A 115,343-nucleotide genomic window follows, 5' to 3' on the forward strand; every position below is an offset into this window, starting at 1 on the left:
ATCTCCATTACTTCAGCTAAAGATTCTTTCATGTTAAGCTCTTTCATGAATCTAATGGTTCTTCTTAAAACCAAACGAGCCAAATAACCTTCTTTTACATTGGATGGAATAATACCGTCAGCCAACATGAATGCAAGACAACGAGTATGATCAGCTATGATGTAAATTGCTTCCATAGGTTCGGCTGACTCTAGAAGTTCCTCCAAGGAAATTCCTAAACTATCTGCAACCTGTTGACGCAACTCTTTGATGTCCCCAATATCTTCAATATCCATCATTCCTGCAATTTCCGCATTACGTGAAAGAATTTCGGTGTTTAGTTTAACGTCGGTCAATTCCATCAGCTTATTAACAACAGGTGCAAAACAGGCGTCATATGCAGTAGGAGTTCCTTGACTGATCCATGCGATTCTTTCAAGCCCATAACCTGTATCAACTACCTTGATTGGAATTTCTTTTTTGTCACCGTTTTCAAGGGTTTCATATTGTATGAAAACCAAAGTGGCCAATTCCACTCCTCTAACGCAGACTTCATAACAAGGTCCTTCATTACCTCCTCCGCTCCACCAGGATTTGATGAAGGTAATTTCCTTAGTGTCCATTCCGATATATTTGAAGAACTCGTGACAGAGCCTTATTGTTTCATCTTCCCAGTAAATAAACTCGTCTTCCGTATTGATAACTGTATGTGACCCCATTGTAAAACATGTCATGTGCCTACCTGTTCTTCCAACGTTGTCCACATCGTTCAAACGAACGGAAGGTTGAGCTACTTCAAGAGGATTAGCAGGAGGTTTTACTAAACCAGATGTTACCCATGGTTGGAAACAGAAAATGGAAGCTCCTACTAAAAATACGTCATCTCTCCATCTTTTTGCTAAAATTGGATAACGTGATATATGAGTATGGCCTTCTTTTTCTAAAAATTCTCTAAAAACTTGTTGGATTTCATAAAGAGTGTAAGGCTTATCAGTTGCAGGATTTCCAATAAATGAATACTCATCACAAGGAGCATCACCACAAGTGTTCCTATCAATCTGAGAATAAAACTCCTGTCCACAAGTTTCACACTTTTGAAGTTTATATCCTAATTTTTCAAATATTTCTACCATAATATCAGCTTAAAAAAGTAAATCATTATAATATTTATTTTCAACAATAATAATATTTACTAGTTTTATATGTAATTATCAAACAGCCCATAATAAGTATTTCTACCTCTCCCTAACTTTTTAATTAGATTCTTGTCGTTGAGCTTCTTTAAGTAAACATAAGATGATTCCATATTTCAAATTCATAGTCCTCCCTCATTCAATAAAATAATTTTTCCCGAAATATCAAGCTATTCCATTTATGGTAATGAAAGGGTAATGATTAATTTGAAAAAATAGCTAAAAACTCTTAAAAACTAAAAATAATGCTTAGAAATCCATATTTTAAAATAGATTCTAGGAATGATTAAGCTGAAAATATGCGAAAATAAGGTAATGAAAGGGCAATTATTAAAAAAAAAGTTCAAAAATTAATAATTCCTCCAATATTCATAAGTGAAATTTCTAATGTGGCAGCACATCCCAACTCCATTAATTTTTCCAATCTGCCATCTTTTGAAGCTCCCATTAATTATTGATATTGATGTATTAAGAACTTTGATCATGAGGCTTTACCCATCAAATTCAAGTATATGAATATATTTATTATCCTAAAATACCAAAATAATCAATAATGAACATTATTAGAAAAAATTTAACATATTACTCCGGCTGTTTTTTAATGGGCTGTATTTTTGCGATAATCGTATGGTTATTTTTGAAAACTATGAATATTGGAACAAATCTTTTATGGAATATTCTTCCCAATTTCTCAGGTTTAAAAATATATCCAATTATAACATGTTTGATTGGAGGATTGATTTTAGGCTTAGTTAAAATGAAATATGGCGAAACAATTTACGAAATGGATGTTTTGATTAAAAAAGTCAAAAACAAGGAAAAACTAAAAAGCGAAAATATTATTGTCATATTCATAAGTGCATTGATTCCCATAATTTTTGGAGGAAGCATTGGTCCTGAAGCAGGGTTATGCTGTATTATAATAATTCTTTGTATTTGGATAAGCAAGTACATGGCCTTCTTTAACAAAAATGTTTATGAAATTTGTGATGCAGGTATAAATTCTGTTTTCACTTTAATATTTTTAGCACCATTGTATGGTCTGGTGGCACCTATAGAAAATGAAATAAATACCAAAAAGAAAATGTATAGTAATTTAATATGTATCTTTGGAGCTTTGCTTGTGTTTTATGCGTTGGGTCAGATTTTTGGCTTATCCGGAGGTTTTCCTCATGTTGAAAACTACAATATAACCAATTTTGAAAGAATGATGGCAATACCAATGGCCATTATCGGATCAGCATTTGGAATCATCTATCTATTTTTTGATAAATTCACATTGAAATTATTTGAAAAGATTAGTTTTAAATATGATATTTTAGTTACCTGTTTGATTGGAGGATTGATATTGGGCATTTGCGGTACTTTTTTACCACTGACACTTTTCTCAGGACAGGAAAATATGGAAATCATTTTACAAACATATGCAAGTTACACACCGCTCCTCTTAATCGTAATCGGCCTGATAAAATTGCTTCTAACCAATATCTGCATTAAATCCGGATGGAAAGGAGGGCCATTTTTCCCAGTGATATTTTCTGGAATCATTATAGGGTGTGGATTGTCATTATTATTTAATGTAAACGTAGGATTTTCCGTGGCCATCATAGTTGCTTCCATGTTAGGCGTTTTGATGAAAAAACCAATAGCTGTTGCATTGTTATTGCTTTTATGTTTTGATTTGTCAATAATACCTTGGTTAATTGCAGCTTCATTTATAGGAACAATCATTCCAACAGATAAGCTGAATTTAACAACAAAAGACTTTGAAAATTCTGTATAAGAAAATAAAATTTCTGTTTTCTAAATTTATTTTTATTATTTTTTAGCATTTCTAATTTAAAAAAAAGAAAATCAGCGAATGGGCAATTTTTTAACTGAAAATGAAATAGACCCCCTACAGGGTTAAAAAAAGTTCAAAAATTAATAATTTCTCCAACATGCAAAAGTCAGTAAAAAATAGTTGTTATAAAAATAGTTGTTTGTTAAAATAAGATCCAAAAAAAGTAAGAAAGATAAGGTGGGATAGAAAATCTATCCGAATAAAGCACCTAAACCAGCTGCTGCTTCTTCTTCAGCTGCTTCTTCGTCTTCTTCTTCCTCTTCTTCAGCTGCTGCTTCTACTGGAGCTGCTGCTACAGGAGCTGCTGCCATTGCAGTAGTTTCCATTGCTTCTTCGATGTCTACATCTTCTAAAGCTGCGATTAATGCTTTGATTCTAGCATCATCTGCGTCGATACCTGCTGCTTCTATAATACTCTTAACATTTTCTTCATTAATGTCTTTGTCTGCGCTGTGTAAAATCATTGCCGCATATATGTATTCCATGTTATCACCATTTATTTTGTAATGAAATTTAATTTTTTATTAAATTATTGTTAGTTTTAAAAAATTTTAAATTTTAATTTTATCCGAATAAAGCACCTAATCCCATAGCTGCTTCTTCTTCTGCATTTTCTTCTTCCTCTTCTTCTTCCACTTCATCAACAGTTTCATCTTCTTCTACAACTGCAACGGTAGCTGCAGCAGCATTAGATAATTTTTCTGCTAATTCATCGTCTAAAGCTCCTTCAGTATCAGCAACAAGGTTTGCTAATGCTAACATTTTTGCTTGTGCTAAACCAATTAATGGTTCTGAAGTTTCTGAGGTTGCATAAGCACTTTCCATAGCAACGTTGAATGCTTTGGTGTATGCATTTGAGATAATTGCAGATATTGTTTCCTCTGTAGGTATTGCTGCATATACAGATATGTTGAATGCTTTTGTAAATGCATCTTGAACCTTAGCTATGGTTTCTTCCTCATCGATTGCGAGTACATCAGAGGTGTAAATAGCTCCGTCTTCATATACTGCTTTTAAATCTATACCTACTTCCATTGGGTTAATATCCATTCTGCTTAAAGTACTAGCTACTTTAGCGGATACTTCTTCACCTGCTTTAACAAGTACGGTTTCTTTTGAAACTACAATTTTACCTTTGTCAATTTTAGCAGGAATACCCACTTGTTGTAATTCTCCTAAAAATGGACCTGGTTCAAATCCAGTGTCCCCTTCTGGAATAACAATATCATCAACTGCAATGGATCCTGGTTTTGCAGGAGCTGCAGTTTTGCTGTCTTCCAAGATTTTGTATAATCTGAAAGGATTCATTTCAGTTGCAATGATAGCAACTTGACCATCCATATAATCGGATAAATCAGTGATATCGTTTTTATCAGAATTACAATCTTCAAGTGCTAAATCAATAAGATTTTTCTTAGACATTCTTATAACAGCTTTTCCTAAGAGAGATTTTCTCATTTCTTGGAGCTGTTTTGCTGGAATGTTTAATAAGTCGACAATTCCAACAACATCATAAGAGTCTATTAACCCTTTGAGTTCACTAACTTCTTCTTTTTTCCATTCAGCAACATGAGCCATCTAGATCACCCTCACAGTTGGACCCATAGTTGTTTTAATAAACATGGATTTTATTTGACTTCTTCCTTTATCTAATTGGCGGTCTAAGACAGTAAGAACAGTTTCAATATTTTCAGCTATCTCTTCATCGGTCATATCTTGACTTCCAACAATTACTTGGATAGAAGGTTGTTGTTTAATACCTACTTTAATGGTATTTTGTAACCTTTCTAAAAGTGGATCTAATTTGATACTAGCTGGCACTGGTTTTGGCATTTTATTACGTGGACCAAGAACTGGACCTAAAAATCTACCAACAAGTGGCATCATATCAGCTTGAGCTACAAAGAAATCAACAGAGTTTGCTGCACGTTTTGCTGCTTTTCTGTCTTTTCCTAAAGCTTCTAAATCCTCTTTGTTTAATACAAGATCGACACCAGCGTTTTTAGCTTGAACAATGAGTTCCCCATCAGCAATGACTCCGATTTTTACTTCTTTGCCACGGCCATTAGGAAGAGTAACTTCCTCATTAAACCTATTTTCTGGTTTTTTGACATCTAAGTCACGGACATTAATAATAGCATCCATAGACTGTGTGAAGTTCCTCGGCTTTGACTCTTCTTTTGCCTTCTTCACCGCTTCTATTACATCTTGTGTCATATTATCCCCCATGAACAATTGTTCATTGGTTAATTGGTTTCATGAGTATCTACTTAAGAAAAAATCTTTTTCGATTGCATGAATAAAAACAGTATATCAATTATAATTATGAATTATAACATCATATACACTGTGTATAAATTTAATTCTATTCTATACTAATGATATTCATTCTACTAAAATATCATCATATACTCCAGCATCTACATCTTTTTGTGCATCTCTTGGGTCTTTACCGTCAACAGAAAGTCCCATACTTACACAAGTTCCCATAACCTCTTTAACTCCAGCTTTGTAATCGTTAGCAAGTAAAGAATCGAATTTCATTCTTGCGATTTTTAAAGCTTTGTCAATCGGTAAATCATTAACAATGTCTAAACCTGGTTCATGGGAAGCTTTTTCTATGCCTAATTCTTCCATAATAAGTGATGTAGTTGGTGGTGTACCAATTTCGACTTCGAATTCTTTGGTATCACGATCAATACTAATTTTTACAGGAACTTTCATACCTGCGAAATCAGCACTTTTATTGTTGATTTCTTCAACAACTTGCATCATATTAATACCGAAAGGTCCTAATGCTGGGCCTAATGGAGTTCCAGCAGTTGCGCTTCCACCTTCGATAAGAACTTCGACTGTATCTTTAGCCATTAGTCAGCCTCCTTTTGTATGATTCTAATTTGATCAGCTTTTACAGTAACCGGAATAGGTACTGCTGCTTCTATTAACTCGAGAACTACTTCTTCACGTGATTCATCTATACGAACCACTTTAGCTTTTTCTCCTTTGAAAGGACCTGAAATAAGTTCAACAATACTCCTTTCTTTAATTGAAGAAATAATAGGTTCTGGTTTTAAGAATCTTTTTGCCTCTTCAAAGGTAATTCCATGTTTACCTTCAACAACCCCTCTTAAATGTTGAACTTTAAGATTCGGATTTCTTAAATCAATTTTTGTTGAAGATTCAACTAAGATGTACCCTTTTAAAGATTCAGGGGCAAGGATTGATGAAATACCAACACCATCTAGGTGAGCTTTACGAGCTAATAACCTAGCTACATTCTTTTCTTGACCAGCAGATGTCTTAAGAGCGTATATGGTATTCTCAGTATTTTCCATGAAAAATTCACCTATTCAATATTTCTACTTGTTAATAAAATCAATTATTAAATAAAAGTATTATAGAAACCATGATTAAATCAAGATTTATATAATATTAATAGTTTATAAAAAGTAGTATTTAAATGTTTCAAAAAAAAGGTTATTTGAAATGAAAAAATAGTTTAAAAAAAATATCTTATTGAGATTAATAATAAAAAATTGGAATAGGAAAACTATAATCCAATTAATTGACTTATTAAAACAATAACAAAACCGATGATACCAATTACAACAATACCCAAAGCAGTGATTTTAGAAAACTGCATGTATTCTTCACCATCTGGTTTTCTTGATACTTTTAATACTCTTTTACAATCTTTCCAAGTTTTTTCTAATTTTTCTTGCGCATTCATTTTAAAAATCCCAATAAAACTATAAAATAAAAATTATGTTAAAATAAAGCAATGAAAATAATTTATAATTTATTAATTAATAATGTTTTGCATCAAATAATAAAAAATAAAATTAGAAGATTCCATCAATGAAATCATCTAAGTCATCTTCATCATCTTTAATGATAGCAGATTCATTTACCTTAATCCTATCAGAATCGTCTTCAGATTGGATTCCGGAAACTACAATAGTGGTTCTGATTGTATTGTCTAAGGACTCGTCAATTTGAGCTCCCCAAATAATATTTGCTTCCGGATCAAGTTTGTCTGCAACAACTTGTACAATCTTTTCAGATTCATGTAAAGTTAAGTCAGAATTACTTGAAATGTTAATTAATGCACCAGTAGCATTGGATACATCAATATCTAATAATGGGCTGCTTAATGCTTCATGTACAGATTCTAAAGCTCTATCGCCAGAATTGGATTCTCCCATACCAATCATTGCCATTCCAGAACCTTCCATGATACTTCTGATATCAGCAAAATCAAGACTTACTAAACCTTGTTTTGTGATCAATTCGGTAATTCCTTTAACAGCTCTTCCCAAGATTTCATCAGAAACCATGAATGCTTTGTTTAAAGGTAAATTAGGAGCAACTTCCAATAATTTGTCATTTGGAATAATAATTACAGTGTCAGCAGCTTCTTTAAGTTTTGCCAAACCTTCTTCTGCATTTTCTCTTCTTCTGATTCCTTCAGCTGAAAACGGCATGGTAGCTACTGCAACAGTCAATGCACCTGTTTTTTTAGCTAATTTAGAAATGATTGGAGCTGAACCAGTACCGGTTCCTCCACCAAGACCACAGGTAACAAATACCATATCTGCGCCTTCTAATTCATCCCTAATTTCATCTTCACTTTCTTCAGCACACTCTTCTCCAATTTCAGGTTGGCCTCCAGCACCAAGCCCTCCACAGGTTTGCTTTCCAAGAAGAATCTTTTTGCTAGCTTCACTATAATATAAATCTTGCGCATCAGTGTTTACAGTAATTGTTGTAGCACCTTCAATACCCATTTCGTTCAATCTTGAAACTGTATTGTTTCCTGCTCCACCTGCTCCTACAACATAGATATTTGCTTTATTTCTATTTATTATATCTATAAGATCATCATCAATATCAGCGGAAATTTTTTCAGGTGGTTTCTTTTCCATTCTTTTTTCGGATTCTTTAATTGCATCATCTATAAATTTCACAAACTAACCCCACATAGACTACTTTAAATTGTTAATATTTATATTTTAACTAATATTTAAATGCAACTACTATATGAATGAAAATAATTTAAAATGAATAACAATAACTAAAAATACTTTAAATCATCCATATAGCACCAATAATCAATTAATGATTAAAATACGAATAATAAACCATTATAACATTAAATAATGGCGAAAATTGTTAAAATCAAATATTTAATACTATTATTATATATACATTCTTCAAGTAATTTAAAGATTACGATTTTTAAAAATAAATTAAAAAAATAGCTATGGTCTAGGCATAGCAATAATTTCATGGAATTTTAAATCAAAGACATTAGTCATATTAGCAGGTGTTAAAACAGCCGCTGAATCCAATCCCTGGCCTCTTCCACCAATAGCAATAATTTCCTCATCCACAGGAATAAGTCCAGCATCAGCAGTCATGATAGATATTTCAGCACCTACCTTAATACCGTGTGAAAACATCCTAAGTGTTTCAGCAATAATATCAGAAGGATTAATTCCCCCAAACCTGTTAGTTATTCCACGGCCAACACCGCTCAAAGCATGGGATCCTATGAAAGTATAGATCCCTTTTTCATTTAGTTTCCCGATCATTTCATCAGAAATGTCCAATTCATTAGGATTCTTAAAACCGGCATGATGAGTTACATTGATTATCTTAACATCAATATCATCAAGTGCATCAGCCAACAACAATGCAGATTCACCAGTTGCAGATGCCACAACAACATAATTTATATCATCAGAGCGTTCTAATCTTTCCTTAACAAGTTCAATTACTTTTGCAGTATTTTGCTTACCTTCTTTGTCAAAATATTCTACCTTTTCCTCCATATAACCACCAGTTTCAATTATAATTATATAATCCGATATCCTATATATTATTTAAGATTTACATGAATTCATTAAATAACATAAAACATACTGAAATTGAAGATTATTACATAATACCTATTGAAACTGGCTACATCAAACCAAATGAAAATTTGGATGTTATAATAGAACCTGCAAAAGAATTAATGGAAGATGGAGATTATCTGGTAATTGCCGAAACTCCAATATCCATATCACAGGGAAGGCTTGTTGATGAGGCGAATTATAAACCTGGAATTACAGCAAAACTACTTGCAGGAGTCTGGAGCAAATACCTATGGGGATATTTGTTCGGACCCCTCCTGGGAATTAAAAAAAGAACGATAAAAAACTTAAGAAGATTGCCTCCTGAAACACAAGCACACAAAGAGGTTGTCCTACAGCTATATGGATTGAAACATGCTTTAAAACCAGCTTCAGAAGCAGGGATTGATTTGAGCAATGCTCCCGGAACCAGCGTTTCGCTTTTGCCTGAAAATCCTGAAAAGGTAGCATCAGAAATTAAGAAAGAGATAAACAAAGACGTAAAGGTAATGATTATCGATACCGATGCAACATATATGAAAAATGGAAAATATTTTACAGGACTTCCAATAGCCATTGATGGAATTGAAGCGGACAAGGGAGTTTTTGGATATGTTAAAGGACAGCTGTCCGAAAATATGGGATCCACACCTTTAGGATGTTCCGATGAAATTAGTGTTGAGGAAGGGTTGAAAATAGCAAATATTGCTGAAGACTATCAGAAATCATTAGAAACTGCAATGGCAACCATACACAGCGTCAAATCAGTTTTAGGAACTGATGAGGGAGGGGTAACCATTGAAGCATTGGACTCAATAACCCATACTCCGGCAGTGATAATTAGAAAGAAAAATTTATATTAATATAAAACCATATTATTAATATTATAAATTATAGTTCCATAACTGTTTAGGAGAAACTACATGATTGATGACCCATTAGTAAAATCTTTATTATTAAGCATACTAGAAACTGAAGAAAATTTAGAAATCGTCAAATGCCTTATTGATGGAATAGGTACTGATGAGGAAATTGCTGAAAAAACCGGCATAAAATTGAATTTTGTTAGAAAATTTTTATACAAACTATATGATGCAGGATTAGCAAGCTACAAAAGAAGCAAAGACCCTGAAACCCAATGGTACACCTACAGCTGGAAATTCGATGAAGAAGAAGTTATAAATATAATTAAAAATTCTTCAGAGCTTACCCTCAAACAATTAAATGAAGAATTAGAAAACGAAGAGTCAAACATGTTTTTCATTTGTCCGGAAGGACATTACAGATTAAACTTTGAAAATTCATCAGAACTAGAATTTATCTGTCCGGAATGTGGTGAAGAATTGATTTTCCACGACAATGCTGAAATAATTGAAGAGTTGAAAAGGGACATTGAAATTGTAGAGAATAATTTCAAATCATTTTCAAAGAAAATCAAATAGATACAATGGAAATAGAAGTCTTAAAAAAGGCCAAATGCCCCGAAAATGTCATAGATCATTGTATTGCAGTTTATAAAAAATCTATGAAAATGGCTAAAGATTTTGATAATGTTGATTTAGATCTTATTAAAACAGGTTCTCTACTTCATGATATTGGTAGAAGCAAAACCCATGGAATAAAACATGCCATCGAGGGTGCAAAAATAGCTGAAGAACTCGGTTATGATGAAAAGGTATGCAATATCATAGAAAGACATATTGGAGCAGGAATAACCGAAAAAGAAGCAGAAGAACTAGGGCTTCCAATAAAATCATATGTTCCCCAAACGTTAGAGGAAAAAATTGTTGCACATAGCGATAACCTGATAAGTGGAACCGAAGAAGTGGACCTTAATTTTGTAATTGATAAAATTAGAAGAAAAGTAGATAATCCTGAAGAAAAAATAGATAGGCTTATTTTACTTCATAATGAACTTAAACAAGCGTGAACAAAAATGAAAGTAATATGCTCAAGTGAAGAATCTCTCTACCGTCCAGAAGCTGTTAGATGGAGAGAAAGAATGGAACTTATGAAACCAATGGGAGATACTGTAGTCCTACTTCCATGCAGTATGAAAAAACCTTATTCTAATTCTAAATCACACATGCAGTTTAGAAAAGCTACACGTTCATTTCAAGAACTAATAATAACTTCTCCTTTTGGAATATGCCCAAGGGAACTTGAAAATACATTCCCGATCCAATCATATGATGTTGCAGTTACAGGGGACTGGTCACAGGACGAGATTGATGAAGCTGGAAAACTTCTTAAGGAATATGTAAAAGGAAAAAATGTCGTTGCAAATGTAAGCGGAGGATATGAAGAAGTTTGCAGACAGTATTTGGATGAATGCACATATACCTGTGAAAACGGAAGACCAACTTCACCAGATTCAATCTACAACTTAAGAACCGAACTTAAAAATCATGAAAAGGTTCCTAGAAGAGAAAAAGTCCTGCATGAACTCAGATCAATTGCTGTTTATCAATGGGGTCCGAAAGCTGTTGAGTTTATACCAGACAATGTGAAAACCCGTGGAAGATACCACAGGAAAATCATGGTGGACAATCAGCCTATAGCTATGCTAAATAGAGATTATGGCCTTTATACTCTTAATTTGAAAGGGGGAGAAATTCTTAAAGATTTGGGATTGAATATTGTAAATATCGATTTCAATCTTGAAACTAATACAGTATTTGCACCAGGAATTAATAAGGCATCCCACAACATAATTCCTCAAGATGAGGTTGTTGTTGTAAAAGACGATGAGGTTGTTGGAGTTGGAAAAGCGGTGATGACTGGCCGTGAAATGGAAGCATGCAAAAACGGGATTGGTGTAAAAATAAAATATAGGGTAAAATAAAACCCTTAATTACTTTTTTTTGTATGTATTGCAGATTCCACCAATGTTGACATTGTGGACAGCAGCAATATTGATTTTAAAGAACTTTTGTGTATTTCCCTTAGCTTGTTAATACTTTTAAGAAGTTCTATATTTTCTTCTTTTGTAAGTGAAGCTCCTCTCCAAGCGTTTATCCAATACATAAGATAAGGATCTATTGTAACCTGCACCTCTTTTGGATAATTTACAGTTAGTTTTCTGCAATATGTATATGAATCCATTAGCTCTTTCAAGAATCTTGCATCAACATCATGAGTTATTGACTTGTCCTCACCAGAATCACGAATATAATAATTGCAACACATGTAATTGTTTAAAAATACTATGCCTTTTGCCTTAAGGAAAACTTCAAATGAGAATGCCAAATCCTCCCCGCAACGAAAATCGGGAAAACGAATATCATTATTTTTAATGAAATCTGCCCTGTATATCTTGCTCCAAACTGCAGGGGGAATGTTTAGGATATCTATTTCTTCCTGAATGTCCTCAATAACAATTTCATCGATTGGCCTATCCCTATTGTAATTTGATGGATTGTCCCTTCCATAAAGGATTCTTTTAAAAACGCTTTTCCAAAGAGCATCGGAAATATTTAAAGGATTTGCCTCCTGAAATTCTTCACCAGGATAATTTGTCTCTAGATCGTCAATAAATGGAGAATAGGATTTCTGAACCTTATCTGGAAATATTCGCCTAAAACGAGCAAATGCAACATCAGCATCATGTTCAACTATTGCAGCATATAAAGTTTCGCAAGCGTCTTCAACAAATCTGTCATCAGGATCCAAAAACATCAGATAATTTCCTGTAGCCTCCTCAATCCCCCTATTTCTGGGAGCGGTTGCAGATCCGCTATTCTCTTCAAAATGAATGGCTTTGCAACAGTCATATTTAGCGGCGTATTCATCAATAATTTCCCCACTATCGTCTTTGGAACAGTCATCAACCATAATAATTTCAAGATTTTCATGGCCGATTGTCTGATTGATTAGCGAATCAATACCTCCCCTCAAGTGAGGACCTACATTAAAAATAGGTAAAATAATACTTATCTTATCATCCATAATTTTTCCACCATAAATATACAAAGAATATTATTTTCAATAAAGAGTATATGTTTTTATAGAATAAATAATTTAATATTGAAAAGATGGTTAATTTTTGATGTGACAATACATTAGTTATATATATTATTACTAATACACTTATTAATAGACAATTAATTTTCTTATATAATGAAGGAGGAATTTTATGTCAGAAGAAATGATTAACAAAGTTAGAGATGCTGTCGCAGTAATAAATGACCCTCATATGGGAGTAAGTATCGTAGAAATGGGTATTGTACAAGATATCGATGTAGACGGCGACAAAGCTAAAATTGTCATTAAACCAACCAACCCAGGTTGTATGAGTGTTGCACGTATCGCAGCTGATGCAAAAAATGAAGCTGAAAAAGTTGAAGGAATCGAAAAAGCTGAAATTGTTATTGAAGGACACATGATGGCAGATTCCATTAACGAAATGATTAACAAATAAAAATGTGTCCATACACATTTTATTTTTAATAAATGGATAACATTTATATATAATGAAAAATATAGTATAATTGTTGATTGAAATCAATATGATTTCTAATTTGTTTTTATAGGCTAGTGGCACAGCTTGGTTAGCGCGCTCGGCTGATAACCGGGAGGTCATGGGTTCGAATCCCATCTAGCCTACTATTTTTAATATTTTAACACTTTTAAGATAATTTTATATTCAAATAACTGTTTTTTTATCCTTAATTTTTTATAATTTAACAACCTAATAACTATATAACTTAAATGAAAAAAGGTTTTATAATGTGGGAAAAATTAAGGGAAAAATTTGAAAAATATCCTGCCAGAATGAAGGTAGCTAAAAAGATGATCGAACTTGGATTAAGTTTGAACGATGACGGGAAAATATATTGTGGTAACCTTAAAATAAGTGACAAGTCACTAGCTACTGCCGCCAATGTCGATAGAAGAGCAATAAAATCAACAATTGAAGTCATTCAAAACGATCCCGAATTATTCAATCTTTTTAACAACATCATGCCTGCAGGAACACTTTTAAAAAATATTGCTAAAAGTTTAAATCTCGGTGTGATTGAAATTGAAGTGACCTCTGAAAATGAAAATATTCTTTCTGCAGTTACAAAGATAATATCTGAAAAAAAAGTAAATATCCGTCAGGCCTATGCCGAAGACATTGAAATGGAAGAATATCCTCACTTAACCATAATTACTAATGAAATGGTTCCAGGAGACACCATAAACGAATTCTTAAAAATAAAAGGAGTAAATAGAGTTTCTATTTACTAGTCTAACATACCGGCATCTTTTCTTGCCAGTTCCATTTCTCTATCTTCTTCTTCGAGAACTTCCATTAATTCTTCCCAAGCTTCAAGAGATTCTTTTGCTGCTTCCTCGGTTAATTTTTCAATAGCATAACCTGCATGTATTAACACATAATCGCCTATTTCAACATCAGGTAACAAACTTATTTTTGCTTCTTGTCTTACCCCTCCAAAATCAGCAAATAAACATCCTTCTTCTTTATTTATCTCTACTACTTGAGCAGGTGCTGCAATACACATGATTTAATCCTCCTTAAAAATAGTTTGAAAAACAAAATATTATTATAAACTATATAAATAGATTATATATAAAATTATCTAAATGTGGTGAATAAATGAAAAATATAGTAATAGGTTCAGGACCTGCCGGAAGACTTGGATCACTTGAGCTTGGAAAATTAGGTGAAGAAGTTCTATTAATTGAAAAAAACCATATTGCAGGAACCTGCTTGAATGAAGGATGCATGGTTATTTGTGCATTGACAGACATTACAAAATATATTGAAACAAATAACAGATTCAATGCCCTTGGATTTGTCAAAAGCCAGCTTGACATTTCATATGAAAAGATTACTGAAAAAATAATTGAAACCCAGAAAAAGCTTAGAAAATTAAACCAGATGGAAAATGAAAGTGTTGGAAATACAATAATATATGGAGAGGCCAGCGTCGAAGGAGAAAATGTCATTGTAAATGGTGAAAGTTTCAGTTATGAAAAGCTTCTAATAGCTACTGGAGCAAGGCCATTCATACCGGACATTCCAGGAGCCGAATACGGCCTTACAAACAAGGACATTTTGAAAATCGATTCTATTCCCAAAAAGCTAGTGATAATCGGCGGAGGAATAATAGCCTGTGAAATAGCGAACATCTATGCAAAGCTTGGAAGTGAAGTGACAATACTTGCAAGAAGCGGATTTCTAAAGGACATAAACGATTCAGCCATAAACAAATACATTCTGGAAAATTTAATTCCTGAAGTGAAAGTCTATGAAAATGTGGATGTTTGCAAGATTACCAAAAATAGCGTCATAACTTCAACTGGGGAAAAATTTGAGGGAACTGCATTTTTTGCAACTGGAAGAGTTGCCAACTCTGAAATTGTTAAGGACGTTGTGGAATTAAATCCAAATGGAACCATAAAAGTCAATGAGTTTATGCAAACTAGTGAAGAACACATATATGCTGCCGGAGATGTTACTGGAGGATATCAACTAACACCAGTAGCGAGAAAAGAAGGAATATGTGCCACTAGAAACATGGCTGGGTATGCAAATAAAATAAGCTACGATGATATTCCTCAAGCGTTGACATTGAATCTTGAAGTCAGTTTTGTTGAAGATAAAAACATACCTGAAAACGCTGAAATTGTAGACATTGCAATACCTGGAATAGCCGGACCTGGAATATTCTGGAATATTCTAACAGGAGATACTGGAATGGCAAAGATATCCTTTGATGCAAATGAAAATAAAATCAAAAAAATAGCTACCATATCCCCATCATCAGGAGACGACATAGCTTATCTATCATACTTAATGAGAGAAAACTATGATTTGGACGATTATGCTGACTTTATAGAGGTACATCCGTCAACTGATACAAACTATAAAATAATAAAAAATATGTGGTTATGAAAAAACCATTATTTTTTTACTTTTTCTATTATTCTTTCCGCTAAAAGATCTTGAGAAATAGCTATGTCTGCAGAATATTTTTTACATCCTGCCCTAAGATCATCAGCAATATCCAAAGCCTCTTTTATCTTATCATTCAAGTTATAAACTTCGGCTTCTATTGTAGCGCCCTTGAATACCTCTTCCATATTGTGATATCTTCCCCATTTAATTCTTGTAAGGGAAATGCTAGGAACCTCACAGGCCACCGCTTCCTGAATGGTTAAACCATCATCAGTTACAACAGCCAAATCAATATAATCAAATAAATCAGATAACCAGTTGATATAACCCAGATAGATGATATTTTCATTCAGGTTATCCAAATAATCATCATGCAATGGAAGACCTATTAAAACCAAATTATAATCATCAGTCAATTCTGCAAAGTTATTGGCGCCTTCAATCATTCCTTTAAATATTGAAGATCCTGAAGAGAACAAAATGGTTCTTTTATTTTCATCAAATTTCTTCTCTTCCCTTAATTTTTCCAAAGCTTTATTTTTATCTCCCTTAACAAGACCATGGTTTACAGGGAAATAGGTTTTTGAAACACCTTTTGGGAGATTTTCATGTTTATAAAGGTTTGCTTCAGGCAAAACAAAACACGGATTGAATTTTGTACAGACTTTTGTATCCAAAGGAGTACAAATAATGGAAGCTGCTGGCTTGCCTGCCAATTTGGCGCCAACTGAACCTACAATAGCTCCTCCACCAATAACTCCTAAAACAAAGTCCACATCAAGTTTTTTAATAAGCTTTCTGATTTCAAATGTTGCATTAATCATTTTAAAAGCTGCCTTAATTGCTGATTTTTTTGTTGCAACAAAACCCCCTGCAACGGGAATTGAAATCTTGTGCCATGAATAACCATTATTTTTAAATAAAATTCCTGGAGCTGATTTATCAAGAGCTATTTCACATTCAACACCCTGTTTTTCAAGTGCTTTAATAGTGTTTAAAGCTATAGAAGCATCCCCACCAAGACCTCTACCAGTAATAACAACTAACGCCTTCATAGAATCCCTCTATAATTTACCTAATCTTACTTTATTGTTGTTAGAACGTCTGTTTGAAATGAAATTTGCATTTCTTGATGCATACGGATTGAATAACAATCTTCTGAATCCTAACATTATCAATATTGGATTTCTGACAACATACTGAGTGTCTTTCAAAATCAATTTTCTCAATAGATCTCCAAGGCCTCCACCAGTCAATACATCCATGAAGAAATCTCCAAATGTTGGATTTTTAATGCCCAGATTTCTTGAAAGGAATGGTCTTAGAGTACTTCTCCTTACGAATGCTGTAAGAGCAGTGGTTATTAATCCTAAGACAATAACTCCAACCAAACCTCCGAGCAAGTAGAATGAAATACCCAATGCAATTGCAAATGAATGATTTCCGACTTCCCCAAGCATTATCTTTCCTGAGAAATCCAATGGACAGTATCCTAAACATACTATTAACAATACCAATGGAGTATAGAATGCAGGAAGCTCATTAACAGGAGGTACGCCGAAAGCTACCATTAGAATAATAGTGACTAAAGACATTATGATTGTAATCATACAGGTTGTACCTGGCTGCATATCTGAAATATTGATTGGCTGAATTAAAAGTGCAATGAAAATTGCTGCAAATCCCAAATCCAAATAGAATCCCGCAATCATCACCAAAATCATACCTATTCCTCTTGCGAGCTGACCCCATTCAATTGAAATAGATGCGATTCTTTGACGTCCTAAAATATCATCAAATAGTGCAAAAACCCCTATGATTAAAATTAGACTATTGTATCCAGGCAAGAAGTAAAAACATAAAATTAAAAATGGAACTATTCCTATAGCTCTTGGAATTCCTCCCCTTACATTAGGATATAGGTTTCCCAAGTACCCCCTATTACCTAAATATCTAAATACCATTGTTAAAGCCACTGTACCTAAAGCGGATAAAATGAATATATAGATAAATACAATAACCATTGATTCATACATAATTATCACGAAATAAAAAATAAAATTCTATTAAAATAATATTATAGCATTAATATTATATATAATTTAAGAAATTGCATATCTCAAAATTGCAGCAACTCCTCCTAAAGATTCCAATTGTTGTCCACCTTCATGTTCGGAACTTATGACCACAACTTCACCACTCATATTTTCAACAATTTCCATGATGCTCTCCAGATTGTTTTTAGGAATTTCCAAATCCAATACAAGCAATTTTTCAACAGCACCCATATTTACTGCATCCTTTGTTTGTTGAAGGCCGTAAACCACTTTTGAAGAATTTTTAGCAATGTTGGTGAGTAGATCGTTTACTGCCATTATTTCATTGGCAACCCTATTTTCCACAGTTAGTTTTTCCACTGTTCCCTTTTTAATCACTTCACCAATACCTACCCTTCCCCCAGTGCCTATGTTTTCAACAATGGACTTTTTAGCCAGATCTTTATATTTGTCTTTTAGAAAGTCATAAAAATCATTCTTAACGAAACCAGGACCTGCAACGATTATGTTTTGAATGTCATCAAATTTTAGAATTGCGTCAACGATTTTTTGATAGAACTGTAGAATGTTCTTATTTCTGTTCTTATCGATTATGCGCTTACCTGAAACAGAACCGTTAATCGGGCCGTAATACTCTATTCCAAATTGTCTGATAAGGCCCAATGTGGCAGTGTCATCTTCAAGAACCACTATGATTGCAGATAACTTTTTAGAAGATTCAATAGCTTGATTGACCCTTTTTATAGCATACTTTGACCATTTGTCCTTTTTAATTATAAGTGGAGTATTCAACTTAACCTCCAAGGTGTGGTGAGATCCTAATGGAATCAAATCTTCAGGACCCCTTGTAATTACCCCTGTCAATCTTAATTTACCAGTGAATATATGAAAACTTATACTTTCAACTTCGATACCTAAGAAAAATGTTTTTTTGACACCCCTGTCGCTTCTTAGCTTATCCCCAGTATTGTCCTGTATACGTCTTGTTGTTTTAGAAGAAACATTGTCCCCAACTTCAACAATGTGTGAAAGATGCCATAAGTCATCTAATGTTTCGGGAAGTAGCTCCATCATTCCTTCTTTTTTGTCTTGTTTTAAAATTTTCATAATCTCACTAATTATATGGTTGCTAATTATATATAATACTTAAAATTAAAAATAATTAATGATAACATGAATATTGGAATAATTGGTGGGACCGATGGTCTTGGAAAAACAATAATAACATACTTACATGATGAATTTGACGTAGCTATAAGTGGTAGGGATCACCAGAAAGGTGAAAAGGTAGCAAACATGTATGATGTTGACTATTATGAATCTAATACCGAACTGGCTGAAAATAGCGATATTGTAATTGTTTCCGTTCCCATAAATTTTACACCATCCGTAATAAGAGAAGTTGCGCCCTATATGCAGGAGGGTTCACTTTTAGTTGATGTAACTTCAGTAAAAGAAGAACCCAGCAAGGTAATGGCGGAATCATTGCCTGACACTGTAGATTATATTCCAACTCACCCTATATTCGGACCTAGAACCGTCAATTTGGACAACCAAGTTATTGTTCTTACCCCTATTGAAAAAGGACCATGGTACGAAAAGGTCTACAATTTCCTCAAAAGCAAAAATATGGAGATTATTGAAACCACTCCAGAAAAGCACGATGAAATGATGGGAATTGTGCAGGTTCTAACTCATTTTTCATTCATCTGTTCCGCTTCAGCAATGGAAAAATTAAAAGTGAAAATCAGCGAAACAGAAGACTTTGAAAGTCCCATCTACAATCTGATGATAGATATGATTGCGAGAATCGTATCCCAAAATCCATATTTAACCTATTTTATTCAAACTATGAATCCTAATGGAGTAAAAATTAGAAACACCTTTGCGGATGCCGTTGTTGAACTTAAGGAAACCATCAACAATGGAGATGAAAGCACATTCGTCGAAATAGCCAATAGGGCAACTAAAAATATGGGAGATATTCAAGCGGCACTGGGTAGAAGTGACAAGGCAATCAATGCATTGAGTCATGAAAACATCATTTTAAATGAAAAGATCGGAGAGACTGTGGGACTTAAGCATATCTATTCCGGAAAGGTCCACATCGGAATTCTTGAAAAGGTCACCAAAGACACTATCTTTTTGAAGAAGGGCAATAAAACCAGGAAACTTAAGCTATCCAACATAGAAGTGTTGAGTCCTGAAGACCTTTATGAGTGGAAAATAGACAACTACAACCATATTGTTGAAGACATAAGCTGTGAATTTAATAAGCGCGTAAACTTGGAAATTATTCTGGAAACCATAAAAAACATTGAAAACATCATTTCATTTTCAATAATTGACATTTATACAGGACCACAAATCCAAGATGACCATATAAGCATTACATTCAAGATTACTGCACTTTATAAAGAAGCCATCGAAAAGGCAAAAGAAATATTAACCGGTTTTGGTGGAGTTATAAGATAGTGATAAGTATGGAGAAAAATCAAATAAAAGCAAAAGGATTTTCAAATGGCAGGGAAGTATATGTTGATCTGATCTATAACGATGATGGAACTGTATGTAGCAAATATGGAGACAGGATGCTTTGCACATGTACAGGCAGAACAGGAGATACGGCCACCCAATTCGTTTATGATGGAGATAAAGTTTATTGTCCCTCATGCAATCGTACACTTGAAGTTGTGGAAACTTATGAAGATTCCACACAAAACTAATTTTTTTATTTCGGGTTAAGATTAAAATGTTTTGTTTTAAAATATACGAACAATATTATTTTTTTTAAAAATACCCTAGATTAAACAATATACCCCATAAGCATCATCAAATCATCAGATAAATGAAAACTTATTTTAACATCTTAAAAATTAAAAAATAAAGTAAAATATAATTTTTTAACAAAAAACAAGATTTCTAATAAAGATTTTAAAAATAGTATAAATAGAAACATTTATATATGATGAAAACATAGTATATAAATGTAGCTACAAAATAGCTACTGTTACGATTAAAAAATTATTCATAACAATATTTATTTTTACTGTATTTTAACTTTTTAAACATGATTTTGCTAGTAGATAATAGTTCGTTTTAATATAATAAAACAAACAAAATCAAACGAAAACTTTATAAAAGATAACAACATTTAATAATAAGTGATATTACAAGGAGACTGATATAATGGTAAAAGATGAAATGACTTTAAAAGTTGCAGAATCAATCTCTCAAAGAGATATCGGACATGGAATCGCAAGACTCGATCCTGAAGTAATGAACGAGATGGGATTACAAGAAGGAGATCTCATAGAGGTTATTGGAGACAGAAAAACAGCAGCTATCGTAGCTGCATCCCAAACCGACATAGGTTTAGGAGTAATTAGAATTGACGGACTTGTACGTAAAAATGCTGGTGCATCAATTGGCCAAGAAGTTTTAATTAAGAAAACCAAAGCAATTGAAGCTAAAAAAGTAGTTCTTGCACCAATCGAAAATAACATAAAAGTACAAGGTGACGTACGCAGCTTATTTGCAGGAAAAGTAATGGTACAAGGTGACATCATTACCTCCCAAGTAAGAAGCAGACCAAGATCAATGGGAATGGGTTTTGACAGTTTATTCGATAACTTCATGGACTTTTCACCAATGACTGAAATCAAATTTGCAGTAGTTTCAACAAACCCTGCAGGTATTGTAATTGTTGGAGAAAACACCGAAGTAGAAGTTAAAGAAGAACCAGTAGACGTTGCAAGCATTGACGGTGTAAGCAACCTTCTTGATGTAACTTACGAAGATATCGGTGGACTTAAAGAGGAAGTTAAAAAAGTAAGAGAAATGATTGAAATTCCTCTTAAAAGACCAGAATTATTTGAAAAATTAGGTATTACCCCTCCAAAAGGAGTTTTAATGCAAGGACCACCAGGTACTGGTAAAACCTTACTCGCAAAAGCAGTAGCTAATGAAAGTGACGCACACTTCATTTCCATTGCTGGACCAGAAATCATGAGTAAATACGTAGGTGGATCTGAAGAAAACTTACGTGAAAAATTCGAAGAAGCAGAAGCAAATGCACCTTCCATCATATTTATCGATGAATTAGACGCAATTGCACCAAACAGAGAAGACACCCAAGGTGAAGCAGAAAGAAGAACTGTAGCACAACTCCTTACCTTAATGGATGGTCTTAAATCCAGAGGACAAGTTGTAATTATTGGTGCAACCAACAGGCCAGATTCAATTGACCCTGCTTTAAGAAGACCAGGAAGATTCGATAGGGAAATTGAAATCGGAGTACCTGATGAAGAAGAAAGATTAGAAATTCTCGAAATCCACACCAGAAGCATGCCACTTGCAGAAGATGTAGACTTAGAAGAATTCGCTAAAGTAACCCATGGTTTCGTTGGAGCTGACTTAGAATCATTATGTAGGGAAGCTGCAATGAGAGTAGTTAGAAGAATTATTCCAGATATCAAAAGCGATGAAGAAATTTCTGAAGACATTCTTAAAAAGATCATTGTTGAACCAAAAGACTTTAAAGAAGCATTAAAAGAAATTCAACCATCTGCACTTAGAGAAGTAATCGTTCAAGTACCAGATATCAAATGGGACGATATTGGTGGACTTGGAGAAGTAAAACAAGAATTACAAGAAGCTGTAGAATGGCCGTTAAGATATCCTGAAAAATTCCAAAAATTCGGTATCAGACCACCTAAAGGAACCTTACTTTACGGTATTCCAGGTACAGGTAAAACCTTACTTGCAAAAGCAGTAGCTAACGAAAGTGAAGCTAACTTTATTTCCGTAAAAGGTCCAGAATTATTATCCAAATGGGTAGGAGATTCTGAAGCGGGAGTAAGAGAAGTCTTTAGAAAAGCTAGACAAGCTGCACCAACCGTAATTTTCTTCGATGAAATCGATTCCATCGCAAGCAGCCGTAGTGGAAACGATGGTGACAGTGGAGTTACCAAAAGAGTTGTAAACCAACTTTTAACTGAAATGGACGGTATGGAAGAATTAGAAGACGTTGCAGTCATTGCAGCTACTAACAGACCAGACATTTTAGACGCTGGACTTATGAGACCTGGAAGATTTGATAGACATATCAAAGTAGATGTTCCAAATGAAGAAGGAAGGTTAGCTATCTTTAAAGTACATACTAAAGATATGCCACTTGCAGATGATGTAGACTTAGAAAAATTAGCACAAGAAACCGAAGGCTATGTTGGTGCTGATATTGAGTCCGTATGTCGTGAAGCTGCAATGTTAACTTTAAGAGAAAATATTGATGCTAAAGAAGTAAGCAAAAAATACTTCCAAGAAGCTCTTGAAAAAGTTAAACCTTCAGATGACGACAAAGAATTATTACAATACATGTAAATGTATAACTAAAGTGGAGACTTTATTGTCTCCATTTTTTTATAAATCCAATTAATACTTTTTTTAAAAAAAATAATACTTAATTTATTATAATAAAAATAATATATACTAATTCATGAGCAGGCATATTGTAGATGGATTAGGAAAAAGCAAAGTTACAATAGAAAACGGTAAAGTGACAAATGTTACAGAACCCAAAATCAGCTATTGTCCTCTTTTTGATCATCACAGAAATATTAAAGAAATAACTCCTGAAGCCGTAAAAGAAAATATGGAGTTTAGAATAAAAGATTTTGGAATGTGTACCAAAAACAGACAATTAAGAATGAAAGATTATCTTAATTTTGGAATTTCCGAAATAATTTGTACTCTTTTTAAAGAAGACATAATAGATTGTGCTGTAATGGTATGTGAAGGATGTGGAACTGTTCTTATCCAAGAAGCAGAATTAGCGCAAGGTGTTGGAGGCAGAGTCTCAGGACTTGTGGAAACTAGCCCAATCCCAGAAGTTATTGAAGGAATTGGAACAGATAACGTTTTAAATATAGAAACTGCCGAGATAAACCAAATCGACGGAATAAAAAAAGCTATAAGAAACGGATATAAGAATATTGCAGTTACAATTGCTTTAGCCAAAGACATTGAAGAAATCAATAGACTTAAAGAGACCTATCCTAATGTCAATATTTATGTTTTTGCTGTTCATACAACAGGAATTTCCAAAGAGGATGCCAGAGAATTATTTGATGGAAGTGATGTCATTACCGCATGCGCATCCAAACACATAAGGGAAATTGGAGATGAAGAATCTTTAAAAACTGTTGGTCAGTCAATACCCATCTATTCAAAAACCAAAAATGGTAAAAAGTTTCTTGAATTGAGATTGAAACATATTGGTGGAGAAAAGCCTAAAAAAGAAAATCCTGATTTACCTAATCCTTTAATTTAAATGGGAGGAATTAATTTGACACAAAAAAGTGAAGCACAAAAAGGCAATGCAACACCAGAAATGGAAATCGTTGCTGAAAAAGAGAATATCTCTATTAACAAACTCATAACATTAATAGCAGAAGGAAAAGTAGTTATACCAAAAAATATTAATGGAAATAGTCAGGCCTGCGGAATTGGTAAAGGTTTGACAACAAAAATCAATGCAAATATTGGATCTTCAAGTAAAATAGATGATATTGATTTGGAAGTCAAAAAAGCGAAAGTGGCTGTTGAATATGGTGCAGATGCAATTATGGACTTAAGTACCGGTTCAGATTTAATAACTTTTAGAAAAAAAATTATGGATGCTGTAGATGTACCTATCGGAACAGTACCTATTTATGAAGCAGGAGTAGCTACTTTAAGGAAAGGTAAAGAAATCATCGAGATGGACCCTGAAGATATCTTTAAATCAATTGAAAATCAAGCTAAAGAAGGTGTAGACTTTATGACTCTACACTGCGGCATAACAAAAGAACTTGTTGAAAAACTGCAGATAGCTAAAAGGATGATGGGTGTTGTAAGTAGGGGAGGAACATTTTTAACATCCTGGATTTATCACAATGATCAGGAAAACCCATTATATGAAAATTACGATTACATTTTAGAGATAGCCTATGAAAATGACATTACCCTTAGTTTAGGAGACGGTTTAAGGCCAGGGTGTCTTTCAGATGCAAGCGACATTCCTCAAATTCAGGAATTAGTAAATCTTGGAGTGCTTGTTAAAAGAGCGCAGGATGCAAATGTGCAGGTAATGGTAGAAGGCCCAGGACACATGCCACTTAATCAGATCAAGGCCAATATGGAACTTCAAAAGACAATATGTTATGGAGCCCCATTCTATGTGTTAGGACCTCTCGTAACCGATCTTGCACCAGGCTATGACCACATCACAGGAGCAATCGGAGGAGCCATAGCCGCATTTAGTGGAGCTGACTTTTTATGCTATGTTACTCCAGCAGAACACCTAACACTACCTAATTTGGAGGACGTGAAGGAAGGAGTTGTTGCATCCAAGATAGCTGCTGAAGCTGCAGATGTTGCAAACGGTCTCGAATCCGCATGGGCAAGAGAAAAAGAAATGGCAGTGGCCCGTAAGAATTTTGATTGGGAAAAACAATTTGATTTGGCCATAGATAAATCCAAACCACGCTCTTACAGAAACAAGTGCGAATTGGATGACGATGAAATGTGTGCAATGTGTGGAGAATACTGCGCAGTCAAAATAGCAAAAGGAGATTTTTAATTAATTGAATAATCTCCCAACTTTAAAAATAAAAACATTTATATATCGAATAGTTTCTATTATCAACACTAAAAAACGGAGATGATAATATGAACTACGAATCAAAAGATAGTGACATTACCCATGTAGCAGGAAACAACGCAGAAATGAGTGAAATCGAATGGAAACATGTTGATGGAGAAAACCACGGAAACATTAAATTGTTTGCACTTTCCACCTGCGGATGGTGTAAAAAAACCAGAATGTATCTAGAAGAAAATGAAGTTGCATATGATTACGTTTATGTAGATTTAACTACAGGTGCTCAACGTGACATTGTAATGAGGGAATTTGAAGAATACAACCCAGACATGTCATTCCCAACTATCGTAATCAACGGCAGCGAAGTAATCATCGGATATGAACCTGATGAAATGGCAAAAGAATTGAACATATAAATGTTTAAAGTAGGATACCGTTGAAAAATGTATCCTACAATCATTTATAATTCAAATAAAGAACCAATACTCTTTTTTTAAACCAATTAAAACTTAAAAATTATATTCAAAACTCATTTTACCAAAAACTTTATATATTTTAAAAAAATATAATAGGAATTACATTATAGGAGATGATATTATGGTAAATGAAACAGAAAACATAAACATTAGTGACGTAAATGGTAGTGACGAACAGTTAAGCAACATTCACTTCCACCATGTTGATGGAGAACAAAAAGGTTTTATCCAATTGTACGGACTTTCCACCTGTGGATGGTGTAAACAGACCAGAATGTTTTTAGAGGAAAATGAAATTGCTTACGACTACATCTACGTAGACTTAACATCTGGTGAAGAACGCGAAGCAGTTATGGAAGAACTTGAAAAATACAATCCAGACATGTCCTTCCCAACATTAGTAATCGGACATTCAGGAGTAATTGTTGGTTACGAACCAGAAGAAATAGCAACTGCATTAGCAATTCCAATGGAATAAGAAAAAGGTGATAACATGGGTAAAGCTTATGACGATTTCAAAAAGGATACCGAAAAAACCGGATACCGTGTGAATCCTGATGTTGAATTTGTTGAAATGTTACTTGAAAACATACAAGTGAATGATGACAGATATGGGTATCCTGCTTGCCCATGTAGATTAGCATCTGGAAAACGTGAAAAAGATCTCGATATCATATGTCCATGTGATTATAGGGATTCTGATTTAGATGAATATGGATTCTGTTTCTGTGCTTTATACGTTTCCAATGACGTCATTGAAAACAATAAAAAGATTCATTCAATTCCAGATAGGAGAATGAAAGCTTTGAAAGCAAAAAAAGAAGCAGAAAAACATGAAACCGAACAGATAACCATTGGAGGTCTCCAATATCCAGTATGGAGATGTAAAGTATGTGGTTATTTATGTGCTCGTCCAGAAGCACCAGAAATATGTCCAATTTGTAATGCTGACAAGGACAGATTTGAAAAATTTATGTAAGTGTCTTATATGCAATACCAAGAATTAGTTAATATTTACTCAGATTTAGAAAGTACTACAAAACGTTTGGAAAAAACAGACATCATAGCAAATTTCTTTAAAAAGCTTGATGGGGAAACATTATCTGAAGTAGGATTAATGATTCGAGGTAGAGTTTTTCCAGCCTGGAGCGGTGAAGAAATAGGGATTGGAAATAAGCTCTTGATGAAAGCAGTTGCAGAAGCAACAGGCACTACAGTAGACAAGGTTGAGGATGCTGTGCGAGACGAAGGAGATATAGGTCTTGCATGCATCAAACTCTTTAAAAATAAAACTCAGCAAACTTTTTTCTCACAGCCGCTAACAATAGATTTTGTTTTTAATAGCTTAAGAAAATTAGCTACCATTAGCGGTGCAAAGTCAACTAACCGTAAAATAGCGATACTGCTGGAACTTCTATCACAGGCCACACCTGTCGAAGCCAAATACCTTACAAGAACAGTTGTAGAGGAGCTTAGAATTGGAGTGGGCGAAGGAGTTTTGCGTGATGCAATAGCTCAGGCATTTGACATTGATAAAAAAATTGTAGAACGTGCACAAATGCTTACAAATGATTTAGGATTAGTTTCACTAGTAGCTATGGAGGATGGAGCTGAAGGACTTAAAAAACTTAATTTGAATCCTGGAACTCCTGTTAAACCAATGCTTGCTCAGCTTTCACCGCCATTAAATGAGATTATTGATGAGATGGGCTTGGCAATTTGTGAGACAAAATATGATGGAATTCGTCTCCAAATCCATAGGAACGACGATGAAATAACAATTTTTACTAGAAGACTGGAGAACATAACCCATGCACTTCCAGAAATTGTTGATTTGATTGACGAACATCTTCCACATCATAATTTTATTATAGAAGGTGAAGTAATAGCTACACAAGATGGAAAGCCTCTATCTTTCCAGAATGTTTTGCATAGGGTTCGCAGAAAGCATGATATTGACAAGGCTATTGAAAACGTTCCTTTAAAGTTATTCCTATTTGATTTACTTTTCTATAAGGTACCTATGCTTGACGAGCCTTTGATTGAAAGACGTAAAAAACTTACTGAAATTGTAGATACAACACCGGATGCCCTTAATTTAAGTAATATGGTATACGGTACTCCTGAAACAATTCCTGAAATAGAAGCATTATTTGAATTGTCTATTGAACAACACCATGAAGGAATCATGATTAAAGATGCAAATGAACCATACATTCCTGGATTGAGAGGTAAAAAAATGCTTAAATGGAAAGCTGAACCTGAAACTTTGGATATGGTTGTTTTGGGAGGAACACATGGAGTTGGAAAACGTGCAAACTTTATTGGATCATATTTAATGGGCCTTAGAGGAGAAAATGATGAGTTCAAGACTGTTGCATATGTTGCAACCGGTTTTGATGATGCCACTTTAGAATATATGACCAAAAAAATGGAAGAGTATAAGATTAGTGAAAAGGGCAGGCAGATAACCGTTGAACCTAAACTAATATTCGAAATAGCATTTAGCGAAATTGTAAAAAGCCCAGAATATGAAACAGGATACTCCTTAAGATTTCCTGTGTTTAAAAATCTTAGAAAAGATAAGGGACTTAATGATGTTGATACCGTTGAAAGATTGATTTCAATGTATATCAACCAGTAAATATCACATTTTAACTGCAATTTCTCAAATCCACTTCCTATCTCTTTTTTAAACTGATTCAAGAAATATTTTCTTATGGAAATTACTGATGACAAACTTATAAAAATAGCGCTTATTACAACACTTGTTGGAATTATCGGCCTGATTGTTTTTACCCCTTCAATTGAAGTTAAAGAAGTCAATGTTGAAGACCTTACAAAGGGAATGATCGATGAGCAAGTAGCCATTGCAGGAGTTGTGGAAGAGATAAAACCTTCTTCCAGCGGCAGCACCTATTTTTTAAAGGTTAACGATGGAACAGGACTTATTACTGCAATAGCTTTTGATTCTGTTGTAAGTGATATGGAGGATTCTAATTTAAGCATTGAAATGTTTAAGGATAAGAAGGTTAGGATTGATGGAAAGGTTACTGAATATAACTCAAAAATGGAATTGATAATATCTGACAGCAGCTCAATAAAAATTTTAAATTAATGCAAATATTTTCACCATATAGAAAAGGTTTTTATAGTAGCAAACTTAAAATAGAAACGGTAATAGGTGATGATATATGCAAGTTTTAGAATATTTAGCTCACGTAGGGTTTAATGATCCAGTTATCATAAGTCTATTCCTAATATTTGTTTTGGGAGTAGGTCTTCAATGGATTGCTCAGATAAAGGAGATACCTGGTATTGTACTACTGTTACCTGCAGGTATGTTTTTTGGAGCTTATCTAGGATTAATCAACCCAACAACCTTATTTGGAGAATCTTTTTATACATTAGTGACTTTAGGAGTAGGTTTCCTTTTATTTGCAGGAGGCCTTCATTTAGACCTGTCGAAATTAAAAGAAAACGAGAAGCTGGCTATTGGTAGGCTCATTCCAATAAATACGATTTTATGTCTTACAGTAGGGACATTGGCAATAACCTATTTGTTTTCAATGAAATGGTATGATGCATTGTTGATTTCCTCACTATTGGTTGTATCCGGACCTACAGTTATCGGACCAATTTTAGATTATGCAAATCCAAATCCTAAACTTAGACATATTGCCAATTGGGAAGCTATTATTACTGATCCTTTAGGTGCAGTGATGGCTACAATCATAATGTATCTTTTAATTATATTCCGTAATCCAAACAGCATTATGACTTCCACAACTTCCCCATTTAATTCAGCTCTTCATTTGGCATTGCAACATTCCATTTTCCATATTTCAGTATTTGACGATATCCTATTTGGAGATCTGGTCATTACTGCAGTTTTAGGTATTTTCATGGGATGTTTGCTTGGAGTATTGCTTGCCGCATTTTATATACAGGCAAAAAACAGAGGTTATATTCAAAAAAACTATTTGCTCCTTGTTGTTTGGATGTTAGTCTTCGGAGGAGTTCTTTTAGGTGAAATACTATTCCCTGAATCAGGATTATTTACTGCATTGGTAATCGGTATTGTAATTGCAAATAAAGAGAAAAAGAATGCTGCAATCACTAAAAAACTGAATGAATTTGCTGAACCGATAATAATAGGTATTTTATTTATAGCATTATCCTCAATGGTAAATATAGGCCAATTGATTGATTATTTAATTCCAAGTTTAATATTGGTGGCATTATATGTAATCGTCATAAGACCTTTAACAGCATTTTTAGGGGCATACAAATATGACATAACCCTGAAAGAAATACTGTTCCTAGGATTTATCCATCCAAGAGGAATAGTTGCTGCTGCATCTGCATCATTGTTTGCTTTGAAGCTTGAAGCAGGAGGAATTCACATACCTCAACTAGTTCCAGTTGTATTTATCGTTATTTTGGCAACTGTCATTATCTACGGTTTATTTACACCTGTGCTAACAAGAAAGTTAGGATTAAGTATGGATAGCCCTAAGAAATCATATGAAGATAATGAAAGAAGCATCCTGAAAACCCTTGGTTTGAAACTTAATAAATAAACTTTTAATTATTGAAAAATAAAAATGATATACAACTAAATAAATCGAGGAAAATAAATGTCAGCAAAAAAAAGATTATTTGGAACATTTGGAGTTAGAAGGACAGCTAACGATGTTCTCACTCCTGAATTTGCATCAAGACTTGCAGCATGTTACGGAACTTTAATAAAAGGAAAAGTGGCAGTTGGTGGAGATACAAGAACAACAAGCAGAATGTTAATGGATGCCGTCAAAGCAGGATTGCTTTCTGCAGGTTGTGATGTGGTGGATTTAGGAATTCTCCCAACCCCTGCCGTTCAATTTGCTGTAAGGAATTATTATGACGGAGGAGTTATGATTACTGCTTCACACAATCCTCCAAAATACAATGGCCTTAAATTCTTAGATGGATTCGGTATTGGAATTCCTGATGAAATGGACTTGGCTATTGAAGAAATGTACTTTGATGGGGAACCTGATAGGGTAAACTGGGATGAGATTGGAGAAGAATATTCAAATGACAACATAATCCAGGAATACATTGATAGAGTAATAGAAACCGTTGATGCCAATGCGATTCGTGAGGCTAAATTAAAGGTAGTCCTCGACTGCGGATCCGGAGCAGGATGCTTTACAGCACCATACCTTTTAAGGGCTCTTGGATGCGAATTGATTACACTTAACTGTCAAGCTGACGGATTTTTCCCAGGCCGTGACCCGGAACCTATTGAAGAAAACCTAACAGAACTAATAGATGTTGTAAAACAATTAAATGCTGACATTGGTCTTGCACACGACGGTGATGCAGATAGAACAATATGTATTGACGAAAAAGGAAACTTCGTTTTGGGAGACAAGACATTTACACTTGTGGAAAAACAGATGCTTAAAGAAAATGACGGTGGAATAATAGTAACCACAGTTGCAACCTCACAGGCAATCTATGACATCGCAGAAGAATACGATGGAGAGGTAATAGCTACTGCAGTTGGAGATTTACTTGTAGCTCGTGAATTAAAAGATAAAGAAGGATTATTTGGAGGGGAAGAAAACGGAGGTTTGATTTTCCCAGAATTCGTCTATGGAAGAGATGCCGCAATGACTGTTGCAAAGATCCTTGAAATAATTGCTAAAGAGAAAAAACCATTATCCGAACTTGTATCAGAATTACCTATATATTATTCCAAAAAGATGAAAATAGAATGTGCGGATGATTTGAAGGAATCCGTAATGGAAAGCATTGCCAAAGAAATCAGTGAAACAACCGACTTTGAATTAGATACAACTGACGGAGTGAAGATATTGAAAGAGGATGGCTGGGTCATTATAAGGCCATCAGGAACCGAACCTATATTCAGATGCTTCGCAGAATCAGACAGTCAGGAAAAAGCTAATGAAATGACCAAATGGGGCATAGACCTGGTCAAAAAATATACCTGCTAAATAGATGGTGAACAAGGAAAAAATCAATGAGAACACCAGTTAAGAGTTCTTAAAAGATTTCATTTCCTTTTTAAAATACAGTGCTGATAGATTAACGGCCAATAAACTTTCAGCACATTCAAACATTCCAATTCAAAACCAGTTTTGGTCTGATGGAAACATGGCAAATAATAGCCATTGTGAACCATATGAAAGAAATAACCATTGTGGTTGGCTGTGAATGAACCATATGACTCAAAAAAAAGAGTTTGACTTTTTTTCTTTTTATTTAACTTTAAAATCAATATCAATGAAATTAAATTTGTTTAAAATAATATCTAAAAATTTTCCAAACATTCTTCTTTTAAGAAAAATGCATCCTCATTTTCCGGATTCTTAAGTAATACCTTATCAAAACTAGTTACTGCTTCCTCAAATCTTTGCAATTCCATTAAAACTACACCTTTGTTTAGCAAAAAGTCAATATTGTTTTTTTCAATATCAATAGCAGCATTATAACAATCCAACGCCTTGTCAAATTGTCCCAAATCAATATATGCATTTCCCATCCTGTTTAGTGCATCTGCATCCTTTTCGGAATCGCCTAAAGACAATTCAACCGCTTTGTTGAATGATTCAATAGCTTCCTCCAATTTGCCCATGTCAGTCAAAAGGTTTCCGCGAGCATTCCAAACTTCAGGGTTTTCTCCATCAATCTTAATCAGTTTATCATAAACGTCTAATGCTTCGTCAAATGCATTTAAAACTTCTAAAATAAATCCCCTCCAATACAAGACTATTGGATTGTTTGGATTTGCCTCATATGCCGCATCACTTGCATCCAAAGCTGCAAAGACATCCCCCGCATTTAGAAGTGCTATAGCTTTGTTGTTTATGATGTATTCATTATCCTCATCAATTGCCAATGCCTTGTCATAACATTCAATAGCTCCTCCAAACTCCCCCAATCTTGAAAGGTTATCTCCCTGCTTATTCAGCAAATAAACGTCATTTGGATCTATTTTTAAGGCAGCATTATAACATAATGTGGACTTGTCATACTTTCCCGTATCAAAAAGAATATCTGCCCTTTGTGTAATCATGGCCTTTTCGTCAATTTTATCCCCTTTCCAATCATCCACATCGAGCTTTTTAAAATGAATTATTTGAAAATCGTCATTGTCCTTTATTTTTCCAGCATATTTCTTCTTAAACTCTTTAACCATTTCCTGAGAGTTTTTATAGCCTTCTGCTCTTGCTAATTCATCATTGTCTTTTAAATCCTTATATTTGATGGTTTCAACATCTTCAACAATGGCTTCAAATATCTTCTTTTTTTCTTTTGAAACTAGATTCCAGTAGCAGTATAGCCTATCCCCTTTTTTCAATGGAGTTTTCCAAAGCTTACGGATTGTCATTGTTTTTTTACCTGTGATTATATCAATATCCTGACTTGAAAATGACAAAATAGGCATTTGAAACTCCCCCAATTAATTTATAACTTGCGCTCCGAATTCTGCTGTTTTGACCTTGATTGTTCCATCAAAATAATCTTTTAGGGATTCCGCCAGTTTAGTGAGTTCTACTGCATTTGGATTGTCTACATGCTCTAGGGCAGGATCCAATACGTTCTTGTTTCTGAACTGCTGAATCGTATAGATGTCTGATTTGACAGAACTGGCTATTTTTCTAATATCTTCATCCTTATGTAAAGTTGGAACCACGGTTGTCCTGGTTTCCAGCGTTACTCCGTAGCTGTTGATAATCTCCATTGAATTTTTAACGTCCTCTCCGACATCTTCTCCAACAACGTGTCTGTAATCTTCAAATGGAGCTTTTATATCCAATGAAACAAAATCAATTAAATCTTCCTTTAAAAGCTTATCCAATTCTTCAGGATAGATTCCGCTAGTGTCAAGCTTTGTTTTTAGATTTAATTGCTTTACATATTTCAAAATTTCTTTAACGGCTTCTGTTTGTAGTAATGGTTCTCCTCCAGAAATCACTATTGCATCCAAAAAGTCCTTTGAGGAATCTATTTCTTCACAAATCTCTTCCAATGTTACTTCAGTATGGTCATTTATCAATTCCACATTATGGCAGAATCTGCAGCATAGCGGACATCCTGACATGAATATGACCAGGGACATGTTTCCATGAAATTCAACAGAGGAGATTACCGTTCCACCAACAAACATTATTCTAAAACCTTTTTCATAATTTCAATGAACTTTTCATTTTCATCCTGAGTACATATACTGATTCTTACCCAGTAATCGTCAAGCCCCTTGAAGGAAGTGCAGTCACGCACAATTATTCCTTCAGCCATTAGCTTACGAGTTAATTCTGTTGCTGTCATTCCAGTATCTTCAACATTGAATAGGATGAAGTTTGATTTTGATGGAAATACCTTAAGAGAATCGATCTTATCCAATTCTGAATATAAATATTCCCTACTAGCTATTCCATCCCTGATTGATCTTTCGATGTATTCCTTGTCCTTAAGAGTTTCCAAAGCTGCAATATATGATAATCTTGTTAAGGAGAATACTGGTTTGATTCTGAAGATGTATTCAATTACTTCCGGAGAGGATATTCCAAAACCAATTCTCATTCCTGCCAAACCCATTACTTTGGACATGGTTCTTATTATGAATATATTCGGATACTTTTCAATCATATCCTTGTTTGTTATTTCTGCAAATTCGAAATATGCCTCATCAACGACTACCAGTATATCTTCATTTATCTCAGCAATCCTTGCAATGTCCTCTTGGGATATCAGAGTTCCTGTTGGATTGTTTGGAGTGCATAAGAATATCATTTTTGTTTTTTCTGTAATTGAATTTATTACAGAATCAACATCTAGCTTATTTTCCTCCATATCCCAACGAGCATATACAGGTACTGCACCATATTGCAATAAAAGATACTCATAGTACATATAAGATGGAAGAGGGACAATAAATTCATCACCTTCATCAATAAAAGTCTTAGCTAATACATCGATTATTTCATCTGCTCCATCCCCACCAACGATTACCTGATCGTCATCCACACCAGAATAAAGTGCATATTCATGTATAAGTTCTCTCAAATCAGATTCCGGATATCTGTTGATGTTTACCTCTTCACGAATGGCTGCAAGGGCTTTTGGAGAAGGACCCCATGGGTTTTCATTGGAACCCAATTTAATGATATCCTCCTTTTTAAGGCCGAATTCGGCAGCTATCTCATCCTGAGATCTTCCTGGAACATAAGAATCCATTTCACTTACAATTTGTCTCGGTTTCATAATTTAGTCTTCTTTATAATTTTTAGAAAGTTCGCAGTATTTATCTGCATTTTCTTGAATGTGTTTTACTTGTTCTGGAGTTAATTGCTTAACTACCTTTGCAGGAACTCCCAAAATCAAACTTCCTTCTGGAAATTCTTTGCCTTCACTTACAACGGCACCAGCACCTACAATACAGTTTTTGTTAATATGTGCACCATTCAAAACGGTTGCATTCATACCAATCAAAACGTTATCTTCTAATGTACAGCCATGAATAACAGCACCATGACCTATTGAAACATTATCTTTAATTTCAACCGGGAATTCATCAGAACAATGAATTACGCAGTTGTCTTGAACATTGGAATTGTTTCCAATTTTGATTGGGGCAACATCTCCACGAATTACTGCACCATGCCAAACTGATGCGTTTTCGCCTAATTCAACATCCCCCAATACTTGAGCACCTGGACATATTATTACAGAGTCTTTTTTATTAATCATAATATAACATCCTTAATCTTTAGGTTTGTCTTTATTTTTATCTTGGATAATATGATTTTGTTTTACCAATACACGAGTATCGGAAGGCACATCATCATATAACAAAACGCCTGAACCGATTGTGGAATTGTAACCTACCTGAACACCTGGAGACAAACTTGAGTTAATTCCTGTTTTAACAGAATCTCCAATAATAGCTCCGAGTTTACGTCTACCACTATCTATTTTGCGGCCTTTAACCTTGGTCTTAACGTTTTCATTGTCAAAACGCAAGTTTGCAATGTTGGTTCCGGCAGCAATATTACAATTGGAACCTATTACAGAGTCACCAACATAGCTCAAATGGCTGACATTGGTATTTTCCATAATGATTGAATTTTTAATTTCAACGGCATTACCAACATGAACATTGTCACCGAAATAGGTATTTCCCCTAATGTAGGAATTAGGACCTATGTCACAGTTTTTACCTATGTAAACGTTACCCTCGATATATACTCCTGAACGAATTACGCTTCCTTCATCAACATATACCTCTCCATGAATGGAAACTCCCTGTTCAACAGTTCCCCTGATTTCGGTTTTAAGCTCGGAAATCACATCTTCATTAACTTCAATAAGCTCCCAAGGCCTTCCCACATCAATCCAATCCTTATCTGTTTTAAGGCCGATTACCTTTTTGCCGTCTTCAATCTGCATGGTAACTGAATCTGTGATTTCATATTCTCCGCGTTCAGACAATTCTGTCTTTTCGATTTTATCAAAGATATCCCCATTGAACATGTAGATACCTGCGTTAATCAGATTGCTTGGAGCTTCTTCAAGACTTGGCTTTTCAATGATGCTTTTAATATTATTTCCATCAAGTTCAACCACACCAAAGGCAGTCGGATCCTCCACTTCAGTCAGTAACATTAAAGTGTCAGGAGATTCGCTATTGAATTCTGTTATGATTTCCTCAATAACATCCTCATCCAGAATAATGTCTCCATTTAAAACAATCAAACTTTCATTAATGAAATCCTTGGCATAGCTTATCGCATTAGCTGTTCCTAAAAAGTCTTTTTGTCTAGCATAACTTATATTAACGCCAAAATCAGAACCGTCACCAAAATAATCCCTGACTATTTCTTCCTTATATCTTACAATAAGTAAAATATCTGTAATTCCGTTTTCTCTTAAAGATTCAATATTGTGCTGAATGATCGGTTTTCCAGCAACCGGCAACATTGTTTTAGGCTTGGTGAGTGTTAACGGCCTCATTCTAGACCCTTCACCAGCACTTAAAATTATAGCTTTCATTTTATGAACCTCATTTTAAATATTGTTAATATTTATACTGTTTGAAATAATTATAAGTTTTCATTGATTATTCTCAAACATACATCACGAATAAATTCTGCCCTTTCACTATCTTTTGACTCCAATGTTATGCGGACATAATCTTCAGTACCTGATGGCCTTACCAAAACCCAGCTGCCATCGTCAAAGGTTATTCTAACTCCATCAATACCATTTATTTCCTTAATGTCGTCAAATGCTTCTGACAATAACTCTTCCATATTTTCCATAATGGCTATTTTGGCCTCTTTGGAACATGTGACTTTTTCACGAATGTTAGGGTATGAAGGAATCTCCTCTAAAAGTTCTGATAATTTTCCTTCCTTTGAAACCAGTTCGGCCATTCTCAAACCTGAAAGAATACCGTCGGGACACATGCAGAAGTCCGGGTGAAGCCATGTACCGGAAGGTTCTCCACCAAATGTGGCCTCTTCTTCAATTATAACTTCTGCCACATTTACATCTCCAACCTTAGTTCTTAAAACGCTGCCTCCAACAGATTCCAATGCCTCATCCATACATATTCCTGCATCAACTGTTGTTACAACAACTCCACCAAATTGTTTTGAGATTAATGCAAGCAAACTGTCGAATGGAGATATGTTTCCTTTTTCATCTACTGTAATCATCCTATCTGCATCACCGTCATGAGCAATTCCCAAATCTGCCCCAACAGCTACGACAGTTTTCATTAAGTCCTGAAGGTTGTCTGCATTAGGTTCAGGGTTTCTTCCTGGGAAAAATCCATCTGGTTGGGAGTTTAAGGTTGTTACTTCACAACCTGCTTTTCTAAATACTAAAGGTGATATTTCAGAACCTGCTCCAGATGCGCAGTCAATTACTACCTTGAAACCTTCCTTAATGTCAACCAAATTAACCAAGTCATCTATATATTGGCCTTTGATTTCCTCATTATATTTCAATTGACCAATTTTATCCCATTCAACTGAAATATACTCGCAGTTATTGTATATTCTTTCAATTTCCTCTTCCTGAATTGAAGTATAAGCCATACCATTCCTATTCCATATTTTGATTCCGTTGTATGGTGATGGATTATGGGAAGCGGTAAGCATAATTCCTGCATCAGCATCTAATTTTTCACATGCATATCCCACCAGAGGTGTTGGAACCATGCCTATTTTTATAACGTTTACTCCACCTTCCAAAAGACCTGCACAAATAGCCTGATCAAGCATTTCATTGGAAGTTCTAGTATCATATCCTAAAACGACATCTCCGGAATTTCCCAAATAATATGCCAATGATTTACCTACCTTCAAGGCCAATTCTGCAGTTACCTCTTCTTTTACAAGGCCCCTTATGCCCGATGTTCCAAATAGCTTTTTATCCGCCATAGAGGAACCTCCTTAAGCTCCAAACTTATGGGAATTGTTCATTAAATCCATTAAAATGTTCATGACATCTGAACCGCGAATTCTGCCAAGTCCACCTTTTGCAGCATCAACTTCGGAGAACTTTTCAACATCGTCAACCCTTACCTCAGGACCCATGATGATCATAGGGACAGGATCTCCGGAATGATTCATGACAGAAATAGGAGTTGAATGGTCAGCTGTTAAAATCAAATAAACATCTTCCAGGTTTTTAAGCTTGCTCATTACAACGTCGTCAACCTTTTCAATGAATTCAAGTTTTTCCTTCATATTTCCATCGTGACCTGCTTCATCAGCACCGTCAATGTTTACAAGGAAAAAGTTGTGATCGGTATTTTCCACCTGATCGATGATGGTATCCACAATATTATCCAAATTGGTGTCAACTCCACCAGTAACATCATCCATTTCAATAATATCCATTCCTGCAAATCTGCAGATACCCATAATAAGGCCTGTTTCAGCAATACATGCGGAATTTACTTCATACTTCTCATTAATAGGCTCTACAACAGGAACTGCACCTGCACCACGAGGAATGATAATGTTAGCTGGAGGCTCACCATTTTCAATTCTTTCGAGGTTGACCGGATGATCCTTAACCATCTCATAAGATTTGGCCACTAGCTTGTTTAAAATATCGGCAGTTCTTTTAGCTTCTTCAGAATCATCTAGCGGTTTGACTTCTTTTGGCTTGTTTCCTTCAACCTTAGGGTCAGCGTCACTTACCTTATCGGACAACCCTTCACCCCTAAGCACTAAAACTGCCCTATGACCTGTGGATTCCTTGAAAATAATTTTAATGTCAGGATAGTCTTCAAGAACCATGGTGTTTAAAACGTCGACGATGTCCTTGGTTCCTTCCCTAATTCTTCCTGCACGCCTGTCTGTAACAATTCCATTTTCATCTGCAGTTGAAAAATTACATCTGAATGCAATATCTCCCGGAATTACATCTACGCCAACACCTGAAGCTTCAAATGGACCTCTTCCAGTGTAAACAACATACGGATCATAGCCTAAAATTGAAATGTGAGCTGTGTCACTACCGGGAATTATTCCTGGAGCAATAGAATCCATAATACCAGTAATACCATTTTTTGCCATTTCATCCATATTTGGAGTGTTAGCAGCTTGAAGTGGAGTTTGATTATCAAGCTCTTTTAAAGGACGGTCTCCCATACCATCCATGATTAATATGATTCCTTTCATAATATCACCTTTTGAATTTAAAAAAATAAAAAAAATTATTGCTATTATATTAAATATTATATTACAAAGTTTAAATAATTTTATTTTTTAAGTGAATTGAGTTAAAATTCAATCAGTAAAAAAAGTAAATAAAAGAAGTTAGATTAGTATAATGCCAACAATCGCACCTGTAATTGTAGCAATCAAATTAACATGTTCGTTTGTAAGCATTTCCTTTCTCTCGAATGTAGCTCCAAGAAAACTGTCCATAAAACAACCTATGGTTCCGGAAACGATAGCTACAATCAATCCTGAAAATGGATTTGATACAATTCCCAAAAGATATGCCGCTATTCCGATTATTGCAGCCCCTCCAATTCCGGCAGCAGTTCCTAAAACAGATACTGCACCGTCAGTTCCAGGCTCTACTTTTTTAAATGTTGTAATAAGGCGAGGGGTTGTTGTTACTCCGATTTCACTAGCTAAAGTGTCTGCAGTTGCTGTTGAAATCGCTCCAATGAATCCTCCTACAAACGGCAGGTAATAACCTCCAAAGGCAGCCATCATAAATGCCACTATACCATTGGATATAACATTTTTAGTTGTTCTTTGTCCTTCAAATTCTCCTAAAAATGTCTTATAACGTTTTGCATATCTTGTTGCAATTAATGATAAAATCAAGAATAGGATTAAAAGCAAAAGCCAGTTAACTCCTGCTGAGAAAATAATAACGATTCCCATTATAACCATGAAAAGAGATCCTAAAAGATCCAACGCTTTTCTTTTGTATGTGAAAAATCCCAATATGAATAATAAAATCACATAACCCCAATTTATCATCAATTCTTCCATATGAAAACCTGCATTATAATTTGTAATAATATTTGTTTCGATTAATAAATAAACATAACTAAAAAATCAGTGAAAATTAGCTGTTTATGACAATTTAAAATAAACTTAAAAATAGCATAAAATTATGAAAATGTTAAAAAAAAGAAGTTGAAATAAAGTATTTAGTTTAATACTTTACTTTTGATAATTTCCACTCTTTTGAGAGGGTAGATTTTTTTAGCAGTGTGGTAAACTTCACTAGCTAATTTACCGTTTACAGCTGATTTTACTAAGTCATCGAAGGTTTTTTCAGCTGCTGCTTCTTTTAATAAATCAGTGATTACTTCTCTCATGTATTTTTGTTGGGAAGATTTAGCTCTTCTGGTAGTTACAGCCAATACATGGAGCTTGATTCTGCGATCATCTTTGGTTTTTACAATTACGGAAGTATCGATTCTACTGGTTCCTCTTCTAATCATACTTCTTACGTAATCGGTAGTGGTTTTGTGACCAGTGAATTTGGTGTTTGCTACATCTCCAGCTACATTGTCAATTTCGAATCTGAGTTTGATGTATTGTTTTGAGAAATCACCGGTTAATTCTCTCATTGTGACTTCTACTCCTCTTCCAATAAGTAAGTCTGCATCTCTTGCTGGAGTTTCGCCTATTTCTTTGTCTTCAAATGAAATTGGAGTTTTTATTGTATACCAATTTTTTTCTTTCCATGTATCACGTACTCTACGTCTTGCTTTTGATTTTCCTTTTGCCATTATATCGACCTTTAAAAATTTTTCCCTTATAATTAGTTATAATAAAATATAGCGCTTGCTACTTTAATTTTGTAAATATTAAATTGTTAAAAATAGTCGGTTATTATCTAATTTTCAACATCAATTACCAAATATTTATATAATAAAAGTTTTATTTTTTAAAACCCGCCCATAAAGGTTATAATTAGATATTTTTCTTATGATATATAAATATAACCTACATTATTTAAGCTTAAAAAATAAATTTGAATTTTTCGTATTTTTTACTTTATAAATTTGTGGCAATCCACTTGCGAAATTTGTGGCAAATCACTTTATAAATTTGTGATAAATTCAAAAATAGCTAAAAAAAATAAAAGTAAAATGAAGATAAAATCTTCACCTAACCGTGCATAAAATTATAGTGTCTTATATATTTGTCGACTGCTTCCATAACTGGAGTTTCTTCTTCAACCACTAGCTTAATGCCTAAATCTTCAGCTTTAAGTTTGGTTTTGAAACCATATTGTTCACTTATGATAACATCACAATCTTCACATGCAACCAATACATCTGAACCTTGATGTTTTGCTGACTTTTTAATATCCAACTCACGGCGTTCAACGAATGTAACCCCATCCTTATCAGACCAATCATAAATATACAATGAATTTGCCTTTCCAAGATGCAAATTAACAGTTTTACCGTCAGTTGAAGCAACTGCTATTCTCATCAAATCACCTAATCTTTTTAATAATGTTAGCCACATTTTCTCCAAATAACTTAATGGTATTTATTCCTTCTTCATCTTCCATTGCAGTTCCTTCAGGGCCTGCAAACACCATATTCCAATATGTACTTCCTGCAATAATCATATTGTTAATTGGGAAAAACATAGTCATTTCCTGAAGTGTTAAAGTTTGTCCTCCTCGTCTTGCAACAGCGATTGGGCCTCCAACCATCCAATCAAGGAACTTGTCATTTCCACGTGAGACCTTACCGATTCTTTGAAGGGCAGCCATAATGTCTCCCCTTGCAGTTCCGAAATATACAGGTGCAGCTGGAATGAAACCGTCAGCTTCCCTTATTTTTTCAATAATCTCGTTTAAACCATCGTCAATGACACATTTGCCAGTTCCAACACATCCGTTGCATGCAATACAAGACTGGATATTTTTACCTCTTAATTGAATTACTTCAGCTTCAACACCGTTTTTTTCAATCTCTTCAGCACATATCTCCAACACATCTTGAGTATTACTGTTAAGACGTGGACTTCCATTTAATAAAATAACTTTTGACATTTATATCGACCTAGTAAATATTTATTTTTAATATAAAATAAATTTTATTCAACAATTTTGAAGTTGCTGCAAGTCAATACATAATCATAGAATGGTGGATTAATAGCTAAACCAAAGAAATGGTTGTCTTTAAAGTGTGATGTTAAAATATCAGCACCTGTAGCTATTTCAACGTCAAAATCCTCTTCATTTTTGAGGCTGTTCAATGTATATGTTATGTATCTGTAATCACTGAATACTGGAATCAAGTATTGTGACTGGGAGAAATATAGATTAAAAGCCCCTTCATTGCTCACTATCATGTACAATTCATCGTCAAATACAGCGTGGTCAATCTGGTATATAAGTTCGTCAGATTCGTTAAATGCAAATTGGTCTAATAGAAATCCTATATTATTCCTTTTTAATTGCTCCATATCTATCACCTGAATTTGTTTAATCTGTCATTATAAATAAACTTTACTATTGTTCATGCAGAAAAAACATAAACTTTTAAATAAAATTCAACAAATTAAACTCATGAATGAAAAACAGTTAAAATATATTGCAGTTGGCCTATATTCCGCAATTGTCATAATATTCGTTTTGGGAATAATAACTGCAGACATCTATCTTTTCGTTGCATCAACAGCTCTTCTTATTTTGAGCATGCCGATAGTTCTGAAAAATCCTGATGTAATTGCAATTCCTAAAAAGCTTCATATAGGATCTGAAGTTGCATTTGAAAAAACTTTTTACATATCAAACATAATCCTATTTTATGCTTCAATAGCCATCATCACATTAAGGAACACCTTCCCAAAATATGCAATAACAGGATATGTCCTTTTGATTGTTATTGCCATGAACTGCATTATCTTTAAAGTGATTCAAAAAAATATAGAAAAAAAGTATATTGGATAGCTATTTGATGAAAATAGCTATACTTCTGCACCATCAAGTGCATGGCGACATTCGCAGTCGGTGTCTTCCAAGTTTTTAATTGTTTCAAATATCAAATCAACTAGTTCTCCTTTTTTTACTTCCATTATTTCGAAAACTTCGTCAATTGTTAATTTTTCATCAGAGATTCCTGCAGCAAAGTTGGATACTATGCAGATTGAACTGTAGCATATTTCACGTTCACGTGCAAGAACAACTTCTGGAACTCCAGTCATTCCTACAATGTCTCCTCCGAGAATTTTGAACATTTTGATTTCGGCAGGAGTTTCAAATCTTGGCCCTTCGGTACATACGTAGGTTCCTCCGCTGATTACATCCCCAACATCAGATATTACTTCGTTTAAGGTTTTGCAGTATGGTTCTGTGACGTCAACGTGAACAACCTTATCGTTGAAGAATGTCTTGTCCCTTGCATGTGTGAAATCCAGGAAATCGTTTGGAAGTACGAATGATCCCGGAGGCATTTCCAAGTTAAGTGACCCTACAGTGTTGGTAGCTATAACCTGAGTCACTCCCAACTTGCTTAATGCATCAATATTAGCCTTGTAGTTTATTTTATGTGGAGGAATGCTATGATTTCCAGAGTGTCTTGGTATGAAAGCAACCCTTTTGCCGGCAATGTTAAGAAGTGAAACATTTACATCTCCGATTCTTTTATCTTCAACGGAATCTGCCCTTTCGGCAATTTCGTAAACTCCACTTCCCCCGATTATTCCAATCATATTATCATCCTTTTGTAACTGCAAGAGGAGAAACTTTTGCAACCAGTCTTGCTATTCCAACAGCATCGGATATTTTTACAACTGTATCAACATCCTTGTAAGCTCCAGGAGCCTCTTCTGCAATAACGTTTTTTGTAGTTGCCTTAATCTTGATTCCTTTTTCATCCAATGTTTCTTCAATTTCTTCAGCTGTAAAGTCTTTTTTAGCCTGTGATCTTGACAAGACCCTTCCTGCACCGTGGGCTGTTGAACCGAATGTTTCCTCCATTGCTATTTCTGTTCCTTTCAATATGTATGAGGAGGTTCCCATGGTTCCCGGAATCAATACAGGCTGGCCTATTTCACGGTATTTTAATGGAATCTCTTCACGTCCAGGACCGAATGCACGTGTAGCGCCTTTCCTGTGAACCAGAAGGTCTGATTTTACTCCTTTATAGCTGTGAGTTTCTTTTTTAGCGATATTGTGAGCAACATCATATACTACGCCCATGTCCATGTCCTCTGCAGATTTGCCTAGAACTTCCTCAAAGGATTCCCTGATCCAGTGAGTCATCATTTGACGATTTGCCCATGCATAGTTAGCGGCTGCAAACATTGCCTTCAGGTAGTTTTGAGCCTCTTTACTGTTAAGGGGTGCACATGCCAATTGCCTGTCCGGAAGGTCCAGTTTTAATTCCTTGTAAGCCTTATCCATTATTCTCAAGTAGTCTGAACATACCTGATGACCGCAACCTCTGGAACCACTGTGAATCATTATTGTAATCATTCCCTTTTTGAGGCCGAATGCTTCGGCAGCTTCCTCGTCATAAATCTCGTCAACTACCTGGATTTCTAAAAAGTGATTTCCTGAACCGAGTGATCCCAATTGTGGAATTCCTCTTTTTTTAGCTTTTTCAGATACCAAACTGCTGTCCGCTTCCTTGATACGGCCGTTCTCTTCCAAATATTCCAAGTCTTCTTCCCAGCCATATCCATTTTTAACAGCCCATTCAGCACCATAATCAAGAACATCGTCGATTTCGTTTTCTTTAAGTCTTATTTTTCCTTTACTGCCTACACCAGAAGGTATGTTTTTGAATAAAACTTCCACAAGCTCATCGAGTTTGTCTTCAATATCTTCTTTTGTTAAATTGGTTCTGATTAATCTTACACCGCAATTAATGTCAAAACCAACACCCCCTGGAGATACAATCCCATTTCTTTCGCTGAAAGCTGCTACTCCTCCAATTGGAAACCCGTATCCAAAATGAATATCTGGCAATCCAATTGCAAACCTTTGAATTCCCGGAAGATGTGTTATGTTTGCAATCTGTTCAAGTGCGCTGTCTTCCAAGGCCTCAAAACTTTCATCATCAAGATATAATTTTCCGCTAGCCCTCATCTTCTTGTCATAGCTACCTGGAATCTTATAGGTATATTCCCCAACTTTAGTTACTACATCTCTAATACTCATAAAATCACAACAGTTAATTAAATACTTTAGATAACATTAAATAACTTTAGATAACATTAAATAAATAATTTTGTTAAAGTTACAAAAAGAAAAAAAGATAGGTTTAGTTTCTGAATAAATCCAAAATACCAGCTATCAAAATTAGGATAGCTCCGATTAATCCAAAAACAGAGGATCCCAATATAACTAAAATAGATGATATTATCAAGGCTACGCCAGCTATCTGTGAGTTTTTAAATGAAACCCATCCAAATATTATGGCTAAAACTGATCCAACCAATGAAACAGTCCCCAAACTTAATGTCAATGGTGTTGTAAAACTTCCGATAAAAAGAACAAAAGCGCTAGCCACAAAAGCAATGAATCCACCGATTGTTGCTATTGACGCTTCCAAACCCCTATAAACTCTTTTTCTATAGTACATCATTTCATCTCCTTTTTACTTACTTAGTATCCTCTAATTAAATAAATGTTTCTATAAGTCAAGTATTGCTTTTGTTTTATGGATTCCATCCTCTTCATGCACATCCATCAGATGAAAGGTGACCGCCTTCACTTCACATCCCCTTTCATGAATTTCCCAGTTGATCTCCTCGCCCCTTACTGTTGCATCTAATATGTATTCGTCCTTTTCCTTTGATATTTCAACATCGAAATCTGAAAAGAGCATGAATTCAACTTCATGTAAAAACAGGAGCTCTTCAAGAAAATCATAAAGTAAAGATACTTCGTCTTCTGAGCTTATTGTAAACTGTAATTCTTTTGATTTTGATATGTTGTCAGTATTTGAAATTACATTAAACATGGCCAAACCTGAATTTTCAAAACTTTCTTCCATGGTTTTTCCATAAGCTACAAATCCAACGTCGGCAGTTACATCAAAAAATTCGAAGGGTTTTTCAATATTTTCCATGATTTTCACCAAAAATATTACTTTTCAAATGGGGTCTTTCTCTTTCTTTATATTATATTTTTTTACAATATTAAATTAGCGATGTGATAAAAATGATGAAAAATTACGATACAACAATAAAAGCAGATTTGAGGAAAAAAAATACATTTGACGACAGCATAAGATTTAGCTCAATTGACATTCAAGCTTGCATGGTAATATTTGCAGTTGCAGCAATATTACTTTTATCAGTAATCTCTGTTGTAATGGCTCCAAATCCTTATTTTATTTAAAGATTCTACCAAACCCTGAGCCGAACATTACTGCAAATAAACCATGCAAAATAATGTTCATACAACAGAATTAAATATGAAGGAAAAAGAAGCCAACACAATCCAGCAATAGTATTAATATCCCTTTAAATCTTTTTCCTTTATAATTTAATACAATCTATTTCTTTCGGATTAAACCTAAGGATTATTTCACGGGAATTTCCCCTGACGCCCTTACCAGTAAATTTAGTATCAATCAATCTTAAGAATTCTAATTTTTCCAAAGTCCTGTTGAAAGTGGCATAGCTAACATTTTCTTGTTTTTTAAATAGTTCAGAGAGATCACCAGCTGTTAAAATCTCATCACTATCCATTATGAACTTAAGCAAAGTCTTTTCAACATCTGAAAGGGACTTGATTGTTTCAATTAGGTTAACTGGAACCAATGATTCAATAGCCTTATCCAAATGCTCCCGAGTGATTTGTTTTGCGGCATCGGCCTCTGCAATGTTTCCAACTGATTTTAAAAGATTGATACCGATTCTCAAGTCACCACTTTCGAATGTGTACTGTGCAATCTGCTCCAGAATGTCATCATCCATAACATTTGCAAAAAATCCTGCATTTACACGATCGCGGAGAATTGATTCTATTTCACTATAGGAATATGGCTGGAAAGTAATGTCTTGAGGAATGAAAACTGAATTTACGTTTTTGTCAAGTGCAAATCTCATTTCCAGGTCAGACAATATTGCAAAAACACCTACCTTAACACCAGGATACTCTTCATAAGCCCTTAACAAATCATAGAATACCTTGTTAGCATTCTTACTTTGGAATAAATAATTCACATCATCCAAAGCCACTATTAAAGCTTTTCCTTCCTTTTGAAGATACTGCATGACCTGACCATAGATTCTAGAAAAAGGAACTCCTGTCTCCGGAGGCAAATGGCCAAAAATCTTTTTATAGATTTGTGAAAATATTCCAAAACGAGTTGTATGCAACTGGCAGTTAATGTAAACGCATATTACCTTTTCAGTGTTTTTTTCAACCAACTCGAATACCTTTCTCATAGCTGTTGTTTTTCCAGTTGCACAAGACCCTAAAACCACAGAATTTGATGGTTTTCCCCCACCGATAGCTGGCCTAATTGCCATTGCCATAGCTTCCATCTGTGTATCCCTATAATTATAGTTAGGAGGCATATAATCAGGGTCAAAAGCATTGATATTGGAAAATAAGCTTTCGTCATGCATTAAAATATCTTCAATTCCCATGATTGAATATTATATTAAAACTAGTATAAAAATAATGTTATTTTTAAACGGACAATATAACAAAAAGGCCTTAAAATTGCTTAAAAAATAAAAAAAGAGTTATAAAAATAAAATATCAACATTTGTGTTTTCACTGACCCAATTTGTTAATTTTTCTGCATATTCCAACTTTTTCTTTTTGATATCATCAGCTTCCTGCAAAAACTTTTCATTGTCTGGTCTTGAATACTGGGTTACAATATCTCCAAAGTCCATTCCAGCCAACAATACCTCCTGTGCACCTAATGCAACAGCCAGGAAAATTGCCCTATCCCCATCTGTAAATCCTCCAAAATTATAAAGATTTCCATGAGGCTTTGACTGGGTTGTTCCCAAAACATTATCAAAATAAGGAGTGTAATCTATAATGTTATCCAGATTGTTTCCATGAGCATGGATGACAACAGCGGAATCCCTTGTATTTGCAAGCAGGATATCATCCAGCTTCCCATCCAAATCTGTGACAACGATATCTGGAATTATCCTCTCCTCGATTAATGCGGTGGTGGCGCCGTCAGCAGCTATTAGAACATAGTCATTAAGATCATAGTCATTTTTAAGTTCGATTATATTGTTTTTTAATGAAGGTCCAGCTCCAAAAACTATGCATTTGTCTATTTTTCTATTGTTTGTTACTTTTAAATACAAATCATCCAATGTAAGAGGATTCTGTTTAAATAATATCTCATCCAATTGTTTTGCACAGTATTCGTCATCTTCCTGTGAAAATCCGAAATCATCTAGAATATCATTATACCATCTTTGCCAAAGACCGAATTCCATAATTAACACCTTGATTAACTAATTTGTAATGCATTTGTTTTAAATATAATTGGAATTTTGGAATTGAAAATGATAATAATGACTTCAAATTGTTTTCTTCAATTCCATAATCTCCTTCCTAGTTAATTCTGTGCACTTAATAATAATATCCAAATCAACATTCTCAACCAACAGGTTTTTTGCCACTTCTTTCCTACCTTCTTGTTTTGCAAAATTAACCACATAATCTCTAGAAACAAATTCCATACCCAATCACCAAAATATTTTAAATTAAAAATTCGTAATCAACATCAATTTTAAACAATGCTTTTGTAGCTCAAATAACAATATAATTTTACACCATATTTATATATTATGCATTTTATGACTTATTTTTAAAAATAAAATAATATTATTCGAAATAATAAAATTTAAAGCATTTAGAAAAATTTATTCCAAAAAATAAAATTGATACTGATTTTAAAAATTGCAGTCAAATAAAAGTAAGTAAAAAAACATTATAAAAAAAATAAAAAATAGTAATGAAAACTATCAATTAAATAGTTTTCTTCAATTCCATAATCTCATTCTTAGTTAATCCAGTGCAATTAATAATAGTATTCAAATCAACATTCTCAACCAACAGGTTTTTTGCAACTTCTTCAAACCCTTCTTTCTTACCTTCTTTTCTACCTTCGTTTTTTGCAAAATTAATCACGTAATCTCTAGAAACCAATTCCATGTCAAATCCCTCTAATATTTCCTCACATTCATCCTCATCAAATGTATTTTCACATTCAAATACCGTACGCATCATTAAATTATCCAAAAGATATTGATTGCTAACAAGATTGTCCCTATGGATGTTATTTATAATAGCTATAAAATCCTCAAATATTTCCCGTTTTTCACGGCTGAATTTCGCATCAAATCCTATAGATAAAAATATTATATCTAATCTATTTATATTTTCATTATTCTTCAGCTTGTTTTTAATTATCTCCAGTTGCTCTTCACCGTCAATGGAGTAATATGGCTTTACATTTATTTTTATTTTGCTTCCCAAACCGTAGTCAACCACATCCACTCTCTTTTCAGATTCTGAAATAGTAAATGAAATCGCCTTTATAGGCTCCTCATGTATTTCACCAATAGCTGCAACATACAATGCATGCTTTCGCAATGCCTTTTTTGAAGGTTTGGTGCTTTCAAATTCAATGCTATACAACAGATTGTTTTCAAAGCTGATTCCAACCCTGTCGGCAACCATAGCTCCCCTAACAAGATCAGTCAGTTCGGATTCTATGAATTTGTCAATCCTTTCGTCTTCACCCATGATCTCCAAGATTGCGTTGATGTCCTCCTCGCAAAAACCCTTCTGATGGTTGTCACGAAAATGATATCTGTCAAAGCCGTCAGAATTCATGATATTTCTAAGTTGATCAAAGACCTTCATGAGGTAATATATAATTTAAACTATTATTTAAACTTAATTTTTGAAATAAAGCAATATTATTTGAAATAATAAAATTTAAAGCATTTAGAAAAATTTATTTAAAATAATAAAATTGTTGAGGGCTTTGAAAATTGCATTGGACTGAAACTAAAAATAGCCAGCTACATCTGTTTCAAGTCCACTGTTCTGCCTGTCAACAACTTAAATCCTTTGACAATGTATTTCAATGTTGTTCCAATAAGGATAGCTGCCAATACCGTTCCAATGCCAACACTTGCAAAGAAATTTCCTATGAAAAATCCGCACATCAAGAATGAGATCACAACCATTGAGGAGTCGAACAAAACCTTGACTTTGGGAAATGGCTGGTTTGAGACGATTGCAACAGCCTGCATAACACCTTCCCCTGCCAGCTGCACTATGTCGGGAGGAAGATACAGGAAGATTCCAAAGGCCACAATTACGATACTGATAGCTAAAAATACGAATGATCCTACAATTCCGAAATCGGGTATGAAACCTACAAGATAAACTGCAATGTTTGTAAACCATCCGAAAATCACACCTGCAACTATCTGAAGCAGGAATTTAGCTTGAAAATCCTTTCTTAGAAGCAGAAATTCAATAAAAACCAAGATTATATGGAATCCTATTGTAGCTGTACCTACGTCAATTCCCCAGATAAGTGAAATTGAGTAAGGAATTGAGCTGATTGGAGAAGATCCCAGATTTGATTTAAATGAAAATGCTACCCCAATAGTCATTAAAAATAAACCTGTTAAATATAATGGTATCCTTTTGTACATAATCTACATCTTTTTTAGGTCAACTGGCTGACCTGTTACATATCTATGGAGTTTCTGTATGTATTTCAATGTGGTTCCTACAAACAAGGCAGAAATTATAGTTCCGATTCCTACGCTTCCCCCAATTATTCCCAGAAACAGGTAACACAGCACTACAGAACTTGCCACCACTGTAACGTCAAACAATACCTTTATTTTTGGAAAAGGCTGGTTTGACACAATAGCGATTGCCTGAGTTACACCCTCTACAGACAATGGAATGATATTTGCCGGAACATAGAAGAACAGCCCCAAAGCCACCAGAAAAGTACTCAAAACAATCAATGCAATGCTTATGTAAAAATTGCTTGGGATAGGTAACATTGCAGTCAGAGATACTGAAATTGATGTGAACCATCCGAAAAGCACCCCTACAAAGACCTGGAGAAAATGTTTTGGCTTAAAGTCAGACCTCAAAAGGACCAATTCTATACCTACAAGAATTGCATGAAATATTATTGTTGCAATCCCTATTTCGATTCCCCAAATAAGATCCATAGTATAGGGAATTGTACTTACAGGAGTTGAACCAAGATTGGATTTTATTGAAAAGCCAACCCCCAAAGTAATCAAAAATAAACCAAAAAAATAATTAAAAATTCTTTTAAAAGTAAATTCAGACATTAGTTATAATATTTGTTCAACTAACTATATAAAGCATAGAATGTTTTATGAATTAAGAAATTGTAAAGAACATGATTGAATATGATGATTAAAGTAAATAATAAACGCTGAAACAATGAACATAACCAATTATTATCTTGAAAAACTTAATGAAATTAAATTTTAAAAAATAAAACTAAACAAAATCCTAAAAAGATAATGTTTAAAAAGTATAAAAATTAAAAATTTAATTAGCTAAAAGCTATCTTATATTTATTTTATTAATGGAGGAATATTGAAAATGGACGATGTTTTATTAATGCTTCCAGGACCAACAACAGTGCATCCTAGAGTGCTCAACGCTATGGCACAGGCTGTTGTTAACCACAGAAGTGCTAAATACGGAGAAATTTTAACTGAAACAAGCGAATTAATGGCTGATGCTTTCCAAACCAAAAATCAGGCTTACCTACTTACCGGATCCGGAACCGCTGCAATGGAAGCAGCTATCAGTAACGTCTTAAACCCTGGTGAAAAAGTATTGAACGTTGTAGGTGGAAAGTTCGGTGAACGTTTCATGAAAATAGCTCAAGCTCATGGAATCGATACTCAAGAGTTAGCTGTTGAATGGGGAACTGCAGTTACACCTGAAGCTGTAAAAGAAGCATTGGATGCTGATGAAGACATTAAAGCTATTACTGTTGTCCACAATGAAACTTCCACTGGAGTAGCTGCTCCAATCAAAGAAGTTGGAAAAGTTATGAAGGATTATGATGCATTGTACATCGTAGATACCGTATCTTCCCTTGGTGGGGATGAAGTAAAGGTAGATGACTTTGGAATCGATGTCTGTGTTACCGGTTCACAGAAATGTCTAGCAGCACCACCTGGAATGGCTGCAATTACCTTAAGCGACGATGCATGGGACAAAGTTGAAAAAGTTACTCCTAACGGATTCTACCTTGACATGAAGGCTTACAAGAAAAGCGGAGACAAAACTCCTCCAGAAACACCTTACACACCATCCGTTTCACTTACATATGCAATGAACGAAGCATTGAAAATGGTTAAAGAGGAAGGTTTAGACAACAGAGTCGCACGTCACCACAAAGCTGCAAAAGCTAGTGTAGATGCGGTTAAAGCTCTCGGATTGGAATTGTTCGCAGACGAAGACGTATCCTCAGCTACAGTAACTGCTGTAAAAATGCCTGAAGGAATTACCGACGCTGACTTTAGAGGAACCACACGTGACAAGTATGGTGTTGAATTAGCTGGTGGTCAAGATCACCTAAAAGGAAACATCTTCAGAATAGGTCATATGGGAAACATTTCCTACAAGGAATTACTCCAAACCTTTGGAGCTATCGGAATGACCTTAAAAGAATTAGGTGTAATTGACGAAGCTGGTGCTGGTGTAGCATCAATTGCAGATTCCTATTCTGCTTAAGAATGGAATCCTCTCTTTTTTTCTTTTTTTCTTTTGAAAACTCTTAACAATGATATCGTATCATGATTTTAAAAAAATAGCAATAATTAGGAATCCGAATCCCTAATTAAAAGTTCTAAAATTTTACTTAAGTTTAAACCTTCAAGAAATGCTGAAATGAAATCCTTGCCATTTACCATATTTATTATAACCTTTAGGACAGGATTGTCGTGACTAGCTGTTTTTTTTTCCAACCGTTTGAACGTATCGATAGTAAACATGATTACTTTCGTATGATTAATATTATATGGAATGAATATATAATATTAATTACTCAAGGAGTGAAAATATGGAAGATACAAACGTTAAGACAACCGTTGAAGAGCTTCAGAAGTTACTTAATATTGAAAATTTCATTGGCGAGCCTATTGAAACTGAAGATAAGCTTCTCATTCCAGTTATGAGAGCAGGATTCGGATTCGGAAGCGGTCAAAACCTCTTAGGCCAGGAATCAAATGACATTGTTGGTGCAGGTGCAGGTGCCGAACCGGTTTCAATGGTAATTATTCCAAAGGACAAGGAAGGCATTGAAGGAATTCGTGTGATAAACCTTACCGGAGGAAATGAAGTCAATAAGGCTCTTAGTGACCTTGGTTTGATTGTAACCGACTTGATAAATGAATTCGTCATCAAACCTAAAAAAGAAGATGAAGACTTTGATGAAGCTGAATTCATCGAGCCTGAATTTAAAACTACTGATGAAGAATAAACTTCATCAAAACAATTTTTGAAAGTGTGGTTTCTTTTGATTGTTGAAATTATCCTAATAGCCGTCATCCTAATCATAATAGCTTTTCTCCATTTAGGAGTTGACCTTGTAGGCAATTTCTCAAAAGAAGGATCCGAACTTAACTTTACCTTTGAAGTACTTGTTTTTTCTAGAATAAAGATTTACGGCGTGGAATATCCAAGAGCAAAGGATGAAAAAGATAAAGAGAAGTCTAAAAAGAAAAGAAAGATTACCCTTAATATGGTTGAACCCTGCATTGGAAGCCTTTTGGAATTCCTGAAAAAATTGATCTTGTCATTGAATGTCAGAAAACTGGAAAGTCATTTGGATTTTGGTTTGAATAGCTACGTGTCAACGGCAAAATATGTTGGTTACATGTGGGCATTTCTTGTATTTCCAAATACTGCATTAAATAATACAAAGTTGAGTGTGACTCCATGTTTTAATGGACCAGTATTTGATTTTAAAGGCATAGTCGATATCAGAATAAATCTGCTGAAAATGATAATCCCGACATTGAAGCTGCTAAGGGATAAAAATGTTTTGAAACTTATAAGAGAGGCAATATAATGATTGAACCCCACAACGACATTACAAGATTCATAGAGCACACGGTAGCTGAAATCAAGGAGAAGTTCATCACCGTGGAAAACATTGAATTTTGTAGGATAAACGTTCCCGATTGTGACATATACCTCGTATATGAAACCAAAATCAGATATTACCTCAGCAGACTCTCAAGCTACGAGATGAAAGAAAAGGGAATAATCTATAAAAAAAATGAGGATTATTTCTACTTTAGCTTTAATGAAAAATATGAGGATAAAGAAGAAATAATAAAAAAGTTTGTAGAAAATGTTAATCTCTAGGTTTAGGAATGAATTCCCTACCTACAACAATCTCTACAACATAAGGAAACTTGGTGTCCTTATTTTCATCTAAAAACATTTCAAGTTCCTTTTTGGATTGGATTTTGACTGACTTGATTCCATATGATTCTGCAAGTTCCACAAAATCGGGATTAATCAGTTCTGTTGCATACGGCTTCATATCATATACTCTTTCTTCGTACTGGCGTATAATGCCGTATTCATTGTTGTTTAAAATGAAAATCATTATGTTGAGGCCGTACTGTTTGATTGTAGCCAATTCCTGAACGTTCATCTGGAATCCGCCATCACCGTTGATTACAATGATCTTTTCGTCAGGAACCCCAACTGCCGCACCGATAGCTCCAGGAATACCATAACCCATAGGTGCAAATCCTCCTGAATAAAGGAGCTTGTAGGCAGAATTACTGGTTTTTAAAAGGGTTGTCCAGCTAGTGTGACTTCCTGCATCAGAGACTATTACATTGTCGTCAAAGACCTTGTATATTGAATTGATTGCTGATTGGGGACGTAAAGGAATTGTATCGTCATCAATACCTTCGGTGTACACTGTTGGAGGAATTTCAAGAATCTCCTTAAACCAATCTGAGTAATCCCCTTCAAACTTGATTTCGTCGAGGAAATCCGCAACATGGCCATGATAAGGATAGTCACCCATAAGCACAAGGTCGTTGATGTTGACATGTATCAGCTTGTCCTCAATGTCATCGATGTTTTTGATTGTTCTTGCTGTAAGACGGGTTCCCAATGCAATGATGCAGTCAGAATTTTCAATTGCATAATCTGACCTGTCAGAACCCCTGATTCCAGCCAATCCAAGATTCAATTCGTCGTAATCGTCAATGATTCCCTTAGCTGTGAATGTTGTCAGAACCGGAATGTTATGTTCCTTGACAATTGCAGTTATCCTGTCCCTTGATCGGATAGCTCCAGAACCTAAAAGGAAAACAGGCTTTGAAGCGCTGGCTATCACCTGCTGAAGGATGCATGTGTTTCCATAGTCGAAGTTAGCTATGTAGTTGCCCTTTATAACCTCGTAGTCATCTTCAAGCAGAATGTCCTTTGAAAGATTTAGATGCTTTGGACCGCGAGGATAAACCTCAAACGCATCGAAAATCTCATAAAGGTCTGTGATTGCATCTGTAGCATTGTCCGGATCATATGATTCCAATGCAACGTGTTCAAAAATGTCCCCTAACGGGAAAGCCTGAAACTCGTCCCCATACTTGTTGTATGTTGGATTGTCTCCAGTGATTACAAGCATCGGAACCCTGTCCTTAAATGCAGTAGCCACTCCCATGACCAGATTCAATGCCCCAGGACCTGCAGTTGCAATACATACACCAAGCTTACCTGTGATTCTTGAATATGCATCTGCAGCATGAGCGGCCGCAAGCTCATGTCTCATCAGAATGTGTTTTATTGATGATTTTTGAAGTGCTTCGTATAATGGAAGGATCTGTTCGCCAGGAATTCCAAAAATGTATTCTATTCCATTTTCCTCTAAAATTTCAACTAGTTTATGAGCTGCATTCATTCTTCCACCTCCTGATAGCTGCCATTATACTCTCCAGAACCTTCAACCTCAAAAACAACACCTTGAGCTATTCTGTCGCCTTTTTTTATTTTAAATTCATAATCCCCATGATTATGAATCATAAACATCAAAGTTCCAAAAAATCCAGGGTCCCCTACCGCTGTTTGAACAGATACAAAAGATCTTAAAAGGGTTGACCTTGGAAGATAGAGCATTGAATATCCCTTTGGAATCTTAATCTTCCTATCGATACTGGCCAGATAGGCAGTGTGTGGTTTTAAAGTAAAAACGGGTCCTTCTAATTCCTCAATATCCGGAAGGTTCTTTTCATTGTCTATCAATGAACCTTCTCCTTTCTGAATATAAATTTTATCTAATGCTAAATCAATACCCGAAGGTTGTACTAAATCTTCAAAATCAGGAAACAATTTAGTAAGTTCCTTTTCACCAAGCATATTTTTCACCAAAACGTTTTGTAATAGATATTATATTTTTTATCTATATATATTAGTTGTTATACCTACGAATACCGGTAAAATAGTGAAAATAAAAAAAAAATAATATTATGATATTTTCTGGATTAAAATACTTATTGTTAAAAATAAAAAAAAAGGAAAAATGCCGATTAAAGCATTTCTAGTCTTCCATTGGAATGTTCTTGTTGTATTTTGTAAGGAATATTCCTCCGGCCAAAATACCCACTACCAGAATAACTCCTACAATCGCTTCCAAAGGCTCCATCTTCATCAACAATGAGGAAATACCCCAAACCCAGATGATGATAAGTGCAATTGGAAGGAGGTACTTAATGTCAGCTATCCAAGCCTTTCCAACCTTGAACATTGAATTTTTGTTGAGAATATCAACCAGGTGGTCAATACCATAGATCCAACCGAATATTATACATTGGATTGCGATGATAAGCAAGATACCGAACTCGTTTACGAATCCGTCCACAATACTTACAAGATAGCTTCCAATTCCAGATGTGAAACATAATGAAATACAGAACCCTACAATACAGAGGATTGTGGTTGCCTTTTTACGGGATATTCTGAACTTGTCCGCCAATGAACTTGCAAGAGGTTCGAAGTAACCTACAGCAGATGTGATACCTGCAAATAGAATTGCAAGGAAGAACAACGGTCCAAGAACCCTACCAATACCGCCCATAGCATCAAAGATTGTTGGGAACACGATAAAGATAAGGCTTGTTCCTTCTGTAATGAGCTTCTCGATTGGAACTCCTGCATTCATTGCCATGAATCCCAAGATTGAGAATACACCGAAGGAAGTGAAGATTTCAAATCCTGAGTTGGATGCAACTACAAGCAAGACATAGTCGTTCAATCTGGCGTTCTTGTCCAGGTAGCTTGCATAGGTCATAGCAATAGCCTGTCCCATTGAGAGGGAGAAGATGATCTGTGCAAATGCTGAAATCCAGATGTCCACACGAGTAAGGCTTGACCAGTCAGGGCGCAAAAGCACGTCAAGACCTATTTCATGTCCTGGAAGTGTAAATGAAAATGCAACGATGATTGCCATGATGATGAAAAGCAGCGGAATAAGCATTTTAGAGGCCTTACCGATACCGCTTTCAACTGACCTGTGTGAAATGAACCAGATGATGAACCACATTACTGCAACACCAGCAACAGACGGAAGGATAACCCTTTCAAGTCCGCCCAATTCAGCTCCTCCACCTACAGATTGTGAGAAGAAAAGGCCAGGATTATTTCCCCATACCTGGAATGGGCTTCCAACAAGATAAATCAGGTCCCAAGCTACAATAACCAGGTAATAACAGCATACGACAAAAACCAGCAATGCCAAAACCCATCCTACAATTTCCAGTTTCGGCTTGATATGTTCCAAAATTCTTGCAAACGACTTTCTAAAACTAAATCCAATTCCATATTCCAAAATTAAGAATGGAACACCCATTATGATAATGGCTGTGAAATATGGAATGAAAAATGCACCCCCACCATTACTGTAGAGCACATAACTAAATCTCCAAATATTTCCGAGTCCGACAGCCGCTCCAATCATAGCCATTAGAAACGCCAGAGAGCTGTCCCATTGTGGTTGTTCACTTTTATTTGACATCAAAAATCACAATTAATAATTATTAATTATTTATAATTATGAATTTATTATTATAAAAGAATTATTATTTTAATGTGTTTTTTCAATGCTGAAAAAATTTCATAGGATGAACCTAATTTTGCCTATTTAAAACCTATGAAGCTTATATTTTGTTGGGATAAACTAGAAATATCTTATAAGTGGATAAAAAGCAATAGCTATTGCCAAAATTAGAGGTTAACATGACAAGCGAAATATTAATTTTAAATAAGAAAAGCATCGTATTGGCGGCAGATAGTGCTCAAACAATTGGAGAACATGTCTATCAAGGAATAGAAAAAATATTTGAATTATCAAAAGCTCCTGCAATGGCCATGATGACCTATAATAATGGAGAATTTATGGACATTCCATTATCAACTTTGATAAAAGATTATAGGCATAACAGGGATTTTTCTAAATTGAAAAATATGGAAAACATTCTAAATGACTTCATAATTTATTTGGAAGAAAACACTAAGAAGTTTTCAAAGCCTGAAATAAAGATAGAAATTAATGAATTTAAAAAATATGTTATTAAAGAAATTAAAAAATATGGTCTTGAAAACTTAAAAAACAGATATGCTGAATATGAAACTGATGAAATACTGCCGTTTTTAAAAAATGAATGTTATGATATAGATTTTTATGAAATAAATGGAGAATATGGCATCCCCATAGAAATCTTGAAAAAATTTTTTTCAAATTATCTAAAATTTAATGGAAGTTGTATAGTTTTAACTGGGTTTAATGATAATGAATACTTCCCCTCATTTATTGAATTTAATTTGATATTGAATTATGAGGGAAATTTAATATTTGAAGTGTTCAATAAAGAAACTAACATTGATGTAGGTGCAATAATACCCTTTGCTCAAAAAGAAGTGATTGAAACGTTTTTAAATGGGATTGATGAAACTGTGGAAAATACAATAATTGATTATTGGTATGACACTATTGAATTTTGCTTTAATGAATTTATAAAAGAAATCAAAAAAGATAATCCTCAAATAAAAATTGATAAAATTAATTTAAATCAAATTATCAATGAAAATCTTGCAGACCAACTTATTTTGACCTTAAATGATGCGAAAAATGATATTGAAGAACCTATATTTGAATCTGTAAGATATTTATCAGATGATGAATTGGTCAAAATTGCAAAAATTTTGATAAAAATTACTTCAATAAAAATAAAATTATTAAAACAGCTGGAAACAGTTGATGAAGAGATAAGTATTGCCATTATAACTAAAAGTAATGGATTGGAATGGCAAAATGGAAAATAACAGCTTCTAGTCCAAAATTATAAAAGAGCTTTGAAATAATAAAATATTTGTCTGTTTATAAACTGAAAAAATAAGATTTATATACTTCCATATGACAACAATTTTCCATAATGAAAACAATTTTTCAGCAATAGAACAATAATAATTCTTTGAATTTGATAAATTGGAATATTAATAAGCAAATAATAAAATAAAGATTAAATAGAAGAAATTATAGAATATTGATAACAATTCAGTTTTAAATTTGGAAGTGAAACAAATGCCAGTATACAGATCAGAAGACCTCAAAGGAAAAGAAAACATAGTGAGAGATGAGGAGCATTTCAGAAACATAGGGAAAAAACATGCAAAAATAACACAAGAAAAAATGAAAATAATCATCGAACAAATCAAAAATGGAGAAGAAATAAAATTGGAAAATGATGAAAATAAGCATAATCCAGCATATCAAAAAATGTTAAAAGAAAGAAAAGACAGTAAAAGACGCAGATTATTTCAAAAACATATGGAAAGAAAACTTAGAAATTATTAATGATAAAAAAATTAAAAAAAAAGATGAATTAAATTCATCCACTCCTTTTTTTAGCCCATGAAATCCAACAATGTTGACTGGTAATCCCTCTTTTTAGGCCTGGAGACGAGAAACTCCAAAAAGCCGTCCAAGTCATCCTGGTTTTTTATTGCAAAAGAACGATGCCTGTATTCCTTGAGAATCAATTCGTTTCCTGAAAAGTCAGCAGAGCCTACATCATCAGGCATGAAGCATCCAATCCTCCTGTGCCGCTTTCTTGCATAGTCAACAGTGTTCATTGTTCCGCTTTCACTTGAGCATTGGGCCACGAATATTCCGTCAGCCAAGGTTGCAACATACTGGTTTCTTGTATCATAGCTGCTTTTGTTGGCCCCTGCATTTGGCTTGAAGCTTGTTATGAGACATCCTCCGTTTTCAACTATCATCTGTGCAAGCCTGCTGTTTGGAAGCTGTGAAATCCTGTTTATCCCTACAGGCAGGACTGCAATGGTATCCTCCCTCATATCAACGGTGGCCATGTGGGCTGTCTTGTCGCATCCCAATGCAAGGCCACTTATGATTGCACGCTCTGTCCTTTCAACAAGGTTCTGGACAAACCTGTACTCGAAGTTCTGAGTGTCGATGTCAGGCTTGCGAGTTCCTATGACTGCCATGTTCGGCTTTGATAGGATTTCAGTGTTTCCCACTGTGTAGAGAATTGGAGGGGCCTTGTTTGCCAGATCCTTCAGCTTGCTTGGATACTCCTTGTCAAGGATGGTTACTGCTGAGAATAGAGGGTTCGAATCTATGATATCCAAAATGTCCTCAGTAAGCTCCAATGCCTTGTCCAGATCCTCCATGGAGTACTGTTTTTCAAGGTAATCTAAAAACTTATTGAAATTCCCGTATCTGGAAAGAATCGGGACGTAATCCCTGTTTATCTTGATGGGACTCATCCTCTTGAGGTTTGATAAAAGCAATAGTTCCTTGAATTTTTTCATTGTATTCACCTAAAGGTTATAAAAAATAATATATTTTTCACTTCTAATAAATTTTAAGATATTGAAAAAACAGGTTTTGAAAAGAATACCTCAGCATCGGGAAAAGCCCAGATGCTGACCCATCCGATATTCTTCCAGCATAATGTAGCGTAAAATGTGAATACATATTTCAGTACTAATTCTATTGAAAAAACTATAAATAATCTCCCTTTCAAATGAAAGCAATTACATGATAAAATAAATAATCGGAGAATTTTAGTGTTTTTGATTCTGTTTGAACGTCAAATGGTGAAATAAAACGTTGAAATCTAAAACACATTCATCAGGATTCTCCTTTGAAATTAGAAGATATCGTTTTCAATCTTGTACTCCTTAACTTTGTCATATGCTTCGTTGGAAGTCTTATATCTGCCTAAAGACAATATTTTCTCATCACCTATAACGAAAGCATAGAACATTCCATTACGCCTGAAGACGTTATGATTGTTGAAGAAATTGATGTTCCAATAGTTTTCAGCCAGCAAATCCCTTATAAGCTTTGCTGTGAAATCCGAATTGAATCTTCCGAATATCTGATTCTCGTTAAAGACAACAACCAGATTGTCTTTGATTGCAATGTTTTCATCAATCTTGGTTTTTTCAAGCTCTGACAATAACCTCCTCTCTTTCATTGACAATTCTTCAGAGGTTTTGGCTTTCAAAAAGAGAGATTTCCTTTTAGGAAGCATTTTCTCATCATTATCCTCCCTAACGTTAGAATAATTGCTTTCATAAGACCCCTTAGATGAAGGGCTGCTTGTTGGAAAGCTATCCCTATAATTGTCAGCGGAATCGTAACTGGAATTACGGTTAGGCAATTTCAAATTACCCTTTTCATCGAATAAAGAACCCTCAAGAGGAGTTGATTTTCCCTCAAAAGTAGGTTTAGGCACAATAGCCTCCGTGACTGTCTCATAGGAATCCATGACCTTATCAATAACCCTTTTGGAACTATTGTCTGATTTGAGAATCTCATCATCCACTCTGCTGTTGGAATCGTCAGCTACAAAACTAATGTCCTCGGTTATTATGATGTCCTCCAATTTGTCCAAGTCCTCGACAGGACCATCATCATTGTCCTCTTTTGAGTCAATCGAATCGGTGCACTCAACCTCCTGAGCCACAATATTTGAAGACTTCAAATCCTCGTCTGTTTCCAGAATGCTTTCCTCAACCTTAACCAGAGGAACATTAGGCAATGTGCTTCCATCCGAATCATCACCAATAATTTCAGAAACCTTATTTTCAACCATGGACTCTATTACTACCTTCAATTCATTGACTGAAAAAATGGTATCCTTATTAATATTATCTGCAGGATCATCATATCTCGGAATTATGAAATCATCATCATAATATTTCCTATAAAACCATGTGAGAATGTTGAAAAGAATTTTATTCAAATGTAAAGCCCCGGTAGTTGTCGAGTCCTCATGAGTATCCTCATTTCGCTGCATTCTCGCCAAATTCAAAAGACTCCAAATCTCCCTCGGAATAACCTTATGAACATAAAAGAGATCCTTTATCTTATCATAATTGCTTGAAACATCTGGAGACGGCTGAACCAGTTCCTTTTCATAAATCAGATTAAGAATTTGATTAATCAACTTATTTCCATGAGAAGAACTGGTGAAAGAATCTAAAAAAATCGCCTCCTCCATTTTGGAAGCATGGAAATACAGCCTGTTGCACCTATCTTTTAAAAAATCAAAATTTGAAATTATACCACCTTAAATATAACTTACGTCATTACTGTTATTAAATAGTTGTTATAATTTGGCAAAGCTACTTCAAAATGATATTTATGGCCCCTTTGCAAATCTTGGGGGAAAAAATTGGAAAGAATTAAAATCCTTTTTAATAGTTCCAAAGCTTCTGATAGGTGTTCTCATCAGTCCTTACCAAAAGGCCAAGATCGATAAGCTGGTCAAGATTTTGCAAAACCTTTGAATCGACCTTGCTTGGAGCTGTAAAACGTTTGAAGTTCTTTTCAAATTGTTTCAGGTCTTCGAACCGGAATGTGTTTGAGTTCAACTCATTGATAGCGTCAAAGACTATTTTCTGCCATGGAGTCAGACAGAATATGATTTCGTTGAGCTCCTCCGGATTGAGTGTTTCTTCCTTTTCATCCCGATTCCAGTTGTTGGCCATCAGTTCATCCCTGGCTTCAATGGCCTCCTCACGAGTGTCAAATGTTCCGAAAGTGGTTAAAACCCCATCGATTCTTTTTACCACTGAAAAGCCATTTCTGCGCTTGTAGATATTTTTATCGTGTTTTGGTTTTTTGACAATCTCATGTTCGAATTCTTCAATCAACGAATCCCTGTTTTTCAAAGCATCATCTAGAGAATCAAAAGATTCCAGAACATACAACATTAGAGAGTCGTTCATGAAAAACACCCAGAAATGATTGTTTAATTCTATGATATTATTCAAACCTTCCAAATAATCCATATCCCATTCTACATCATTTAGAATATCTCTAAGAGCCACAGCATCGTCCAGATTATCAAACTTAGCATGAAAATTAGCACCATCAAGATGCTTATTTACAACAAAGACGTTGTTCTTCTTATAGATGTGCTTCTCACGACGTTCCAGAATATCCTTATCATCAAAATTGGCCAATTCCGCATCTCCAAGATTGGAAAAGACATCCATAAGTTTCGGATATCCCCTTACCACTTTGAAGACATAGAACTCATCATTGAATTCAAAAATATTGTGGGATGAGAAATAATCTACATTCCAATCATTTTCTATTAGAATGTCTCTTACAAACCTGGCGATATCCGGAGCATCAAAAAATCCAAAGATGTTCTGAACTCCATCCAGGTTTTTCTGAACCATGAACTTCCCTACACGATTTTTGTAGATGTATTTTCCGTACTTGCTTGCATTACTTTTTTCTTCATGAGGCTTTTTCGCTTTGGGTTTTTTCTTTTTGAGAATTTTGTCATTGGTGTCATTGGAAATGTTAGCTTTGGCCTCCTCAAGAGAATCAAAGATTCCATAAATCTTTAGCTTACCGTTTTCATTATGCTTGATAATATAGAACTTGGAATCGTTTTCATATATTGGATTTTCACTGTCAAAAGCATCCATATCCCAGTCATTGGCCTCTAGCAATGACCTTACGAAAAGTGCATCCTCTTGTGTTTTGAAAGTTCCATACTTGTTTCTCTTTCCCTTTATCGTTTTTGTGATTAGGAAAGTCCCATGACGTGTTCTTGAAATGTTATGGCCGTACTTTCCCGCTCTTTTTTGTTTTTGCTGTGTTGTCATGATATCTTCCCAAAGCAGATTTGTTTGATAAATAATCTTTTAATATTTAAACAAATTAAGTGAATATATTTTATTATAATCTTGTTATTACATAAATATTATCCACCTTATTTTTCAATCACGAAAGTTTTTATAAATGAAATATACGAATGGAGTTTTATATTATAAGATATAATAATATGAATCATATGTATATTTTAATAAAAAGTTTTAGTAATTATTATAATTATATTAGGAATATAATTAATTATTTTAATTTAAAATAAAAAAATAATAAAAAATTATTGAAAAAGCAAACATTATTGATAAAAATATATGAATATTTTCATAAGTATCATAAAATAAAAAATATGAACATTATAATGATATAATTAAAATTTATATTAAAAAATATTAAATGTTTAAGTTAAATTCTATAACATATAAATAAAATAACAATATAATAACAATATAACTAAATAATGTAAGCAATTGATATCAAAGAATAATTTGCAAATTTTTTAAAAAAAATAGGTGGTTTTTCTGTTTAAAAAACATAATATAGAAAATGAATTAAAAAGCATAAACGAATCAGATTTTCAAAATTTAATCAATGAATTTTTATATTGGAAAGGTTATATCCCCTGCACTGCTGATGGAAGCCAAGTAGGTAAAAATAAAACAACACGAGGAAATCCAGACAGCCTTTTTAAAAACAAAGATGGGAAATATGTATTATGTGAATATACCACACAACAAAATGGCATTGAGGGAAAGTTAAAATCAGACTTAAAACATTGTTTAAAAACTTCTATTCCAAAATCAGAAATTGCAGAAGTCATATTGGCCTGCAATGTCAAAATAAAATCTGATTACGAACATAAATTAAACGAAGAATTAAAAAAGATTACTGGAAATAATGGAACACATATAAAATTAACCATTTATAATATACAAAATTTAGCTTTAGAATTATCAAAATGTTCATTTTCATTTGAATATTTTAAGAATTTAAATTTTGAGGATATATATTCTTTAAATAGTTTTGTTGAAAAAGGCCAAAAAGGCATGAGACCTAATTTTAAAAATCCTTTTATCAGTATTGAAAAAAATGAAATTAAAATAGTTGAAGAAATTTCCAAACAAATATTATGTAAAAACAAAATTGCAATATATGGAAACCAAGGAATAGGAAAAACTAGATTATCAATAGAAGTTGCAAGAGAACTTAAAGAAAAACACTATTATCAAATAGTGTTTATTACAAGAATAAATAACCAAATAAAAACCAATATTCGAACTCTATTAGATTATAATGAAAAATTTTTAATAGTATTTGATAATTTTGATGAGACATCTGAAAATTTAGAAGAAATAATTAATCTGTTAGAAGAATATGAACAAAAAGATATAAAAATAATATTTACCTTAAGAAATCAATTTAAAACCATTTTTGAAAAAACATTAAGTAATTACAAAATTGAAAAAATTGAATTAACAAAAATGGATGATGTAACTTTAAAAAATTTAATTTCATCTCTTTTAAAAGAAAATAACTTAACCGCCACAGAATCATTTTTAGAAAAAATTGTTAATATATGTGATGGAAACCCAAGTCTTGGTATGATGGCTATTCTCCCTATAATTAAGGATGATAATTATGAGTATTTCCAAACTCCACTAAAAATATATGAAAATTATTTTAACAATTATAAAAATATTGATTTATATTTTGATGAATCTCTTCAAAAAACATTTGGAGCCATATCTTTCTTCGGACATGTCGATAAAGAGAATACTGAAGTAATTACTTTTATAAAAGAAACATTATCAATTACCGCCGAAGAACTCTCCTCCAATATTAAAAAACTTAATAAATTAGAATTTGTTGAACTCAATGCTGAAAAAAATATTGTAAGAATATCTGACACCATTTTATCAACTTATATCTTCTATAAAACATATATTGAAGATAAACTTCTTGATTTAAACTTATGGTTAAATTATTTTATGAACAACAACTTTGATAGAATATACAGCAATATTGTAGACATAACTAACACATTTGGATTTGAAGTAGTAAATTCAAAAATAAAAGAAATAACTAAAAATTTATTAGAAACTTTAGAAGAAAAAAATGAGAAACTTTTATATTTTTATAAGATGTTTTATGCTTTTTATGACACCAAAACCCTTATTTTCTTAAAGAAGTATGTTGACGGATTAGATTATGAGGAATTTGATTTAAATCAAAACCTTCAAAAAGCTTACCATTACCATTATTACGAATATATGGAATTGTTATCAAAATTATATTTATTAGATGAAAATATTTCAGAAAAGGCATTGTTAATAACAATCAAATATATCAAAAAACAATCTTCAAAATTTCTCGATATATCCAAATTAGTTAATGATAAATTTACATTTAATAGAAGAAGCGTAGATAATAAATTCAAAAATCAATTTTTCCTAATAGATTTTTTAAAAAACTTTGACACACCAAAAGAACAGGAAATTGCAGAAAAATTATTCTTATATTATATAAAAGATACAAATTTCTTTTGGGAAGAACATATTGAACAACAAATTCAAAATATTAATATAACATTTATTCGTTTTAAAATACCTCATACCAAAGAACTAAGTGATTTAAGAACAAGTGCAATAAACGAAATATTTTCATTATATGGTAAATATCCTGAAGTACACACATTAATTAATGAATATTGCAGAAGTATTGTGAAAGGTAATGAAGATTTAATAAAAAAAGAACAAATTCTTTTTTCAGATTTCTTCAATAAACAAAGCAAAAATAACATTTTAACCAATATTATTTATTTAAACTATTGTAAATCCATTAAAAGAATGAATATAATGCCCTCAAATGACTTAAATTCGTTTAAAGAAAATAATGCTGTTTTAAATATAATAAACATTTATACAACATTAAATTATGAAGTTGAAAATCATAAAAATGAAAAAGAAATAAAAAACTTAATAATTTCAGATTTAGAGAACAAAAATATTGACTATGTTAAAAATATTCTAATAACACTTGATAATTTAACTAGTACTTACTCCGATAGCAACTATAACATATATGTTTCACTTTTAATGGAAATTTTGCATGAAATAAATAAAGAAATGTTTTATGAAATTTTCAATTATTATGTAGAAGAACAATATACTTTAGGAATTGATAATTTAATAAAAAAAATACTAACAAACGAATTAATAGACCCAAAAATATTATATTCTTCTTTAAATATCTATCCTAATGAAGAAAAAAATAATTATAAACTAATATTTTTTACATTTATTTTAGAAAAAAATATTGATAAAGAAATATTCAAAGAATTCATAAAGTTTATTAATTCTGATAAAGGAGTATTTGATACACATTATTTTGATTCTTTTCTAAAATATAATCCTATCTTTTTAGAAAATTTAGATAAAATTGAAAATCGAGAAAATGAAAGCAACATAATACAATATCTCTCAAAACATCTTATCAATTCTGAGAAAAAGCATTATATTTGGTGGGAATTTTGTTGTGAATTTAAAGAATATTTCAAAAATAACACCGATTTATTAAAAGAATTCTACATCTCTTCTTGGAAAATCTCCAATGAATATAAAGATTACGAATTAAATGATTTGAAAATACTATGTGATATTGATAAAGAATTTATATTTGAATTTTTAACAAATGTATATGGAAACTATGGCCATTACGAACACAAAGATTTTGAATTTATATGGGAAATTTATTCTCTTGAAGAAATTGATCTAATAGTAAATCATTTTATAAAATCTCACCGAAATATTGCAATACCCCTTTGTAATTCAGGAAAACTCCAAGAAGAAAAATATATATGTCATTTCATATTAAATAAAGATATTAAATTAATAAGAATCTTATTTGAAGAAATTTTAATTATATATGGCGAAGATAAATTCATATATTATTTAAAAATCTTTTTAGAACACCGTCCTTCATTAGATGACTTTAAAATCATTAGTTTTGAAAAATTTAATGTAATTACAAGTTATGAATTGAAACCAAAAAATGATTTGAAATTTTTAAATAGAATAAAAGAAATGTTAGAAAATTTAAGAGGGTTGGATTATTTGGAACATATAGAATATGTTGAAAAACTTATCAGTTTTAAAGAAAAGGAAATTGAAGAATGTGAAAATGAAAAGTTCAAAGAAGAAGCCGTTTATTGAATAACTTCCTTTGATGAAGAAACTTTTATAATTAAATAATAAAATAAAAAATTTAGTTATTAAATGATTAAATATCAAAAATCTCATTAAAATGATTAACCAGCATTCTATAATTAACCAAATATTCAATATCTGGTTCCACATTTTTAACTGTTTGATTCATTTTATTCCATCCGAAACCATCTGTGACCCATATAAACTTAATATCATGTTTATCCAAGTCTTTTTGAAGGTTTGCATAAGCATGAGCAACTTCAATAGGCTTGCTTCCTGTAGAATTATAAAAATTGCATTCTATTGCATATTTGGGCTTGTTGTCCACATAAACAACATAATCGAAACGTTTTATTCTATCAATATTTAATGAAGAGTCCTCTTTATTAATCCTAACATTTGTTTTATTTTTAAATTCTTCTTCCAGCAATTCTCCAACAACATCCTCAAATATGTGACCACTACGATTTTTTCTAGCATTAGTGTCCAAACCTACTTCGACTCCCATCAAATAGGAATACAAATCATCGATTTTGTTAAATAAATCCAAAAGTCCTGTTTTTATTGCAAATTCCACAATTTCATCGTGCTTAAATCTGTTTTTGGAAAAATCAATTATTTTATAATCTTTTTCCTCTAAATCAAAAACAGGGACTTTTTTATCACGAATAGCTAAAATTAATGGTAAAAGTGGAACTACCTTACGGTAATTTTTAATTATTTCACTAAACTTATCTTCCAATTCATCGCTTGAAACTTTATTTAAACTATTTAAAATACTAATTTCTATTAATGAAGCCTTTAGATTGTTAATTATTTTTTCCCAATCAACATAATATTCATAAGTCCTGTTGGAACCTAATAAAGTATCAAAAAATTCATCCAAATACTCTTCATTTGTTTTGAAACCTAATTTTAAATAGTCTACCATGATTTTCCACCTAATAGTTTTTAACCAGAATTTCAGTGATTTTTCCTCTTTTTTCACCGTTGCTGTTAATAGAACGTTTAGCAAAGACTCTATTTATTGTAAAATCCTTATACAAATCATCAAAGAAATTATCATTTTCGTCTGTGTTTTTAGGATCAGAATTGCTTAAAATAGCTTTTGCACCCTTTTCAGAAATTCTTTTATAATATTTGGCCAATTCTACCTGACTATCATCATTAAACGCTTCTTTAGAATATGTGTTGAATGAAGCAGTATTTGGTAATGGCCTATATGGAGGATCAAGATACACCAATGAATCATCATCAATAAATTCTTCTGAAGCTAAAAATGAAGCATTGACGATTTTAACATCTTTTAAAACTTTTGAAACAGCCAAAATATTTTCAACATCACAAATGTTTGGGTTTTTATACCTCCCAAATGGAACATTAAATTCCCCTTTCTTATTCAACCTAAATAAGCCATTAAAACAAGTTTTATTCATGAAAATGGTATAGGCTGCTCTTTGAATATGTTCTTCAGAATAGTTTTCAAAATCAAAATCTGGAACAGCTTGATTAAACTCGCTTCTTACATTCAAATAATATTCCTTTCTTTCCTCATGAGTTTTTGGAATGAAAAACTCTCTAATGTTGCCTAAAATCTCTAATAATTCATTTGGATTGTTTTTAATTGCATTATATGTTAAAATAAGTTCAGGGTTAATGTCGCTGATGTATGCTTCTTTGACATCATAATTTGTCATCAAATGGAAGAAAATTGCTCCTCCGCCTATGAAAGGTTCAAAATACTTTTTAATGGTTTTTGTTTCTTTGATTTCTTCTGGCAAATTTGAATCAATATCTTCAATAAGTTGTTTTTTCCCTCCAGCCCATTTAAGGAAAGGAGTTGGATTATTAATTTTTTCATTTGATTTCATGAATCTTACTCCAATATTGTTTAAAATCCCAATCCCCGCATTAATCTAAATTAAAAATAGTAATAATATCCTTGTTTTTTATATTATATTGCAAACAATATAAATTTAGTGAATTTATCTGAAACCTATTTCTTTGTATTTTTATCAAATTAATCCAACATTCTAAAAATGAACTATGATAAAATTTTTTATCTTTTAAATACCACCAATAGATGAAAAAAAATCATTTTATTAAAGTTAGCAATATCTTTCTAATAAAAATCTCCAAATTATTCTTCTCTATTTCATCATTTCCTGGAGTCAATGACAACGCCCCTACTGATGGGATTTCAAGCTCTGTTTCCTTGAATATCTGGCACTTGTCTCCAGGATATAGAATATAAGCACCATCTGTCCTTAAAATTGCATCCTTGTAGGTGTGCATCTTATAGATGTCCTCTTTTTTGAACTCCTTTATTTTCCAGCTGAAGTCGTTTACGTCGTCGTAGTCCTTGTTGACTTCTTCCTTTGACTTGTATTTTGCATCGAAGTGTATGAAGTAGGAGTTTCCAGCTACATTTACCAGGAATGTGTAGTCTGGGCGGAATTTCAATGAGTATGACCTGAATTTGCTGTTTCTTGAAAATTCCAGATTGTAGTAGTATCCTAACTGGATTTCCTTGCCATCCATTTCAAAATCGAATTTGAAGAGTGATTTTTGCCCTTCTTTTAGTGAAATGCTCCAGTTGTCCTTGCTTAACTGGAAGATTTCTTCAAAGTAAATGTTGTTCCCTGAAATGCTTCCCAATACTTCCAGTATCTTAAAGTAGCACCAGTATTCGTATAGTTCGAATATTTTCTTTTCATGGCCTTGGAAATTGTCTGATAGTTGTTTCCAGCTCATTCTGAATGAGAATTCCAGCATAATGAAATATTTGAATAGTTCCTTGTAGCCTTCTCTTTTTTGAAGAACCTGTGAGTTGAATGGAACATAGTCCATTTTTGAAATGTCCCTGAAAATGTTGTTTGAAGTATAGTATTCTATCTCATTTTTAAATTCCATTAGTTTGTCTTGAATATATCCTTCCTTTGAGCTTTCCAGGAGCTTTTCTATCAGATCCTGAATCATGAACAAAAATGATTTGAAAAACCTGTTTTCCGGAACATCTATCGTGTCCTGATATTTGATGTCGTTTACTTTAATTGGCATGTATCCATTCAGATTATCTGAAAAATTAGAGTCAATATTGGCCTTATGGAGATTTTCCGGATTTGTTATGATATCTGTAAGGCTGTTTAGATCGATGTTTTGTGAAAATCCTGCTGGAACCTCTTCTTGATAATTGTCAAGTCTTGAGTAGAGGTTTCTAAAAAGGTATTCGCAGACTGATGGGAGGTTTTCATATCTGAAAAGGTATTCCAAAAGCATGAAATCCTCATAATAGGTTGACTTGTCTGCTTCTGCTATTTCAAAGTCATGGTAGAGTGGTGATTTTGAATCGAAAATAAGGCCTGTTGCATACTGCGAAAGGTCAGCAATCATTGCAGAGTAATGGTTGATGTAGTCCATTTTCTTGGATCTGACCTCAATCGGGATTTTTCTGGATTTTTGACCATTTACTTCAACGTCCAGAAATGACTTTCCAACATAGCTTCCGAAGTTCAGGAATCCGCCAATCTTATTGCTGTTGGAGTCTCCGAAATTGAATCCGAGCTGCTTGAAAATGCCACTGTTGATTTCCGTGATTGATGGAATTAGATTTATATCATTCCCTTTTGACTCGAACAGTATCTGATATTCAATCTCTTCCAAAAAGCAAATCAAATCTTCAGCTGCAAGATACTGGATTGGAGTTTTATTGTCTGTGTTTTCAACGAAATCTATGTTTTCCAGAATGATTCCGTTTGAAAGTTCAATAATGGAGTCTTGGCTGGAGGAGTAGTCTGTGGCACATATGGTTAGCTTTCCAAGGTTTTCAAATGGAATTGTCAGTTTCTGTTCTCGCATTTTATCAACTAGTTTACAAATGAAGTGTATCTTTGATTGTTCAAGTTCTCGTCCATTTCCTTGAGTTTCAAGGCAGAAGTGTAATATTTTGAGTTGTCCCTTTCCACATTTGCCAACCTTGGAACTATGCTGTCATCAGCATTTACTGACAGCTTGAAGAGGTCTACAATGACAGGCCCTAAAACCTTCTGTGAACCGTGAAGCTTAGGAAGCATTTTCTGCTTTATCTGAGCATCGAAGTATCTTTGCCAGTTGCCCCATTCTGCTGGCTTGTTTTCATATTTCCATGATACAACCATGAAGCGTAGGATTTCGTTGATTACTCTGAAACCGAAGTCGAAGTTGGCCCTCTTGAGAACGTTCTGGAAGTTTTCCAATTCATTGGATAGGATGTCCCACAATGGCTGATTTTCAAATGTGACTCCGCTGAATACTTTCTTGAGCTCGTGAATGTTCATTTTCCTTATTTCCTCATCACTTTGAGGATTTAGCAGATAAGTTTCATTGCCGTTTAAAACATAGTCGTTGAAGTTGGAATTCATATAATCCAATGCAGACATTGTTTTAAACTCGATAGTGTTAGCCCTGTCTAAAACCTTAGGGGAGAACATATATGTAGTCTCATCAACATTGACAGTTCCGACAATAAAAAGGTTTTCAGGGATTTTAACGGATTCAGTAGCTGAAATTGGAATAGGTTCCAGGCTTTCCATAGCTGACAGGAACTCCGCAAAATACCTTTCAACATGGGAAAGGTTCATCTCATCCAAAATCAGGAAATAAGGAACAGTAGGGTTTTCCTGAGCTTCCTTAATCAGTTCAAAAGCAGGAGTGGAATTGTACTCGTCTGTTATTACATTGTAAAAACCTAGAATGTTTCTGCTTTCAGTCCAATTAGCTCCTACTGGAACCAATTCGTATTGGTTGTTTTTGTTTGAAGATAGAATAATCTTTAAATCAATTTTCTGATTAGGATTTTCCTCAGCCAACCTTTCCAGATGGTTAGTTAACTCATCATTTGCAGTGTAAAAAAGCCTAGTGTTCATATTCAATTTTCCCTCACCATGAATACCATCAACAACAATTGGATAATCCTGTTCATACTTCAAAATAGGCAATTTTTTATCAACATCCTCCCTTGAAACTGCCCAACCACCAATTTTAGCAGATTTGCCTACCTTAACAGATGATTCTATGTAATCTTGAGTTGTGCTTTTGGAAATGAAATCAACAAATAGCTGAGCCAATTTTGTCTTTCCAGTTCCAGAATTACCAGTGAAAATTACAAAAGGTTTTATTTTTAATGAAAGTAAATAATTCTCAATAATTTCAGGGTCAAACAAATATCCCTTTGATTTGAGATAATCCATAAAAGAAGAAAATTCCTTAGATTCATTATTATCATTTAACATACTGAAAGCCTCCACAAGTTCATCCCTCATCTTAAATTGAAATTCATTTCCTATCCATTTGCCTGTAAAAAACCAAGGCCATAATTTAACATTTCCATCTTCATCAGTTATATGTTCCCTTTGAAGATAGTTCCTAATTCTCCTACCATTTTGAACAATAGCCGAATTATAGGATTTTTCATCCTCAAAACCCTGTTCATTGCGTTTTTCAGCAATTTGAGAAGTAGTGGCGGCATGATCTTTAGAATTATAAACAATTTCTAAAACGGCCATCATCTTTTCTGTAATGATATTAGGATTTTTTAGTATTTTTTCCCAATCCTCAACAGAAACGTAATCATTATTCCTAAGATACTCTTCCATAATAATAAAACTCCATTAATAACAAGTAATTATTATTATGTTGTTAAATTATAAAAAAATAGCTAATTTGGAAATTATTCTCTGTCAATGATTTCATTCAAATAATTTCCAATTCTTTCAACGATTCCTACAACAAGTGCATTGCCCATTAGAAAGTATCTTCTTTTTTCTGTCATTGACCTGTCTGGAATGTTTGTCCAGTTTTCAGGGAACATGTTGATTTTTTCAGCCTCGATTGGGGTTAAAATCCTATACATTCCTGAGCATTTGTCTTCCACAACATGTGTGCTTCTGTTTACTGTTGTTTCGCTTGTAAGCATTGTTCTTGCAGGAACATCCAATTTGTCAGGGAATGGAACTGCCCCTTCGGAATAGCAGTAGGTTTCACCATTGGGCTTTTTCCTTTCAAGCTTCTTTGAGCTTTTCAGGTATCTGATTCTTTCAAACTTATCGTCATCCAGATAATACTTTTCATCAACAGGATTGTCCTCCAGGACTTCATATAATGTTGTAAGCTCATCGCAGTCTGCCTTAACCTTGTATGTCTGGATTTTACCGCCCTTCATTCTTCCTGCATTGAAGAAGTGCAGGTCGAATTTGTCGCTTACATCCACCAGATCATTAAAGCTTTCTTCATCAATGTTTCCTTGGCTTGAATCGAAGATTTCATCTTCAATTGGGAATAGCTCTGCAAAAAGGCCCTTTTCAAATATGAATTCCCTGTCAGGAATTTGACTCATTTTCTCAGCATAGCTTGTGGAGTTCTTATAGGCGAAAATAAAAACTCTGCGCCTTTTCTGAGGGAACCCGTAATCTGCGGCATTTATTACTCTCCATTCCACCGAATAGTCATTGTCATGGAATGTTCTAAGCATTATTCCAAAATCGCGGCCTCTCTGTGTTGAGGGTGACCTAAGAAGCCTGTCCACATTTTCCAAAAGGACAAATGGAGGCTGTTTCGCTTCCAGGACTTCTGCAATCTGCCACCAGAGAACCCCTTTCTTTCCTTCGATTCCCTTTTCGTTTGAAAGGCTTCTTGCAACGGAATAGTCCTGACATGGAAATCCTCCAACAAGCAACGTATGGTCGGGAATCGTATTCTTGTCAACATTGGATATGTCCTCATTCACATGGTTTTCTGACTCTCCGAACCTCTTGACATAGCAGTCAAAGGCTGCCTGAGACTTTGTAGATGGTTCCCACTGGTTTGCCCAGACAAAATCCCATGTTTCATCCTCTACGGTTTGGCCATCGACCAGATCAACATGGTTCAATCCACAGCGGAATCCACCTACACCTGCAAACAACTCTACTACTGTCTTATCCATACAAACCCCTCAAAAACAAATAAAATATTTAATCTGTAAATAGATATATGTTTATTATATAAAGTAAGTTTTGGCCAAGAGCATTTGGAGATTAATATGAAATTCAATACCGTAGAGGAACTTCTGGAATACACCGAAAACATCAAAAACAAGACCTTCAGAGAGATTGACAAGGCAAACCTTCTTGAAAATTCCACCCTGAAAAGAAGAAAGGGTCTGCTTGGAAACATTGTCGAATCAGGATTTTACGGCTATCCAATAAACAGCGATGCAAGAGCCGATTTTGATGATATTGGAGTTGAACTGAAGGTAAGTGGATATGTGCTTACCAAAAAAGGAGAAAAAAGAGCCAAGGAAAGACTTGTCTTAAGCAAAATCGACTACAATCAGATTATCCATGAGAATTTTGAGTTCAGCAAGCTGGTTTCCAAAAACAAAAAGCTTCTAATCATATGGTACCACTACGAAAAGAGAAAGGATCCTGGCGATTTCCTGATTACCGATTATCAGCTTTATGATATGGAACAGGACATCGAGATTATCAGGAACGACTTTAAGACAATAAAGGCAAAGGTGGATTCCGGAAATGCCCATGAGCTTTCGGAAAGTGATACTTCATTTTTAGGTGCCTGTACCAAGGCCAGAACTTCAGCAGACAGAACAACCCAGCCAAATTCTGAAATATTGGCCAAGCCCCGTGCATTCTCCCTAAAGCAGGGATATATCAACGGTATATTGAGCAACTTGAGCCATATAAATACAACTTTGGTAGCGGATAAAAAAGAGAAAACAGTCATCGACTTTGCAAACTCCAGATTCAAGCCATATTTCGGAAAGACACAGCTTGAAATCTATAAGGAGATTTTTGGAGAGGTTCCTGAAAGGATTCCCAAAAACATTAACAAGATAATTTCAGACAAGGTTATTGGAAAGGAAAAGGACTTGAAGGAAACCAATGACCTCTTTAAAAAGACAAACTACCTCATCAAAAACCTGCCGATAACTGACAAGAACAAGGCCCGTGAAAGAATGGCGTTTAAGAACCTCAAACTAAGCGAGTTTGATGATGACTGGGATGAATCATACTGGAAAAACTTCTTCGAGGAAAACACATTGATTACAATCTGTTATCAAGGCCCTTCATCAAGCAAGAACGGATATAGGATTCTAAAAGAAGTAAAACAGATAACATTCAATGATGAAGAGTTGGATTCAATAGAAAAAACATTCAATCTTGTTAAAAAGACAATTAAAACAGGTGACATTTCCAATCTGCCGACACCAAAATCCTTTGAAGGCCAGATTCTAGAGGTTGCTCCAAAGGCAGCCAAAGGAAAAAACATCTATGAAACATTCCTTGACAATGAAAATACCAAGGTATGCTTTATGCTAAATAAAAACTTTTTAAACAAAAAACTAGAACAAATAAATTAGAATAATGGATTATGAAATCCACCATCTAATTGAATTTTAATGCAAAGCTTGGGTCTTCGTATTTTCTGTAGAACCATTCTGCAAGTTGACCCATTACTGCGTGAAGCTCGATTATGTCTTCATGGCCGCCTTTTAAATCTGCGTGGTCGCGTAATTGTTTTGCTCTTATTAACAATGAGTAAACGTCTTTTGGAATTACCTTGTTCATTTGCAATTCGTCAAGGCCTTTTCCCATGAGGCTGTCTGGATCATAGTTTAATCCGTTTTTGTTGAAGACTAGCTTTACGAGTTCGTCTAGGAATTCTCCTGCACATGTTGCGCTTTTCTTTTCGTTAATATCGATGTTTTCTTCCATTTCATGTCCGTATTTATACAATTCAGGATATGTATCTTTTAGAAAGTCAAAGTTGATTACTACCATAATATCACCCTAGTTATACTTGTTGTGGAATTTGGATGCTAGAACTACGAGAACTGAATGCAATGCTAGGACTCTGTCGTAGTCGAATGCGTCCTTGTCCATGATTTCGTCACGGATGATTTTTGCTTTTTCGAATTCTCCTGCGGTTTCTTCATCGATTATTCCTTTTTCCGCCAGTTCTGCAATGTCTTTTGTCATGAAGCTTTTGCTTACGTATTCCAATCCGTTTTTCTCGTAGATTTCCTTAACCAATGCGTTGAGGAATTTGCTTCCGCATTGTGCGCTTGCCTTGGTGTTTTTGAAGAAGTTTTCTTCCATTCCATGGCCGATTTCATATAATTCTGGGTTGGATTCTTTTAGAAAGTCAAAGTTTACTGCCATCTCTATTCCCCCTGAAATAGATCTAGTTGTTGGATCTTTCGTATTTGTTGAAGAACCATGCTGCCAATTCCACTAAGGTACTGCGTAAAGCTAAGGTTCTGTCAAGTGATCCGTTTCTTTCGAAAGTGTAGTCACGTAATAATTTTGCTTTTTCGAATTTTTGTTGGATTTCTGGGGAAATAATTCCTTTTTGTTCTAATTCATCCATGTTTTTGGTAAAGAAGCTTTTGTATACGTAGTTCATTCCTTCTTTTGCATATACTGCTTTGAGCAATGCGTTTAAAAAGTCACTGCCGTATTGTGCGCTTGCTTTGTGGTCAGTGAACATGTTTGCTTCCATTTTACTACCCAATTCATATAATTCTGGGTTTGAATATTCTAAGAAATCAAAATTTAATGCCATTTTAATCATCTCCTTATCAGTACACTTCAATTATTGGAAGTAGTATTTAAAGGTAACTGATTGTGCACAATTTTCAACCTAAAAATGGACATCAATAATATGAAAATAGAGACATATCGTCCAATATAAAAATAAAAATAGGATAGCTAAATCAATAGCTATGGTTTCAGAGTGTATTTTATTATCCCAGTTCCCTGGGAAGTAATCTCCAACTGCTCGCATTGAGGGTTCAGCTCTTCCAGAAGCGCCCTGCCGTCAGCAGGTGACATGAACTGAGGCAGGTATCCTACAATGCTAATGGGATAGACTGTGCAGGTGACGTTCTCGTCCTTCACATCAAGTTCAACGAAGTATGCCCTGTGGGTGTCTGCCCTTTGCTGGTCGAAGATGAAGTTTCCAAGGCTGTAGAAGATCGGTGTTCCATTGTACATCTCAATTCCCTGTGTTACGTGAGGATGTGATCCTAGAACAACGTCAGCACCTGCATCGATTACCTCGTGGGACATGTTTATCTGGTATTCGTTTGGACTTCAGGAATATTCGTTTCCATAGTGGAAGTATGCAATCACGTAATCTGACCCGTTTTCCTTTGCCTCCCTGATCTGCTTTGTCGCTACCTCGGAGTCGTATGCGGAATATCCTGAGGAATTGTCTGTTGCAACAGGCATCACATCATTGCTGTATTCTGCAAAGTTCTGGGAATCCATGTAGTTGAAGATTGTTATGTTGAGGCCGTTTATCTGGCAAGTGAAGGGCTCATGGGCCTCTGCGGCATTGTCCCCTGCACCTATTACCGCTATTCCGTTGTCTTCAAGTGCCTTTACGGTATCGTGCATTCCGTCGATTCCATAGTCAAATGCATGGTTGTTTGCAAGTGAAGCCACGGTGTTCCTGTTGTCCTTGGCCAACGGTACAAGGCTCGGGCTTGTCTTTAGGGGAACGTCACCCTTGACTGCATTTCCGGAGTCTGTAGCCGCATTTTCAAAGTTGATCAAAAGCAGATCAACCTTTGATGTTACGTTGTCCACTCCTGCAAATGGGTTTGTTCCACCGGAAAGGACTCCTGCCATGTTACGTGCAAACATTACATCCCCCGTGACTGCTATTGTTGCATTTCCCTTGGGAGCAGCATCGGCTTCCCCATTGCTGCCCCCGAAAGCAATAAGTCCTGCAAGGACAATTGCCAATATGATTATTAGAGCTATTGTTATCTTCCTACGATTCATTGGATTTTCCCTCTAAGGTTTTTGTTCTATAGTATAATATTATTGGAACTACTATTAGTACGATTGTAATCAGCGCATCGATTACAAGAACATCAGGGCCTTTGACAACCAATTGTGTGAATATTGAATGGACCCATATGATGGCCAAGATTATCGGAATCGCAAACTTGATTACCGCCTTCCACAATCTTCCCACCTTAAAGAGGGCATTGTTGTCAAGGACTTCAATGAGGTTGTCGATTTTGTAGTACCAACCGAATATGATGCACTGAAGTATGATGATGAATATCAGCGCATAGTTGTTGAGGAATTCATCAAATATTGTAAGGAGGTAGTTTCCAGCTCCTGTTGTAAATATTGAGGTTATAAGAATTCCAGCAACAACCACTATTGTTGCTGACCTTTTACGTGAAATCTCAAACCTGTCCGCCAATGATGATACCAGAGGCTCAATCATACCTACTGCAGATGTAATTCCCGCTATCAGAATGCAGAGGAAGAATATTGGTCCGATTATTCCGCTTGCAGGCCCCATTACGTTAAATACCTTTGGAAATGCGACGAATGCAAGGCCTGTTCCTTCACTTACAAGAGTGTTCAGTGGAGCGCCGCTTTCAAGGGCCATGAAACCGAGAATTGAAAATATTCCAAGTGCATTGAAAATCTCAAACCCTGAATTTGCCCCCAGAACGATCACCGCATTCTTTGTAAGGTTGGAATTTTCAGGAAGGTAGCTTGCATATGCAATTACGATTCCCATACCCAAGGACAATGAGAACAGGACCTGACCGAAAGCAGCAAGCCAGACATTAGGGTTTGCAAGGCTTCCCCAATCAACGTTTACGAACTCACCATAACCTAAACTTGCTCCAGGCAATGTCAATGAGTAGAATACCACAATTGCCATAAGAACAACCAGAAGAGGAACTATCCATTTTGTAAACTTGCCTATACCATCATTCAAGTCCTTATGTGAAATGTACCATATTGCCGCCCAGACAATCACTGTGGAAACCAGAATTACCGGAATTACTGTTGTGATTCCTGCTATTGAAGGGGTTGACTGAAGAAGGGTCTGTGAGAAGAATCCGTCAGGATTTGCACCCCATCCCTTAAAGAAGCTCAATACAAGATATATCAGGTCCCATCCGACAATGCAGATGTAGTATGTTGTCACTATAAAGACAATCAGACATAAACTCCATCCCACCATCTGGAAACGATCCCGTATCTTCTTGCAGATGTCAAGAACTGAAGTCTTAAACTTATAACCTATTGCATATTCAAACAAAATAAAGCTCAATCCTAAAAAGACCAGTGAAACCACATAGGGAATCAGGAATGTTCCCTCACCGTTGCTGTAGAGAACGTATGGAAATCTCCAGATGTTTCCAAGACCTACTGCAGCTCCAATCATGGCCATTAGAAATGAGAAGTTACTATCCCATTGCATTTTCTTTTCTGCCATAATATCTCCTACCAATTAAGTAATAATTCTATTTATCAATAATGGATTTTAACAGATATAAAATTATTGTCTTGAAATGAAATATGGAAGTTGGTATTTATGATATAGCTATCAACATATTGTTTTTTAGAAATGATATAGTAATATGAGAAATATTAAAAATAAGATTAATTAAATTTAAGAAAAATAGGTTAACAATTAAAATAATTGAAGCTAATTTTAAAATAAAAAAAGAGAAAGGTGAGTTGTGAAATGCAACCCAATCAGTTTATTGTTCCGCAGCCTTGGAAGACTTCCTCTTTGCAAAGTGATTGAGAAGGAAAGGAACAATCAGCAATACTGCAAACAAGAGCAACTCGATTACCAAGGACAACTCATCATCGAAACTCAATGTGGAAACAAGACTGCTTACCCACAAGACCAGAAGAACGATAGGCAAGATGAACTTGATAACATATTTCCACCATTTTCCAACAATCCTGATTGAAGTGTTCTGGTTCAAGACATCGATTAACTTGTCAATATTGTAGAACCAAGCGAAGATTACACATTCAAATATGATGGCCAGAATCAAAGCGAAATTGTTCAAGATCTTATCGAAGATTCCCAAGACAGTACTTCCAGCACCAGTAGTGAAAATAGCTGTTACACAGAAACCAATGACACAGATAATGGTAACCGCCCTCTTACGTGAAAATCCGAACTCTGTAATCAATGATGCGCTAACAGACTCCATAAGAGCAATAGCTGAAGTCAAACCTGCAATCAAGATACAGAAGAAGAAAACAGGACCTATAATGTAGGCAGCACCACCCATCACATTAAATACCTGAGGGAATGCGATAAATGCCAAACCTGTTCCTTCAGTAATCAGGTTTTCAAAGCCAACACCAGTGGAGACAGCCATGAAACCTAAAATAGAGAACACACCGATAGCATTGAAAACCTCAAACCCAGAGTTGGAGGCAACAACGATACCTGCATTCTTGGTCAGGTTGGTTCCCTTGCCCAGATAGCTTGAATAGGTAATAGCAATAGCCATACCGATAGACAATGAGAAAATGATTTGACCGAAAGCAGCCAGCCATATGTCAGTATTGAGCAAAGCGCCCCATTCAGGAGTGAACATTGTAGTATAACCTAAAGAAGCCCCAGGCAAGGTCAATGAAAATCCTACAATCACCACAACCAATATGAACAGTAGCGGCACAGCAACATTGCTGAACTTGGAAATACCCTTGTTGATGTTTCTATGGGAAATGAACCAGATGAAGAACCATACAACCAAACAGGAGAAGAACACTCCAGGAACGAACTGGACCAAACCTCCGGCAGTTGGATTGTTCTGCAAGACTGAATTTACAAAGTAATTGTTAGGATCCGCTCCCCATCCCTTGAAGAAGCTTAGGATAAGGTAGATCAGGTCCCATCCAACAACACAAACATAATAGCTTAAAATCAAAAATACGATAAGCACTGTAAACCAGGCAATAACCCTGAACTTAGTTTTTATTTTACCATAAATCTCCAAAAGAGATGTCTTGAACTTGAAACCGATTGCATATTCCAGCAAAACACCGGAAAGCCCTAAAAGTACAATAGCTACGATATATGGAATCATGAATGACCCACCACCGTTGGAGTAGAGAACATAAGGATATCTCCAGATGTTTCCAAGACCAACGGCAGAACCGATCATAGCCATTAGAAATGAAAAATTACTGTTCCACTGATTACTTTCATTTGACATAAAAAATTACTCCTCTATAAACGCATCTTCCTCTTCATCATCGGAGAACAGCTGATTAAGCATCCATTCAGCATCGTACTCCTTAATGTCGTCATAGCCTTGACCCATTCCTAAAAACAGGATTGGCTTTTTGATAACATAACCTATGGAAAGTGAAGCACCGCCCTTACTGTCAGCATCTGCCTTTGTCAGGATAACCCCATCAATGTCGATTGCGTCGTTGAACTTGACTGCCTGCTCTGTAGCGTCGTTACCGGTCAATGCATCACCTACAAAGACAACAAGGTCAGGATTTGAAACGCGCTTTATCTTTTTCATCTCATCCATAAGGTTTGTGTTTGTCTGCATTCTGCCCGCAGTATCGATCAAAACAAGCTCTTTTCCCTTAGCCTTGGCATGTTCAACAGCATCAAATGCAACTGCAGCCGGATCTGAACCTTTCTGGTGCTTGATAATCTTAACCCCAACATTGTCTGCATGATGAGTTACCTGTTCAATAGCGCCTGCCCTGAAAGTGTCACTGGCAGCTATAACAGGATCGTAGCCCTTCTTAAGGTAATAGTTAGCCAGCTTACCGATTGTGGTGGTTTTGCCTGTACCGTTGATACCTACAAACATTACAACCAAAGGCTCTCCTTGAGCGTTTTTCTCCTCAATCATTTCAGTCATTGACTTTCCAGGAATGTCAATTATGTTGGCTACAGCATCCTTAAGTGCGTTGAAGGTGTATTCTGTAATGTCATTGCTTCTTTTGATTTTCTTACCAACCAAATCATTTTTGACTGACTCTACAACGTTGGTAGCCACTTCCATAGCTACGTCACCTTCAAGAAGGCCCATTTCAAGTTCCCAAAGGATATCTTCAACATGGTTTTCTGTAATTGTCTTTTCACGAATGAATGAGAATATTCCTCCAGAAGACTCCTCACCATCATCCTTTTTCTTGCGGCCGAAGCTGAAACGGGATTTCTCCTCTTTTTCCTCATCCTCATCTTCAGCTACAGCAATATCAGTTGAAATCTCTTCTTCATCTTCAGCTACAGCAATATCAGTTGAAATCTCTTCCTCGACAGGTTCTTCTGCCTTATCCTCGTCGGATTTGTTTCTCTTGAAGAAGCTGAAACGGGATTTCTCCTCTTTTTCATCGTCTTCATCAGCTTCCTCTTCCTCTTCAACTTCAGGAGACTCCTCTTCCTCAACAGGTAACTCTTCTTCAACTTCAACAGGTTCCTCTTGGGAAGGCTTCTCTTCCTCTTTTTTCTTGTGACCGAATGAGAAGAAAGACCTTTTCTCTTCCTTTTCCTCTTCCTCAGCCACTTCATCGATTCTTTCCTGAGCTATTTCAGTTGCTTCCTCCGCCAATTGAGGAATTGTAACTTCCTCCTTAGGAGGTTTCTCTTCTTTTTTCTTACGACCAAATGAGAAGAAAGACCTTTTTTTCTCTTGAGGCTCTTCATCGGAAATGTTGTTTTCCTGTTTAGCCTCCTCCTTAAGCTCCTCTTCTAATTTATCACTTGTTCTAGAAAATTTTTTCTTTAAAGATTCGAACAATGTTAAACCACCATTATCATGAATAATTTTAATTAGAGTAATTTTTGTAATTTCTAATACTTAAAAATAGATATAAAATAAAAAAAGCAATGTCAAGGATTGCACACTTGACATGGAATTTTGCCTGCATCAATAGCTGCCTGCCTGTTTGGGTAGGTTATCTTGTTAGAACCAGATATCTTCTTGGCCCACTCGCAGTCAGGAGAATGGAACTTGTCGGATTTCGCACTTGAAACAACCTTGGCTGAAGTTTCCACATTAGAATCCACATTTTCAACTGATGCTGAATTATCCACTGAAGAAGTGTTGTTTTCGCCAGCAGCCAAATCATTTGAATCTGAAAAGGAAATCATGCCAGTTGCAAAAAGCCCTATGACAGCTATTGCCACAACGATAACCACTATTGAAACGATCATCTTGCCTGAAGCCTTGCCCTTTCCTGAGCCTGAAATGTCATTGCCGCACTTGGGACAAAACTTTGAATTCTTTTTAGACAGTTCTTGACCGCATTTCGGACAGTAATCCATTTTAAAAAGTCACCTCAAAATTATTATATGAATACAATTTTGTAGCTAACCAATAATAAAGTTGTATGATTTGGATTTTTAAGAAAAAGGTTGCATGTTGAGGTCCTTGGTATTGGCGAGTCCTCGCTCAACTATGCAGTGGTTACAATTTAAAAAAAGCGAGTACACTACATAATTTTTAATTTATCCTGTGCATATATCATAACCAATTAAGTAGTAGATAGAAGTAGTATATAAAGGTTATGATTTGATTCCCACAATGGATTCTGGTTCCATCCATAACCTTTAGGACATCAGCAGCTCAGTTGAGGCTGTTGAGATATTTCGAATCTATTCTGATGCAGGAATATTCCTTTAATTCAAAGCGTTCAATATCCTTTTCCTCAGCCTTTTTGCGTGAACTTGCGGTTTTATTTTTAAACGGATCGTACAGCCTGTTCAAGGTTTCCTCAGTCATTAGAAAATCCCCATCATCGAATTCCCTGAAATTTTTGGCTATTGAAAAGTATTTGGTGGCCTGCCTGTAGAACTTGGAAAACAGTTTTAAGTCATCCTCATTGTTTATTACTGCCCTGTTCATTTCCATGTCAACAAATTTCAGGAATTCCCTTATCGAATCATTTGCAAGATTTACATAGTCCAGATAAGACCTCAATTTTGATTTTTCGTTAGGAAGATAATTGGAATATGTTTTGAGTTTTTTCCTGAGATTATTCTCTATATTTGTAAATACTACAAGATTTGCAATTTCCTTTTCCTTATGTGGCCTGTTGATGTCGGAAAGCAGATTCATGGAATTGTATAGTACCTTATGGTCCAGATAGACCGTGTTTACATTTGGCATATTGATCTTGTTGTAGTTTGGAGGCACAATCAATATATCAATTTTCCCTTTTTCAAATCGGCGATATGCATCTTCCTTGAACAATTCCAGTTCAGAGGTGGTGAAGTCAGTATTGAATTTCTTGTTGTAGTCCTTCAAAATGTATTTGGATACGAAATTTGCCACATCCACATCGGACATCACCCCACAGTTGTCATTGAATTTGGAGAGAATCGCCACCACATTCAAGTCAGTTCCTGTTTTGATATAATCATAGTATTTCAAAATGGAGCTGACGGAATAGACCATAAACATTGCCTGAAACTTGCGGTTTTCCGTTAGCCTGTTATGATTTTCAATAATCCAGTTGCTTATCTGGCTAATCCTTTTTGGATATGACAGGAACTTTTTAGAATACTTGATGTCAGTCAGGTCATCATTGTCAAGAAATCTAACATCCATTTCAACAAGGTTGCTGTCATCCATTGCATTTTGAAGCAGATATGTTCCAACCCGCTTGTCAAAGTTATGTTTGGTTGTTCTTCCGTTAACCGCATCTTTATTGAACTTTGGCATGGATGACAATAGGTAAAACTTGGATTTTTTGAAAAAGTTCTGGATATCAGGAAAGGACTTTGAATTGACTATGAGATTTGCATCGTCAAAGACAAAAACAATATTCTCATTGCAAAATTCTGAGAAATTCGCTGCATTTCTGTTGAAAGCGTTTCTGAAAAGAGTGTCGAAGGTAATTACAAACTTCTTGCTTCTCAATTTGTTCAAAACATCCTTGGTTGTCTTCGCCAGAGCAGGCTGATTTAAAAAAGAACTGTCATACCTGGAAGTTATCAAGATTACCTTGTCCACCTTCTTAATCTTCAAAAAGGATTGGGCTAGCCTAAGAGAAGTCAGTGAATTGCCCGAACCTGAACAGTGCCAAACATATCCGTTTTTGCCGGCCCTATACTGATTGATCAGATTAATGATTGCTTCAATTTGATAATTCCTCAACATTACGGACAGGTTGTTGAAGATAAAGGGCTTGTTCAATTCCAATTTATAAAATATGTCAATATCCCTCATCAGATACTTCCCCCCCCAAGAAAATAAGTCTTTCTCATATTGATTTTGTATATAATTAGTAATAAATTTATTTAAAAATAGCGGGAAAAGTCCTTTGATAATGAAAAACAGTCGTTGACTAAAAAAAAGAAAAAAAAGAGAAATTAAATAAGTTTAGAATCCGGTCATTTGACCTTGTGCAGCAGCAGCTATCTGATTAGCCTGATTGGTTAAAGCGCCCACAATGTCAGTTACTTGCTGCAAGTTACCGAGCATTTTGTCCAAACTGTCTTCAAGGTCTTCCTTTTGACCTGCAACAATTTCCTTAGCCCCTTCAACGTCTTTCTTAATAGCGTATCCTGCACCAATACTTATGATAATTTCATCTGTGTTTTTAAGATCCCCTTTAATGAAAGAACCAGCACCAACAGGTACGAATGCTTCAACGGAATCTTTACCTTTTAAATCATCTAAAGTGTTAGTTAATGTGTCAACCTCTACAATTGACGCCCTTATTAATTCAATTTGTTGTTGAATTAATTCTGCTTGTTGATTGTACGCATTTATCTCATTAACAATTTGTTCTAAATTTTGCTGATCTTCCATAATTACACCTACTTTAAATTTGTATTAATAGTATTGTACTGTTCAAGTATTTATAGAATCTCTTTTACAATTGGGTCGGTGACTTCTTCTGGTGCAATTTCGGTAATTTCATCAATAGAAATTTGGCTTCTATTGAGACCGTGTTTGCTTCCAAAACGTTCGTATATTTTTTCTTCGACATTAGCTTCACTAGTAGCCTTGTACTCTTTTACAAATATACTTTTTTCTTCGCCCATCACAAAAGTACCTTTAACTCTGTAAATTTTTGTTATCATTAGAATACCTCAGAAGTTTTAAAATCTATCATCCAAAAAGCCTAATGATTCTTCAACTCTAGCCATTTCAGGACCTGTACTGTCCTTAGCGACAATTGCCCCTTTAGTGTTTGCAAGACAGCATGCCCCAACCAATGAAATTCCACGGCCAACGGTACCAACATTTCCATCTACACCGAAAATATTACGCGCGAAATCAACTTCACTTTCAGTAGCGTTCTTGCCCATTAAAAATCCCTTGTTGGTAACTGTAATTAGAGAACCAATAATGTCACTACCAACCATGGAAGTTGCCTGAACATCTACATCCAAAGTATCTTCCAAGACATTGATTGCATCCTCATCCAAGAAAGGACTTACAATAGCTCCATTGTCGTTACATGCAACAATATTACCTACTGCTGTGTAAGTTCCTGGAATTTTCGCTACATTTAACCCTATATCTTCAAGTTGTTTAATTTCTTTATCTAATGCATGTGGAGTTACAACGATACCGTTTGAATTAGCTACAGCTAAAGATCCAATAAGGTTACTACCAGCTATTGAAGACTTTAAGACGTCAACTTCTAAAGCTTCCTTAATGATGTCCATTTTATCATCCAAAAGATTGTATGGAACAATAGCGACATCGTCTGTTGCTAAAATAAATACTCCTACATTAGGATTTCCTATTATATCTATTCTTTTTAACATGGTAATTACCTCTAGACTTTAATTATTTTTCTAGTATAAAAATATGATGTTTATTCTGCTAAAGTTGCTTCAACAACACCATCATCATCTTTAACTGCTTTGACTGTAATTTTAGAAGGTATTTTTTGAATACCTCTTGCCCAAATCATATGATTAATAGATTCATCTAATTTAACTTCTTCAGCTTTCATATGTTTGATTAAGAAGTTTTGTACCTCTCTAATAGCCCTAGGTGCTCTGATAGTCCTTTTGACTTTTTTAACATCTCTAAGTGGAATAGTGTATACTCTTTCCATGAAAAATCCCCCTTATAATTTAAGACTGTTTCTTCTCCAATGTCTAGGTTTAGGTCTGTATCTAAGTTTACGGTTAGTCTTAGCATAAGCCCAGATTGGAATTCTTCTGTTTTGTTTGGTTGCTTTTGCCATTCTCAATTTTTTAGCTAATGGTTTATTTCTACTCATTATTTCACCTTTAATACAATAATTATCATTTATATCCAATAACACGAGTTTGATAATGTTCAGGGAAAATATCCGTTGAATTTCCACCCTTCTCATCAATCAAGGTCCTTATTTCAACCTCGTAATCAGAATTGTTATCCTTGTTACTCCTTTCATGTGAAACTTCAAATAAATTAGAAGTGATGGTCTTAATGGTCTTGAAACCAAAACTGTCTAGATTAATGTATTGAACATCCTTACGATCCTCAAGACTTCTAATTTGATTCTTGTTAAGTTTAGGAGTTCTATCGTCCCTACGAGTTCCGTCAGCAATAATTTCAAATCTGTCAGCCACTTCCTCAATTACGTTCTCATGAAGAAACTTGATTCCATCATTAGGAAAACCATCTTCCATAATCATGTCACAAGCCTTGTCCAAAATCTCCAAATCAAGATCCACAACCCTATGTGTAAATCCAAGAGATTCCGCTGAAAGACTGGCCGGAATAAAAGAATCATAAACTCCAAAATTGACTGTGCACAACTCCACATCAAAACCTAATCTCTGCAGAGTAACGCCCATCAAGGAGCTGTCCTTTCCTCCACTGTATAAAACACAAGCCTTCATTGAAATTATTTCCTTGTAATTTTCATTTCTCTTTTCTGACCTGCAATTTGTTGAAGAAGTACTTTTAACTGTTCGTCAGTTACCTTACCTCTAAGACTGCCTGCCTGTGCTGACTGAATAAGTTGAATCTCAATCTGGTTAACAAGCTCAGGCTTGGTTAATCTCAAGTTAGCCAACCTGTTACGAGCTTCAGAAGTTAAAATTTGAGATAAAATTTGCTTCTTTTGAGCTTCAAACTGTGCTTGAGCTTCTTGCTGTTGCATTTGCTGTTGTGCTTGCATTTGCATTTGCTGTTGGGAAGCCGCTTGCTGTGCTTGTAATTCAGCCATTCTTTTACGACGTATTTCGTCAAGATCGCTCATATCAAACTCTCCAATTAATTGTAATTAATATTTTTCAAGCTCAGGAATATCTTCAATAATTTTACCAGATATTTTATCTAAGTAAGATCTTCCTGCGGGAGTGACAACTCTTCCACCTTCAACTTTTTCAACAAAACCTGCGTCTTCTAATTGGTGTAAAGCTCCTCTGATAATAGCTCCACTACCTTTTCTAAATACTTCAGGACGAACACCACGGTCTTTTTTACCACCGTAGAAAGTTCTTAAACTCATAACTCCAACTGGACCGTCCATGTAAACTCTTCTAAAGATAGAAGCAGTTCTAATATACCACCAATCTGGGTTTTCAGGTTTTCTTTCTTTATGAACTCCAGTTTTTACAAAATTCGCCCATGCAGGAGGGTTGATTTTATCATTGTTTTTAAATTCTTCTGCAACAGTGTCGATTAACACTTCTGCAGGTACATCAAATACAGTAGTCATATTAATTCTCCAATATTTTAATTAAATAATGGCCTCTTAATCAACTGTAAATTTAAGACCAAAAGGTCCGTAACTCTAAATTTAAGCAATGTTTAAGGCTTTCTTTTATAAATGACAGCAACATTTCCTCTAACGTCAACGAGCTGAGCCCTTGTTTTTTGAACTATGTCATTTATATATTCATCTTTATCTCTAGCGATATTTTTTGCAAATTTGAGCTTAACAATTTCATTAGCCTTGAGCTGACGCTTGATTTCTTCGATAACGTTATCGTTGACCGCAGCCTTACCAATGTTAATTGTCATAGCATGAAGAGACCTATTCATCAGTTCTTTTTTGTTTTGAATCATAATTAGCTCTCCTTTTATTTTTCTTCTCCCTTTGATAAGGAATTTTCATAACATGGCCACATTCACCACAAAAAATATTAACATTTTCATTAATTAGCCGGACAGTAGAATTGTGACCATAGCAAAGGAAGCTTCCGCAGTTCTTGCAATACCTTCTGGACCATTTTTCAGGAATCTTGGTATTGTATTTGGTAGACAATTTCTTAGCCATTTCCACATACCTATTGGATCTTTCGGGATGTTTGGGAAACTGCTTTTCTGCATTCTCAAAAAGGATATGCATCCTTTCTATGGCTATATCAATCATCCACTTGGGTTTTCTTCCTCTACTCAAAATACCCCTCTAAAATTTAGGATATAATATTCAAGAATTTGAATTAAAATGATTTGCGCATAATAAAACAAAGAACCATAGTTAAAAAATTAACCTTAGGTTATTATGAATATTAGGAATAATTATGTTTATAACTATTAATAAAGGTTAGTATTTTCTTATTTGAAAAAGGTAAAAATAGAAATTAATTTGAAATAATCCATTCCATAAAGTCAATGTTTCCAAATGGATAATGGACATTTCCTTCAATGATATCTTCCAAAACTTCAACTGCATCCTCAACTGTCATGCTGGAAACATCTACTTCCTCAACTTTGTTGGAGTGCATGTCATAAGCTTCACAGCCGCAAACTCCAAGAGCCTCAGCTTCCAGGTTTTCACGTATCTTGCTTTCGCCGTATCCCCTAGCTTCAAGTCTCTCCCTTAATATTTCAGGATTTGCCCTTAGAACTATTATCTTGTCGGCATTTGAGCACAGGTGACTTACATGACCTTCCACAATGGCTGTTCCATCAAAGTCCTCAAGTTCCTCCTGAAGTGCAGCATCCAATTTTTCAATGTCAATGACTTCATAGCCTTTGTCTGAGTCTTTTCCCAAGGTCAGGCCGTTTTCGAAAACGAAATCATTGATTTTAATAAGCTTAGCTCCTATTTTAGAAGCTAATACTTCTGATATAGTTGTTTTACCTACAGTAGGCGTACCACTAATAAAAATAGTTTGATTCATAAAAATACCAAAAAATAAAACAATAGAATTATTTCTTTAAAATAATTCTTAAAACATCCTCATCTTCCAACACATGGTCGGGACCTACCTTTTGACCTGGGAACTTTACTGAGCTTCCCCAGACCTTTGCATGACGGAAGTTTTTAACGAATTCCCTGTGTAGTTTTCCACAGGCGTCAATTACTGTAGAGCCCTTTTTGATTACCAGAGGGTCTTCCATATCTGCCTTTCTACCTTGAGGTTTAAGATAAACCCTTACCAGATCAAGATTGTCGAATATTGTATCCTTAAGGTTGTCAATATTCATCTTTTTGTCAGCTGAAATAGGTATGAATTCAGGTATGTATTTTTTAAGTTCATTTAGATATGCTTCATCTACCAAATCCACCTTATTTAAAAGGATTAACATTGGAACATATGATTTATTTCTATCAAGAACGTCAATAAATTGATCCATTGTCACATCATCCCTAAAGAGCACATCTGCATTATGCATACCATACTCATTTATTATGGATCTTACTGTTTTTTCATCCAAATGTGTAAGTGGAACGGTTGATGAAATGTTGACTCCACCTAATTTTTTACGTTTTACAGTTACGTCAGGTTCCTTTTGATTAGGCCTGATTCCAATATTATGAAGCTCTTTTAGAATAACATCCAAATGTTGTGGATTTAGTGTATCTAGAACAACAACAATAAGATCTGCAGTTCTTGCAACGGATAGGATTTCCCTACCTCTACCCTTACCACTGCTAGCTCCAGTAATGATTCCAGGAATGTCGAAAACCTGTATCTTCGCATTTTTATGTTCCATTATTCCAGGAACAATATCTAAAGTTGTAAATTGATAAGCTCCAACTTTACTTTCAGCATTTGTAATCTCATTTAACAAAGTGGACTTTCCCACAGAAGGAAAACCGACCAAAACGACCGTAGCATCCCCTGATTTTTTAACATGGAACCCTTGACCTTTAGTACCTGAACTGCTTCTTTGTAGAGATTCCTCTTTTAGTTTGGAAATTTTTGCCTTTAACTTACCAATATGATGAGAAGTTGCTTTATTATATGGTGTCTTTTGAATTTCCTCTTCAATCGCTTTTATCTTCTCTTCAATTCCCATAAAACCACCATATTATGAATAAATAAATCTAAAAAAAATTTAAAAGTAATTAGGAAAGAATCCTAATTAACTTATTTACCAGCTCCACCAGCTACTGTGTTATTGAAGTTTACTTGCCATAATGAAACTCCATTCTCCATATGAACCTGTGTGAAAATGTCCTGATTGTATCCCCCTTCCAAGTAGAGGCGTGTAAACATTGAATCACGCAATATGTTGCTCATGAGAATTGGAGTGTATGAGTTTCCTTCAGCCATTAGGAATATTGTGTAGTTTCCATCTACGCCGCTAATGGTTTGGTTTTTCATCATCTGGTTATTTTCAATAACAATCAAATGAGAAGCATTCAGTGGATTGTAAACACTATCATTTACTTTTAACGGTTCGCCGGAATCTGTAATGACCGCTTCTGTGTGAGCAGTGGTTGTGTTATTGCCAGCTCCCCTCTGAATAACAATATTGTATGTAATACCACTTTCACTAAGAATAGGATATTTGACTGTTTGACCCGGATTTACGTTAACCGGAGATGTTGGAATGAAATACTGATAGTTTTCAGAAGATTGATTTTCAAAGTTCCAAGATCCGAAGTAACTCCACCAGCCTGCCTTTTGCAGCATATCTGAACTTGCAACAAAGATTACAGGACGTGGATTTGCCGGGTGAGTGTATTTGACAACACTGTCTGCCTGTGAACCAGATAAATGATATTTGTTGACTAAAGTGTTTTTAGCATCACCAGCAGTCATTGGTAAAATGTCGCACAATATGCTTGTTGTTTTACCACTGTCTCCAGTATAGTTATTTAATTGTTCTACCGCTTTATCACCGGTTGTATCCAACATTCTAAATATACCTGCAGATAATTCCAGATTATCCGTTGTCATAGCCTTACCTAGCCAGAATGCACGTTCACCAGTCTGTGAACCACCGTCAAAGGTAACTTGCCTGTCAGCAGCTACTTCAAAGAGATAACCGAAATCCCACCAAGATGTGACTACAGTATTTTCAGGAGTGTTTTCATTAATCCATTCCAATGAATTCCACATTGCATCATTGGTACCTGGAACTACCTGATTGGAAGTCTGGTATGCACCACAGACTGTAGGTGATACAAGAGTTATTATGACCAATGCGATAGCTATCCATTTCTTAATAGGCACGTTAGTGGAAGTTGCAGTTTTCTTATTTTTAATACCGAAGATGAATATGGCGCCTAAAGCAATGAATATTGCCATTACCGCCAAACCTAGGATATTGTTAAGTACAACTATTGGGAATCCACCAAGAACAGCTCCTAAAACAATTATGAACATTAACCAGTTGTCGCTTATTTTTGTATCCTTAATGTAAGAGACAGCATAACCTGTAAACATACCAGCCATAAGACCGAATGGCAATACTAAAGTAGTAATAAACCTTGAACCTTGTGTTACAGCTATGATTGATGTAAGAGTCCATACTACAAAGAGAGTAGTGTACATCAATGTGATGCGTCTTGAACTTTCAATTTCATCATGAGAACTAAACTCTTGAAGACTGCTAAGTGAAATTTTCAATTTATGTTTATCATCAATTCTTTTAGCTGAAGATTTTCTTTTAGATTTGTGTGGCTTTTTGGAAACGTCAACATTGGATTTAACTTTAGCTGATCTGAGTTTCCAAAGCTTGGTTGCCAATGTGTACAATACAATTAAACCAGCAAACAAAACAATTATTCCACCAATACCATTAATTACTCCATTAGAGTTTGCTAAAAATGCTGCTGCCTTACCGGAACCTACCAAAGCAGGTTTTTGCATCTCAGCAACGGAAATAAGTACGTTCGGGAATCCTCCAACGATAGCTGAAGTAGATTGCAAGTTAACCAAAACATTAAATTGTCCAAATAATCCAGTTATACCATCAATTCCTTTTGTAACTCCTAAAATGACAAATCCGATTACACCAAGCAATATGATCGAATACAAATCCTTCTGGTGTAGGAACCAGGATATTCTGCTTGGATACTTGTTTGGATCGCCGTTTCCAATTTTAAGAACATAGCATAAGATAAGGTAAACTATTGAGAAAAGACCCATAACTGCTATGTAAAATACATAACCAGTCCAAGAAATGGAGAAAAGACCTATTGCACCAATTGACAATACTGCAAATACAATCTTTAAAATGATATTTCTTGTACGCAAGCTCTCCATGAAGAAAAATATGAAGAACAATGCAAATATGAAGTAGAACATATCTGTATCGAAAAATCCTGGATATGTGTGTGCGAAATAGTTTGGAGCCAATGCAATAAGCAAAGCAGCTACAACAGCACCATAATTGCCAGTCAATCTTCTAGCAAATATGAATGCCGGAATTACGGCAAGACATGAAATCAATGCTCCTGTCCAGAATGCCACTTCCCTTACATCATAAGAACCGCCATGTCCAGCAAACAATCCAAAGATTCCATTTCCAATACCATTAGCAAAATCATACATTGCGCTTGTCACATAGACAATGCCCATCTCATAATCAACCTCTTGATTATCTGGAGCATACCTGTGAGTATCCATCTCCGTACCGTTGACCACTACATCCCCTACATGACCTGTAGTGATGTAATTGTTAGTCAATCTAAAGTTATAATACGAATCCATTTCACTAAAATAAGGAAGCCCATGAGAATCTATATAATCTGCCTTTGCATCGTCTGGAAGATAATTAAGATCTGCTGCAGGAGCTCTTAATGCGAAAACAAAAGCGAATAAAATCAATATAAGAATAATTGATTTTCCTATTGTTAATAACGTTTTTTTGTTCATCGAAATCCTCTTTACTTTCATATATATGCTACTCAAAAACCTAAGCAACATATCTTTAAAATTCAGTTTTAAAATATAAATGGTTGAATAAAAATATAAAAAATATTTTTATTGAATTATATTTTATTTTTAACCTTATTAAGTATTTGTGTTTTTAAAATATATTTGATACATTTTAAAGAAATTTTTAATATTTGACAAAAATAAAAAAGAGTAGGGAATAATCCCTAAGCAGCTTTTAAGATTTTAATTTTATTGAGTGCAGTTACGCCATTGAAACTCGCTGCAATGGTATAGTCTCCAGCGATTAGGCCGATAGGCAATGTAGCCACCCCATTTGAATCTGTTTTGATGGAATATTTCAAATCCTTGAAGCTTGCCCCATTAAGAACCACGGTAATGACCTTGTTTGCCAAAGGAGCACCATTATCCAAAAGCTTTACAGTGTAAGGAGTGCTTGTCTTATAATACTTGACAACATCGCTAGCTACAAGCTTATAAGAAGAAACCACTACAGAAGAAGATACCACTACCTTGTTTGAGATGGTTGCACCGTTGAATGTGGCCTTGAATGTGTATTGTCCTGCACTTAAGCCAATAGGCAAGCTAGCAACACCATTTGAATCAGTAACACGATTATATTTCAAGTCCTTGAAGGAACCCCCATCAATGGAAACAGTAACAGCAGCCCCTGTAACAGAATTGCCGCTTCCATCCAACAAAGTAACCTTATAGGAAGTACCATCCTTAAAGACCATATTAATGTCCTTACTTACCAATGTGTATCCCTTATTGCCCACATTGATTTTGTTGGTAACTGATGCCTCTCCATATTGGGCAGTTACTGTATAGCTTCCAGCACTTAAGCCAATAGGCAAGCTAGCAACACCATTTGAATCAGTAACACGATTATACTTCAAATTCTTAAAGGAAGGACCATTAAGAATCAAGGAAACCTTTACACCTGAAACTGGATTGCCTCTTCCGTCCAACAAAGTAACCTTATAGGAAGTACCATCCTTAAAGGCCATACTAATGTCCTTACCAACCAGTGAATAAGAATTGGCATTTACCTTGATTGAGTTTTCTATAGACACTGAATCATAATTGGCGGAAATTGAATAGCTGCCTGGACTTAAGCCAATAGGCAAGCTAGCAACACCATTTGAATCAGTAACACGATCATACTTCAAATTCTTAAAGGAAGGACCATTAAGAATCAAGGAAACCTTTACACCACTTATAGGAGTTCCATAAGCATCCAACAAAGTAACCCTATAGGAAGTACCATCCTTAAATGCCATGGTAATGTCACCAGATTCCAATTTGAATCTTGGCAAGACGGTCAACAAATTATTCAAGTCATCAGCTTCGTAATTGTCTCCAGTATATTTGGCAGTGAACTGATAATCCCCATGATTTAACTCATTCAAATCTAAAAATCCTATTCCCTCAACCAAATCAACATCATAATATTTGCCATTGATTGAAACCCTTAGGTTGCTGTTGTCGTCATTAGGACCTGTAAACTTAATCAATGTGTCCCCAGCAACATTGTTGACAACTTCATAAGCCACAGTGGCCTTAATCTTACTTACATGAATAAGATAATCATCTGAAGCAGGATTATGGTTATTGTCACCTGCATAACTTACAGCTACATTATGTTTGCCTGGAGAAAGTGAATCCACCTTAAATAGGGCAGCCCCATCAGATAATGCCTTCTTATCGTAAAGATTGCCGTCAACATACAAGTAGACCTCACCAGTGGCTTTAGATGATGAAACTGAAACGGTTATTTCACCTTCTTTAAGGTTTCCATCGTCTAAGTTAACATTTACTGATTTTTTGAAAACATCAAAATCTGCCTGGCAGACTGCAGGAAGATAATTTTCATTGCCTGCAAAGGATGCTGAAATCAAATATGAGTTAACGGACAAATCATTGATAGGCAAAACTCCAGAACCTCCAACCAAATTCAGATTGTAATTTCTTCCATTGACATTTATTGAAATGGCACCTGATAAAGGAGCATTGTTAACTCCAACCATTCTGACGTTGACAATAGCTGTTCCACCATATTCAACATCAGCAGCAGAAATGCTTAAGGTAGGTTGAGCCTGCAAAATAGACACTCTGGCAGAGTTTGTATTTTCAATGTCGTTGACCTTTTCCAATTTTACAACATGATTTCCTGCATTTAAAGATCCCAAACCAAGACTGGTTGTTTTTGAGCTTATTTTAACAGTACTAATCTTCAAGCCATCAACATATACGTTGTAATCACCAAATTGACTTTCTGAAGCTCCAATAATAACACTTGGGGTTGTACCATATGTGAATTCCCCACCAGTAATTGAAATCATGTTATTAAGATTCACAGAAAGAATTCCTTCTTTTACTTTTAAGTTTTTGAATCCTTTAGGAGAACCTGACAATGCGTATTGGCCCACATTAGTTGGAACGTAATCCAAAGACCATACATTGCCAGAATAGCTCATTTCTCCAAAATTGTCAATGCTTAAACTGTCCACTTTGATTGAATTGCCGTTGTCGTCTGTTAAGGTGGCTGTCAATTGAAGCTCCTTATTTACAATACCGTTTGCATCATTAAAGACCAAATTAGCTTCACTTTCAATTGTTCCATTATTATAGATTCCAGGAGTGTTGGAGTTTATTATATTATTTTTAAGGCTAGCTGTTCCGTTAACAAAGATTTCAGATACTCCAGGATTACCATTGATAAAAATACAGTTAACAATAGTTCCATTACCGTTTATAATAATGGAATTTCCATATTCTCCGAAGTTGTTGCTGAAATTGGAATCAAGAACAGTTAGAATACCTCCCTCATCTATCAAAACTGCAGTACCTTTTGAGTTTATAATATTGATATTTTTAAGAATAACATTACAACCTTTAGCTATTTCAAAAAGAGAAATGAGATTGTTACCGTCAACTGTTGAAAAGCCTTGCCCATTGCTTTTTGCACCATTTATAGTGATGTTTTTGTTAATTATGACTGTTTTCTCACCTAATGATGCGAAATATGTTTTGTTGTCCAAAAATATCTCGGAATTGTCTTTTGCAAGATTTACTTTGTTTTGAATGGATTCGATTATGTATTTTGATGTGTATGCCTTGATAACCGGTATTAAATTAACATCCAAATGTACTCTAGCCCATTCACCATCTACACTATGCATTATAAATTTTACTGTGAATTCATCCCCTGTTTTCAATGGAATGTATTTGTCAAGCTCTATTGTGTAATAACCACCAGAAATCTTAGTTCCTGTTTGATTGAGAACTGACTTGCCATTTAATGATATTTGAATCTCATAGTCATATCCAGTGTAGAAGGAAGTTGAAACTGCCACCAAGTATTCGTCATCTGTAGCTTGGAAAGAATTTGAAGCCTCAGCTGTTTTAGGTCTTGCCATTACATTGGAGGATTCACCCCTTATCTCATTTTGATAGTTTTTATCATATCTCAATGTATCATTGAAAATGAAAGTCCACATATTGGTATATGCAACTGATTTATCATAATAGGATATGTAGAAAAATCCATTACGGCCCCAATACTTACCCCAGCTGTTTTGAACTATGAAAGCACCATCACCCTCTGGATATGCTCCGTTTACAGGATTGAAGTTGTATCTGCTGTAATTGTCATCCCATCCAACAAGTGTTACTGCATGTCTTGAGCTTGTATCATACTTAGGATTGAAATAATCTCCATATGCAGTACAGTAATTTCCAGCACTGAATGAAATCCAGATAGCTCCATAATCCATCAATGCCTGTTTGATATACTGAAGATTGGTACCATTCCCATCAGGAAGCTTATAACAGTTCTGAACATGAATCATAGTGTCCAAAATTTCGGAATGATGGAATTCCTGAGTCCAGTAATCCTCATCATCATAGACAGGACCTATCCAAGAAACAAGATAAGGAATTGCATCTCTGAAAAATGCTCCACTATCATATGTAACTGATGGATTAATATATTCCATGATTACATTAACCAGATTAGCCACTGAAAGAGTATTTTTCCATGAATTAAGGTCAAATAGATCTGCACCATTTGCTTTCATCATACATGACTGCAAGGTTGAAATAAGAGCATGAGCCCAACAGGTTCCAGTACTTCCCTGATGTAGAACAGGACTTACATATCCCAAATCCTTTAGGGAAAATCTTGAAGGAAAAGACCCATTATAGAGAGGATTATACATAAGCATATTATAATCAGAACTTCCGATAAAACCAAATTCATTATCTCCCATCTGATAATTGGCATAGGTAAGATTCAGCTTTTCATCATTTACAATCACGTCAATGGCTGCTGAGGATGGTGAATCGAATTGAGAGTTCAAAAGGTAAAATGAATCAGATTCACAGTAAATCTCACTACCGTTCATAAGACAGCTGTTGTTTGTAAAGTAACCGTCAAAAACGTTTAGACTGCCTCCACTGTAAATCGCCCCTCCATAGTTTCCATAATTGTTGGAGAAGTTACAGTTGCAGATAATAAGCTTGCCATCACCATTCAAAAGGATAGCTCCCCCATTCTCGTCACTTAAACCATTGATGAAATTTATATTCTTTAAAATGACAGAATAATTGTTATTTATTTCGATTATTCTGGACAGTCCATTAGCATTTAATGTAGAACTACCAGTATTGTTCTCATAAGCTCCATCAATGATTATATCTCTGTTAATTGCTAATTGCTTTCCATCACCAACATAATCTGAATTGTTTAAATATACAATTGGAGCATCACCGTCAATTGCACTTTGAACATCAGCAAAAGTTGAAGTGTTGTTTTCTGCACTTACTGCAGTTATTCCAATTAGCAAAATCACTATTAAAAAAAGAATTTTGCATTTCATTAAAAAAAACTCCCAATATTGAACATATGAAAAGTACAATATTACAATTATAATTAAATTTATAGATTTTATTAAATATAGCTATGTATTTGTAGTAAGAAAAAAAAGAAAAAAGGTTATTTGGAAGCCTTTAAAATGGCATCCAATTCATCAACACCACATGTAAACCTGCATTTAGGGAATGATTTGCAGCCTATGAATTCGCCGAATCTTCCAGAACGTTTGATGAGGTCACCGCCACATTGAGGGCATTTGCCAACGATCTCCTGTTGTGCAGGTTTGGTTTTTTCCTTTCCGCAGTTAGGATCAAGACATGCGTGAACTGGAGGCTTGCTTCCAAAGGAAATCATAGGCAAACCACATTTGTCACAGGTCTGTTTAAGGAACCTTGCACCTTTCGGAAGTGAAAAGGTAGTTTTGCAGTCAGGATAATTGGAACAGCCAACAAAAGACTGTTTGGTTTTAGGAGAATATCTCTTAACAAGATTTCCATCACAATTAGGGCAAGGACAGATGATGTTACTTTCCTGATACGCGTCATAGATATGGGAACCTATCTCCTTTTCGTTTTTCTCAATATCCATAAGTATGTTTGTAACTTCCTGCCTGCCTTCCTTGATAATCTCGTCCTTGGTAGCCTCATCGTCGTTGATTGACTCCAGCTTATTTTCAAACTCCCTTGTTAGCTCTTCACTGGTTAGATTGCTACAGTACTCGTTCAATGTATCGAAAATGTTCTCTCCAAGCTGGTTGACTTCAATCTTATTGCCTGAAATGTATTTTCTGTCATATAGCTTTGTAATGATGTCAGCACGAGTGGCCTTTGTTCCCAATTCTCTCTTTTCAAGTTCTTTAATGAGAGAAGCTTCATTGTAACGGGCAGGAGGCTTTGTTTCCTTTTCCTCGGAAATTATTTCCTCAACAGCCATGACGTCCCCCTCATTGATTTCAGGGAATTCCTCATTGTCGATCTTTCTAAATGGATAATGCTCCATCCATCCCTTGTGAGTTACCCTTCTACGTCTAAATCCAAACAGTTCTTCGGAAATATTGATATGGGTACTCATGCTTTCGAATTTGGCCGCTTCAAAGAAAAGAGCAATGAATCTGTAAACGATAAGGTCATAAATCTTCTTCTCATCCTTATCCAAAGATTTAGGCAAAATTCCAGTTGGATGAATAGCAGGGTGTGCAGCATCATCCTTTTTACCTTCATGAGGCTTCAATTTAGATGGAAGCTTAGCAATGTGCTTTCCAAATTCCTTGTTTTTCTTAAGCTGCATGAAAATATTCTTAAAGTCAAGACTTTCAGGGAGTTTTTGAGAGCTGGTACGAGGATATGAAGTGTAACCGTCACTATACAATTTTTGAGCAATTACCTGAGTCTTTTTAGGTGAAAAACCGAATACATTATAAGCTTCCGCCTGAAGACCTCCCAAATTAAATGGAACCGGAGGCTTGGTGGTTGAATGTGAAATCCTAATGGAATCCACAACTCCATCCTTACCATTGCATTTGCTTAAAATCTCTTCAGCGCGAGCCTTATCGAAAATCTTACCATCAACATGATCTGCAACAATGTCATAATCTGCCAATTTAGCTTTAATGAGCCAGTAAGGTTCAGGAACAAATTCCTTAATCTCCTTTTCACGTTCCACAAGAATGGATAATGCAGGAGTCTGAACCCTACCTGCAGACAGACCAAGATATCTTGATTTTGCAGCCCTTACAGATTGAGTTAAAGCCTTTGAGATGTTTACACCAAAGTAATAATCCAATACATGCCTAGCTATTCCACCATCAACCTGATGCTTATCAATATCTATACGGTTTTCATAAGCCTCAACAATGTCTTTTTTGGTTAATGTGGAAAATTTCATACGAGAAGCTTTTTTCAATGAATCCTCACCGCAGCCATACTTTAAAGTGAGATAACCAATTAAAGTTCCTTCAATATCATAATCGCAAGCATGAATATATTTGTCAGCACCCCTAGCATGCTTTTCAATGGCCTTAACATAATTTTTAGTATAGGCCTTATTTTTCTTATCAATCTCATACAAAGGTGCCCAATGAAGATCAAAAAAGAATTCATCCTTAGGATTGTCCTTAGCCAATGAATACAAATGTCCAACAGCAGAGAAAATACTTATATCCTTCTCATCCCTTTTTAATTTCCAATATTTTACCTTTTTATTATACTTAAAAGCCTTTGCCTTAGGATCCAATGCCTTAGCTATCTTTTCGGCAGAACTAGGCTTCTCACAAATTATTACTTCATGCATTTTAATCAATTGCTCTCCCTTTTGTTAAATATAATTTAAAGAATATTAAAATATAAAAAGATTTTGATAAAACGACTTGTAAAAGTCATTTGAGTTATAGCCTATTTGATTTTAAGCTATATTTTGCTTGTAGGAATTTTTTTATTCACATTATTGTTTTGTATTTTGTTTTGTTTTCTGTTTTTGTATGATGAATATTGATTATGTTAAATTATACTAATTGATGTCGTGCACATATCTTTGAAGTATGAAAGTGCAGTGAATTATTACTGATTCTTTTTGTAAATTTTCAATTGATAAATCTAAAAAAATATTCGTAGGCAAAAACCCTTTGGAAGCACAAGATTAAAAATAAAGAAACAAATTTTAAAAAATAACAAACAATTCTATAAATCCATAATACTAACACAATGGATTTAATATATATTATTTTAAAAAGTCTTCACAGACTTCTTTTATTTTTGGGATATCATTATTTATTACATCCCATAGTATATCCACATCCAAGTTGATGTATTGATGTGTTAGAAAGTCCCTTGTCTTGCACCATCCACTCCATTCTATTTCAGGTTTTGCATCCACTATCTCTTCAGAAACTCTTTTACAGTGTTCTCCTATTTGTATGATACAGAGAGCACAGCAGTCCTGATATGCAGTACTCCTTGCAAAGTCTTCGTAATTTTCACCAAAAAGTTCCACATATTGTTCTACGCGCCTACAAAACATCAATATTTGTTCTAGGACAAACACATCCTATCCTTCATAGATTAACACCCTATTTTCACCGATGGCTTCGTCAAACTTTTTACTGATGCCTGTAGTTAATAGAAGATCCACTTTGCATTTCAGTGCTTTTATTATTCTGTCCCAAAATGCTGCAAGTGTTACTGCTGACATGTGTGGTGCTTTTTCAACAAGCAAATCAACATCACTATCTTCTGTTGCACTTCCTTTCGCATAAGAGCCAAAGAGATATACCTTTTTAACACCATATTCCCGCGCTATAGGTTCTATTTCATTTTTAATAATTGAAATTGTAAGCATCATATCATCTTCTTATATTAATAATTATTTAAAATATTATTTAATAAAAGTTACTTTAAAAAAGACTCTTTCAAAAAGTCTTCTGATAAGTAAGTATTCCGCATTTTATTCTTGTCTTGTTTTGAAAGGATTGTTTTAATTCATTATTGCTTTTAAGAATAGAAATATGTATGTTATTATAATTAGTAATGGAATATTGATTAACCAAAACAAAAAAGTGCAAAGTTGTCACTAAAGACAGCAAAAAATAGTAAAAAATAGCCTATCTGACTAGTAGCAGAATATGTAAACAATAGCCAATATTATGATTGTTAAAATTGTTAAGATAATGTATTGTTTGCGACTTACCATAATAACCCATTTTAGTTTTTTAAAAAAAGAAAAAAGTTAAAAAGTATATGAATACTTGTTTAACCTATGTTGTACTTTTGTAAAAGTAAAAGCTCTTCAGTAGATAATTTTCCACCGTTTTTGAATTTTTCAAAGATGGTTTCAGCTTTTTCTTTTTCTTCGTTGTTTTTGTTACCTTTTGGACCTGATTTGTTTTCAGATTTTCTTCTTCTAGGTTTGTTGGTACCTAATTTTTTATTGATAACGTGAATATCACTTAAAACAACTTTAAACTCTTCGTGTTTTGCAGAAGCGTTTTTACGAGCTTCGATGAATTTCTTGTGAGCTTCATCAGCAGCAGTTCTAATATCATCAGTTTTTCTGAAGAATTCTAACATTTTTTCGTGTGCTTCTTGTGCTTTTTCAGAAAGTTCAATAACTTTAGCGTGTTCTTCTTCGGATAATTTTTTAAGATCTTGAGCTTCGCCTTGAACTGATTCATCTTCTTGAATCTCGTTTAATTGTTTTCTTAAATCATTTGCATTTTTAACAAGTTGATTTTCTTTTTTGATATCTAAAACACGAGTTTCAATGATTTTATCAATCTTTTTAATCTCATTTTCTATTTTGATTTTATTACGTTTACCAGAAGACCATTCTAAGTTTTTAAGCTTGTTGTTAGCCTCATTACGTGCTTTTTTAGCTTTTTCAACTTCTTTGTTGATCTCATTACGTTCGTTTCTGAATTCAATAGCTTTATTTAAGTTTTCTTTTAATGAAGCATTCAATTCATCACGTATTTTACGTTCTTCTTTAGCAATTCTGTTAAATTCTTCCCTTTCATCAGCAATTTTGGAGATTTCAGCTTCTTTTTCGTCTTTTTGTTGTCTTACACCTTCCATGGTGTCAGCAAGTACAAATTCGGATTTTGGAAGGGAGTCTTTTTTAGCTTCTACTTCTTCAGCCACTTGTTCACCTACTTCTACTTCTTCAGCTGCTTCTTCAAGTTCTTCTTCCTCTTCAGCTTCTTTGATAGCTTCTTCTTCAGCAGCAACTTCAGGAACAACTTCATCTAAAGCTTCTTGGATTTCTTCAGCGTCCTCTTCTTCGATTTCGACGTCTTTAGCAGCTTCTTCAAGTTCTGCTTCTTCCTCAGCTTCTTCTTCAGCAGCTTCAACAGCAGCAACTTCAGGAACAACTTCATCTAAAGCTTCTTGGATTTCTTCAGCATCTTCTACTTCAAGTTCAACATCTTCTGCTGCTTGTTCAAGTTCTTCTTCAACAGCTTCGTCTTCGATTTCTTGTTCAACAGCAGTTTCTTCAGCAATATCGGCAGTTAATTGATTATTAATTTCATCAAAGACTTTGGTTAAGTCTTTATCGTCTACAACAATGTCAGCTATTTCTTTTACAGAAGGTTTTGCATTGAATCCGATTCCAATTCCTGCAGCTTCAATCATGGAAATATCGTTTGCTCCATCACCAACTGCAATAACTTCATCTAAAGAAATACCTTTTTCTTCAACAAGGTCATTTAAGACATCTAATTTAGTACCAGATACTAAAGGACCTTCTACTTCACCAGTCAATTTACCATCTTCAACAATGAAACTATTAGTGTAAATGTAATCAACACCTAATTTTTCCTTGATTACATCTGCAACTACATCAAAACTACCACTAATAATTGCTACTTCTAAATCTTCATCTTTCAAATTATTGATAGTTTCTTCAGCACCATCCATTAATGGAAGTTCATCAGCAACTTTTTGAATATCTTCAATGGAAGTTCCTTCAAGAAGTTTAACTCTATCTTTGATAGCAGTTTCAAAGTCTATTTCCCCTTGCATAGCTTTCTCAGTAATGTCAGCTATTTCATCTTCAACGTTTGCTAATTTTCCTATCTCATCTATTGCTTCACCATCAATAATAACGTTATCTAAGTCAAATACTACAAGTTTAATCAACTATACCACCAATTATATTAAATCTAGCTCACGTAATCTGTCGTAAGCTCTTTCGACACCAAGTTTAGCGTCGTCACGGGTTTTAGCACCAGTACAAACAACTTTACCGGAACCAAATAATAAAAGAACTACTTTAGGATCAGATAATCTGTATACTAATCCTGGGAACTGTTCAGGTTCATATTCTGTATCTTCAAGTTCTAAAGCTACAGCTTCTAAATTTAATGTGGATTCTAAATTACCAGAAGCCACTATGTTTTGAATTATAATCTCAAACTCATGAGGAATATCAGGATCGACTTCCCTCATCAAATCAACAGTTTTTTTAATTGCCAATTTTGAATCGTCAATTGATTTAGCACCAGTACACACAAGTTTTCCAGAACTAAAAATTAACGCAGCTGTCTTAGGTTCTTTTAGTTTGAAAACTAATCCTGGGAACTGTTCGCGATTAAATTCGACACCTTCTAAAGCTTTGGAAATCTCAGTAAGAACAATATCTTTTCCAATACTTGCAGAAGCCACAATGTTTTCAATTTTAATATCAACATCGGTCAATTTAAAACCTCCAATTAACTTTTTAAAATAAGTAAAGTAAGAATTTAAAATAAAAAAATTATCCTTAAATTTTTACTATTAAATAATATTATTTAAATAGTATATAAAGGTATGTTTATTTTAATATAAAAAAATACTATTAATCTTAATAACAAAATATCAATAAGATACATGAAGGTTTTGATAAGATGATAGAGGTTGAAGTTAAGGCAAAAATCAATGATTTTGATGAAATGGAAGAGAAAATATTAGGCATAGGTGCTGTAAAAACAAAAGTTGAATTTCAGGAAGATTTGTACTTCAACAGCCCAATAGTGGATTTTGCCAAAACCGATGAAGCTTTAAGAATAAGAACAACAAGAAAGGAAGATGTTGAAAATATTTTCATAACCTACAAGGGCCCAAAGATAAACAAGGAAGCCAAAACACGCAAGGAAGTCGAAATGGCTATTGAAAATGCCGAAATGGGAAACGACATCCTTGAAAGCATTGGATTCAGACAGGTACGTGCCGTCAGAAAGAACCGAAAATACTTCGAATATGAAAACTTCGAGATAAGCCTTGATGACGTGGAGGGCCTTGACCCGTACATGGAAATCGAAATATCCCTGCCAGACGGAACAGACTATACCGAAGCCCAGAAAAGCATTTTTGATTTATATGAAAAATTAGGTGTTGTTGATGGATTTGAAACAACATCCTATTTAGAATTATTAGAAAATAAAAAATAGGATAATAAAAATTATCCTATAAGAATATCTCTTGTTAAAAATCCATCCTTTTCAGGAGAAACATTTTTAATATGTTCTTCAGCTGCTTTATCAAGAATTTCAATAGGTATTTTCTCAAATTCCTCATTAGGCAACATTTGAAGTTCTCTTAATGTCATATCTTCGTATTTTTTCATAATATCGCCCGAAATAGCTCAATGCCATTATCATAAAAAAAAACATACGGCAATTCTGATTTAAGTTTTTCCTTAATCAAATTCATATGCTCAAATATATGGCCAAATAACATTTAAATATTTGTTAAAGCATTATATAAATCTTATTTAGAATATTAGTTAACATGACTACTTGAATAGTAAAATAAATTGATTACAATTGTTTAAAGTTAAAACAATTTTATTAAGTAAAATCAATTTTTCTAAATGAAAACCATATGGAAAACTTTTTAACCTATTAAAATGATATTATAAAAATGTGTTTAAAAGGAGGTTAAAAAATGCGTGACGATACAATGGTATGCGATCTCTGTGGAGCAGTGAATGAATTTTTGGCAATCCAATGCTGGAACTGCGGCTATTGGTTCAGCCAGGCCGACTACATTTTCCCGCTGGCCGCATCACAGGTCTACGAAGGAGAAGAGCTGGAAGAGAAGCTTGAGGAATATAGAGAACACAGGGATGAACAGTATTAACTTAAAATCCCCAGAACTTCCCCAACCAAATCAGCATAGTCCTTCAAGTCAGAATCAAAATAGTGCCACAAGTCAACATATGAAAATGACAGCAGCTCTGTTTTTAAAGAGAAGTACTTGTCCATGAAATCCTCCCTGCTTATTTTACCCAATTCTACTTTTTCATATTCAAACTTGCATTTTGAGCAGTCAAGAATCAATGAACGAATCTTGTTTATTTCAATGTCAACCTGCTTCAGACCTTCCTTAAGGTTAAGCAAGTATTCCGCATGCCCCTTCAAATCTGAATCGAAGTATGGAATCACTTCCAGATAATTGAAATCATCGATCTTGTCCTTGAATTCGCCGATGTCATCAGGAAGTGTGGAATCGCTGTTATGCTTATCGATTACTGATTTAAGGCCTTTCAGTTCATCGATTTCTTCCTTGACATCGCTGAAAAGTTTTTCCATGTCTTCAATGTCCCCATATGGAACCTTGAATGATGAGTCAAAACCTTCCAAACCCTTCAGGTCCATTGAATGCAGCCTGTCCAACATTTCCCTGTATTCATTCAAGCGCTCGATTTTGGAAGAGTCCTTGATTGAGCCGTCATTTAGGAAATTCAAAAGAATTGAGACCTTGAAATTGCCAAAGTCAAGGGAATCGATATCAGCATTCACCTCATCAATCCTATTGAGAATCCCCATATAAGCACTGAACTGGTTCTCTTCAATGAGATCATCGTATTTCTGATTGAATTCAGACAGTTCCCCATTGAAACTGGCGAGCTTTTCCAAGTCATGATAATCCATAAAGTCTTCCCATCTTTTGTTGAACTCTTCAAATTCCCTTTCGAATGAATTCTTCCTGTCCAGTTCCGCTTTTCTTTCGGAGAGTTCCATCCATTCCTCATCGAAATTGTTTAAGAACTTCTGTGCCTTTTTGATTTCGTCGGTGTTTTCCAATAGCTTGAAATAGTCAAAGGAGAACAATTCCTTCTTGAAATCAGAATGCTTTTCCAAAAACTTGCTTTTGGTATACTCATCCACTATGCCTTCAAGCAAGCCATCGAAATCCTGATAAAAAGAAGGGATTTCTGAATTTAGCTTATTGACCTTATCCTGTTCCATGTCAACATGAGTGAATTTAACTATAAGCTCCTTGATTGTGTCAACATCTTCAAACAGCGACAAGTCAAAATATGGCACCAGATCAATATATTCAATTGAAGCAAGAGCCTTTTTAAATTGAGAATAGTTTTCCGGCTTCTTTGAAAATCCGTTGAAATACTTTTTAAATTCACCAAAATGTTGTTTTGAATCCTTAACAATTTGGGATTCATTGCCTGCAGTTTCTAAGAAATCATTTACTTCATTTAACTCCTTAGTTTTGTTAGAAATTCCATTATCGTAGACCTGCATAAATTCATAATGGCCATTGGCAGCAACTTCCCCAACATTTAAAGAAACTATATCCAAATATTCCTTTTTGGCCTCATCAGTGATTTCATCGTTGCTTAAAACCTTCAACACTGTCTTTTTATCAATGTCAACTGCATTTATGCTATCTAAAAAATCATCCAGAACATCTATAAATTCGCATGCTGCATGAAAATTCCTTAAAAGAGTTTTATAGTCATCATTTTCAATTACAATCATTTCTGGAAAATTGTGGTTGGAAATATCCTCTTTAAAAGAGGCGGCCTGTTTATAAAGCTCTTCTGTTGAATTGTTATCAATAGCTGAAAAGAATCCTTCCCACTTCCTCAGGCTTTCCAAATCATCAATAAGATCTTTTTCAGCTTCCTTATTTGATGACAATGCTGATTTCAATTTGGAAAATCCTGTATCTTCGGTTAAATAATAATAAACTTCATTGTTGCATTTTTTGCATTCTGTAACATCTAAAGAATTGTACTCTTCCCTGCATTCCGGACATATTTTTTTAAGCAATATTTTACACCTTATTTAATCAATAGTAATACTATTTTCAAATCACTTTAATATATTTTCTAATTCGTCCACCTGGCATGTGTATCTGCATTTGGGATAACCTGAACAGCCAATGAAATCCCCATATTTGCCCTTACGCTTTACAAGATCCTTGCCGCATTTCGGACATTTTCCCATGGCCTCTTTAGGTTTTTTATATGTTTTTTTAGATTTTTTACCCTTGAAAGAAGTTGTATTGTCACTTGACTTTTTCTTTTCTTTCTTGTATTCCTCAATTAGGCCATCAAATTTTCCGTTTAATGATTTCCTACCTTCACATGGACTTCCAGTCCATTTGGAACATGAAGCATAAGGACCATACTTTCCATATGAGACATAAAGTATGCCATCGCATCTAGGACAGTTTTCCATAATGTCCAAATCATTGAATTTGCCCCTATAAGAACCACCATCCCAGTCACATGCATTATGGGAACATATAAATTTCATATAGTTTTTATTAACTTTTAGGATGGATACATGACCTGTTTTACAAATAGGGCATTTCAATTTAGTTCTTATGAGCTTCTCATTTTTAGGATCAAACTCTATACCAGTAAGGACCTCGGCATCTGCAAATTCATTCAACTCTTCAACGAATTGGGACGGTTTGTCATAATTTACAAGGAAATAATTGTATTTCTTGGTTCTGGTAATCCCTACATAAAATAACCTACGTTCTTCTGCAAATTCAAACTGATCCCCTTCATTGATGACATATTTGAGAACGCTGTCATCTTCTTTCTTGCTTGGGAATCCCATATACGAATTTTCCAAGTCCAGCAGGATAACATTGTCCTCTTCCAAACCTTTAGACGAATGAACTGTCAAAAAGTTTATGTTTAAAGAAGGATTGTTTTTATAGATTATTCTGAATTTGTTATTGTCCCTATTGGAATTCTTGAGTTTGAAAGGAGAATCTTGAGCTATATAGGGTTTTATGGAACTGTTATACCTTGCCAATATCAAAATGTTTTTGGAGGTTTTGGAGATGTCCTTGACACAGTCCTCCAACGCTTTGATTTTGCTTTTATCATCCCTATCCTTATAATATGCTATTTTAATCGGATTCTTAATGTCTGACTCCTGTTTTGAATTTAGATTCTTTACCAGCTGATTTGGATTTTTGTTGATGAATCTTCCCGCAATATCAATCAAGCTTTGGGAATTCCTGTAAGTATTTTCAATGTAGCATCTTTCATAGTCACTGAAATAATTCTGGAAGTTGGTAAACAGCCCCACATCACATCCAGTAAATCTGTAAATGGATTGCCAATCATCCCCAACAACGAATATCTTGGAGTTTGAAGCGTCCTGAATCTCCTTTAGGAGTTTGAAACGGCTATAAGAAATGTCCTGATATTCATCTACAATTATGTATTTGTAGTTTCTGAAAACCTTGTTTTGTCTTATAACATCAATAGCTCCGTTAATCATGTCATCGAAATCAATGACATCTGGATCTTCCATCTCTTTTTCATATCTCCTATAGATTTCCTCTACAATATCTAAAAATAGCAGATGTCTTGTTTTATTAAAAGGAATTTTTTCATTTTCCGCCTGCTTTTTAAACTCATCAAATTTAGAAGAATCGAAATTGTTCCCTTTGAATAAGCTTATGAATGATTTTATCAAGTTAATGAAAGATTTGAAAGAGTCTAACTTGTCATTAGTTGCCAATGCTTTCAACACTTCTTCATAATCAACATCCTTAACTTCAACACCGTTTTCTTCCAAAATTCTGCGCAATTCAGACATTAGAATATTTTCACTTGCAAGATAAGAGTAGGTTTCGATTAATTTTGTGCCATGTTCCTTATGAAGACTTCTTTTGTCAAAAATTGCCTGTTTATACTTATCGGAATCTTTTTTATCCAGCCACGGAGCATCCAAATTGCGATTGACACCAAAATGCTCCAAATAAATTCCATAGTCAGTTAAATAAAAATCAGGCTTGTAATTATTCCATTCCTTGACCTTTTTTCCATCCTTGTCAACATATTGCTTTTCATATTCATAGTCAATTCCATGAATGAAAAGGAAATTAGCAATTAACAGCTCTTCGAAACTTTTAACTCTCTGATTGTATTTGAATGTTTTCTTATCATCAAGTTCACTATATCTTTCCTTTAATGTTGTAAATGATCTTCCTTCTTCAATTTCCAAAATTTCCCCCAGATTCTTATTTTCCCTATCAACCACATCGTAAGAATAAAATGTGAAGTAGTCAGATACCTTTTCCAAAAGTTCCTTGTCTTCAAAAACCACATTGGAGAAAAAGTCATTGACAACATCATCCAGCAAATTATCCTTAATAAGCACTTTCTTGCCCAGATCCTCTTCCAGAATGCCTTTACCCAATGAATGGAATGTGGATGCTTCAATATCATCTGGAAGCTTTTTGACCAAGTCATCTGCAGAAGCCTTGGAATAGGACAGACAAAGTATTTCCTCAGGCTTGACTCCCTTATCAAGCAGATAGTTAACCTTACCTGATATGGTCAAGGTTTTACCGCATCCTGCCCCTGCAATAATCTGCATGTTCCTCTCATCGGTGACTATTGATTTTCTCTGATTTACATCCAGGGACTTTCCATCGATGTCGCTGAAAAAGGAATAGTATCTTTCAAGTTCGCTTTCCACAAACTCGTCATTTTTCCCTTTAATGAACTTGTCAAAATTCCTGGAAGCCAAATTTAAAGCAGGTTCATCGATTATGTCTACATCAATGATTCTTGAAGCCATCTTTAAATTATTGAAATCATCAAACAGGTAACGATAATCTGACAACAGCTTATTCTTGTAATTGGAATCTATGTAGGATTCCTTAGAAATGTTTGAAAATTCGGAAAATCCAATATTGACATTGTTGACTTTTATGAATTTGTCTATGTTGTCTAATTTGAAAAGTATGGATTTAGCATCGCTAATGGCTTTCTTATAATCTTCATTTTCTGTTTTATGCCATGAAAATGAATCAATGGATTCTTTCAAATCAGAATACTTTTCCAAGAACAGTTCCTTGTCTCTTTCCTCTCTAAACTCAGACAATAGTTCTGCCCAAGAATTGTTAAATTCCTCATAATCATAGGAAAATGATAGAATTCTCTCCAAATCTTCATGTTTGGCAACAATCTCATTTGATTTGTTGTCAAAATTATTAAAAATATAACTTACCTTATGAATTTCATCAATGGAATTTTCAAGAGAGTCGTCCAATTGCAAAATTAAATCCAAATATTTGAAATCGTTTATTTTAGATTCAAGTTCAGAATATTCTGATAAGAAGTCATCGCTCTCTTTAATGTTATCGTGAAGATATTCGAATTTCCTTAAAAAATCAGAACAATCTGAAGACAATGATCTCAATTTTGATTTTTCTTTTTCCAAATCGTCAAACAATTCGTTGACGGATGCAATAATGTCGACATATTTTTCCAAATCCGGATAAAATACAGGGAGCAAATTCAAATACTCAAAATCTGAACAGTCCCCTTTAAATTTTTTGATATCACAGGGGAATTCTTTAGAATTGTTGTAATTATCCAACTCAGTTTTTAAATTATTGAGAGCATCGAATTCCCCATAAATAATGCTAAACAAAGCTTCTATTTCATTTGCAATAGCTATAAGAGCTTTAGAATCATCATTGTAAAATTCGAAATATTTTGAATTGTCGGAATTATTAAACTCATCCAAGATTGATTTAACTCTACCTACATCCTCAGAATCGACATTATTTTCCTTTAATTTGGTTAGGGATTCTTTTAGATTGTAATCATTAAATTTCCCCACATTATCATCCAAATCATCGATGAAATTGGACACTACGTTATATTCGCTCAACAAAGAATTATAAGTCTCCTTATCAACACGAAGATTATCCAAATATTTGAAATCGGATTTGGCCTTTTTGAAATCTTTGATTTTCTCAAAAAAATCGTCACCCGGGTTTTCCAAATTGTTTTTGAAATCATTGAAAAAAGTTTCCCAGTTTTCAAGCTGATCCAGTTCATCCAAGATTAAATCTTCCTCATTATTTTTTGAAAATAATGAACTTACCTTTCCAAAAACATTATCTGAAGTTAAATAGTAATATAATTCATTTCCGCATTTATTGCAATTGTTGTCATCGACATCACAAATATTTTCACAATTGGGACATATTTTCTTAAGCAATATTACACCTTTTATACACTGATATCAATTTCAAAATATGTTTATAATATTATATTAAATGTATCAAATTAAAATACTACTTATATTAGTTTTTATAAAGATAGTTTATTATTAAATTTACAGATGTGAGATTTTTGAAGTATCATATTAGTCATTATAACAAAGAAGCTGAATTGAATTTTCCTAAAGACATTACCATTTATGATACAACTTTAAGAGATGGTGAACAGACCCCTGGAGTCTGTTTCAGTCTTGAGGACAAACTAGAAATAGCTAGAAAATTGGATCAATTTAAAATTCATCAAATCGAAGCAGGTTTTCCAATTGTTTCTGAAAGGGAAAGGGAATCTGTTAGAGCAATTACCAGCGAAGGATTAGATGCTCAAATTCTTTCACTGGCACGTGCAAAAACTGAAGATATTGATGCTGCTCTTTCCTGCGATGTTGATGGAATTATCACATTTATGGGAACTTCCGACATCCATTTGGAGCACAAGATGCATATTGGGCGTCAGGAAGCAATGAATATCTGTATGGAAGCCGTTGAATATGCTAAGGACCATGGTTTGTTTGTAGCGTTTTCAGCTGAGGATGCGACAAGAACAGACATTGATTTCCTAAAAAGAATCTACAACAATGCAGAAAGCCATGGGGCAGACAGAGTCCATATTGCAGATACTGTAGGAGCTATCACTCCACAAGGTATGACCTATCTTTTGAAAGAACTTAGAAAGGACGTTAAAATTGATATTGCACTTCACTGCCACAACGATTTTGGCCTTGCGGTTGTCAATTCAATAGCTGGACTTCTAGCAGGTGCAAATGCCGTTTCAACAACCGTCAACGGTATTGGGGAAAGGGCTGGAAACGCATCATTGGAAGAGCTTATCATGAGCCTTAAGATATTGTATGGAAAGGACTT

The 115,343-nt window shown here is 34.5% G+C and carries 111 protein-coding genes, 1 tRNA gene and 1 pseudogene (2 of these 113 cut by a window edge); 34 read left to right on the forward strand and 79 right to left on the reverse strand.

Annotated features, from left to right (window positions below):
* Nucleotides 1-1,112, reverse strand: partial view of an alanine--tRNA ligase gene (alaS, locus tag Q4P18_RS02795; protein ID WP_303335302.1) — the beginning only. The gene continues 1,603 nt to the left of window position 1, outside the view; the window shows 1,112 of its 2,715 coding nt (coding positions 1-1,112); the start codon lies at nt 1,110-1,112; its stop codon lies beyond the left edge, outside the window.
* Nucleotides 1,113-1,773: 661 nt separating this feature from the next.
* On the opposite strand from alaS, the gene Q4P18_RS02800 reads away from it, so the two are divergent.
* A complete protein-coding gene (locus Q4P18_RS02800) occupies nt 1,774-2,955 on the forward strand; it encodes a chloride channel protein (protein WP_303335304.1) in 1,182 nt (393 codons plus the stop codon).
* Nucleotides 2,956-3,206: 251 nt separating this feature from the next.
* Here Q4P18_RS02800 and rpl12p read toward each other — a convergent pair whose 3' ends face one another.
* The 8 genes from rpl12p to Q4P18_RS02840 all read right to left on the reverse strand — a co-directional run bounded on the left by rpl12p (nt 3,207) and on the right by Q4P18_RS02840 (nt 8,849).
* On the reverse strand, nt 3,207-3,500 hold the full coding sequence (rpl12p, locus tag Q4P18_RS02805) for a 50S ribosomal protein P1 (protein WP_303335307.1): 294 nt from the start codon (nt 3,498-3,500) through the stop codon (nt 3,207-3,209).
* A 79-nt stretch (nt 3,501-3,579) separates the two neighbouring features.
* The gene (locus Q4P18_RS02810; protein ID WP_303335310.1) at nt 3,580-4,593 is read right to left on the reverse strand and encodes a 50S ribosomal protein L10; all 1,014 of its coding nucleotides are present in this window, start codon (nt 4,591-4,593) and stop codon (nt 3,580-3,582) included.
* On the reverse strand, nt 4,594-5,232 hold the full coding sequence (locus Q4P18_RS02815) for a 50S ribosomal protein L1 (protein ID WP_303335313.1): 639 nt from the start codon (nt 5,230-5,232) through the stop codon (nt 4,594-4,596).
* Nucleotides 5,233-5,400: 168 nt separating this feature from the next.
* Nucleotides 5,401-5,883, reverse strand: a complete 483-nt coding sequence (locus tag Q4P18_RS02820) for a 50S ribosomal protein L11 (RefSeq protein ID WP_303335316.1) — start codon at nt 5,881-5,883, stop codon at nt 5,401-5,403.
* Nucleotides 5,883-6,350 carry a transcription elongation factor Spt5 gene (locus Q4P18_RS02825; RefSeq protein ID WP_303335318.1) on the reverse strand — a complete coding sequence of 156 codons (468 nt, stop codon included), beginning with the start codon at nt 6,348-6,350 and terminating at the stop codon, nt 5,883-5,885. Before Q4P18_RS02825 ends, Q4P18_RS02820 begins: the two co-directional genes overlap by 1 nt.
* Before the next feature lie 215 nt (nt 6,351-6,565).
* A complete protein-coding gene (locus tag Q4P18_RS02830) occupies nt 6,566-6,745 on the reverse strand; it encodes a protein translocase SEC61 complex subunit gamma (RefSeq protein WP_303335321.1) in 180 nt (59 codons plus the stop codon).
* Nucleotides 6,746-6,857: 112 nt separating this feature from the next.
* Entirely contained in the window at nt 6,858-7,982 is a 1,125-nt protein-coding gene (gene ftsZ / locus Q4P18_RS02835; RefSeq protein ID WP_303335325.1) for a cell division protein FtsZ, read from the reverse strand.
* A 294-nt stretch (nt 7,983-8,276) separates the two neighbouring features.
* Nucleotides 8,277-8,849, reverse strand: coding sequence for a pyruvate kinase alpha/beta domain-containing protein (locus tag Q4P18_RS02840; RefSeq protein WP_303335326.1), 573 nt, complete (start codon nt 8,847-8,849; stop codon nt 8,277-8,279).
* A 62-nt stretch (nt 8,850-8,911) separates the two neighbouring features.
* Between Q4P18_RS02840 and Q4P18_RS02845 the strand changes: the two genes are divergently transcribed.
* The 4 genes from Q4P18_RS02845 to Q4P18_RS02860 are packed head-to-tail and all read left to right on the forward strand — an operon-like array spanning nt 8,912 to nt 11,757.
* Nucleotides 8,912-9,775 (forward strand): coenzyme F420-0:L-glutamate ligase, encoded by an 864-nt coding sequence (locus tag Q4P18_RS02845; RefSeq protein ID WP_303335328.1) that lies wholly within the window; start codon nt 8,912-8,914, stop codon nt 9,773-9,775.
* A gap of 60 nt (nt 9,776-9,835) precedes the next feature.
* On the forward strand, nt 9,836-10,354 hold the full coding sequence (tfe, locus tag Q4P18_RS02850) for a transcription factor E (protein WP_303335329.1): 519 nt from the start codon (nt 9,836-9,838) through the stop codon (nt 10,352-10,354).
* 5 nt (nt 10,355-10,359) lie between these two features.
* The gene (locus tag Q4P18_RS02855) at nt 10,360-10,842 is read left to right on the forward strand and encodes a TIGR00295 family protein (protein ID WP_303335332.1); all 483 of its coding nucleotides are present in this window, start codon (nt 10,360-10,362) and stop codon (nt 10,840-10,842) included.
* Between the two features lie 6 nt (nt 10,843-10,848).
* Entirely contained in the window at nt 10,849-11,757 is a 909-nt protein-coding gene (locus Q4P18_RS02860) for a DUF5591 domain-containing protein (protein WP_303335334.1), read from the forward strand.
* Nucleotides 11,758-11,762: 5 nt separating this feature from the next.
* On the opposite strand, the gene Q4P18_RS02865 is transcribed toward Q4P18_RS02860, so the two are convergent.
* Nucleotides 11,763-12,860, reverse strand: coding sequence for a glycosyltransferase family 2 protein (locus Q4P18_RS02865; RefSeq protein WP_303335336.1), 1,098 nt, complete (start codon nt 12,858-12,860; stop codon nt 11,763-11,765).
* A gap of 187 nt (nt 12,861-13,047) precedes the next feature.
* Between Q4P18_RS02865 and Q4P18_RS02870 the strand changes: the two genes are divergently transcribed.
* From Q4P18_RS02870 to Q4P18_RS02880, 3 genes are all read left to right on the forward strand, one after another.
* Nucleotides 13,048-13,332 carry a metal-sulfur cluster assembly factor gene (locus Q4P18_RS02870; RefSeq protein WP_303335338.1) on the forward strand — a complete coding sequence of 95 codons (285 nt, stop codon included), beginning with the start codon at nt 13,048-13,050 and terminating at the stop codon, nt 13,330-13,332.
* 110 nt (nt 13,333-13,442) lie between these two features.
* Nucleotides 13,443-13,517 (forward strand) — tRNA-Ile (locus Q4P18_RS02875).
* 123 nt (nt 13,518-13,640) lie between these two features.
* Nucleotides 13,641-14,144 (forward strand): amino acid-binding protein, encoded by a 504-nt coding sequence (locus Q4P18_RS02880; protein ID WP_303335340.1) that lies wholly within the window; start codon nt 13,641-13,643, stop codon nt 14,142-14,144.
* Here Q4P18_RS02880 and Q4P18_RS02885 read toward each other — a convergent pair.
* Complete coding sequence (locus Q4P18_RS02885) at nt 14,141-14,419, reverse strand: HypC/HybG/HupF family hydrogenase formation chaperone (RefSeq protein ID WP_303335342.1); 279 nt, start codon at nt 14,417-14,419, stop codon at nt 14,141-14,143. The two genes, Q4P18_RS02880 and Q4P18_RS02885, sit on opposite strands and share 4 nt — an antisense overlap.
* A 95-nt stretch (nt 14,420-14,514) precedes the next feature.
* On the opposite strand from Q4P18_RS02885, the gene Q4P18_RS02890 reads away from it, so the two are divergent.
* The gene (locus Q4P18_RS02890; RefSeq protein ID WP_303335345.1) at nt 14,515-15,816 is read left to right on the forward strand and encodes an NAD(P)/FAD-dependent oxidoreductase; all 1,302 of its coding nucleotides are present in this window, start codon (nt 14,515-14,517) and stop codon (nt 15,814-15,816) included.
* Nucleotides 15,817-15,824: 8 nt separating this feature from the next.
* On the opposite strand, the gene Q4P18_RS02895 is transcribed toward Q4P18_RS02890, so the two are convergent.
* The 3 genes from Q4P18_RS02895 to Q4P18_RS02905 form a co-directional block, all read right to left on the reverse strand.
* Nucleotides 15,825-16,874 (reverse strand): glycosyltransferase, encoded by a 1,050-nt coding sequence (locus Q4P18_RS02895; RefSeq protein ID WP_303335347.1) that lies wholly within the window; start codon nt 16,872-16,874, stop codon nt 15,825-15,827.
* A 9-nt stretch (nt 16,875-16,883) separates the two neighbouring features.
* Entirely contained in the window at nt 16,884-17,858 is a 975-nt protein-coding gene (locus tag Q4P18_RS02900) for a cell wall biosynthesis protein (RefSeq protein WP_303335909.1), read from the reverse strand.
* Between the two features lie 63 nt (nt 17,859-17,921).
* On the reverse strand, nt 17,922-18,983 hold the full coding sequence (locus Q4P18_RS02905; RefSeq protein ID WP_303335349.1) for an mRNA surveillance protein pelota: 1,062 nt from the start codon (nt 18,981-18,983) through the stop codon (nt 17,922-17,924).
* Between the two features lie 66 nt (nt 18,984-19,049).
* On the opposite strand from Q4P18_RS02905, the gene Q4P18_RS02910 reads away from it, so the two are divergent.
* The 12 genes from Q4P18_RS02910 (at nt 19,050) to glmM (Q4P18_RS02965) (ending at nt 31,999) form a co-directional block, all read left to right on the forward strand.
* Nucleotides 19,050-20,351, forward strand: coding sequence for a prephenate dehydrogenase (locus Q4P18_RS02910; protein ID WP_303335352.1), 1,302 nt, complete (start codon nt 19,050-19,052; stop codon nt 20,349-20,351).
* An 8-nt stretch (nt 20,352-20,359) separates the two neighbouring features.
* The gene (locus Q4P18_RS02915; RefSeq protein ID WP_303335354.1) at nt 20,360-20,602 is read left to right on the forward strand and encodes a hypothetical protein; all 243 of its coding nucleotides are present in this window, start codon (nt 20,360-20,362) and stop codon (nt 20,600-20,602) included.
* 463 nt (nt 20,603-21,065) lie between these two features.
* Nucleotides 21,066-23,258, forward strand: coding sequence for a CDC48 family AAA ATPase (locus tag Q4P18_RS02920; protein ID WP_303335356.1), 2,193 nt, complete (start codon nt 21,066-21,068; stop codon nt 23,256-23,258).
* 115 nt (nt 23,259-23,373) lie between these two features.
* Nucleotides 23,374-24,207: a methanogenesis marker 8 protein gene (locus Q4P18_RS02925; protein WP_303335358.1), complete on the forward strand. Its 834-nt coding sequence runs from the start codon at nt 23,374-23,376 to the stop codon at nt 24,205-24,207.
* 15 nt (nt 24,208-24,222) lie between these two features.
* Nucleotides 24,223-25,497 (forward strand): phosphomethylpyrimidine synthase, encoded by a 1,275-nt coding sequence (gene thiC / locus Q4P18_RS02930; RefSeq protein WP_303335360.1) that lies wholly within the window; start codon nt 24,223-24,225, stop codon nt 25,495-25,497.
* Nucleotides 25,498-25,586: 89 nt separating this feature from the next.
* A complete protein-coding gene (locus tag Q4P18_RS02935; protein WP_303335362.1) occupies nt 25,587-25,934 on the forward strand; it encodes a glutaredoxin family protein in 348 nt (115 codons plus the stop codon).
* Nucleotides 25,935-26,115: 181 nt separating this feature from the next.
* Nucleotides 26,116-26,472, forward strand: a complete 357-nt coding sequence (locus Q4P18_RS02940) for a glutaredoxin family protein (protein WP_303335365.1) — start codon at nt 26,116-26,118, stop codon at nt 26,470-26,472.
* A 15-nt stretch (nt 26,473-26,487) separates the two neighbouring features.
* Complete coding sequence (locus Q4P18_RS02945) at nt 26,488-26,973, forward strand: ferredoxin-thioredoxin reductase catalytic domain-containing protein (RefSeq protein ID WP_303335368.1); 486 nt, start codon at nt 26,488-26,490, stop codon at nt 26,971-26,973.
* 9 nt (nt 26,974-26,982) lie between these two features.
* Complete coding sequence (locus tag Q4P18_RS02950) at nt 26,983-28,638, forward strand: ATP-dependent DNA ligase (protein WP_303335370.1); 1,656 nt, start codon at nt 26,983-26,985, stop codon at nt 28,636-28,638.
* A 75-nt stretch (nt 28,639-28,713) separates the two neighbouring features.
* Nucleotides 28,714-29,112, forward strand: a complete 399-nt coding sequence (locus Q4P18_RS02955; protein WP_303335372.1) for an OB-fold nucleic acid binding domain-containing protein — start codon at nt 28,714-28,716, stop codon at nt 29,110-29,112.
* 76 nt (nt 29,113-29,188) lie between these two features.
* Nucleotides 29,189-30,577, forward strand: a complete 1,389-nt coding sequence (locus Q4P18_RS02960; protein ID WP_303335375.1) for a sodium:proton antiporter — start codon at nt 29,189-29,191, stop codon at nt 30,575-30,577.
* A 57-nt stretch (nt 30,578-30,634) separates the two neighbouring features.
* Entirely contained in the window at nt 30,635-31,999 is a 1,365-nt protein-coding gene (gene glmM / locus Q4P18_RS02965; RefSeq protein ID WP_303335377.1) for a phosphoglucosamine mutase, read from the forward strand.
* Nucleotides 32,000-32,316: 317 nt separating this feature from the next.
* Here glmM (Q4P18_RS02965) and Q4P18_RS02970 read toward each other — a convergent pair whose 3' ends face one another.
* From Q4P18_RS02970 to Q4P18_RS03025, 12 genes are all read right to left on the reverse strand, one after another.
* A complete protein-coding gene (locus Q4P18_RS02970; protein ID WP_303335380.1) occupies nt 32,317-33,453 on the reverse strand; it encodes a tetratricopeptide repeat protein in 1,137 nt (378 codons plus the stop codon).
* A 15-nt stretch (nt 33,454-33,468) separates the two neighbouring features.
* Nucleotides 33,469-34,176 carry an anaerobic ribonucleoside-triphosphate reductase activating protein gene (locus Q4P18_RS02975; RefSeq protein WP_303335382.1) on the reverse strand — a complete coding sequence of 236 codons (708 nt, stop codon included), beginning with the start codon at nt 34,174-34,176 and terminating at the stop codon, nt 33,469-33,471.
* Complete coding sequence (hisC, locus tag Q4P18_RS02980) at nt 34,176-35,273, reverse strand: histidinol-phosphate transaminase (protein WP_303335384.1); 1,098 nt, start codon at nt 35,271-35,273, stop codon at nt 34,176-34,178. Before hisC ends, Q4P18_RS02975 begins: the two co-directional genes overlap by 1 nt.
* Nucleotides 35,274-35,276: 3 nt before the next feature.
* Entirely contained in the window at nt 35,277-35,759 is a 483-nt protein-coding gene (locus tag Q4P18_RS02985) for a gamma carbonic anhydrase family protein (RefSeq protein WP_303335386.1), read from the reverse strand.
* 12 nt (nt 35,760-35,771) lie between these two features.
* The gene (gene glmU / locus Q4P18_RS02990; RefSeq protein ID WP_303335388.1) at nt 35,772-37,061 is read right to left on the reverse strand and encodes a bifunctional sugar-1-phosphate nucleotidylyltransferase/acetyltransferase; all 1,290 of its coding nucleotides are present in this window, start codon (nt 37,059-37,061) and stop codon (nt 35,772-35,774) included.
* Nucleotides 37,062-37,111: 50 nt separating this feature from the next.
* Nucleotides 37,112-38,458: a phosphoglucosamine mutase gene (gene glmM / locus Q4P18_RS02995; RefSeq protein ID WP_303335391.1), complete on the reverse strand. Its 1,347-nt coding sequence runs from the start codon at nt 38,456-38,458 to the stop codon at nt 37,112-37,114.
* A 12-nt stretch (nt 38,459-38,470) separates the two neighbouring features.
* Nucleotides 38,471-39,709 carry a 2,3-bisphosphoglycerate-independent phosphoglycerate mutase gene (locus Q4P18_RS03000; RefSeq protein ID WP_303335394.1) on the reverse strand — a complete coding sequence of 413 codons (1,239 nt, stop codon included), beginning with the start codon at nt 39,707-39,709 and terminating at the stop codon, nt 38,471-38,473.
* A gap of 138 nt (nt 39,710-39,847) precedes the next feature.
* Nucleotides 39,848-40,540 carry a TIGR00297 family protein gene (locus tag Q4P18_RS03005; protein WP_303335397.1) on the reverse strand — a complete coding sequence of 231 codons (693 nt, stop codon included), beginning with the start codon at nt 40,538-40,540 and terminating at the stop codon, nt 39,848-39,850.
* 161 nt (nt 40,541-40,701) lie between these two features.
* Nucleotides 40,702-41,289 (reverse strand): 30S ribosomal protein S3ae, encoded by a 588-nt coding sequence (locus Q4P18_RS03010; protein WP_303335399.1) that lies wholly within the window; start codon nt 41,287-41,289, stop codon nt 40,702-40,704.
* Nucleotides 41,290-41,671: 382 nt separating this feature from the next.
* Complete coding sequence (locus Q4P18_RS03015) at nt 41,672-42,001, reverse strand: NifB/NifX family molybdenum-iron cluster-binding protein (RefSeq protein WP_303335403.1); 330 nt, start codon at nt 41,999-42,001, stop codon at nt 41,672-41,674.
* 4 nt (nt 42,002-42,005) lie between these two features.
* Nucleotides 42,006-42,572 (reverse strand): flavodoxin family protein, encoded by a 567-nt coding sequence (locus Q4P18_RS03020; protein WP_303335406.1) that lies wholly within the window; start codon nt 42,570-42,572, stop codon nt 42,006-42,008.
* A 44-nt stretch (nt 42,573-42,616) separates the two neighbouring features.
* Nucleotides 42,617-42,988 (reverse strand): hypothetical protein, encoded by a 372-nt coding sequence (locus Q4P18_RS03025; RefSeq protein WP_303335409.1) that lies wholly within the window; start codon nt 42,986-42,988, stop codon nt 42,617-42,619.
* A gap of 103 nt (nt 42,989-43,091) precedes the next feature.
* On the opposite strand from Q4P18_RS03025, the gene Q4P18_RS03030 reads away from it, so the two are divergent.
* A complete protein-coding gene (locus Q4P18_RS03030; RefSeq protein WP_303335411.1) occupies nt 43,092-43,475 on the forward strand; it encodes a hypothetical protein in 384 nt (127 codons plus the stop codon).
* Between the two features lie 17 nt (nt 43,476-43,492).
* Here Q4P18_RS03030 and mtnP read toward each other — a convergent pair whose 3' ends face one another.
* From mtnP to Q4P18_RS03050, 4 genes are all read right to left on the reverse strand, one after another.
* A complete protein-coding gene (gene mtnP / locus Q4P18_RS03035) occupies nt 43,493-44,236 on the reverse strand; it encodes an S-methyl-5'-thioadenosine phosphorylase (protein ID WP_303335414.1) in 744 nt (247 codons plus the stop codon).
* Between the two features lie 4 nt (nt 44,237-44,240).
* Nucleotides 44,241-45,689: an RtcB family protein gene (locus Q4P18_RS03040; protein ID WP_303335417.1), complete on the reverse strand. Its 1,449-nt coding sequence runs from the start codon at nt 45,687-45,689 to the stop codon at nt 44,241-44,243.
* Nucleotides 45,690-45,792: 103 nt separating this feature from the next.
* The gene (locus Q4P18_RS03045) at nt 45,793-46,116 is read right to left on the reverse strand and encodes a hypothetical protein (protein WP_303335419.1); all 324 of its coding nucleotides are present in this window, start codon (nt 46,114-46,116) and stop codon (nt 45,793-45,795) included.
* Nucleotides 46,117-46,164: 48 nt separating this feature from the next.
* Nucleotides 46,165-46,602: an archease gene (locus tag Q4P18_RS03050; RefSeq protein WP_303335422.1), complete on the reverse strand. Its 438-nt coding sequence runs from the start codon at nt 46,600-46,602 to the stop codon at nt 46,165-46,167.
* 95 nt (nt 46,603-46,697) lie between these two features.
* Here Q4P18_RS03050 and Q4P18_RS03055 point away from each other — a divergent pair, with 95 nt between their 5' ends.
* Nucleotides 46,698-46,874, forward strand: a complete 177-nt coding sequence (locus Q4P18_RS03055) for a hypothetical protein (RefSeq protein ID WP_303335424.1) — start codon at nt 46,698-46,700, stop codon at nt 46,872-46,874.
* Nucleotides 46,875-47,014: 140 nt separating this feature from the next.
* Here the strand turns inward: Q4P18_RS03055 and Q4P18_RS03060 are convergent, their stop codons facing one another.
* From Q4P18_RS03060 to Q4P18_RS03085, 6 genes are all read right to left on the reverse strand, one after another.
* Nucleotides 47,015-48,133: an ORC1-type DNA replication protein gene (locus tag Q4P18_RS03060; RefSeq protein ID WP_303335427.1), complete on the reverse strand. Its 1,119-nt coding sequence runs from the start codon at nt 48,131-48,133 to the stop codon at nt 47,015-47,017.
* Nucleotides 48,134-48,232: 99 nt separating this feature from the next.
* Entirely contained in the window at nt 48,233-48,955 is a 723-nt protein-coding gene (locus Q4P18_RS03065) for a 6-hydroxymethylpterin diphosphokinase MptE-like protein (RefSeq protein WP_303335429.1), read from the reverse strand.
* An 84-nt stretch (nt 48,956-49,039) separates the two neighbouring features.
* Nucleotides 49,040-49,201 carry a hypothetical protein gene (locus Q4P18_RS03070; RefSeq protein WP_303335430.1) on the reverse strand — a complete coding sequence of 54 codons (162 nt, stop codon included), beginning with the start codon at nt 49,199-49,201 and terminating at the stop codon, nt 49,040-49,042.
* A 289-nt stretch (nt 49,202-49,490) separates the two neighbouring features.
* Nucleotides 49,491-50,360, reverse strand: a complete 870-nt coding sequence (locus tag Q4P18_RS03075) for a hypothetical protein (protein WP_303335432.1) — start codon at nt 50,358-50,360, stop codon at nt 49,491-49,493.
* A 191-nt stretch (nt 50,361-50,551) separates the two neighbouring features.
* Entirely contained in the window at nt 50,552-51,154 is a 603-nt protein-coding gene (locus tag Q4P18_RS03080) for a DUF6198 family protein (RefSeq protein ID WP_303335435.1), read from the reverse strand.
* Between the two features lie 45 nt (nt 51,155-51,199).
* On the reverse strand, nt 51,200-51,808 hold the full coding sequence (locus Q4P18_RS03085; protein ID WP_303335437.1) for a DUF6198 family protein: 609 nt from the start codon (nt 51,806-51,808) through the stop codon (nt 51,200-51,202).
* Between the two features lie 331 nt (nt 51,809-52,139).
* Between Q4P18_RS03085 and Q4P18_RS03090 the strand changes: the two genes are divergently transcribed.
* Complete coding sequence (locus tag Q4P18_RS03090) at nt 52,140-53,285, forward strand: alanine--glyoxylate aminotransferase family protein (RefSeq protein ID WP_303335912.1); 1,146 nt, start codon at nt 52,140-52,142, stop codon at nt 53,283-53,285.
* Nucleotides 53,286-53,371: 86 nt separating this feature from the next.
* On the opposite strand, the gene Q4P18_RS03095 is transcribed toward Q4P18_RS03090, so the two are convergent.
* Nucleotides 53,372-53,545 (reverse strand): hypothetical protein, encoded by a 174-nt coding sequence (locus Q4P18_RS03095; protein ID WP_303335440.1) that lies wholly within the window; start codon nt 53,543-53,545, stop codon nt 53,372-53,374.
* 68 nt (nt 53,546-53,613) lie between these two features.
* Here Q4P18_RS03095 and Q4P18_RS03100 point away from each other — a divergent pair, with 68 nt between their 5' ends.
* From Q4P18_RS03100 to Q4P18_RS03110, 3 genes are read left to right on the forward strand one after another with little or no spacing between them, the layout of a single operon-like run.
* The gene (locus Q4P18_RS03100; RefSeq protein ID WP_303335443.1) at nt 53,614-54,033 is read left to right on the forward strand and encodes a GerW family sporulation protein; all 420 of its coding nucleotides are present in this window, start codon (nt 53,614-53,616) and stop codon (nt 54,031-54,033) included.
* A gap of 24 nt (nt 54,034-54,057) precedes the next feature.
* Nucleotides 54,058-54,624, forward strand: coding sequence for a DUF2953 domain-containing protein (locus tag Q4P18_RS03105; protein WP_303335915.1), 567 nt, complete (start codon nt 54,058-54,060; stop codon nt 54,622-54,624).
* Nucleotides 54,624-54,923 (forward strand): hypothetical protein, encoded by a 300-nt coding sequence (locus Q4P18_RS03110; protein WP_303335446.1) that lies wholly within the window; start codon nt 54,624-54,626, stop codon nt 54,921-54,923. Before Q4P18_RS03105 ends, Q4P18_RS03110 begins: the two co-directional genes overlap by 1 nt.
* On the opposite strand, the gene Q4P18_RS03115 is transcribed toward Q4P18_RS03110, so the two are convergent.
* The 3 genes from Q4P18_RS03115 to Q4P18_RS03125 all read right to left on the reverse strand — a co-directional run bounded on the left by Q4P18_RS03115 (nt 54,913) and on the right by Q4P18_RS03125 (nt 58,590).
* Nucleotides 54,913-56,481: a thiamine pyrophosphate-binding protein gene (locus Q4P18_RS03115; protein ID WP_303335448.1), complete on the reverse strand. Its 1,569-nt coding sequence runs from the start codon at nt 56,479-56,481 to the stop codon at nt 54,913-54,915. The two genes, Q4P18_RS03110 and Q4P18_RS03115, sit on opposite strands and share 11 nt — an antisense overlap.
* Nucleotides 56,478-56,936, reverse strand: a complete 459-nt coding sequence (locus tag Q4P18_RS03120; RefSeq protein WP_303335452.1) for a deoxyuridine 5'-triphosphate nucleotidohydrolase — start codon at nt 56,934-56,936, stop codon at nt 56,478-56,480. The genes Q4P18_RS03115 and Q4P18_RS03120 overlap by 4 nt, the downstream gene beginning before the upstream one ends.
* Before the next feature lie 181 nt (nt 56,937-57,117).
* Nucleotides 57,118-58,590, reverse strand: coding sequence for a sodium-dependent transporter (locus Q4P18_RS03125; RefSeq protein ID WP_303335455.1), 1,473 nt, complete (start codon nt 58,588-58,590; stop codon nt 57,118-57,120).
* Between the two features lie 200 nt (nt 58,591-58,790).
* Between Q4P18_RS03125 and Q4P18_RS03130 the strand changes: the two genes are divergently transcribed.
* Together Q4P18_RS03130 and Q4P18_RS03135 are read left to right on the forward strand one after the other, a co-directional pair.
* Nucleotides 58,791-59,897 (forward strand): hypothetical protein, encoded by a 1,107-nt coding sequence (locus Q4P18_RS03130; protein WP_303335457.1) that lies wholly within the window; start codon nt 58,791-58,793, stop codon nt 59,895-59,897.
* 259 nt (nt 59,898-60,156) lie between these two features.
* Nucleotides 60,157-60,429: a hypothetical protein gene (locus Q4P18_RS03135; RefSeq protein WP_303335460.1), complete on the forward strand. Its 273-nt coding sequence runs from the start codon at nt 60,157-60,159 to the stop codon at nt 60,427-60,429.
* Between the two features lie 50 nt (nt 60,430-60,479).
* On the opposite strand, the gene Q4P18_RS03140 is transcribed toward Q4P18_RS03135, so the two are convergent.
* The 3 genes from Q4P18_RS03140 to Q4P18_RS03150 all read right to left on the reverse strand — a co-directional run bounded on the left by Q4P18_RS03140 (nt 60,480) and on the right by Q4P18_RS03150 (nt 64,733).
* A complete protein-coding gene (locus tag Q4P18_RS03140) occupies nt 60,480-61,409 on the reverse strand; it encodes a DNA-processing protein DprA (RefSeq protein WP_368660180.1) in 930 nt (309 codons plus the stop codon).
* A 341-nt stretch (nt 61,410-61,750) separates the two neighbouring features.
* Nucleotides 61,751-63,055 carry a hypothetical protein gene (locus Q4P18_RS03145; RefSeq protein WP_303335462.1) on the reverse strand — a complete coding sequence of 435 codons (1,305 nt, stop codon included), beginning with the start codon at nt 63,053-63,055 and terminating at the stop codon, nt 61,751-61,753.
* 250 nt (nt 63,056-63,305) lie between these two features.
* Complete coding sequence (locus tag Q4P18_RS03150; RefSeq protein ID WP_303335465.1) at nt 63,306-64,733, reverse strand: hypothetical protein; 1,428 nt, start codon at nt 64,731-64,733, stop codon at nt 63,306-63,308.
* 513 nt (nt 64,734-65,246) lie between these two features.
* On the opposite strand from Q4P18_RS03150, the gene Q4P18_RS03155 reads away from it, so the two are divergent.
* A complete protein-coding gene (locus tag Q4P18_RS03155) occupies nt 65,247-68,945 on the forward strand; it encodes an ATP-binding protein (protein ID WP_303335468.1) in 3,699 nt (1,232 codons plus the stop codon).
* Between the two features lie 67 nt (nt 68,946-69,012).
* Here Q4P18_RS03155 and Q4P18_RS03160 read toward each other — a convergent pair whose 3' ends face one another.
* The 5 genes from Q4P18_RS03160 to dcm form a co-directional block, all read right to left on the reverse strand.
* On the reverse strand, nt 69,013-69,870 hold the full coding sequence (locus Q4P18_RS03160) for a DpnII family type II restriction endonuclease (protein WP_303335470.1): 858 nt from the start codon (nt 69,868-69,870) through the stop codon (nt 69,013-69,015).
* Nucleotides 69,871-69,880: 10 nt separating this feature from the next.
* Nucleotides 69,881-70,810, reverse strand: a complete 930-nt coding sequence (locus tag Q4P18_RS03165; RefSeq protein ID WP_303335473.1) for a DNA adenine methylase — start codon at nt 70,808-70,810, stop codon at nt 69,881-69,883.
* 223 nt (nt 70,811-71,033) lie between these two features.
* The gene (locus tag Q4P18_RS03170) at nt 71,034-72,797 is read right to left on the reverse strand and encodes a DUF2357 domain-containing protein (protein ID WP_303335474.1); all 1,764 of its coding nucleotides are present in this window, start codon (nt 72,795-72,797) and stop codon (nt 71,034-71,036) included.
* Nucleotides 72,798-72,805: 8 nt separating this feature from the next.
* Complete coding sequence (locus Q4P18_RS03175; protein WP_303335477.1) at nt 72,806-74,572, reverse strand: McrB family protein; 1,767 nt, start codon at nt 74,570-74,572, stop codon at nt 72,806-72,808.
* 74 nt (nt 74,573-74,646) lie between these two features.
* Nucleotides 74,647-75,900, reverse strand: coding sequence for a DNA (cytosine-5-)-methyltransferase (dcm, locus tag Q4P18_RS03180; RefSeq protein WP_303335481.1), 1,254 nt, complete (start codon nt 75,898-75,900; stop codon nt 74,647-74,649).
* Nucleotides 75,901-75,996: 96 nt separating this feature from the next.
* Here dcm and Q4P18_RS03185 point away from each other — a divergent pair, with 96 nt between their 5' ends.
* Entirely contained in the window at nt 75,997-77,334 is a 1,338-nt protein-coding gene (locus tag Q4P18_RS03185; protein WP_303335483.1) for a Sau3AI family type II restriction endonuclease, read from the forward strand.
* 25 nt (nt 77,335-77,359) lie between these two features.
* Here Q4P18_RS03185 and Q4P18_RS03190 read toward each other — a convergent pair whose 3' ends face one another.
* The 28 genes and pseudogenes from Q4P18_RS03190 to Q4P18_RS03325 all read right to left on the reverse strand — a co-directional run bounded on the left by Q4P18_RS03190 (nt 77,360) and on the right by Q4P18_RS03325 (nt 106,847).
* A complete protein-coding gene (locus Q4P18_RS03190; RefSeq protein WP_303335486.1) occupies nt 77,360-77,755 on the reverse strand; it encodes a hypothetical protein in 396 nt (131 codons plus the stop codon).
* Between the two features lie 9 nt (nt 77,756-77,764).
* Complete coding sequence (locus Q4P18_RS03195) at nt 77,765-78,136, reverse strand: hypothetical protein (protein WP_303335489.1); 372 nt, start codon at nt 78,134-78,136, stop codon at nt 77,765-77,767.
* Nucleotides 78,137-78,158: 22 nt separating this feature from the next.
* On the reverse strand, nt 78,159-78,539 hold the full coding sequence (locus Q4P18_RS03200) for a hypothetical protein (RefSeq protein ID WP_303335491.1): 381 nt from the start codon (nt 78,537-78,539) through the stop codon (nt 78,159-78,161).
* Nucleotides 78,540-78,697: 158 nt separating this feature from the next.
* Nucleotides 78,698-79,765, reverse strand: a pseudogene (locus Q4P18_RS03205) (CapA family protein).
* Complete coding sequence (locus Q4P18_RS03210; RefSeq protein WP_303335494.1) at nt 79,755-81,233, reverse strand: sodium-dependent transporter; 1,479 nt, start codon at nt 81,231-81,233, stop codon at nt 79,755-79,757. The pseudogene Q4P18_RS03205 and the gene Q4P18_RS03210 overlap by 11 nt, the downstream one beginning before the upstream one ends.
* A 268-nt stretch (nt 81,234-81,501) precedes the next feature.
* On the reverse strand, nt 81,502-82,983 hold the full coding sequence (locus Q4P18_RS03215; protein WP_303335496.1) for a sodium-dependent transporter: 1,482 nt from the start codon (nt 82,981-82,983) through the stop codon (nt 81,502-81,504).
* Nucleotides 82,984-82,989: 6 nt separating this feature from the next.
* Nucleotides 82,990-84,534, reverse strand: a complete 1,545-nt coding sequence (gene ftsY / locus Q4P18_RS03220; RefSeq protein ID WP_303335499.1) for a signal recognition particle-docking protein FtsY — start codon at nt 84,532-84,534, stop codon at nt 82,990-82,992.
* Between the two features lie 92 nt (nt 84,535-84,626).
* Nucleotides 84,627-85,061, reverse strand: a complete 435-nt coding sequence (locus tag Q4P18_RS03225; RefSeq protein ID WP_303335501.1) for a zinc ribbon domain-containing protein — start codon at nt 85,059-85,061, stop codon at nt 84,627-84,629.
* A 301-nt stretch (nt 85,062-85,362) separates the two neighbouring features.
* Complete coding sequence (locus tag Q4P18_RS03230; RefSeq protein ID WP_303335504.1) at nt 85,363-86,967, reverse strand: DEAD/DEAH box helicase family protein; 1,605 nt, start codon at nt 86,965-86,967, stop codon at nt 85,363-85,365.
* A 153-nt stretch (nt 86,968-87,120) separates the two neighbouring features.
* Entirely contained in the window at nt 87,121-87,552 is a 432-nt protein-coding gene (gene pfdA, locus Q4P18_RS03235) for a prefoldin subunit alpha (protein ID WP_303335506.1), read from the reverse strand.
* A 50-nt stretch (nt 87,553-87,602) separates the two neighbouring features.
* A complete protein-coding gene (gene rpl18a, locus Q4P18_RS03240) occupies nt 87,603-87,827 on the reverse strand; it encodes a 50S ribosomal protein L18Ae (RefSeq protein WP_303335509.1) in 225 nt (74 codons plus the stop codon).
* Nucleotides 87,828-87,845: 18 nt separating this feature from the next.
* Complete coding sequence (locus tag Q4P18_RS03245; protein ID WP_303335511.1) at nt 87,846-88,520, reverse strand: translation initiation factor IF-6; 675 nt, start codon at nt 88,518-88,520, stop codon at nt 87,846-87,848.
* A gap of 50 nt (nt 88,521-88,570) precedes the next feature.
* A complete protein-coding gene (locus Q4P18_RS03250; RefSeq protein WP_303335513.1) occupies nt 88,571-88,816 on the reverse strand; it encodes a 50S ribosomal protein L31e in 246 nt (81 codons plus the stop codon).
* Between the two features lie 12 nt (nt 88,817-88,828).
* Nucleotides 88,829-88,984: a 50S ribosomal protein L39e gene (locus Q4P18_RS03255; protein ID WP_178647811.1), complete on the reverse strand. Its 156-nt coding sequence runs from the start codon at nt 88,982-88,984 to the stop codon at nt 88,829-88,831.
* 25 nt (nt 88,985-89,009) lie between these two features.
* Entirely contained in the window at nt 89,010-89,591 is a 582-nt protein-coding gene (locus Q4P18_RS03260) for a hypothetical protein (protein WP_303335522.1), read from the reverse strand.
* Between the two features lie 5 nt (nt 89,592-89,596).
* Nucleotides 89,597-89,953: a DNA-binding protein gene (locus tag Q4P18_RS03265; protein ID WP_303335524.1), complete on the reverse strand. Its 357-nt coding sequence runs from the start codon at nt 89,951-89,953 to the stop codon at nt 89,597-89,599.
* A gap of 24 nt (nt 89,954-89,977) precedes the next feature.
* Entirely contained in the window at nt 89,978-90,415 is a 438-nt protein-coding gene (locus Q4P18_RS03270; RefSeq protein WP_303335526.1) for a 30S ribosomal protein S19e, read from the reverse strand.
* Nucleotides 90,416-90,507: 92 nt separating this feature from the next.
* A complete protein-coding gene (locus tag Q4P18_RS03275; RefSeq protein ID WP_303335531.1) occupies nt 90,508-90,765 on the reverse strand; it encodes a YhbY family RNA-binding protein in 258 nt (85 codons plus the stop codon).
* Complete coding sequence (locus tag Q4P18_RS03280; protein ID WP_303335534.1) at nt 90,734-91,099, reverse strand: ribonuclease P protein component 4; 366 nt, start codon at nt 91,097-91,099, stop codon at nt 90,734-90,736. Before Q4P18_RS03280 ends, Q4P18_RS03275 begins: the two co-directional genes overlap by 32 nt.
* 184 nt (nt 91,100-91,283) lie before the next feature.
* Nucleotides 91,284-91,826, reverse strand: a complete 543-nt coding sequence (locus Q4P18_RS03285) for an adenylate kinase family protein (protein WP_303335537.1) — start codon at nt 91,824-91,826, stop codon at nt 91,284-91,286.
* A 28-nt stretch (nt 91,827-91,854) separates the two neighbouring features.
* Nucleotides 91,855-92,949 (reverse strand): GTP-binding protein, encoded by a 1,095-nt coding sequence (locus Q4P18_RS03290; protein WP_303335540.1) that lies wholly within the window; start codon nt 92,947-92,949, stop codon nt 91,855-91,857.
* A gap of 71 nt (nt 92,950-93,020) precedes the next feature.
* Complete coding sequence (locus Q4P18_RS03295; RefSeq protein ID WP_303335543.1) at nt 93,021-95,759, reverse strand: STT3 domain-containing protein; 2,739 nt, start codon at nt 95,757-95,759, stop codon at nt 93,021-93,023.
* A 227-nt stretch (nt 95,760-95,986) separates the two neighbouring features.
* Nucleotides 95,987-100,663: an Ig-like domain repeat protein gene (locus tag Q4P18_RS03300; RefSeq protein ID WP_303335546.1), complete on the reverse strand. Its 4,677-nt coding sequence runs from the start codon at nt 100,661-100,663 to the stop codon at nt 95,987-95,989.
* A gap of 116 nt (nt 100,664-100,779) precedes the next feature.
* Complete coding sequence (gene topA, locus Q4P18_RS03305) at nt 100,780-102,948, reverse strand: DNA topoisomerase I (RefSeq protein WP_303335921.1); 2,169 nt, start codon at nt 102,946-102,948, stop codon at nt 100,780-100,782.
* 426 nt (nt 102,949-103,374) lie between these two features.
* Nucleotides 103,375-103,698: a DUF86 domain-containing protein gene (locus Q4P18_RS03310; RefSeq protein ID WP_303335549.1), complete on the reverse strand. Its 324-nt coding sequence runs from the start codon at nt 103,696-103,698 to the stop codon at nt 103,375-103,377.
* 3 nt (nt 103,699-103,701) lie between these two features.
* A complete protein-coding gene (locus tag Q4P18_RS03315) occupies nt 103,702-103,995 on the reverse strand; it encodes a nucleotidyltransferase family protein (protein WP_303335553.1) in 294 nt (97 codons plus the stop codon).
* Between the two features lie 407 nt (nt 103,996-104,402).
* Nucleotides 104,403-106,289 carry a phosphoserine phosphatase SerB gene (gene serB / locus Q4P18_RS03320; protein WP_303335556.1) on the reverse strand — a complete coding sequence of 629 codons (1,887 nt, stop codon included), beginning with the start codon at nt 106,287-106,289 and terminating at the stop codon, nt 104,403-104,405.
* A gap of 12 nt (nt 106,290-106,301) precedes the next feature.
* The gene (locus Q4P18_RS03325) at nt 106,302-106,847 is read right to left on the reverse strand and encodes a TATA-box-binding protein (RefSeq protein WP_303335558.1); all 546 of its coding nucleotides are present in this window, start codon (nt 106,845-106,847) and stop codon (nt 106,302-106,304) included.
* Between the two features lie 188 nt (nt 106,848-107,035).
* Between Q4P18_RS03325 and cyaB the strand changes: the two genes are divergently transcribed.
* Nucleotides 107,036-107,578 carry a class IV adenylate cyclase gene (gene cyaB, locus Q4P18_RS03330; RefSeq protein WP_303335561.1) on the forward strand — a complete coding sequence of 181 codons (543 nt, stop codon included), beginning with the start codon at nt 107,036-107,038 and terminating at the stop codon, nt 107,576-107,578.
* An 11-nt stretch (nt 107,579-107,589) separates the two neighbouring features.
* Here cyaB and Q4P18_RS03335 read toward each other — a convergent pair whose 3' ends face one another.
* On the reverse strand, nt 107,590-107,754 hold the full coding sequence (locus Q4P18_RS03335; protein ID WP_303335564.1) for a hypothetical protein: 165 nt from the start codon (nt 107,752-107,754) through the stop codon (nt 107,590-107,592).
* A 335-nt stretch (nt 107,755-108,089) separates the two neighbouring features.
* On the opposite strand from Q4P18_RS03335, the gene Q4P18_RS03340 reads away from it, so the two are divergent.
* The gene (locus Q4P18_RS03340; protein ID WP_303335566.1) at nt 108,090-108,269 is read left to right on the forward strand and encodes a hypothetical protein; all 180 of its coding nucleotides are present in this window, start codon (nt 108,090-108,092) and stop codon (nt 108,267-108,269) included.
* On the opposite strand, the gene Q4P18_RS03345 is transcribed toward Q4P18_RS03340, so the two are convergent.
* Complete coding sequence (locus Q4P18_RS03345; protein WP_303335569.1) at nt 108,266-110,203, reverse strand: hypothetical protein; 1,938 nt, start codon at nt 110,201-110,203, stop codon at nt 108,266-108,268. The genes Q4P18_RS03340 and Q4P18_RS03345 overlap by 4 nt on opposite strands.
* 42 nt (nt 110,204-110,245) lie before the next feature.
* Nucleotides 110,246-114,421 (reverse strand): UvrD-helicase domain-containing protein, encoded by a 4,176-nt coding sequence (locus Q4P18_RS03350; protein ID WP_303335571.1) that lies wholly within the window; start codon nt 114,419-114,421, stop codon nt 110,246-110,248.
* A 134-nt stretch (nt 114,422-114,555) separates the two neighbouring features.
* On the opposite strand from Q4P18_RS03350, the gene Q4P18_RS03355 reads away from it, so the two are divergent.
* Nucleotides 114,556-115,343: the 5' portion of a homocitrate synthase family protein gene (locus tag Q4P18_RS03355; RefSeq protein WP_303335573.1), read on the forward strand. The gene runs 382 nt beyond the window's last position; 788 of the gene's 1,170 nt are visible here — the first part of the coding sequence; its start codon is at nt 114,556-114,558; its stop codon lies beyond the right edge, outside the window.

The organism is Methanobrevibacter sp., assembly GCF_030539665.1.
GTDB lineage: Archaea > Methanobacteriota > Methanobacteria > Methanobacteriales > Methanobacteriaceae > Methanocatella.

Excerpts from the sequence above, each read along its gene's own strand:
- Q4P18_RS02915 (WP_303335354.1), top strand. The coding sequence starts at position 20,360 with ATGGAGAAAAATCAAATAAAAGCAAAAGGATTTTCAAATGGCAGGGAA.
- Q4P18_RS02985 (WP_303335386.1), bottom strand. The coding sequence starts at position 35,759 with ATGATTAATAAAAAAGACTCTGTAATAATATGTCCAGGTGCTCAAGTA.
- Q4P18_RS02920 (WP_303335356.1), top strand. The coding sequence starts at position 21,066 with ATGGTAAAAGATGAAATGACTTTAAAAGTTGCAGAATCAATCTCTCAA.
- Q4P18_RS03055 (WP_303335424.1), top strand. The coding sequence starts at position 46,698 with ATGAAAAATTACGATACAACAATAAAAGCAGATTTGAGGAAAAAAAAT.
- Q4P18_RS03075 (WP_303335432.1), bottom strand. The coding sequence starts at position 50,360 with ATGAATTCTGACGGCTTTGACAGATATCATTTTCGTGACAACCATCAG.
- Q4P18_RS03335 (WP_303335564.1), bottom strand. The coding sequence starts at position 107,754 with ATGAAAAAATACGAAGATATGACATTAAGAGAACTTCAAATGTTGCCT.
- Q4P18_RS02870 (WP_303335338.1), top strand. The coding sequence starts at position 13,048 with ATGTCAGAAGAAATGATTAACAAAGTTAGAGATGCTGTCGCAGTAATA.
- Q4P18_RS02855 (WP_303335332.1), top strand. The coding sequence starts at position 10,360 with ATGGAAATAGAAGTCTTAAAAAAGGCCAAATGCCCCGAAAATGTCATA.
- Q4P18_RS03070 (WP_303335430.1), bottom strand. The coding sequence starts at position 49,201 with ATGGAATTTGTTTCTAGAGATTATGTGGTTAATTTTGCAAAACAAGAA.
- Q4P18_RS03110 (WP_303335446.1), top strand. The coding sequence starts at position 54,624 with ATGATTGAACCCCACAACGACATTACAAGATTCATAGAGCACACGGTA.
- Q4P18_RS03125 (WP_303335455.1), bottom strand. The coding sequence starts at position 58,590 with ATGTCAAATAAAAGTGAACAACCACAATGGGACAGCTCTCTGGCGTTT.
- Q4P18_RS03150 (WP_303335465.1), bottom strand. The coding sequence starts at position 64,733 with ATGACAACACAGCAAAAACAAAAAAGAGCGGGAAAGTACGGCCATAAC.
- Q4P18_RS02960 (WP_303335375.1), top strand. The coding sequence starts at position 29,189 with ATGCAAGTTTTAGAATATTTAGCTCACGTAGGGTTTAATGATCCAGTT.
- rpl18a (WP_303335509.1), bottom strand. The coding sequence starts at position 87,827 with ATGATAACAAAAATTTACAGAGTTAAAGGTACTTTTGTGATGGGCGAA.
- Q4P18_RS03190 (WP_303335486.1), bottom strand. The coding sequence starts at position 77,755 with ATGGTAGTAATCAACTTTGACTTTCTAAAAGATACATATCCTGAATTG.
- Q4P18_RS03175 (WP_303335477.1), bottom strand. The coding sequence starts at position 74,572 with ATGGAAGAGTATCTTAGGAATAATGATTACGTTTCTGTTGAGGATTGG.
- Q4P18_RS03340 (WP_303335566.1), top strand. The coding sequence starts at position 108,090 with ATGGTATGCGATCTCTGTGGAGCAGTGAATGAATTTTTGGCAATCCAA.
- Q4P18_RS03080 (WP_303335435.1), bottom strand. The coding sequence starts at position 51,154 with ATGACTATTGGGGTAGCATTTTCATTTAAATCAAATCTGGGATCTTCT.
- pfdA (WP_303335506.1), bottom strand. The coding sequence starts at position 87,552 with ATGGAAGATCAGCAAAATTTAGAACAAATTGTTAATGAGATAAATGCG.
- Q4P18_RS03045 (WP_303335419.1), bottom strand. The coding sequence starts at position 46,116 with ATGATGTACTATAGAAAAAGAGTTTATAGGGGTTTGGAAGCGTCAATA.
- Q4P18_RS03275 (WP_303335531.1), bottom strand. The coding sequence starts at position 90,765 with ATGATTCAAAACAAAAAAGAACTGATGAATAGGTCTCTTCATGCTATG.
- Q4P18_RS03230 (WP_303335504.1), bottom strand. The coding sequence starts at position 86,967 with ATGAGGGATATTGACATATTTTATAAATTGGAATTGAACAAGCCCTTT.
- Q4P18_RS03140 (WP_368660180.1), bottom strand. The coding sequence starts at position 61,409 with ATGAAAAAATTCAAGGAACTATTGCTTTTATCAAACCTCAAGAGGATG.
- Q4P18_RS03115 (WP_303335448.1), bottom strand. The coding sequence starts at position 56,481 with ATGAATGCAGCTCATAAACTAGTTGAAATTTTAGAGGAAAATGGAATA.
- Q4P18_RS02800 (WP_303335304.1), top strand. The coding sequence starts at position 1,774 with ATGGGCTGTATTTTTGCGATAATCGTATGGTTATTTTTGAAAACTATG.
- glmU (WP_303335388.1), bottom strand. The coding sequence starts at position 37,061 with ATGAAAGCTATAATTTTAAGTGCTGGTGAAGGGTCTAGAATGAGGCCG.
- Q4P18_RS03215 (WP_303335496.1), bottom strand. The coding sequence starts at position 82,983 with ATGTCAAATGAAAGTAATCAGTGGAACAGTAATTTTTCATTTCTAATG.
- Q4P18_RS02860 (WP_303335334.1), top strand. The coding sequence starts at position 10,849 with ATGAAAGTAATATGCTCAAGTGAAGAATCTCTCTACCGTCCAGAAGCT.
- glmM (WP_303335377.1), top strand. The coding sequence starts at position 30,635 with ATGTCAGCAAAAAAAAGATTATTTGGAACATTTGGAGTTAGAAGGACA.
- Q4P18_RS03005 (WP_303335397.1), bottom strand. The coding sequence starts at position 40,540 with ATGGAAGAATTGATGATAAATTGGGGTTATGTGATTTTATTATTCATA.
- Q4P18_RS02950 (WP_303335370.1), top strand. The coding sequence starts at position 26,983 with ATGCAATACCAAGAATTAGTTAATATTTACTCAGATTTAGAAAGTACT.
- Q4P18_RS02925 (WP_303335358.1), top strand. The coding sequence starts at position 23,374 with ATGAGCAGGCATATTGTAGATGGATTAGGAAAAAGCAAAGTTACAATA.
- Q4P18_RS02810 (WP_303335310.1), bottom strand. The coding sequence starts at position 4,593 with ATGGCTCATGTTGCTGAATGGAAAAAAGAAGAAGTTAGTGAACTCAAA.
- Q4P18_RS03250 (WP_303335513.1), bottom strand. The coding sequence starts at position 88,816 with ATGGAAAGAGTATACACTATTCCACTTAGAGATGTTAAAAAAGTCAAA.
- Q4P18_RS03090 (WP_303335912.1), top strand. The coding sequence starts at position 52,140 with ATGGACGATGTTTTATTAATGCTTCCAGGACCAACAACAGTGCATCCT.
- Q4P18_RS02975 (WP_303335382.1), bottom strand. The coding sequence starts at position 34,176 with ATGTTTGTTGGTGGAACGGTAATCTCCTCTGTTGAATTTCATGGAAAC.
- cyaB (WP_303335561.1), top strand. The coding sequence starts at position 107,036 with ATGATAGAGGTTGAAGTTAAGGCAAAAATCAATGATTTTGATGAAATG.
- Q4P18_RS03060 (WP_303335427.1), bottom strand. The coding sequence starts at position 48,133 with ATGGGAATTGAAGATATTTTAATGCATGACGAAAGCTTATTTTCCAAT.
- Q4P18_RS02910 (WP_303335352.1), top strand. The coding sequence starts at position 19,050 with ATGAATATTGGAATAATTGGTGGGACCGATGGTCTTGGAAAAACAATA.
- Q4P18_RS03200 (WP_303335491.1), bottom strand. The coding sequence starts at position 78,539 with ATGGCATTAAATTTTGATTTCTTAGAATATTCAAACCCAGAATTATAT.
- Q4P18_RS03185 (WP_303335483.1), top strand. The coding sequence starts at position 75,997 with ATGAAATTCAATACCGTAGAGGAACTTCTGGAATACACCGAAAACATC.
- Q4P18_RS03040 (WP_303335417.1), bottom strand. The coding sequence starts at position 45,689 with ATGAGTATTAGAGATGTAGTAACTAAAGTTGGGGAATATACCTATAAG.
- Q4P18_RS02885 (WP_303335342.1), bottom strand. The coding sequence starts at position 14,419 with ATGTGTATTGCAGCACCTGCTCAAGTAGTAGAGATAAATAAAGAAGAA.
- Q4P18_RS02840 (WP_303335326.1), bottom strand. The coding sequence starts at position 8,849 with ATGGAGGAAAAGGTAGAATATTTTGACAAAGAAGGTAAGCAAAATACT.
- Q4P18_RS03015 (WP_303335403.1), bottom strand. The coding sequence starts at position 42,001 with ATGAGAATAGCAGTTGCTTCAACTGACGGTAAAACTGTTAATTTGCAT.
- Q4P18_RS03100 (WP_303335443.1), top strand. The coding sequence starts at position 53,614 with ATGGAAGATACAAACGTTAAGACAACCGTTGAAGAGCTTCAGAAGTTA.
- dcm (WP_303335481.1), bottom strand. The coding sequence starts at position 75,900 with ATGGATAAGACAGTAGTAGAGTTGTTTGCAGGTGTAGGTGGATTCCGC.
- Q4P18_RS02955 (WP_303335372.1), top strand. The coding sequence starts at position 28,714 with ATGGAAATTACTGATGACAAACTTATAAAAATAGCGCTTATTACAACA.
- Q4P18_RS03030 (WP_303335411.1), top strand. The coding sequence starts at position 43,092 with ATGAATGAAAAACAGTTAAAATATATTGCAGTTGGCCTATATTCCGCA.
- Q4P18_RS03160 (WP_303335470.1), bottom strand. The coding sequence starts at position 69,870 with ATGGTAGACTATTTAAAATTAGGTTTCAAAACAAATGAAGAGTATTTG.
- Q4P18_RS03010 (WP_303335399.1), bottom strand. The coding sequence starts at position 41,289 with ATGGCAAAAGGAAAATCAAAAGCAAGACGTAGAGTACGTGATACATGG.
- Q4P18_RS03260 (WP_303335522.1), bottom strand. The coding sequence starts at position 89,591 with ATGAAGGCTTGTGTTTTATACAGTGGAGGAAAGGACAGCTCCTTGATG.
- glmM (WP_303335391.1), bottom strand. The coding sequence starts at position 38,458 with ATGGCGGATAAAAAGCTATTTGGAACATCGGGCATAAGGGGCCTTGTA.
- Q4P18_RS03120 (WP_303335452.1), bottom strand. The coding sequence starts at position 56,936 with ATGCTTGGTGAAAAGGAACTTACTAAATTGTTTCCTGATTTTGAAGAT.
- topA (WP_303335921.1), bottom strand. The coding sequence starts at position 102,948 with ATGCATGAAGTAATAATTTGTGAGAAGCCTAGTTCTGCCGAAAAGATA.
- Q4P18_RS03315 (WP_303335553.1), bottom strand. The coding sequence starts at position 103,995 with ATGATGCTTACAATTTCAATTATTAAAAATGAAATAGAACCTATAGCG.
- mtnP (WP_303335414.1), bottom strand. The coding sequence starts at position 44,236 with ATGATTGGAATAATCGGGGGAAGTGGAGTTTACGAAATTGCCGAAAGG.
- Q4P18_RS03195 (WP_303335489.1), bottom strand. The coding sequence starts at position 78,136 with ATGGCAGTAAACTTTGACTTTCTAAAAGAATCCAACCCAGAATTATAT.
- Q4P18_RS03290 (WP_303335540.1), bottom strand. The coding sequence starts at position 92,949 with ATGGGAATTGAAGAGAAGATAAAAGCGATTGAAGAGGAAATTCAAAAG.
- Q4P18_RS02820 (WP_303335316.1), bottom strand. The coding sequence starts at position 5,883 with ATGGCTAAAGATACAGTCGAAGTTCTTATCGAAGGTGGAAGCGCAACT.
- Q4P18_RS03050 (WP_303335422.1), bottom strand. The coding sequence starts at position 46,602 with ATGGAAAATATTGAAAAACCCTTCGAATTTTTTGATGTAACTGCCGAC.
- Q4P18_RS03165 (WP_303335473.1), bottom strand. The coding sequence starts at position 70,810 with ATGAAATCAAATGAAAAAATTAATAATCCAACTCCTTTCCTTAAATGG.
- Q4P18_RS03285 (WP_303335537.1), bottom strand. The coding sequence starts at position 91,826 with ATGAATCAAACTATTTTTATTAGTGGTACGCCTACTGTAGGTAAAACA.
- Q4P18_RS02815 (WP_303335313.1), bottom strand. The coding sequence starts at position 5,232 with ATGACACAAGATGTAATAGAAGCGGTGAAGAAGGCAAAAGAAGAGTCA.
- Q4P18_RS02865 (WP_303335336.1), bottom strand. The coding sequence starts at position 12,860 with ATGGATGATAAGATAAGTATTATTTTACCTATTTTTAATGTAGGTCCT.
- Q4P18_RS03020 (WP_303335406.1), bottom strand. The coding sequence starts at position 42,572 with ATGTCAAAAGTTATTTTATTAAATGGAAGTCCACGTCTTAACAGTAAT.
- tfe (WP_303335329.1), top strand. The coding sequence starts at position 9,836 with ATGATTGATGACCCATTAGTAAAATCTTTATTATTAAGCATACTAGAA.
- Q4P18_RS03210 (WP_303335494.1), bottom strand. The coding sequence starts at position 81,233 with ATGGCAGAAAAGAAAATGCAATGGGATAGTAACTTCTCATTTCTAATG.
- Q4P18_RS03170 (WP_303335474.1), bottom strand. The coding sequence starts at position 72,797 with ATGCGAGAACAGAAACTGACAATTCCATTTGAAAACCTTGGAAAGCTA.
- Q4P18_RS02845 (WP_303335328.1), top strand. The coding sequence starts at position 8,912 with ATGAATTCATTAAATAACATAAAACATACTGAAATTGAAGATTATTAC.
- Q4P18_RS03295 (WP_303335543.1), bottom strand. The coding sequence starts at position 95,759 with ATGAACAAAAAAACGTTATTAACAATAGGAAAATCAATTATTCTTATA.
- Q4P18_RS03025 (WP_303335409.1), bottom strand. The coding sequence starts at position 42,988 with ATGGAGCAATTAAAAAGGAATAATATAGGATTTCTATTAGACCAATTT.
- Q4P18_RS03270 (WP_303335526.1), bottom strand. The coding sequence starts at position 90,415 with ATGACTACTGTATTTGATGTACCTGCAGAAGTGTTAATCGACACTGTT.
- Q4P18_RS03225 (WP_303335501.1), bottom strand. The coding sequence starts at position 85,061 with ATGGATTACTGTCCGAAATGCGGTCAAGAACTGTCTAAAAAGAATTCA.
- Q4P18_RS02935 (WP_303335362.1), top strand. The coding sequence starts at position 25,587 with ATGAACTACGAATCAAAAGATAGTGACATTACCCATGTAGCAGGAAAC.
- Q4P18_RS03245 (WP_303335511.1), bottom strand. The coding sequence starts at position 88,520 with ATGTTAAAAAGAATAGATATAATAGGAAATCCTAATGTAGGAGTATTT.
- Q4P18_RS03265 (WP_303335524.1), bottom strand. The coding sequence starts at position 89,953 with ATGAGCGATCTTGACGAAATACGTCGTAAAAGAATGGCTGAATTACAA.
- Q4P18_RS02890 (WP_303335345.1), top strand. The coding sequence starts at position 14,515 with ATGAAAAATATAGTAATAGGTTCAGGACCTGCCGGAAGACTTGGATCA.
- Q4P18_RS02880 (WP_303335340.1), top strand. The coding sequence starts at position 13,641 with ATGTGGGAAAAATTAAGGGAAAAATTTGAAAAATATCCTGCCAGAATG.
- Q4P18_RS02945 (WP_303335368.1), top strand. The coding sequence starts at position 26,488 with ATGGGTAAAGCTTATGACGATTTCAAAAAGGATACCGAAAAAACCGGA.
- Q4P18_RS02905 (WP_303335349.1), bottom strand. The coding sequence starts at position 18,983 with ATGAAAATTTTAAAACAAGACAAAAAAGAAGGAATGATGGAGCTACTT.
- hisC (WP_303335384.1), bottom strand. The coding sequence starts at position 35,273 with ATGAAACCGAGACAAATTGTAAGTGAAATGGATTCTTATGTTCCAGGA.
- Q4P18_RS03300 (WP_303335546.1), bottom strand. The coding sequence starts at position 100,663 with ATGAAATGCAAAATTCTTTTTTTAATAGTGATTTTGCTAATTGGAATA.
- Q4P18_RS03000 (WP_303335394.1), bottom strand. The coding sequence starts at position 39,709 with ATGAAAGGAATCATATTAATCATGGATGGTATGGGAGACCGTCCTTTA.
- Q4P18_RS02825 (WP_303335318.1), bottom strand. The coding sequence starts at position 6,350 with ATGGAAAATACTGAGAATACCATATACGCTCTTAAGACATCTGCTGGT.
- Q4P18_RS02970 (WP_303335380.1), bottom strand. The coding sequence starts at position 33,453 with ATGCCTATTTTGTCATTTTCAAGTCAGGATATTGATATAATCACAGGT.
- Q4P18_RS02940 (WP_303335365.1), top strand. The coding sequence starts at position 26,116 with ATGGTAAATGAAACAGAAAACATAAACATTAGTGACGTAAATGGTAGT.
- Q4P18_RS03255 (WP_178647811.1), bottom strand. The coding sequence starts at position 88,984 with ATGAGTAGAAATAAACCATTAGCTAAAAAATTGAGAATGGCAAAAGCA.
- Q4P18_RS03095 (WP_303335440.1), bottom strand. The coding sequence starts at position 53,545 with ATGTTTACTATCGATACGTTCAAACGGTTGGAAAAAAAAACAGCTAGT.
- Q4P18_RS02830 (WP_303335321.1), bottom strand. The coding sequence starts at position 6,745 with ATGAATGCGCAAGAAAAATTAGAAAAAACTTGGAAAGATTGTAAAAGA.
- Q4P18_RS02895 (WP_303335347.1), bottom strand. The coding sequence starts at position 16,874 with ATGAAGGCGTTAGTTGTTATTACTGGTAGAGGTCTTGGTGGGGATGCT.
- Q4P18_RS03065 (WP_303335429.1), bottom strand. The coding sequence starts at position 48,955 with ATGGAATTCGGTCTTTGGCAAAGATGGTATAATGATATTCTAGATGAT.
- Q4P18_RS03135 (WP_303335460.1), top strand. The coding sequence starts at position 60,157 with ATGCCAGTATACAGATCAGAAGACCTCAAAGGAAAAGAAAACATAGTG.
- rpl12p (WP_303335307.1), bottom strand. The coding sequence starts at position 3,500 with ATGGAATACATATATGCGGCAATGATTTTACACAGCGCAGACAAAGAC.